We start from the raw sequence: 94,634 nt of genomic DNA on the forward strand, positions 1-94,634 counted from the left end.
TTTCGGCCTTTCGGCTTTCGCGCTCCCCGACTTTAGCAGATGCTTTCCGCCGGATTTACCGACCCATCGTGAGGACGCACGTCTCCGTGGCGTTCTCGTCGCGGGGTTAACCCAACGTACTGGAGGAGCCCGGTCGGAGCAAATCGGGGTTGCGTGCGGTGCCGTGGTGTGCCGGGCCTTGAGGGGGTGGCAGACTTGAGTGGTCTGGACCACTTGCTTGGAGGCTTCATCATGACGACTGTCTCGTCGCCCCTGACCGGGCGCGTCATCGGTCTGGCCGCGGTGCCCGACCCCGTGTTCTCGGGTGCCATGGTGGGGCCCGGCACGGCGATCGACCCCGTGCGCGAGCCGTCAGTGGCCGTGTCGCCGGTGGACGGGGTGGTCGTGTCCCTGCACGCGCACGCGTTCGTCGTGGTGGACGCAGACGGGCACGGGGTGCTGACCCATCTCGGCATCGACACGGTGCAGCTGAACGGCGAGGGCTTCGAGGTGCTCGTCAACAAGGGCGACACCGTCGTGCGCGGCCAAAAGATGGTGCGCTGGGACCCCGCGGCGGTCGAGGCCGCCGGCAAGTCCCCGGTGTGCCCGGTGGTGGCTCTGGAGGCGACGGCCGAGGCCCTGGCCGGCCTCGTCGAGGACGGAGAGGTGGCCACTGGAGCCACGCTCTTCTCTTGGACGTAGCCTTTCCGGCAAGGCCACTCCCGACGCATACACACAGGCAACGCGGTCGCGAGCGTCCGCGACAACGGAGACGGGTGAGATGGAGACAACGCTGCGAGGCGTCGGTGTCAGCCACGGCGTGGCGATCGGCGAGGTACGGCACATGGGAACCGCGGTTCTCGAGCCCCCGGCCAAGCAGATTCCGGCCGACGAGGCGCCGCGGGAGCAGGCCCGGGCGCGTCAGGCAGTCGAGGCGGTGGCCAACGACCTGATCGCGCGCGGCAACCTGGCCGGTGGCGAGGCGCAGGCGGTGCTGGAGGCGCAGGCGCTGATGGCGCAGGACCCCGAGCTTGTGGCCGATGTGGAGCGCCGGATCGCGGTGGGCAGCTCGGCGGAGCGCGCGGTGTACGACGCCTTCGCCTCCTACCGGGCCCTGCTCGCCAACGCGGGCGAGTACCTGGCGGGGCGGGTCGCCGACCTGGACGACGTCCGCAACCGGATCGTGGCGCGGCTGCTCGGGGTGCCGATGCCGGGTGTCCCGGACAGCGACGAGCCGTACGTGCTGATCGCGCGCGACCTGGCGCCGGCCGACACCGCGCTGCTGGACCCCTCGCTGGTGCTCGGCTTCGTGACCGAGGAGGGCGGGCCGACCAGCCACAGCGCGATCCTCGCGCGTGCGCTGGGGGTACCCGCGGTGGTGGCGCTGCCGGGCGCGACGGAGCTGGTGGAGGGCACGGTCGTCGCCGTGGACGGCAGCACCGGCGACATCTACGTCGACCCGGACAAGGACCGGCGGGCCGAGCTGGCGAAGGCCGCGGAGGAGCGCAGGGCGGCGCTCGCCGCGACCTCGGGGCCCGGTGCGACCTCGGACGGGCACAAGGTGCCACTGCTGGCGAACGTCGGCGGTCCCGCGGACGTCGAGGCCGCCGTGAAGGCGGGCGCGGAGGGCGTGGGCCTGTTCCGCACGGAGTTCCTCTTCCTGGACGACTCGAAGAACGCGCCGTCGGAGGAGATGCAGGTCGAGGCGTACCGGCAGGTGCTGGAGGCCTTCCCCGAAGGGCGGGTCGTGGTCCGGGTGCTCGACGCCGGCGCCGACAAGCCGCTGGAGTTCCTGACGCCCGCGGACGAACCGAACCCGGCGCTGGGCGTGCGCGGTCTGCGGACCCTGCTCGCCCACCCCGACGTGCTGCACACGCAGTTGCGGGCGCTCGCCACGGCCGCCGAGGGACTGCCGGTGTACCTCGAGGTCATGGCGCCCATGGTGGCGGACCGCGTGGACGCCAAGGCGTTCGCGGACGCGTGCCGGGCGGCCGGGCTGCACGCGAAGTTCGGCGCGATGGTCGAGATCCCGTCGGCGGCGCTGCGGGCGCGCTCGATCCTGCAGGAGGTGGAGTTCCTCTCGCTGGGAACCAACGACCTGGCGCAGTACACCTTCGCGGCGGACCGCCAGATCGGCTCGGTCTCGCGGCTGCAGGATCCGTGGCAGCCGGCGCTGCTGGACCTGGTGGCCGCGGCGGCCGACGCCGCGCGGGCCGAGGGCAAGAGCTGCGGTGTGTGCGGTGAGGCGGCCTCCGATCCGCTGCTGGCGTGCGTGCTGACAGGTCTGGGCGTGACGAGCCTGTCGATGGGCGCGGCGTCGATTCCCTACGTGCGGGCGACACTCGCGAAGTACACCCTGGCGCAGTGCGAGCGGGCGGCGGCGGCCGCCCGGGCGACGGACACGGCGGACGAGGCGCGGCGCGCGGCGCAGGCGGTGCTGTCCGGGGAGTGATCGCTTCCCGTGCTCCCCAGGGGCGTCCCACCGGTGGTGGGGCGCCCCTGGGCGTTCCCGCGCCCCGCGGAGCTCAGCCGTCCTCCGGTGGTGGGAGGACGAATCCGGGGCGGTGGACGACGCCGGGCTCGGGCGGTACGGGATCGCCGGACTCGGCGTCGGTGCAGTAGGCGTTGAAGACCTGTGCCTCGGTGAGGGGTTGGAGCCAGCCGTCACGCAGCGTCCAGCCGCGCACCTCGTCCGGACGGTCCGGTGGGGGCTGTCCGGTGCCCGTGCCGCTGCGCAGTACCAGGCCTCCGGGGCTGTCCTCCGCGATCCCCGCGGCGAGGACGGTGCAGCAGACCAGGGCCTCGGCCTCGACGAGGTGGACCATGCCCTGCTCGTCGCAGCGGGCGTGCATGGCGGCGAGGAGCGTGGTGCCCTCGGCGGGCACGCTGCAGACGAGGTGGTGGTGGCCGGGTCCCGCGGCTTCGAGGAGGCGCATCAGTGCCTGGGATGCGCGGTCGAAGGACGTACGGGCGAGGTCGTCGCCGCAGCCGGCGCAGTCCCCGGCGCGGGCCAGGATGCCGGAGGCCCGTTCCCAGGTGGCCTGGCGGCCCGCCTCGTACTCGAGCTCGGTGACGAGGAGTTCGAGGGGCTGTCCTGTGTAGGGGACGGTGGGTCCGGCCGTGGTGACGTCGGCGGCGTACCGCGTGCGGGAGCCTGAGCTGTCGGGGTCGTGGCCGGTGTCGGCGCAGTACTCGGCGTACTCGGCGGGGTCGAAGGGCCCGACGCGGGCGTGGATGCCGCGGGAGGCGAGGGAGCGCAGCAAGCCCTCGATCTGCCTCAGGTAGGTCCTGTGGTCGTCGAAGGTGAAGCTCCGGTAGCCGCGCATGGCGGCGAAGTCGGCGGGGTCGGTGAGGACGGCGACGGTGGTCGGTGCCTCGCGGCGCAGGGCGCGGCGGCCGGTCCTCGCGGCACGGCGGGCGGGGCGGGCGCTCTGCTTGCGGTGCTTGGTGTGTGCCATGACGGCTCCCCCTCGGTACGACGGTCAACTGTCACTCACCGTAATCGCCACCACTGACAGTCACCGTCGCGCTGGGGACGGCGGGGGTCTTCAGGTCCGCGGCCCCCTGCTCTTCCACGGCGTCCAGCCGGTCGAGGCGGCGGCGGACGAGGGCGCGCTGGCCGACGGAGACGGCGGCGAGTCCGGCGCCGAGGCCCAGCCAGCCGAGCGGGCCCGCGGCCATGACTGCGGAGGTGAGCAGCACCGGGCCGGCCGAGCGCTGGGCGGACTGCGCGAGCCCGTGGACACCGAGGTACGAGCCCTGGGACCGGCCGGGCGCGAGGGCGAGGGACAACTCCCAGGAGATCGCGGCGTGGACGATCTCCGCGGCGGTGAAGGCCGTGGCGGCGACGACGAGGGCGACGACGGCGGCCCCCGCCGAGCCCACGGCCGAGACTGCCATGGCCCCTCCCGCGACGAGGAAGGCGACGCCGAGCAGCGGCAGTGAGGCGGCGGCCCTGCGCGGCTCGTCGCCGAGGCGGCTGAGACGGACCTGGAAGAGCACGACGAGGACGTTGTTGAGCACGAAGAGCAGGGCGACGAGGCTGTGCGGCGCGACGGTCGCGGTGGCGATCCACAGGGGCAGGCCGACGTTGAGCGCGGTGTCGTCGAGGAGGAGCAGGGTCTCGGTGGCGGTGTACGCGAGGTAGCCGCGGTCGCGCCACGGGCTGGTGGCAGGGGTCTTCGTCCGGGGCGGTTCCCCGCCCGTGGTGGCGGGCGCGCCGGTCACCACGCGTGCGGGCGACGGTGGTTCGCCGCAGCGCAGGACGAGCAGGGCGGCGCCGGCGAAGGAGAGGGCGTCCCCGATGAGCATGGTGCGGTACGCGGTTCCGGTGCCGATGGCCAGGGCGACGGCGGCGGCAAGCCCGCCGACGCCGAAGCCGATGTTCACGACGGTGCGCTGGAGGGCCTGGTAGCGGACGCGGTCCGGGCCGGCGACGCGGGCGGCGTACAGCTTGGTGAGGACCGAGGCGGCACGGTCGCCGAGGCTGCCGAGCGCGGCGATGGCCAGGAGCAGCCAGAAGGTTCCAGTGAGCAGGATGCCGACGGCGGCCGCGGCGCGCAGGGCGTGGACGGCGGGCAGCAGCCGGGTGAGCGGGACGCGGTCCGCGACCCGGCCCGCGACGGGGGTGCCCGCTACGCCGACGGCGCCGGCGACGCCGAGCAGGAGGCCGATCTCGTGCGGGGACAGGCCGGCGACGTACGTGTAGTAGAGCGCCGAAGTGCCGTACCAGAGACCGGATCCGGCCTTGTCGGTGAGGCTCACCCAGAGCATGCGGCGGCCGTCGCGGCCGCCCGGTACGAGATCCTCGATGTCGCTGCGGCTGCGAGGGAATCGCATGCACTGCCCCCTTGACCCGAAGTTTGTATTGATACAGACTTGCGAATGTGGCAGCACAATATGCGATCAGTGGCACGAGCGCCAAGGGCATTGCCGCGTCCGTGGAACGGGGGGTGGCCGACGGGACGTTGTCCCCGGGGACCGCGCTCCCGCCGGTGCGGACGCTGGCCGATCGCCTGGGAGTCAGTCCCGGCACGGTGGCGACCGCCTACAAGGAGCTCCGGCAGCGCGGGATCGTCGTCACGCGCGGCCGTGGCGGCACCGTCGTCGCGCAGGCGCCCGCGGTGGCGTCCAGGAGACCGCCGAAGGTGCCCGACGGGCTGCGGGACCTGACCGGCGGGCATCCGGACCCGGCCTTCCTGCCGGAACTGCCGGCGTCGGTGCGCGTGACGCCCGGGGTGCGCTCGCACCGTTCGGCCCCGCGCCTGCCGGAGCTGGAGGAACTGACCCGCATGTGGTTCGACCGCGACGGGGTCCCGGCGGACGACGTGACGTTCGCGCACAGCGCGCTGGACTGCGTCGGGCGGCTGCTCTCCGTCGAGTCGCGGCCCGGCGACGCGGTGGCGATGGAGGACCCGGGCTACCACCATCTGCTCGACCTGGTGCCCGCGCTGGGCCTGCGGATGGTGCCCGTCGCGGTGGACGACGAGGGCATGCGGCCCGACGCGCTGCGCGACGCGCTGCGGGCCGGGGCCCGCGCGGTGGTGTGCAGTCCGCGCTCCCAGAACCCGTACGGCGGGTACTTCTCGCCGTGGCGACGGGACGCTCTGCTCGCCGTGCTGCGGGAGGCGCCCGACGTGCTCGTCATCGAGAACGACCACGCCGCGGAGATCGCGGGCGTACCGCTGAACAGCCTGACGTCAGGAGGGCTGCCGCGCTGGGCGCAGGTGCGCACGGTCACCAAGTACCTGGGCACGGACCTGCGGTGGGCGGCCCTCGCCTGCGACCCGACCACACTGGCGCGGCACGACGGGCGGCTGCTGCTCACCTCGGGGTGGATCAGTCATGTGCTGCAGGCGATGGCCGCGCGGCTGATGACGGACGCGGCCGCACGGCTGCTCGTGGAGGCGGCGCGGGACGCGTACGCCCAGCGGCGGGAGGCCCTGGTCGCGGAACTGGGAGCGCGCGGGATCGCGGCGCACGGGGCGAGCGGGCTGAACGTGTGGGTGCCCGTGCGGGACGAGGCGGCGGTGGTGAACGGACTGCGCTCGCGCGGGTGGTGGGTGGCCGCGGGGGCGAGGTTCCGGCTCGCGGCGGGGCCCGGGGTGCGGATCACGACCGCGGGGCTGCGGCCCGCGGAGGCGGGCACGCTGGCCGCCGACTTCGCGGGCGTCCTCGGCGAGTTCGGGGCGACGTACGGGGGGTGAGGCGGGCCGGGACCCGGGCCCGCCTCACCCCCCGGGGCGGCGCTCAGCCGCGGGTGCGGGCCAGCTCCTCGTAGAACCTGAGCAGCTCCAGGTTGTCGACGGAGCCCGGGTTGACGGCCTTGTCCAGCGGCGTGCCCTGCAGCAGCTTCTTCACCGGGACCTCGATGCGCTTGCCGGTGAGGGTGTGCGGGACGCCGGGGACCGGGATGATCTCGTCCGGGACGTGTCGGGGGGAGAGCTGTTCACGGATGATGCGCTTGACCTTGTCGCGGAGGGCGTCGTCGAGCACCGCGCCCTCGGCGAGCTGCACGAACAGGGGCATCCAGTAACCGCCGTCGGGCTGTTCGATGCCGATGACCAGCGACTCGCGGATCTCCGGGAGGCGTTCGACGGCCTCGTAGATGTCGGCGGAGCCCATGCGGACGCCCTGGCGGTTGAGGGTGGAGTCGGAACGGCCGTGGATGACCACCGTGCCGCGCGAGGTCAGCGTGATCCAGTCGCCGTGCCGCCAGACGCCGGGGAACATCTCGAAGTAACTGTCGTGGTAGCGGCTCCCGTCGGGGTCGTTCCAGAAGTGGACCGGCATCGACGGCATGGGGTTGGTGACGACCAGTTCGCCGACCTCGTCGGTGACGGGCTTTCCGTACGGGTCCCAGGCCTGCAGGTCGGTGCCGAGGCAGGGGGCCTGGAGCTCGCCGATGTACACCGGAAGGGTCGGGACGCCGCCCGCGAAGCAGCTGCACACGTCGGTGCCACCGCTGACGGAGGCGATCCACAGGTCCTCCTTGACCTCGTCGTGGATCCAGCGGAAGCCGTCCGGCGGGAGCGGGGAGCCGGTGGTGGCCACGCACGTGACGGCCGACAGGTCGTGGTCGCGGCCGGGGTGGACGCCGGCCTTGCGGCAGGCGATGACGTACGCGGCGGAGGTGCCGAACACGGTGGTGCCGGTGCGCTCCGCCACGCCCCACTGCGCCCCGGTGTCGGGGAAGCCGGGACTGCCGTCGTACAGGACGATCGTGGATCCAGCGAGGAGGCCGCCGACGAGGAAGTTCCACATCATCCAGCCGGTGGAGGTGTACCAGAAGAACCGGTCCCGCGGCCCGAGGTCGAGGTGGAGGCCGGTCTGCTTGAGGTGCTCCAGCAGGATGCCGCCCTGGGACTGGACGATGGCCTTGGGCAGGCCGGTGGTGCCGGAGGAGTAGAGCACCCACAGCGGGTGGTCGAAGGGGACCTGCTCGAAGACCGGCTCGGGGTCGCCGGAGACCAGGGACTCCCACTCCAGGGCGCCCTCGGGGGCCGCCGTGCCCAGCAGCGGGATGTGCACGACGGCGCGCAGCGAGGGCAGTTCGGCGCGCAGCTCGGCGACGACCCCGGTGCGGTCGTGCTCCTTGCCCCCGTAGCGGTAGCCGTCGACGGTGAACAGGACGACGGGCTCGACCTGCTGGAAGCGGTCCAGCACGCTGCGTGCGCCGAAGTCCGGGGCGCAGGACGTCCACACGCCGCCGACGGCGGCGGTGGCCAGCAGGGCGACGACGGCCTGGGGGACGTTGGGCAGGTAGCCGCTGACCCGGTCGCCGGGGCGGACGCCCAGGGCGCGCAGCTCGTGGGCGAGGGAGGCGACCTGGCGGCGCAGGTCGGCCCAGCTCGTGGCGCCGGTCTCATGGCGCTCGTCGAGGTGGAGCAGGGCGGGCTCACCGGCCCGCGTCGCGTCGCCGGCGGGACGCAGTGCGTGCTCGGCGTAGTTGAGGGTGGCCCCGGGGAACCACTTCGCGCCGGGCATGGAGGCGTCGGCGAGGACGGTCGCGTACGGGGAGGAGAAGCGCACGTCGAACCACTCGACGACGGATTGCCAGAAGGTCTCGGGCTCGCGCACCGACCAGGCGTGCAGGGCGTGGTAGCCGGCGACCGGGTCGGCGGTGTCGGGGGCGGGCGCGCCGTGGTGCTCCGCCGCCCAGGCCTGGAAGCGCGTCACCTGGGCACCAGAGACACGGTCCGGGCCGGGCTGCCAGAGCGGCTGCTCGGTCGCCGGGTCGGCGGTGGGCTCAGGTGTGGTGCTCATGGGGCGGCTCCCGGACGGTACGCGACGCTGCGTGATCTGCGGCTGGACCCCGGCCGGGCGGAATGTCCCCGGTCGCGGCTGGGCAGGACGATGCCACGCGATCGTCTCAGGCGCCAGGGCACGCCCCACACATTGGGGGGTGGAAGCATGTGCCGGGCCGCCAGGTGGAAGGTGGCCGGCCGGCGGCTGGGCGGGCGGGAACGGAGAAAGGGTGGGCCTCATGGATGCTCGGGACCTGGTGCGGCAGGTACGGCAGGTCGGATCGGCGAACGGGCTGAGGGCGGTGCGCGCGGCGTGGCGCCGGCAACGCACCGACGCACGTGACCTCCCGCGGCGGGGACCGGAGCGGGCGCGGGTGCCGGGACCGGCCGAGGGCGCGGATCCGCTGCCGGGCGGCGGGCTGGTCCGCTTCGCCCGGTCGACCCTGCGGGTGCGGGTCGCGGCGGGCGGCGCGGTGTTCTGCGGCTGGGACGGCGCCGAGCCGGAGCCGTCGTACGCGCTGGACGGCAGTTGCCCCGACGCCGACACACGGGCGGTCATCGAGCCCGACAAGGACGGCTGGCGGGTGGTGTCGGAGCGGATCACGGTGCTGGTCTCCCGGCACGGGGCGGTCGAGTTCCGCACGCCGGGGGGCCTGCTGCTGCGGCGTGACCTGCCGCCACGCTGGTGGGACCCGGTGAACACGGCGAACCCGGCGGGCGGCGCGGAACCGCGCTGGGTGCAGCGCTCTGAGACCGCCGCGGACGCGGCCGTCTTCGGGCTCGGCGGGCGCGCCGCGGGGCCGCGGCTGAGCGAGGGCACGTACCGGCTGTGGAACACCGACCCCGGCGGCGCCTTCGAGCCGGAGACCGATCCGCTGTACATCACCATGCCGCTGCAGCTGGTCGTCGCCGACGCGGGCAGCCATCTGGTCTTCCACGACAACACCTGGGACGGCCGGGTGACCCTGCGCGACGGCGAGGAGGGCGCGGGTTCCGGCCACGACCGCCCCGGCGGCTGCGAGACACGGATGGACGGCGGCCCGCTGCGCTACTGGGTGATCCCCGGCACGCCCGCGCGGATCCTCTCCTCCTGGACCGCGCTGACCGGCCGGCCGGCGCTGCCGCCGCGCTGGGCGCTGGGGTACCAGCACTCGCGCTGGGGCTTCGGCACGGCGGCGGAGGTGCGCCGGGTCGCGGCGGGCTATCGTGAGCGGGAACTGCCGCTGTCGGCGCTGCACCTGGACATCGACCACTTCGACGGCCACCGGGTCTTCACCGTCGACCGCGAGCGCTTCCCCGACCTGCCCGCACTCGCCGAGGAGTTGCGCGGGCACGGGGTGCGCCTGGTGTCGATCGTGGACCCGGCCGTCAAGCTGGAGCCGGGCAACCCCGTCCACGACAGCGGGGCCGCGGCCGACGCCTTCGTACGGGACGCGCAGGGACGCACGGTGCACGGCGTGGTGTGGCCCGGCGACGCGGTCTTCCCGGACTTCACCGACCCGCGGGTGCGCAAGTGGTGGGGCGGCCTCTACGCGGAGCGTCTGTCGCAGGGCTTCGCCGGGGTGTGGCACGACATGAACGAGCCGGTGTCCTTCGCCGCGTTCGGCGACACCACGCTCCCCCGCTCCGCGCGGCACGCGCTGGAGGGCCGCGGCGGCGATCACCGCGAGGCGCACAACGTGTACGGGCTGACCATGGCCCGGGCCGGCCACGAGGGGCTGCGCGAACTGCGGCCCGGCTCCCGGCCGTTCCTGTTCTCCCGCTCCGGCTGGGCGGGCATGCAGCGGTACGGCGGCACATGGTCGGGCGACGTGTCGACGGGCTGGCCCGGGCTACGTTCGTCGTTGTCGCTGGTGCTGGGGCTCGGCCTGTGCGGGGTGCCGTACTCGGGGCCGGACGTGGGCGGGTTCACCGGGAACCCGTCCCCTGAGCTCTACCTGCGCTGGTTCCAGATGGCCGCGTACCTCCCGTTCTTCCGCACGCATTCGGCGATCGACGCCGGGCACCGTGAGCCGTGGGAGTTCGGGCCGCGCGTCCTGGAGGCGGCCGGGGCGGCGATGCGCGAACGGGAGCGGCTGATGCCCTACCTGTACACGCTCGCGCACACCGCGCGGCGTTCGGGCGCGCCCTATGTGCGGCCGGTGTGGTGGGGCGATCCGGAGGACCGCAAACTGCGCTCGTGCGGGGACGCCTTCCTGCTGGGGGACGCGCTGCTGGTGGCGCCGGTGCTGGAGCAGGGTGCGACGGAACGGGCGGTGCGGCTGCCCAGGGGCCGCTGGTACGACACCGCGACCGGGGAGGCGTACCAGGGGCCCGGTCAGGTGCTGTTGCCCGCGCCACCGGAGCGTGTCCCGGTGCTGGCCAGGGCCGGCGCCGTGGTGCCGGTGGCGGAGGAGGACGGCACGGTGACCCTGGAGGTGTGGGCTCCGGCGCCCGGGCGCGGCGGGGGCGGCACGTTGATCACCGACGCCGGGGACGGCTGGGCCGACCCGCGGGTGGAGCGCTTCACCTCGCGGATCGCCGACGGCGAGGTCGTCGTGGTGCGTGAGGACCACGACGCGGTGGGGTACCCGGTGCGCGTGCGTGGCGCCGCGGTTGGGTAGCGGCCGTTCGGTGCCGCCTCAGTAGCGGCCGCCGAACCAGTTGCGCACCGCCGCGGTGTGCAGCGGGAAGGCCAGTTCCGCGGGGGCGAGGAGGATCTCCCGGCCGTCGGTCTCGTCGGTGGCGACGGCGGGCGGCAGGTCCCGCGCGGCGCGCTCCGGCAGGAGGCCGAAGACCAGCAGGTGCCCGCTGTCCCCGCTGAGGGCGTCCGCCAGCCGTACGTCGCCCGCGGCGGCCTTGATGCCGGTCTCCTCGTCGAGTTCGCGTACCACGGCCTCCTGCCACGTCTCGCCGAGGTCCACGAAACCACCGGGAAGGGCGAGCAGTCCCCGCCGCGGCTCGATGGCCCGGCGGACCAGGAGCAGACCGGTGCCCTCGGCGGTGCGCACGGGCAGCAGGGCGACAGCGACGGGGAGCGGATTGCGGTACGTGACGCCACCGCAGGCGGCGCAGGTGCGCGGCCATCCCGCGCCAGGGGCGAACTCCGTACCGCAGTAGGAGCAGTGGCGGTCCTTGCGGCGAGTGCTCACGCGCGGACTGTAGCGGATTGACCGGCCGGGCACGGGTGTCGTGCGGAGCCCTGTCCGTCGCGGCGGGTGAGAGGGCACACTGGCGCCGTGACACCCGAATCCCTCGGAAAAGGCGCCAATCTGCCCGTTCCCGTGCCCGCCGTGCGGGCCGTGCTCGACTGGACCGCGGGTCCCGGCGTGCCCGACGTCGACGCCTCGGCGCTGCTGCTGGGCGGCGACGGACGGGTGCGCTCCGACGCCGACTTCGTGTTCTACAACCAGCCCGCGCACGCCTCCGGCGCCGTGCGGCACGCCGGGAAGCAGACGGGACCCGGGCAGGCCTCGGACGCCCTCGACGTCGACCTGGCCCGCGTGGAGCCGGCCGTGGAGCGGATCGTGCTGTGCGCCTCCGCGGACGGCGGCACCTTCGGTCAGGTGCCGGGGTTGCGGCTGCGGCTGCTGGACGCGCGCAACGGGGCCGTGATCGTGCGGTTCGACATGGCGGCCACGACGGAGACGGCGTTCCTCGGCGGTGAGCTGTACCGGCGCAGCGGGGTCTGGAAGTTCCGCGCCGTCGGGCAGGGCTGGACCTCCGGACTGGCCGGGCTCGCCACGGACTTCGGGATCACCGTCGACGCGCCGCAGCCTCCCGTGGCGCCGGCCGCGCCGCCGCCTTCCCCTCCGGCGCCGCCCTGCCCACGGCCCGCGCTGCCCGTGACGGTGCCGCCTCCCCTTGCCCCTCCCCCGCCGCCGGCCACGCGTCTCACCAAGGGCGAGGAGCACCTGCCTCCCGACATGCGCGAGCGGCTGAGCCTGCGCAAGGAGCAGGTCGCCGTCAGCCTGCGCAAGCACGGTGCGGCGGGCGTCGTGGCGCGCGTGATCCTCGTGCTGGACGCGTCGGGCTCGATGAGCGGCCTGTACGCGCGCGGGGTCGTCGCCGACGTGGTCGAGCGCATGGCGGCGGTCGCGGCCCAGCTGGACGACGACGGCGACATGCAGGCGTGGACCTTCGCCTCGCACTCGGCACGGCTGCCGGACCTGCGGATCGCGGAACTGCCGCTGTGGCTGCGGCTGCACGTCCGGGTGGGCGAACTGAGCCTGTTCGGCCGTCCCAAGAAGCCCCGGCACGGGCTGCAGCCGGGCCAGGTCGACATGCGGTTCGTCGGCATCCAGAACGAGGAGCAGAAGGTCATCGCCGAGGTCCGGGCCTTCGTGCGGGCGTACCCGACGGCGGCACCGACGCTGGTGCTGTTCTTCTCCGACGGCGGCGTCTACCGCAACGCCCAGATCGAGCAGCAGCTGCGGGAGGCGGTGGAGGAGCCGGTGTTCTGGCAGTTCGTCGGACTGGGACGGGCCGACTACGGGGTGCTGGAGCGCTTCGACACCCTGCCGGGCCGGCGCGTGGACAACGTCGGCTTCTTCGCCGTCGACGACATCGCCACCGTGCCGGACGCGGAGCTCTACGACCGGATCCTCTCCGAGTTCCCGTCCTGGATGACGGCCGCGCGGCAGGCCGGGATCCTGCGCTGAACCTCCCGCTTGTCGGCGGCCGTCGGGCCGTGGGACTCCAGGACGACCGGTGCGCCGAGGGCGTCGCCGATCGCCTGCGACCAGGCGCCCGGATCGGGGCCGGGCACGTCCCAGCGGGCCGGGCGGGCCGTCAGCAGCCGTTCGGTGAGGGCGGCCTGGCGGCCGAGGTCCCCGGGCGGGGCGGTGGGCAGCCGCGTCTCGCCGGTGTCGTACGCGCGGACCAGCCGCAGCTGCGGGCAGCGGCGGGGCGCGTCCAGGTGGGTGACGGCGAGGGCGTCCACACCGCCGCAGGCCTCGACGGCGTAGCGGTGGGCGACGGCGTCGAAGTGGCCGGTGCGGAAGGCACCCTGCCAGGGGCCGTGGTCGTTGTGCGGTTCGGGCAGCAGCGGGGCGAGTTCCCGGTCCTCGGTGACGTGCGGTCCCGGGCCGTGCCGGGTGGTGTACGTCCGTACGACGCCGAGCCGGCGGGCCTGCCGGCCGGCTTCCGCCAGCAGGGTCTCGGCATTGGCGAAGGTGGTCGTGGACCAGGTGGTGTACGGGTGGAAGCCGTGCCACTCGTCCAGGAGCACGCCCTGGGCGCCCTCGAGGACGACCGCGCCCTCGCGCAGGACGCGGGCGAGGTGGCCGTCGCCGGTGAGGGTGACGGCGCGGGCGAAGGCGGTGAGGGCGTCGGCGCAGTCCTCGGGCGGTGGGGCGGGCAGGCGCCGGCCGAACTCGTCGGCCAGGCGGTCGCGCAGCAGGCGCAGCTTGCGCAGCAGCCGGGGGCGTGAGGCGCAGTCCCCCGCGGTGGGGGCCTCCTCCGGGTGGGCGAGGGCGTAGGCGGCGGTCTCGCCGATGCCCATGCCGCACGAACCATGGCGGGCCGCTCCCCGTGCCTGCTCCCGCAGCCGGTTGGCGGCGGCGTGGTACGGGGTGGTGAGGCGCGCCGCGCGGTCGACGCTGAGAAAGGCGTACGGGGCGGTGACCCCGAGGGTGGTGAGGTGGTCTGCCTCGGCGGCCAGCGCGAGGGGGTCCACCAGCATGAAACGGGACAGGTGGGTGGGGACGCCCTGGAGGGTGCCGGAGCCGAACTGGGCGAAGGTGTGGTGGCGTCCGTCGGTGGTGACGACGTTGTGCGCCGCTTGGGCTCCGCCGTTGAAGCGGACCACCGCGCGAACCGGCCCGCTCGCGCAGAGCCGGTCCACGACGGTGCCCTTGCCGGCGTCGCCGTAGCCGAGGTCGACGACGATGGTGTGCACGGGGTCCTCCGGGAAGGGCCTACAGGCGGGTGGTGCCGGTGGCGGAGTCGCCGCCGGCGCCGGAGCCGTCGATCAGGGGCGTGTCCGTCACCGCGACGGGCGCTCGGTCGCGGTCGAGGGCGGCCAGGGCCTTGCCGACGGTGCCGGTGGCGGTGGAGCCGAGGTCTGCGAGGTCGTCGAGGCCCTCGGCGAGGTCGATGGCCTCCTCGCCGAGCCCGATGGTGACGGCGATGGTCTCGCAGACGGCGTCGAGGTCGTCGAGCTCGATTACGTTCTGGCCGAGGAGTCCCCGCCAGGTGCCCAGGACCTCGGTGTTGCCGACGTAGGAGGAGCCCGCCGGGAGGATGTAGTAGACGTCGAACTTCTGCTTGAGCTCCGCGACGATCCGCGTGACCGGGATGTCCTCGGCGAGGTCCTCGCCGAGGACGTCGCGCACCTCGCGGGCCTTGACCTTGCCGTAGGGCAGCTCGTCGCCGATCAGGAAGAGGTAGCCGCGGCGGCCGCGCTTCTCGTGGCAGTCGAGCGAGGTGTGCCGGGCCATCGCGTACAGGGCGAGCTCGTAGGACTCGGTCATCTGTCCGCCGCCCCCGCCCTCGAGCAGGATGTTGCCGAGGTCGTCGTCCATGCGGTTGTCAGACTCGAACTGACCCAGCTGGAGCGGGACCCGGTCGCAGGTGGCGTCGCCGACCGCGCCGAAGAGGATCTGCGGGTGCTCGGTGTAGCCCTTGCGCAGGAGCAGGCCGAAGAGCTCGGGGAGCTTGGTCTGCAGGACCTGCGGGACGGTGCGCATGGATCCGGTGACGTCGAACAGGACGGCGATGGCGAGCGAGGTGGGGTGCTCGTCGGAGTCGCGGCTCTCGCGGACGCCGATGCCCTTCGGGTCGAGCGAGGGGTGCGCGGTCCAGGAACCGCGCGGCGCGGACGAGGTGACGCGGTCACTGTAGGCGAAGGCGCCGGCGCCGCTGGCGGCGCGATAGCGCGCGGCGGCGTCGTAGACGTTGGTGGACCAGCTTCCGCTGCCCATGGTGGTTCCCCCTTGGTGTCGGGTGTTTCGGGTGTCGGGTGTGCGGTGTCAGGTGTCGGTGCCCGGCATGGTGAACGGGCGGAAGGTGCGCGGGCCGTAGAGGCGTTCCAGGACGTCGTCGAGCTCCGCGAGCAGCCGCCACGCGTCGTGCGGGCGTCGGGACCCGGACGGGAGCGTGCAGCCGCGGAGGAAGGCGCTCAGCGGGCGTGGCGCGCGGTCCCCCATCAGCTGCCCGACGCAGCGCGAGGCGAGGTGGATGTCGGTGGCCTCGGTGGCGGGGCGCCGGCCGGTGACCTCGGGCGGGTAGAGGGGGCGGTGCCGCTCCACGAGGGCGGGGACGGTCGCGCCGCGGTCGGTGGAGTAGCACCAGTCGACCAGAACGAGGCCGTGCTGTGCGGGGTGGATGAGGACGTGTTCGGGCAGCACGGCGCCGTGGACGACGCCGGCGCGGTGCGCCCAGCCGAGGGCGGCCAGCAGGCGGCGCCACATCCAGGCGGCGTCGCGCGGGTCGAGGCCGCCGGGGTGGAGGGCGTGGACCTCGGCGAGGGTGTGGAAACCGCGCAGCCGCTGGAGCGCGTTGACACGGCGTTCGGTGCCGTCGGGGCCGCGGTGGCGGAAGGACTCCGTCAGGCGGGGCGCGTAGGCGCGGTGCCGGGCGTCGGCGACGGTGTGCAGCCGGGTGAGGGCGCGGGCTTCCCGCTCCATCAGGTCGTTGTCGACGGGCCGCCGCGGGATCTTCAGTACGGTGCCGGGGCCGGCGGCGCGCAGCACGGCGAGGTCGCCCTCGGCGAGGACGGGCCCCAGCCGGTACACACCGCGGGCGGTGGTGAGGGCCGGACCGTCGCCCGTGTGCGGCCGCCACAGGGCGGTGAGGCGGACGAAGGCGGCCGCGGCCTCGTCCGCGCGGCCGGGCGGGGCGGTGTCGGGGTGGAGCAGCCGGGCCAGCCGGCGGTAGTGCCGGGCGGCCTCACCGGCGTCGGCCGGGAAGGGCCGGCCGAGGGCGGCCAGGGCGCCGTCGAAGGTGCGGACGCGGTATGCGGACGCGGATCGCGTCGTGGCGGTCATCGGACACTGTCCTCACGGTCGGGGCGGAGCAGTGCGGGGTGCAGGAGGCGGGCGTCGCCGGCGCGGTAGAGCCGGGCCCTGGGGCCGCCCTTGGAGCCGCCGCGGCCGACGGTGGTGCCGGTGGACTCGACGAAGCCCGGCACCGACAGCACCTTGCGGTGGAAGTTCCCGGCGTGCAGCGTGCGGCCCCAGACCGCCTCGTAGACCGAGCGGAGCTCGGTGATGGTGAACTCCTCGCCGAGGAAGGCGGTGGCCAGGGGGGTGTACTCGATCTTGGCGCGGGCCCGGTCGAGTCCTTCGGCAAGGATCGTGCCGTGGTCGAAGGCGAGGTCGGCGCTGATGCCTGGCGTCTGGCCGGACCGGCGGCCGGAACCACCCCCGTGGATCCCGGCCGGCCGGTCCTGCTCCTTGGGACGCGCGGTGACGGCGTCCGGGTTCCCCTGCGGTGCCAGGGCCCCGACGGGGACCCACTCGGCCGCCGCGGCGTCGCTGCCGGCCCGCGCCTCGGGCAGGTCCGGGGCGAAGGCGAGGTAGGCGACGGAGACGACGTGCATGCGCGGGTCCCGGTCGGGACGGCCATAGGAGCCGAGCTGTTCGAGGTGGACGCGGCCGAGGCCGCGTGCCGCGTCGAGCCCGGTTTCCTCGGCCAGTTCGCGGGCCGCCGCCTCGTCCAGGGACTCGTGGCCGGCGTGGACGAAACCGCCGGGCAGCGCCCAGGCACCCTCGTAGGGCGGGCCGCCACGGCGCACCAGCAGGACGTGAAGGCCACCTTGACGCAGCGTCAGCGCGACGACGTCGACGGTCACGGCGATGGGCTCGAAGGCGCGCGGGTCGTAAGCGGCGAGGAACGCGTCCTCGCCCTGCCGGTCTGCCATCGTGCGCCACCCCTGCCCAGTTGTTCTCACTTCGAGTATTTCTCGTTTCGAGAAAAACCTAGCAGCCGGCACCGACACCGTCCACAGCGTTTCGCCGCCGGCCGGCCCGTGGGCCGCCGCTGACGAGCCGTCAGATCGGAGGAAGGGACGGGCATGGCACGGTCACGGAGACCCGTGCCGGCGCGCCGGTTCACGCAGGACACGGCGGACGGGGACTTCCGGTTGCTCGGCACCGGTGCCGCTGCTGCCGTCTGCGCTTCGCCCGGCTCCGCGCGACGGCCGATCCGGTGCGGATCCGCGCCGTCTCCACCATCGCGCGGTCCATCAGCACGGTGCCCGACCTCCCCGGCAGCGCCACCGACTCATCGACCGCCGCCAGCCCACCGCGAGGCCTCCACCGGCTTCCCGGCGTCCGGTCGTCCGCGCCGCGTACGAGGAGGCCGGCATCGGTCCGGGGGACCTGGACCGGGCGGAGGTGTACGACCTGTCGACCGCACTGGAACCGGACTGGTACGAGGACCTGGGCCTGTGCCCGCCGGGCGGGGCGGTGGAGCCGCTGCGCGACGGGGCCACGTCGCCCGGGGGGATTCCGGTCGATCCCAGCGGGGGCCTGCCCTCCTCCTTCGGGGAGGCCGCGCCCGCCCAGGCGCTCGCCCATGCGTGCGAGCTCAACTGGCGGTGGCGCGGCCTGCCGGGCCCCCGGCAGGTGAGCGGGGCCCGCGTGGGGGTGACGGCGAACCAGGCCCTGTCCGGGCACGGCTCGTCGGTGGTCGTAATCAGGTGATCTGTCCGATACCTTGACGCTCCATCACCCCGGGACAACACTTCCGGGTGGCGCGGAGGCCGGTCGGGAGGAGGGACCTCCGTACCCGCGTCCGCGTGCGCTTTTCCCTGGCGGCGCATGCCCGACACGTGCGCTTGCGCGAAGGAGCCGTCATGTATTCCAACGGAGACGTCAAAGGGCACCTCCGACTGGGCGTACGCCTGGATCCCGGTGGCCGGTCCGCTGATCGGCGGGGCCCTGTCCGGTCTCATCTACAACGTCGCGTTCAAGTGAGGCGGTCATGACCGATACGTCCGGCACGGCGACCCGATACGTGGCCGCCGTCGACCAGGGAACTACCTCCAGCCGCTGCATCATCTTCGACTCCGACGGGTCGATCGTGGCGCTGGACCAGCGCGAGCACCGCCAGATCTTCCCCAAGCCGGGCTGGGTGGAGCACGACGCCACCGAGATCTGGGCCAAGGTGCAGGCCGTGGTGGCGGGCGCGCTCGCCAAGGCCCGGCTGCGCGCGGATCAGCTCAGCGCGCTCGGCATCACCAACCAGCGCGAGACGACCGTGCTGTGGGACCGCACCACCGGCCGCCCGGTGCACAACGCGATCGTCTGGCAGGACACCCGTACCGCCGCGCTGTGCGACCGGCTCGGCGGCCAGGACGGCCAGGACCGCTTCCGCGAGTCCACCGGCCTGCCACTGGCCAGCTACTTCTCCGGCCCCAAGGCGGCCTGGCTGCTGGACAACGTGCCGGGGCTGCGCCGCCGCGCGGAGAACGGCGAGATCGCCTTCGGCACCATCGACTCCTGGCTGATCTGGAACCTGACGGGCGGGACCGAGGGCGGCGTGCACGTCACGGACGTCACCAACGCGAGCCGTACGATGCTGATGAACCTGGAGTCGCTGGAGTGGGACCGGGCGATCCTCGCCGCGATGAACGTCCCCGAGGCGCTCCTCCCGCAGATCCGCTCCTCCGCCGAGGTGTACGGCACGGCTGTCGGCCAGCTGGGCGGCGTGCCCGTGGCCTCGGCCCTCGGCGACCAGCAGGCCGCGGTCTTCGGCCAGGCCTGCTACGGGACGGGCGACGCCAAGAACACGTACGGAACGGGCAGCTTCCTGCTGCTCAACACCGGGAACCGGCCCGTGCCGTCGAAGAACGGCCTGCTGACCACGGTGGGCTACCGGCTGGGCGGGGAAGCGCCGGTCTACTGCCTGGAGGGGTCGATCGCCGTCACGGGCGCCCTGGTGCAGTGGTTCCGCGACAGCCTCGGCATCATCAGCGCGACGGACGAGATCGAGGCCCTGGCGGCGAGCGTCCCGGACAACGGCGGCGCGTACATCGTCCCCGCCTTCTCCGGGCTCTTCGCCCCGTACTGGCGCTCCGACGCGCGCGGCGTGATCACCGGCCTCACCCGGTACGTCACCAAGGCCCACCTGGCGCGGGCGGTGCTGGAGGCGACCAGTTGGCAGACCCGCGAGGTCGTCGACGCGATGTACCAGGACTCCGGCGTGCACATCACCGGGCTCAAGGTCGACGGTGGCATGACGGCCAACAACCTGCTGATGCAGCACCAGGCGGACGTGCTGGGCGTGCCCGTGGTGCGGCCCCGGATCTCGGAGACCACGGCCCTGGGCGCGGCCTACGCCGCGGGGCTCGCCACCGGCGTGTGGGACGGGCTGGACACGCTCAGGGCGCACTGGCGCAAGGACGCCGAGTGGCAGCCGCGGATGGACGAGAAGACCCGTGAGAAGGAGTACCGCCGCTGGAAGAAGGCGGTCGAGCGGAGCTTCGGCTGGCAGGACGACGAGGAGGACGAGGACCCCGCGCCGGCGGACGGGAACTGACGGCCCGCCCCGCCCGCGCCCGCGGCGCGCGGCTCAGTTGGCGGCGGCCGCCCGGCGGTCGCCGGCCACCTGGGCCGCGTGCTCGACCACGGTGATCAGCACCTTCTTCGCCGAGGCGCGGTCCCGCGCGTCGCACATCACCAGCGGCACCTCGGGGTCGAGGTCGAGCGCGTCGCGCACCGTCTCGGCCGGGTGCCGCTCGGCCCCGTCGAAGATGTTGACGGCCACGGCGAAGGGGATGCCGCGGCGCTCGAAATAGTCGACCGCGGAGAAGCAGTCCTCCAGGCGCCGGGTGTCCGCGAGGACGACCGCACCCAGGGCACCTTGCGCCAGCTCGTCCCACAGGAACCAGAAGCGGTCCTGGCCCGGCGTGCCGAACAGGTAGAGCACCAGGTCGTCGCGGAGGGTGATCCGGCCGAAGTCCATGGCCACGGTGGTGGTGCGCTTGGCCTCGACGCCCGCGGTGTCGTCGACGGGCCGCCCGGCCTCGCTGAGCGTCTCCTCGGTGCGCAGCGGACGGATCTCGCTGACCGCGCCGACAAGCGTGGTCTTACCCACGCCGAAGCCGCCCGCCACCAGGATCTTCAGCGTGACGGGCTCGACGGGGGAAGGACGGCGTTCAGAGCGTCCGAAGGCCATGACTCACTCCTCCGGTCGTGCCGTTTACACAGGTCAGAGGCATCCTGGGTCCTAGGGACTGCGTCGCGGGATCAGCTGTGGCAGTGGAACATTACTACGATGCGAGCGGGCAATTGGCAGTGGTCCACGGGCCGTTACCCGTCAGCGGCCCCACCCGGCGGTCGCGCGGCGCCCCTCGTGGCGGCCCCTCGTGGCGGCCCCTCGGTCCGGGCCCGGGAGCCCGGCGGCACCGGCGTGACGGTGCCCGCGGGGCTCCCGGGCGGGTTCACAGCGCGCGCAGGCCGTCGATCACGTCGCGGAGCAGCCCCGCGTCGGGCAGCTCCGCCGGCGGGACGGGCCGGGTGACGTGGACCAGCCCGGCCTCCAGGACGTCGCCGATGAGCACCCTGACGACGCCCACGGGCAGGTCGAGGTCGGCCGCCAGCTCGGCGACCGACATCGGCTGCTCCTGGCACAGCTCGACGATGTCGAGGTGCTCGGGCGACAGGGTGCGGTCGACGTCCGCGTCGTCGTCCGCGGTGCGGGACTCGGCGACGACCAGGGCGATCAGGTCGAGCCGGGCTTCCGCGGCGTGGCTGGTACGGCCGCGCGTCATGGCGTAGGGCCGCACCACGGGCCCGGCGTCGTCGTCGTACCAGCGGTCCGCTTCGGAAGTCATGACGTTCCCGTCACACCGCCTGCGGCGCGTCGTCGTCGGTGCGCGGGGCGGTCGCGAGGTGCACGCCCACCCGCTTCACCAGCAGCGCCATCTCGTAGGCGACCTGACCGACGTCGGAGTCGGCGTCGGCGAGCACGGCCAGGCAGCTGCCGTCACCCGCGGCGGTGACGAACAGGAAGGCCTCGTCCAGCTCCACGAGGGTCTGCCGGACCTTGCCGGCCTCGAAGTGCCGTCCGACGCCCTTGGCGAGGCTGTGGAAGCCGGAGGCGACGGCGGCGAGGTGCTCGGCGTCCTCACGGGTGAGGCCCTCGGACGCGCCGGTGGCCAGGCCGTCGCTGGAGAGCACCAGCGCCTTGCGGATGCTGGCCACGCGGCCGACCAGTTCGTCGAGAAGCCAGCTGAGCTCGCGGGTCGGGCTCGATGGTGCGGTCATGGACCGTTCCCCTCCGTGGTGGATCCGGTTGTGCTGCCGCCCGCTCGCTCCGCCGGGTCGGTTCCCGGGCGGTCGGCGGGGCGGACGTCGTCGGTGCCGTCGGTGCCGAGGTCGTCGGCGGTGTCCGCGCGGCCGCGCAGCCATCCGCGCTGCAGTGAGGCCATGCGGTCGCGCACCTCCTCGGGCGAGCGCTCGTCCCCGCCGTCGCCGTCCGCGCCGCCGGTGGCGGCGGTGCGTGTCCGGGTGGTGGTGGAGTCGCTGCGCAGCTGCGGGGCGAGGCTGGCCTGGCGGACCCGCCGAGGCAGTCCGGCGGCGGGTCCGGGCTCCTCCCCCGGTGCGGGCTCGGCGGGCGGGGGCGCCTCGCCGACCGGGCGGCCGTTCTCGGCGACCAGGACCGGGGTGCGGCGGCGGCGCGGCAGGATCGTGGGCGCGTCGCCCGGTGCGGCGTCGCGTGCGGCCGCCGGCGCCGGCTTCCCTTCGGTCGCGGGGAGGTGCGGCCGGTGCTCGCGCGGCTCGTCGTCCGGCTCCGGGACCAGGCCCCACTGGCGGAAGCTGTGCTCGGTGGCGGCCGGCATGGGTGCGACCCGCGGCTCGTCCCGCTCGGACGGCGCTCCTGTCTCCGCGGCGGCGGTCTTTGCGGCGGCCTCGCCCTGGGGCACCTCCGGCTGGTCCTCGCCGGACTCGTCGAACAACGACGCCGGGACGAGCACCACGGCCGTGGTGCCGCCGTACGGGGACTGGCGCAGCGAGACGCGGACGCCCTGACGCTGGGCGAGCCGGCTGACGACGAACAGGCCGAGCCGGTCGGTGTCGGAGAGCTCGAACTCGGGGGTCTCGGTGAGGCGGAGGTTGGCCTCCAGCATGGCGTCGGGGGTGAGACCGAGGCCGCGGTCGTCGATCTCCAGGACGAAGCCGTTGGCGACGGACTCGCCGTGCACCTGGACGCTCGTGTGCGGGGGCGAGAAAACGGTGGCGTTCTCGATGAGTTCGGCGATGAGGTGGGTGAGGTCGGCGACGGCGTGGCCGGCGACGGCGAGCCGCGGCAGCCGGCGCACGTCGACCCGCTCGTAGTCCTCGACCTCGGCGACGGCCGCCCGAACCACGTCCATCAGCTGCACCGGCTTGCGCCACTGCCGGGACGGCACGGCGCCGGAGAGGATCACCAGGCCCTCGGCGTGGCGGCGCATGCGGGTGGTCATGTGGTCGAGGCGGAAGAGGTCGGCGAGTTCCTGCGGGTCCTCGGTGCGCCGCTCCATGGTGTCCAGCAGGGTGAGCTGGCGGTGCAGCAGCACCTGGCTGCGGCGGGCGAGGTTCACGAAGACCTCGGAGACGCCGCGGCGCATCTCGGCCTGGCGCACGGCGGCCTCGACGGCCGCCCGTTGCAGGGTGTTGACGGCCTTGCCGACCTGGCCGACCTCGTCGTCGGGGTAGTCCAGCCGCGGCGCCTCGGTCTCGACGTCGACCTCCTCGCCCGCGGCGAGACGGCGCATGACGCGCGGCAGGCGGGTGCCGGAGACCTCCTGCGCCTCCTTGCGGAGCCGGGACAGGTCGCGGATCAGGCTGCGGCCGATGCGTATGGAGACGATGACGGAGGCGGCGACCGCGACCAGGCCGAGGCCACCGGCGACCGCGGCGACGGCGACCAGCCGCATGCCGATCGGTTCGGCGCGCTTCTTGTGCAGGTCGCCGGCCTCGACGCCCATGCGGTCGAGGTCGGTCAGCGCTGTGGTGGCCGTGGTCTGCCAGGACACACGGTCGGCGGCCCGGGGGGCGCCGGACGCGCCGGCGGAGATGACCGCGTCCTCGGCGGCGCGCAGGGCGCGGCCGGAGGGCCCTGCCCAGTAGGCGTCGTAGATCGCGCGCTCGTCGTCGGTCAGCAGGTGGAGGTTGTCGGCGTAGTAGGCACGCTGCTCGGCGACGGCGAAGGTGAAGGAGCGCATCTCGGGGGCACTCATGCGGCCCGCCGCGATGGCCGCCACCATGAGGGCGTCCTCCTGGCTGATCGCCTCACGGGCCCGGGTGACCTGGATGAGGGCGCGGCCCTGCTTGTCGATGGCGACATTGTTGAGCGGGTTCAGCGAGTCCAGGAACGCGTAGGCCGGATCGAAGAGGCCGCTGTACGCGCCGAAGGCGTCGTTGCGGCTGATGGCGCCCTTGCCGACCTTGCCGCGCAGCGTCTCCAGGCCGCCGAACCCGCGGACGACCAGGTCGAGCCGGCGCAGCGCGTCGGGGGCCAGCCGTTCCCGGTTGGCGCCGGAGGCCGCGTTGCCGCGCAGCCGCGCGATCACCTTGTCCGTCTCGCGCTCCCGGGCCAGCAGGGTGCCACGAGCGTCGGACCGTCGAGGATCGGCCAAGTAGAGCATGGCGGAACGGCGTTCCTGCTGGAGCGCCTGGATGCTGTCCTCGACCGGGTACCCGAGTGCGTTGACGGTCTGCTCGATGCCGAAGAGGCCCCAGACCTGACGCCCGGTCAAGGTCGCGGCGAAGGCCCAGATGGCCGTGAGGGACACCAGCGGAATGAGCAGCAGTGCCACGATCTTCCGCCGGATCGTCGTACCGCGAAAGCGCATGGCCTCCCCAACGTCAAACCCGGTCAAGGGCTGTCGTGTTCCGACTGCAAACGGCGCGAGCCTACTACTGCCCGATGACCAATCCGAAAGCCCTCCTTCCGCCCTTGCCCCGGGACGACCCGATTCGTGCGAATGAACAGCCGGCACGGCTGGCCGAAATGCACCGCACAGGGAACCCGCGGGGCCTCTCCGTCGTAAGAACAGGAGGGGAGGGGCGCTCCGGAATGCGGAGGGCATTCATCGGCGGAAACCGGGCAGCCACTCTGGAGTCGGACATCGGGGATCCGGCGCCGCATCACCGGTATCCCGCAGGGGAGCGGATTTCATGGACGACCTTGTAGAGGACGCACTGGATCGCGACATTCCGCCGCGCAGGACCCGGCGGCCGTTGTGGGTCGAGGAGCCCATGGGACGACCGCGCATGCCCGACCCGGTGCGCCGGGCGGCCGTGCGGGCCGGGCTCGTCGTCTCGCTGACATTGATCGCCGCGGTGATCGCCATGCTGGGGGCGGCCGGGAAGTCCTGGCTCGCGGCGCCGGCGACGCTCACCGCCATAGCCTTCGCCGTCGTCGCCACCTGGGCGGTGCTGGACGTGTGGATCACCCGCCAGGTCTGGAACCAGCGCAACGGCGTGGTGTCCAGTCCGAGCAGCGCGGCCCGCAGGCTGCGCCGCGAGCGCCGGCGGGAACGACGGCGGGCCCGGGCCGCGGCCCGCGGCGCCGCCCGCCGCCGGCACCTGCCGGGCACCGACGCCCGTACCGCCTGACCGGCGCCGCCTCCAGGGCCCGGACGGCCCTGGAGGCGGATCAGCCGGGGGTCAGCCGCCCTGCGGGGCCGGCTGCTCCGCAGGGCGGCGGAACATCCGCGTCGCCGTGATCTCGCCGTGCACCGGCTCGGACTCCGGGTCCCGGACGGGGAGTCCGGGCCGCAGGTGCTCCTCGACGCTGATGTACTTCAGGCCCGCACGCAGATCCGCGTCGTTGCGCAGCCGTACGACCAGCGGGAACTCGGCGAGCGCCGTGGTGTCGAACAGACCCGTGGTGTAGATCAGCTGGACGCCCAGCGCGTCGGCGACCGCGCGCTGCAGCTCCAGCAGATAGGTGGCGTTGGCGCGGCCGATCGGGTTGTCGAGGAAGAGCGTGCCCGCGTGCCGGTGCCGGTCCCTGCCACGGTCGTTGCTGCGCAGCGCGGCCATCGTGCAGTACAGCGCGATGGCGGCGGTGAGCAGCTGGCCGCCGGAGAAGACGTCGCCCATCTGCCCGACGGGGACGCGCTCGGCGCGCAGCACGGCGTCCGGTTTGAGGATCTCCACGGCCACGCCCTCGGGTTCGAGGGCGGCCGCGACCCCGCGCAGCAGCAACGACATGCCGTCCCGGCGCAGGTCGGAATTCTTGCGGACGGCCGCCCGCGTCGCCTCGTCGATCACGGCGCCGAGCCGCTCGTTGAGCGCCGCGTGGTCCGGGTCGTCGAAACGGATCCGCAGGAACTCCTGTCCCGACCACTCTCCCAGGCCCTCCGGCAGCCGGGACAGCCGCTGCGCGGACCGCAGGGTGGCCAGCGAGGACTCCACCATGCCTCGCAGCCGGTCCACGATGCTGTCGCGGTTGCGCTCCAGTTGCTCCAGCTCGTCGGTCAGGACGCGCAGCCGCGGCGCGAAGGCGGCGTGCCAGGCCGCCGCGTGCTCGGGCAGCGCGGAGCCGGGCAGTTCGCGGATCTGCTGGCGGGCCGGGGTGCGCACCTGCTCGTAGCGGGTCGCGTTGGCGTGCCGTACGAGGACGTCGCAGGACTCGCGCAGCTGCGACTCGGCCGCCGACAGGTCGGCAGCGCAGCCGCGCAGGCTGCGGCGGGCCTCGGCGACGGCGGACCTGGCCTCCTCCAGGGAGCCGGAGTGCGGCTCGGGCTCCTCCTCGCCGTCCTCGGGCTGCCGATCGCCGTCGCGGAGCAGGTCCCGCAGCAGCGCCGCGAGTTCGTCGAAGCCGGTCGCCGCGTCCTCGGCAGCGCGGTGCGCGCGGACCAGGTCGCCGTGGACGTCCCGGGCGTGGCCCAGCGCCTCGGTCCGGGCGGCCAGTTCGCCGTTGGCGCCGCGCAGCAGCTCCTGGGCGTGCTCGGCATCGCGGGGCAGCAGCTCCTCGGGGAGCTCGGTGTGCGCCTCGCCGTCCGCCGGGGCGTGCCGCTCGGCCTCGCCGCGCAGCCGGCCGAGCTGCTCGCTGGCCGCGGAGGCGCGGGAGTCGAGGGTCGCCACCAGCTGTTCGGCGCGAGCGGCCGCGGCCTGCCGGGCGGGTCCGTCGGCGCCGTCCGGGCCCTCCAGCAGCCGGCCGGCCCGGGTGCGCACCTTGTTGGTGAGGCGCTCCAGTTCGGCGAGCGCGGACTGCTCGGTGCTCTCTGCGCGGGCCTGCTCGGCCCGCAGGTCGGCGCCGACGCCCACCTTCTCGTACACCTGGGAGGCGGCGCGGTAGGCCTCGCGCAGGGCGGGCAGCGAGCCGGCCGGCTCCCCGGCGCCGTCCTCGTCCTCGAGGGCCTCGTCGGGGGCGCCGGTGATCTCCGAGCGCTCGGCGCGGAGCACACGCGCGGTGCGGCGCGCGTCGTCCGCCGCGCGCTGGGCGGCCCGGCGGTCCTCGTCGGCGGCACGGGCCAGGGTCAGGCACGCCTCGGCGCGGGTCTCGGCCTCCGCGGCGTCCTCGGCCAGTTCCCTCGTCCTGCGCTGCCAGTTGGCCCGCTCGCGCAGCCGGAAGGCGAGACCGGCGAGCGCGTCGGCGGCCCGCCGGGCCTGCTGCGCCACTTCCTGGCGCTCGTCACGCAGGGCGGTCGCCTCGGCTGCGGCCTCCTCGGCCTCCATCCGTACGGAGCGTGCCTCGGCCAGTTCCTCTCGGGCGGCGGCCGCGGTCTCCCGGGCGGCCTCCACTGCCGCGGCGAGTTCGGCGAGCCGGCCGCTCGGGCAGCCGGATCGCCAGGAGGAGAGCCGGGCGGCCAACGTGCGATCCGCGGCCAGACGGGCGGCGAGGCCGCGGATGTCCTCCTCGCGGGCGGTCGCACGGGCGCGCAGCTCCTGCCGCTCGCCGTCGGCGGCCAGTTCGTCGTGCATGGCGGGGTTGGGCGGGACGAGGAAGAGCTCGGGCTCGGTGCCCGCCGGGGGCGGCGGGGCGAGCAGCGCCGCCGCCGTGCCGACCGTGACGGTCGACCGCGGCAGCAGGGCCGCCTGCGCCAGCACCTCGCGGGCCCGTAGGTAGCTCTGCGGGTCGGTGACGACCACGCCGTCCACCAGCTCCGGGCGCGCGGCGAGCACGGCGGCGTGGTCTGCCGGGGCGACGGCCTGGGCGAGGTACCGCCAGCCGGGGAGGGCGGGGATGCCGTGCTCGCCCAGGTACTCGACGGTGGCCAGGACGTCGGGGCCCGGCGGCAGCAGCCCGCCGTCGCCGAGCGCGGCCAGGATGCGGGCGTCGTCGGCGGCGGCGGTGCGCAGGTCGAACAGCTGCCGCTCGGCGGAGGCCACCGCCCCGTCCAGCATCTCCTGCAGCGACTCCGCGAAGGTGTCGAGCTCGGCCGCGGTCAGCGGGCCCTGCCCGGCGGGACGCCGTCCGGCCGCGGGTGCGCCGCGCCGGGCCGCGGAGGCCTGGGCGGGGACGGCGGGGCCACGGTCCCCGGCGGTGTCTTCCGCCGCGTCTTCCGCGGTGCCGGCCGCCAGGACGGTCCGGGGAGCCTGTGCGGGCGGCAGGCTCAGCAGTTCGGCGAGGCGGGGCTCGGCCGCGAGGGCGTCCGCGACGCGTGACTCGGCGGCGTGGGCTGCCTCGGCCGCGGCGAGGGCGTCGGCCGCGCGGGCGGCGGACAACTCGGCACGCGCGTCGGCGGCCGCGGCCTCCCGGGCCCGGTCACCGGCCCGGCGGGCGGCGTCACGGGCGGCCTCCGCCGCGGTCGAGGCGGCCTTCTCGGCGTCGGAGGCCTCCAGTGCGGCGCGGGCGGGGTCGGCGTCGGGGGCGGAGTCGTCCAGCCAGCCGGCCCGGACCGCCTCCGCGGTCTCCTGCTCCACCTCCGCCAGCCGCTGCACCAGGTGCCCGGACTCGCTGCGGGCGCGCTGCGCCTGCGTCGCGGCGGCGGTGGCGTCGCGGTGCGCCGCCTCGGACCGGGCCTGGAGTCCCGCGGAGCGCTCCTCCTCCGCGTCCGCCCGCTCGTCGGCGGTGTCCGCGGCGGCCCGCAGGGCACGGACGAGGTCGCCCGCGGCCTTCGTACGGGCCGCGAGGGCCGGTGCGGCGTCGCGTTCCGCCTCGTGGATGGCGGCGGTGACCCGGGCCAGGCGGTCGGCGGCGGCCCGGTGCCGCAGCACGATCTCCGCGGCCTGCCAGGCGGACTGCAGCGTACGGGCGTCGTTGAGCTCGCGGCGCAGCGCGGTGGCGCTCTTCTCGCCGGCGGCCAGGGCCAGCGAGGCGTGCCGGTAGGCGAGTTCGGCGGCGACGAGGGCGCTGCGGCCGCGGGCGGCCTCGGCGTCGGTGACGGTGTGCGCGGCGCGGGCCGTCTCCTGGGCCAGTTCGGCGGCGCGGCCCCGCTCCTCGCGGGCGCGCGCGGAGAGCCTGCGGGCCAGGGCACGGGTGCGGCGCTCGGACTGGGCGTGGACGCCGCGTGCCTGATCCCGGGCGGCGGTGGTGTCGACGATGCGGCCGAGCAGTTCGAGGGAGCCCGCGGTGAAGTCGCGCTCCGCGGTGAGCTCGGCCCGGCGGCCCAGTTTGCCGGCGAAGCCGTGCACGAGGTCGGCGAGACCGTCGGTGTCCCGGGTGTCGGTGACCGCGCGCAGCAGGAGGTCGGTGAAGTCGGAGTCCTTCTTCACCGCGAAGAGACCGGCCGCCTCACCTTCGTCGGCGTTCATCTCCCGCTGGTAGCGGAAGAGTTCGGGGTCGAGGCCGAGCTCGCCGAGGTGCTCGTTCCACCGGTCGTGGATCTCCTCCCACATCACCTCCAGGTGCGGGTAGTAGCGCCCGGCGTCGGTCAGGGCGTCGCGGAAGCCCTTCATGGTGCGGCGGCGGCCGCGGGCGCCCGAGGCACCCTCGGCGGACGGCCGGACGGCGGTGGACTCGGCCACGGGCAGCGAGTCCAGGCCGAGCCCCGGGCCGGGCCGGAAGGAGTACCAGGCCTCGGCGAACTTGCGCGGGTCGGAGGAGACCTGGCGGCCGCGCCACTCGCTGACCTTGCCGACGACGACCAGCTCGCCGGTGACCGTGTGCTGCCACTCCAGGGCGACGTGTCCGCAGTCGTCGGCCAGCAGGAACTTGCGGAGCACGCCGGAGCTGGCGCCGCCCAGGGTGTTGCGGTGTCCGGGCAGCATGACCGAGAAGATCAGCTTGAGCAGGACGGACTTGCCGCCGCCGTTCTCCAGGAACAGCACTCCGGCCGGTGCCGGACGGCGCGGCGGGCCCGTCGGCTCGTCCTCGAAGAACTCCGCCTGGGCGGGGGCAGGTTGCGGCACGGGCTCGCCGACTCCGCGCAGGTCCAGCACGGTGTCGGCGTAGCGCGCACCGGCAGGCCCGATGGAGTAGAGGCGGACCCGGGACAGCTCGTACATGGGGGGCTCTCGTCGTGGTGGTCTGTGGTCGGCAGGTGCGGGTGGATCGGCAGGATCCGGGGGCGGGTGTCGGTGCGGGCCGCGGCTTCAGGAATGGAAGGGCAGGCCGGCTCCGGCCACGAGGCCGAGGTCCTCGCCCTCCTCCGCCGGCATCAGCGCCGCCGAGTCACCGGCCCGGGGCACGATGCCCAGGTCGAGGAGTTCGGCCATGGCGGCGCTGCCCGCCATGTCGCGCACCTGGAGCTGATAGCGGGCGGTGGTGCGGTAGGTGCCGCCCGACTCGTCGCCCGTGCGCTGCAGGAAACCGGAGTCGACGAGGAAGGAGACGGCCTTGCCCACGATGCCGGTGGTGGAGCCCGCCAGGCGCCGGGCGTCCTTGGTGGCGCCGGTGGAGCTGCGGCGCACGTAGACCCGCCAGGCGGCCTCCAGGCCGGGGGCGTCGCTGGCCGGGTCGGTGTTCTCGCCCTGCTCCTCGGCCCGTGCCTCCAGCCTGCGGCAGGCCTGGCGCAGGAAGCCGTCGACGCCGTTGACGGTGACGCGGCCGATGTAGGCGTCGTCGGCGAGGTCCTCCGGACGTGGGAAGGCCATGGCGGCGGTGGCGAGGTGGGCGAGCCCGTGAAGGAAGCGGTCCCCCGCGTCGGAGGCGGCGCGGCGCGAGTAGTCGCCCATGCGGACGGCGAAGACCGAGTCCTCACCGGCGGCCAGCGCCATGCCGGCCCGGGGCGAGACCTCCAGCACGACCAGGCCGAGCCCGGTGGCCACGGCGTCCGCCAGGCGCGAGAACAGCGGCTCCTCGCGGTAGCGGCGGATCAGCTCGGCGTACTCGGCGTCGCGCGCGGGCAGCAGCTTCGGCTGGAGACCGAAGGAGACCAGGCGGGCGGCGTCCGCGGCGTCGCCAGGGGTGACGGCCGCCGGGCCGGGGGCCGCGGCGGGCGGCTGTGTGCTCTCGCCGTCGCGGTGGTCGCTCACGGGGTTGTCTCCTCGGTACGGATGGTCGGTTCGCTCATCGTCACGCCACCTCGGACCGCTCGGCGGCCATCCCGGCGGCGTCCAGCCGGGCCGTGCCCACGATCAGGTCGGCGCCGCCGAACTCGGGGTCGTCCAGCTCGGTGCCGTCGTCCACGGCGAACAGCAGCCGCTCCTCGCCCTGGCGGTAGGCGGTGCCCACCGGCGGGCTGGCCGCGTGCACGGCCAGCAGGGCGACCAGATAGGGCAGTTCGGGGTCGAGGCGGCGGGCCTCGGCGAGCAGCCCGGACAGCCGGCGGGGGGCGTCGTGCGGCAGTTCGAGGAGCTCCAGCGCGGTCTCGAGCTGCTCCTCGCTGAACCGGCTGTCGTCCGGGGTGGCGACGAGGTCGGGCTCGGGCATCTCGGCGCCGAGGTGCTCGCGCTCCACCGGCGGGGTGAGCAGGGCGTCCACGAGGTCCGTGACGCGGACCGAGGCCGGGGTGCGCAGGCCCGTGCCGCGGGCGAACCAGGCGTCGGTGACCCGGGTGGCCTGCTCCACCGGGAGCGGCAGGACCGGCGCGACCAGTTGCCCGTACAGGTCGAGCATGCCGACGAGGGCGCCGCCGCGCGGCGCGGCGAAAGCCTGCCGGTCCTGCTCGGCGCGGAAGATCGGCCCGGCTTCCAGCAGCCGGGACTGCAGCTGGGTGTGGCGTCGGATGCAGTCCTTGACGATGTCGACGAGCTCTGCGGCGCGGCGCTTGTGCTCCGGGTCCTCCGACTCGTCCCTGGCCTTGCGGATGTTGGTCAGGATGGCGTTCTCGTGCCGGTAGCGGTCGGCGACGTGGTCGAGCGCCTCAGCGATCATGTCGGGGACGGCGCGGACCCAGTCGACGGCCCGGACGTTGCGGCGCGTGGCGTCCAGGGTGCGGCGCAGCGTCTCTGCGTACTGCACGGTGCGGTAGCGGGCCTGTTCCGCGGCGAGCTGAGCGTCGGCCAGGCGGCCCCGGTTGATCAGCACCTCCAGCTTGACCTCGGCGGCGATCTGGGCACTGGTCACGTCGGTGTCCAGGGCGCCGACGAGCACGTTGACGGCCTCGTCGGTGGTGCGCAGGTAGACGGTGCCGTCGCGGCCCGGGACCTCCTCGATCAGCTTGAAGTCGTAGTCGCGGCGCACGTACGTCCCGTCGGCGCCGAAGGTGCCGTAGACGGCGCGGAAACCGCGGTCGACGCTGCCGACGTTGATCAGGTTCTCCAGGACCCAGCGGCCCACCCGCTCGTGCTCGGCGGCGGGACGGCCGGGGGCCTGGGCGGCGATGCGGGGCAGCAGCCGGGAGATTATCTGGTCGTGGTCGGCGCCGGTGTCGAAGTCCATGTTGAGCGTGACCAGGTCGATGGCGGCCAGGGCGACCTCGGCCATCGCGTACACCGAGTACTCGCCCGCGAGGTTGGCCTTGCGCGCGTCCAGGTCGTGCAGCGGCGCGGTGCAGGCCAGGGCCTTGAGCCGGCGGGCCAGGCCCTCGTCCGCGGCCGGTCCCGGCGCGGGCCGGACACCGCCGCTGAGCTGGTGCGGAACGGTCGTGGTCACGACGCACAGACTAGGCGCTCGGACCGACAACGGCCCAAACGGCGCGGTCCGGGCAGCGCCGGGTCCGGTGCCGCTCAGCCTCCGGCGGCCCCGTAGCCGCCCCCGCCGGGCGTCGCCACGACCAGGACGTCACCGGGCCCGACGTCGGCGCAGTCGACGCCGCCGAGCGGGGTGACGGTGCCGTCGGCACGCTCGATCCGGTTCTCGCCGAGGGCGCCGGGGCCACCGCCCGCCAGGCCGTACGGGGGGACTCGCCGGTGGCCCGAGAGCAGGGCGACCGTCATGGGTTCCAGGAACCGGATGCGGCGTACGACGCCCCGGCCCCCGTGCCACCGGCCGTCGCCACCGCTGTCGTCGCGCAGGGCGAAGCCGTCGACGCGGACGGGGTAGCGCCATTCGAGGATCTCGGGGTCGGTGAGCCGGGAGTTGGTCATGTGGGTCTGGACGGCGTCGGCGCCGTCGAAGCCCTCGCCCGCCCCGGCACCGCTGGCCACCGTCTCGTAGTACTGCACCCGGTCATTGCCGAAGGTGACGTTGTTCATCGTGCCGGAGCCCTCGGCCTGCACGCCGAGCGCGGCGTACAGGGCCCCCGTGACGGCCTGGGAGGTCTCCACGTTGCCCGCGACGGTGGCCGCCGGGTACTCCGGGGCGAGCATCGAACCGTCGGGGACGCGGACGTCCAGGGGTTTCAGGCAGCCGCTGTTGAGCGGGATGTCGTCGGCGACGAGGGTGCGGAAGACGTAGAGCACGGCGGCCATGACCACCGAGCGCGGCGCGTTGAAGTTGCCCTCCTGCTGCGGGGAGGTGCCGGTGAAGTCCAGGACGGCGGAGCGCGCCGCGCGGTCGACGCGGACGGCGACGCGGATGACCGCGCCATTGTCGGTCTCGTACGCGCAATCGCCGTCGTCGAGACCGGCGACGATGCGCCGCACGGACTCCTCGGCGTTGTCCTGTACATGCTGCATGTAGGCGTGCACGACATCGAGGCCGAACTGCGCGGTCATGCGCCGCAGCTCGGCGATGCCCTTCTCGTTCGCGGCGATCTGCGCGCGCAGGTCGGCGATGTTGGTGTCCGGGTCGCGCGAGGGGTACGGGGCGCTCGTGAGCAGGGCGCGGGTCTCCTCCTCGCGCAGGCGGCCGTCGCGCACCAGGAGCCAGTTGTCGAAGAGGACGCCCTCCTCGTGCACGGTGCGGCTGAAGGCGGGCATCGAACCGGGGGTGAGGCCGCCGATCTCGGCGTGGTGGCCGCGCGAGGCGACCAGGAAGAGCAGCGACCTCCCCTCGTCGTCGAAGACGGGGGTGACGACGGTGACGTCGGGCAGGTGGGTGCCCCCGTGGTAGGGGTCGTTGACGGCGTAGGCGTCGCCCGGGCACATGGTGCCCTCGTTCCGCCGCAGTACCTCCTTGATGGACTCGCCCATGGAGCCCAGGTGAACGGGGATGTGGGGGGCGTTGGCGATGAGGTTGCCCTCGGGGTCGAACAGGGCGCAGGAGAAGTCCAGCCGCTCCTTGATGTTGACGGAGTGGGCGGTGTTCTCCAGTCGGACGCCCATCTGCTCGGCGATCGACATGAAGAGGTTGTTGAAGATCTCCAGCATCACCGGGTCGACCTCGGTCCCGACCGCCACCCGCCCGGGCCGCGGTCGCACCCGGGTGAGCAGGAGGTGGCCGTGCTCGCCCACCGCGGCCCGCCATCCGGGGTCGACGACGGTCGTCGCGTCGGCCTCGGCGATCACGGCGGGCCCGTCCATGGTGTCGCCCGGGCGCATCTCGTCCCTGCGGAACAAGGCGCTGCGTCGGCGCCGGCCCTCCACGTACAGCGACACCTCGGCGGCCGGCCGCAGTGGGCCCTCCCGGGCCGGCTGCTCCACGAAGTGCCGGCCCGGCGGGCCCGCTGAGCCGACCGCCTCCACCGATACCGCCTCGACGACCAGCGGCTTGTCCATGGTGAAGGCGTAGCGGGCGCGGTGGTCGGCGGTGAAGGCCCCGCGCATGGCGTCGACGGTCCCGAACGGGACCGGCAGCGCGGCGTCGGTGCCCGCGTAGCGGACGTGGACGCGGGTGACGGTCTCGACGCTGTCGTCGGGGACCCCGTCCTCGCGCAGTTGGGCGCGGGCCAGGCCGTCGAGCTCGTCGCGGACCGCGCGCAGGGCGGGCAGCTCGTCCTCGCGAAGCGGGCTCTCCACGGAGCGCTCGCGCATGGCGGTGGCGTCCGCCAGGCCGATCCCGTACGCGGACAGCACCCCGGCCAGCGGGGGCACCAGGACGGTGCCGACGGACAGGGCGTCGGCGACCGCGCAGGCGTGCTGGCCGCCGGCTCCGCCGAAACTGGTGAGGGCGTAGCGGGTGATGTCGTGGCCGCGCTGCACGGAGATCTTCTTGACGGCGTTGGCCATGTTCAGGACGGCGATCTCCAGGAAGCCCGCGGCGACCTCCTCCGAGGTGCGGCGGTCGCCGGTCGCGGCCGCGGCCTCGTCGGCGAGCCGCGCGAACCCCGCGCGGACGGCCTCGGTGTTCAGCGGCTGGTCGCCGTCCGGGCCGAAGACGGCCGGGAAGTGCGCCGCCTGGACACGGCCGAGCATCACATTGGCGTCGGTGACGGTCAGCGGGCCGCCGCGGCGGTAACAGGCGGGGCCGGGGTCGGCGCCGGCGGAGTCGGGGCCGACCCGGTAGCGCTGCCCGTCGAAGTGGAGGATCGAGCCGCCGCCCGCCGCCACCGTGTGGATGTTCATCATGGGCGCCCGCATCCGCACGCCCGCCACCTGGGTGCCGAGGACGCGTTCCAGCTCGCCCGCCCAATGGGAGACGTCGGTGGAGGTACCGCCCATGTCGAAGCCGACGACCCGGTCGAACCCGGCCTGCCGCGAGGTACGGGCCATGCCGACCACTCCCCCGGCGGGGCCGGACAGGACGGCGTCCTTGCCGCGGAAGTGACCGGCCTCGCGGAGCCCGCCATTGGACTGCATGAACATCAGCCGGACGCCCCGCAGCTCCGCGGCCACCTCGTCCACGTAGCGGCGCAGGACCGGCGACAGGTACGCGTCCACCACGGTGGTGTCCCCGCGGGGGACCAGCTTGATCAGCGGGCTCACCTCGTGGGAGCAGCTGATCTGGTCGAACCCGGCCTCGCGGGCCGCCCGCGCGACGGCCTGCTCGTGGGCGGGATGGCGGTAGCCGTGCAGCAGGACGACGGCGACGCTCGTCAGGCCGTCCCGGCGCGCCTCGCGCAGGGCCGCGCCGGTGGCGGCCGGATCGAGGGGACGAACGACCGCGCCGTGCGCGTCGACGCGTTCGGGGACCTCGATGACGCGCTCGTACAGCGCCTCGGGGAGCACGATCTCGCGGTCGAAGAGCCGCGGCCGGTTCTGGTACGCGATGCGCAGCGCGTCGCGGAAGCCTTCGGTGACGACCAGGACGGTCGGCTCGCCCTTGCGTTCCAGGAGGGCGTTGGTGGCCACCGTGGTGCCCATCTTGACGACGCAGACCCGGTCGCCGGGCACGGGTTCGCCGGTGTCCAGCCCCAGCACGCGCCGGATGCCCTCGACGGGGGCGTCCCGGTAGCGCCCCGGGTCGTGGGAGAGGAGCTTGCACGTCTCCAGGCCGCCGTCCGGCCGTCTGGCGACGACGTCGGTGAAGGTGCCGCCCCGGTCGATCCAGAACTCCCAGCGTCCGGTCACGCCCTCATTGTCCCAGGGACGTCCCTCCCAGGCGGGCCAGCGCGGCGGCCGTGGAGTCGCGGGAACGCAGGTCCAGCAGGCCGTCGGTGCCGGCCATCCGGTGCCGGGCCTCCCGTCCGGCGAGCCGCAGCAGATCGGGCAGCAGATCGGTGCAGCGGTCGGCCACCCAGCGGGTACCCCTGGTCGCCATCCACCGCAGGCTCGCCGCGGCGCCCGGCCCCGGGCCGCCGGGAGTCGTGGCCGGCGGTTCGCCGTCCGACAGGCCGCGCGCGACCAGGAGCTGGTGGAAGGCCCGGGCCAGCAGCCGGTGCCCCAGCTCGCTGGGGTGCAGCCGGTCCGCGCTCCAGGCCGCGCGGTCGGCCACCCACGGATGGCGGGCGGCGTGCAGGTGCGCGGCGTCGTACCGCTCGGACAGGACGTGCACGACCTGGTTCAGCGCGGCCATCCGGCGGCCCAACGGGCGGGCGAGCGGCCACGGCAGGCCCAGCATGCGGCCGGGGTCCGGCAGGCAGGCGGTGAGCACCTCGGCACCGTGGGCGCGCAGTTGGGCCAGGACGGTGTCCAGGCGGCGGGCGACGGACTCGATGTCGAAGCTGCCGCGGAGCGTGTCGTTGGCGCCGATCACCACGGAGGCCAGGTGGGGGCGGTGGTCCAGCGCGCGGGGCAGCTGCTCCTCGACGACGTCCTTGGTGACGGCGCCGCTGCGGGAGCAGTTGAGCAGGCGTACGGCCGAGGGCTCGGCGGTCAGCCCCTGCGCCAGGAGCGGCACCCAGCCGCGCCATCCGCCGGCGACGGGATCGCCGAGGCCCTCGGTGAGCGAGTCGCCGAGCGCCGCGAAACGTATCTCCCTCGTGCCGGCCGGCGTGCCACCGGCCTGACCCGACGCCTCAGTCGACGCCTGAGTCGACGTCAGGGCAGAGGTCGGGGCCGGCATCCGAGCGGTGACCTGGGCCTGGGCGGGTGCCGTGACATCGGCGGGCGGGTGGGACGCGGGTCTGGCACGGCCGGGGACGGCGGGCGTCTCCGTGCCCGTCGTCATGGCGTGACCTCCGGGGCGGTGAGCCGGGGCGCGGCGTCGTGGGCGGCGAGGAAGGCGCTCACGGCGGTCGGCCAGCCGTAGCGCTCGGCCTGGGCTCGGGCGATGGCACGGCGCATGGGCTCGGGGCGGGACAGCAGGTGGCCGGCGGCGGCGGCGAAGGCGGGGCCGTCGTCGGTGGCGGCGGCACCGGCCGGGCCGAGGATGTCGGGCAGCGCGGACAGCGCGCTGGCGACGACCGGGGTGCCGCAGGCGAGGGCCTCCAGGGCCGACAGGCCGAACGTCTCCACCGGGCCCGGGGCCAGGACCACGTCGGCGGTGGCCTGGAGCGCGGACAGGGTGCGGCGGACGGGGACGTGCCCGAGAAAGGTGACCGGCAGCCGGGCCTCCCGGGCCCGCGCCTCCAGACGGGCGCGCATCGGCCCGTCCCCCGCGACGACGAGGACGGCGTCCACGCCCTGGTCCCGCATGTGGGCGAGCGCCTCCAGGGCGCGTCCCGGCCGCTTCTCGGGCGACAGGCGGGAGCACATCACCACCAGCACCTCGGCGTTGCCTGCGTACCGCGCGCGCAACTGCGGGTCGTGGTGCGCCGGGTGGCACGCATCGAGGTCGACGCCGAGCGGCGCCCGTACGACGTTGCGGGCCCCGATCCGCTCGAACTCCACGGCCGCCCAGGCAGTCGTGCAGACGATGCGCGAGTACACGCGCGCGCTGCGGCGGTTGAGCCGGTCGGCGGCGCCCTGGGCGAGACCGCTGGGCAGGCCCCAGGTGCGCAGCACCCCGTCGACGCTCTCGTGGGACACCATGACGGACGGCACCCGGCGGCGGCGCGCCCACTCCCCGGTCCAGCGCAGCGTCGTACGGTCGGAGACCTCCAGCCGGTCCGGGCGCAGGCCGTCGAGCACCGCCTCCAGCCGGGCCCGGCCGGCCAGTACGCGGTAGCCGCCGGTGCCGGCGACCAGGGGGCCGGGGAGGGTGACGACGCGGCCCTGGGAGGTCGTCTCGTCCTTGGCGGCGGGACCGGGGACGATCAGGACCGGCTCGTGGCCGGCCGCGAGGTAGCCCTCGCCGAGGTGGCGCAGGGCGGTGCGCAGGCCGCCGGAGGTGGGCGTGACGAAGTTGGCCAGCCTGACGATGCGCAGCGGACGGGTCATGCCGCCACCGCCGTACGGGCGTCGATCACCTGCGCGTAGTGCTGCAGGAGCAGGTCGCCGACGGCCTCCCAGGTGCGCGCGGCCACGTCGGCGCGCCCCTCGGCGCCGAACTGGTCGCGCATGGCCGGGGCGCTCGCCAGCAGCCGTATGGCGCCGGTGACGGCGTCCGCGTCCCCGGGCGGTACGAGCAGCCCGGTGCGGCCGTGGTCGACGAGGTCGAGCGGACCGCCGGCGGCGGGGGCGACCACGGGCAGCCCGCTGGCCATCGCCTCCTGGACGGTCTGGCAGAACGTCTCGAACGGCCCGGTGTGGACGAACGCGTCGAGGGAGGCGTAGATCCGCGCGAGGTCGTGCCCGGTGCGGCGGCCGAGGAACACCGCGCCCGGCAGCGCCTCGTGCAGCCCCTGGGCGCTGGGGCCGTCGCCGACGACGACCACCTTCACGCCGGGCAGCCGGCAGGCGCCGGCCAGCAGCTCCACGTGCTTCTCCGGGGCGAGGCGGCCGATGTAGCCGACCAGGACCTCGCCGTTAGGGGCGAGTTCACGGCGCAGCGCCTCGTCGCGGTGGGCGGGGTCGAAGCGCACGGAGTCCACGCCGCGCGGCCACAGGTGCACGCGCGGGATGCCGTGCGCCTCCAGGTCGCGCTGGGAGGCGCTGGACGGCGCGAGCGTGCGGTCGGCGGCCGTGTGCACGGCGCGGATGCGGCGCCACGCGGTGCTCTCGCCGCGGCTCAGGTAGGTACGGGCGTACCCCGCGAGGTCGGTCTGGTAGACGGCGACCGTGGGGATGTGCTGCCGGGCGGCTGCGGCCATGCCGCGCACCCCGAGGATGAACGGGCTGGCCAGGTGGACGAGTTGGGCGCGGTGCGCGGCGATCGCCGCCCCGGTCCTGCGGCCGGGGAGCGCCACCCGGACCTGCGGGTAGCCGGGCAGGGGCAGCGACGGCACGCGCACGACGGGGCACGGTTCGTCGCCCGGCGTGGAGTCGTGCGGGCCGGCCGGCGCGACGACCAGCGGCTCGTGGCCCCTGCGGACCAGGTGCTCGGCCGTGCGCAGCGCGCAGTGGGCCACTCCGTTGACGTCGGGTGGGAAGGACTCTGTGACGATGGCTACTCGCATACGGACGTTGTGGGCTCCCCGGGCGTTGTCCGGGTCACGTGGATCTTTCCCCTTGGGGAACGTGCCGTGAGCGTTGGCCCCGGATCGGGCCTTCCGACCGCGGCGCCACTCCCCCCGCGGGCGCGGACGCCGCCCGCCTGCCGCGGCAGGAGTCCGGCGCCGGGGCCTCCGGCGATGCGGCGGAGGAGGCGGCGCGGGCCCGGAGGAACGGGATCCCGTCCTCGGGGCAGGGCCCGCCGAGACGTCGACGAGCAGCCGGCCGACCTCGGCGCACTGGCGACTGCCGTGCCCCAGGCCCGGGACAACTCCCCGTACCAGCCGGCCGCCTGCGGGGTCGCCGACTTCGGCCGGTTCCTCCTGGCCGCGCGGGGCCAGGAGGCCGTGACAACCGCGGTCGCGGCTACCGGGCGGGGTCGCCGGAACTGAGGCGCCCGCGGACGGCGGTCTGGACCTCGGCCTCCTCCGCGGGATCGGCGGCGAGGCTGCGCAGACGGGCCAGGACGCGGACGTCCGCGGTCGTGGCCGTGCGGGCGGCGAGTTCGCGGGTGGTCTCCTCGCAGTCCCACAGGCACTCGACGGCGAGCCCGGCGCCGAAGCTGGGATCGGTGCGGGCGAGGGCGTGGGCGGCGACGCCGCGCAGTTGTGAGGAGCTGGTCTCGCGATAGACGTGGCGCAGGACGGGGGCCGAGCAGTCGATGGAGAGCCGGCCGGCTCCCTCGACGAGCACGACGAGGCCGTCGGCGTCGGCGCCTTCGCGCTGGACGAGGCGGCGCAGGGCGCCGAGGACGCGGTCGGCGTCCTGTTCGCCGCCCCGGCAGGCGAGCATGCGGGCGGCGGCCGCGCCGAGCACGTCCTCGCGGCGTGACCAGGCGCGGGCCCGGGTGAGGGCGGCGACACTGCGCATCCGCTCGAAGGACTCGACGGCGGCGCGGGCGACGAGCTCGGACGCACTGAGGGCGGCGGCCTCGATGAGGTCGAGGGCCGCGCGGTCCTGCCGGTCGGAGAGGTGGCGGAGGGCGGCCGCGCGGGCGGCGTCGGGGCCACCGCGGGCCGCCTCGACGAGCTCCTCGCGGTCCTCGGGGCCGGCGACGGCGGCCAGGCAGCGGGCGGCGGGGGCGTCGCGGTGCTGCGGTGGGTGGGCTGCCAGACCCTCCTGGGCCCATTCGAGCACGGCGCGCACGCTCCAGCCCGGGGTCGGCCCGGCAGGCCGCATCTGGCGCTGCCAGCGGTCGAAGGCGGTCTGTTCCGACGCCTTGCGCACGCGTTCGGAGACGGCGGGGTCCGGATCCTCGGCCCACAACCGCCAGGGCCGTGGCTCGTACGCCTCCCGGAGTGCGGCGGCCAGCTGGGCGTCACCCTCCGTGGTCCGCGGGAAGCGGGCGAGCACAGCCGGGCCGAGCGCACGCAGCGCCTCGTCGTCGTCACGTACGGCGAGCTCGTCCAGGGCCCATTCCCAGTTGCCGCCGGTGACGGCGTAGCGGCGCAGCAGCAGGGTGGCGTCCCGGCGGCCGTAGCCGGCGAGGTGGCCGAGGACGGACAGCGCCAGGCCGCAGCGGTGCTCGTCGGGGCTGACGATGTCGTCCGGGTGGAAGAGGTGCTGTTCGATCCCGTCGAGCGGGCCCTCGAGTTCCGAGAAGAGGCGCGCGTAATAGAGGGAGCGGGACTCCACGCGCCAGTCGTGACGGGGGTCGCGCAGGACACACTGCTCCAGCGCGGCGAGCGCGTCGGCTCGCCGCGCCGCGAGGGCGTGCAGGGTCCCGTCTCCGCGTCCTCGCTGGAGGAGGCCGAGAAGGGTACCGCTGGGCGCTATGTCGGGGTCGAACATGAGGTCAGCATCCGGTGCGGGGAGTTCGTTGGCAACGGGATTTTCCGTTACCGGCTGCGAGGTATCTTCGCAGATCGTCCCGGGTTCAAACCCTTTGCGTGACACCCGGGCGCCTCGCGAGCGCGCTCACGGGGCGGAGTCCCGCAGCTTACCCGGACCGAGGCATTCCGCCGAGTCTCCCGAGCTCGGCGGCACCCCAGGCTCCTGACATATGCCGGTAGCACCACCGGATCGGGTATTGCAGAAACCCTTACGGGCCATCACTCCTTGTGCAAGAGTCGTGACTGGCCCATCCGTACGGCCCCGTAGAGGCCGGCGCCCGGTTCGGAGACATGTTCGGAGAGCGTCATGCCGCCCCATTTGCATGAGGACCGCGCCACCGCGAAGCCTGAGCCCGGTACCGTGGACGCGCTCATCTCCCAGACCCGCCAGCTGCGCGGCAAGGTCGACGCCGTCCGCCGCGACGCCGCCGGGGAGGACGAGGAGGACCCGCGGCTGCGCTGGCAGCGCGCGCTGTGCGACCTCGCCGTCCACCAGCTCGACGACCTGGGCGCGCACCTCGGGCAGCTGCGTGACGGCCTCCCTGGTGACCGGGAGACGGCTGCGGAGCCCGGCGGCGCCGCCTGCACGGGACGGCCGGCCCGGGAGGCACCCGCCCCCGCACCGGCCCCCGCCGCCGTACGGGCCCTGGGACGGGCCGGCAGCGCGGAGTGGGACCTCGTCACGGACGGTGTCCAGTGGTCGGAGGAGCTCTACCGCATCTTCGGGCGCACCGGAGAGGACGGACCGCTGACCCTGGACGAGCTGCCCTCGTGGCTGTTCGCCGAGGACCAGCAGACCCTCACCGCGGCCGTGACCGGCTGCCTGGTGGACGCCCGGCCGATCGACTGCGAGTTCCGCATCGTCCGCCCGGACGGTGCCGTGCGTACGGTGCACATGGTGGGCGAGCCGGTGCTCGACGCCGCCGGCGCCACCGCCTCCATGTGGGCGGTGCTCCGCGACGTCAGCGAACTGCGCCGCAGCCAGCGGACGCTGCGCGAGACCCGTGACTCGTTGCAGCGCGAGCGGCAGATCGCTCGGACCGAGCGCCGGCTGGCGGTCGAGCTGCAGGAGGCCGTGCTGCCGCCGTGGCGCGGCTCCCTGCGGTTCCCGCAGGACGGCGGCCCGACCACGGTCGACCTCGCCGCCCACTACCTCCCGTCCGCGACCGGCGCCCTGGTCGGCGGCGACTGGTACGACGCGCTGCAGCTGCCCGACGGCTCCGCACTGCTCACCGTGGGGGACCTCACCGGGCACGGGGTCTCCGCCACCTCCGGCATGGCCATGCTGCTCGGCGCGCTGCGCGGCATGGCGATGACGGGGCTGGACCCGGCCCCGCTGCTGGGCGGGCTCAACCAGTTGCTGGACAGCTCCGCGCAGCCCGCGCTGGGCAGCGCCCTGTGCTGCCGCTACCGCCCGGAGGACCGCTCGCTGGTGTGGGCGCAGGCCGGACACCCCGCCCCGCTGCTGTTCCGCGAGGGGACAGGGCGACCGCTCGACGCGCCCGAGGGTGTGCTGCTGGGTGCCACGTCGGGCGCCCAGTACGGCCAGACCACCGAGTGCCTGCTCCCCGGCGACCTGCTGGTATTGCACACCGACGGCCTCCTGCCGCCGCGTTCGGGTTCCGTTGCGGCCTCGGACTCGGCCGAGGCGGTGCGACGCCTGCTGGAGCTCGGCCCGAGGTTCGCCCGGGCCCGTACTCCCCAGGAGTGCGTGCGCGTCGTGGTGGAGGAACTCGGCGCCCCCGAGCGCGAGGACGACGCCTGCGTGCTCATCGCCAAGTTCCACTGAGGTCCACGGGCCCGCGCCGTCACCAGCCCACGGCGTCACCGGCATACGGCGTCACCGGCAAACGGCGTCACCGGCAAACGGTCGACGTACCGGCATATCCATGTGTCGACACGAGGACGACATTCGGGAGAGCCGGCTCGTTCGGCGTCGAGTCGGCTGGTCCCGCCCATCCCCGTCGATGTCCGCTGTCCGCGTGCCCCGCGCCGGGCTCCGCTCAGATCACGGGGCCCTTGCGCCTGGGGCCGCTCGGCAGCGCGACCTCGATCTCCTCACGCAGGTCCTGGATCCTGGTGAAGTCGGAGTACCGCGCCGTCAGCCGGTACATCTCCCGCAGTCGGTCCCAGGTACGCAGCGACGAGTTCTGCCTTATGGTCAGCAGCGCCAGTCGCGCGTAGCGGTCCGCCTGCTCCGGGTCGTCGGCGATGAAGCAGGCCGAGGCCAGCGAGATGTAATCGAAGATGTTCGACCGGTCCCGGCCCTTGCCGCGCAGCTCCAGCGCCTGCTTGGCGTGCTGCTGCGCCGTCCGCGCCGCCAGGGGCTCGTACTCGGCGAGGGTGCGGTACGCGAGCGCCTGCATGCCGTGCAGATCGGCCTCGTCGAACATCTGCATCCAGCTCGGCGGCGGGACGTCGCCGCGGTCGCTGGCGAAGAGGTCCTCGGCCTTGCCCAGGGTGCGGCGCATCGCCTGGCCGTGGCCCATGGAGGCCTGTGCCCACGCCTCGATGGTGCAGAGCATGGCGCGGGTGCGCGGCAGCGCCTCCTGCCCGGAGCCGGACTGCGCCAGCTTCATCAGGTCCAGCGCGTCGTCCGGCCGGCCCAGGTGGACCAGCTGCCGGGCGGCGCGGGAGAGCGCCTCGCCGGCCCTGGGCCGGTCCCCGCCCTCACGGGCGGCGTGTGCCGCGATGACGAAGTACTTCTGGGCGGTGGGCTCCAGGCCCACGTCGTGGGACATCCAGCCCGCCAGGACGGCGAGGTTGGCGGCCACGCCCCAGAGCCTGCGCTTGAGGTGCGGTGGGTGGTGGTAGGCGAGCATGCCGCCCACCTCGTTGAGCTGTCCGACGACCGCCTTGCGCTGCAGCCCGCCGCCGCGGGACGCGTCCCAGGCGCGGAACACCTCGACCGAGCGCTCGAGCGCCTCGATCTCCTGGGAGCCGACGGGGGCCGCCTCGTAGCGGTCGTAGGAGGCCGCGTCTGCGTTGAAGGGGTCGTTGCTGGTGGGGGCGTCGGCCGCGAGCGCCGGATCGGTGTGCAGCCAGTCGTGCATGGCGCTGCTGAGTGCGGAACCCGCGGCGAGCGCGGCTCCCGCGCCCACCAGACCGCGTCGGTTGAGCATGAGGTCCATTCCCGTGAATTCGGTGAGGACCGCGGCTGTTCGCTCCGGTGGCCAGGGCAGTCCGTCGACGCTGACGGCCTGCTTCCTTCCCGTACGCCGATGCCGGCCGAACCCGAGATCCTCGATGGTTACGACACGGCCGAGACGCTCGGTGAACAGGGCCGCCAGCACGGTGGGCACGGGTTCGCGCGGGGATTCCCCGGTCTCGATCCAGCGGCGCACGCGCGAGGTGTCCGTCGCCAGCTGCGGGTGGCCCATGGCCGCCGCCTGCCGGTTGACGAGTCTCGCGAGCTCTCCCTTGGACCATCCGGTGAGTGCGAACAGGTCCGCTAGCCGTGTGTTGGCTTCCTTGTCCATCCAAGCCCCCAGGTTCCTCGGCACTGTTGACACTAACGGCCGGTCAGCGCCGCCGCGAGCATTCGCCATGGTTCGCCAGGGTGCGCCAGATGGTCTGCCACCCGCATGCGGTGGTCAGGTAGGAACGCGCCACCCGGCCCGGCACTCGCCGGCTCGCGAACGGTCGCATATGAACAACTTTCGAAAAACGCCGATCAGCGTTGAACAACTCGAGAGCCATGTGCGTACTGGTACGCGAGGGGCGTACGGCGCGTGGACAGTTCGGACCGCCGGCCCGGACCCGCATTCCCCAGGGTGCGGGACCGGACGCCGACCCCGGCTCCGGATCCGTCCACGCGCCGGCCCCGCCACCTCGTCAAGAGCCCGTTGGCACACGAAGGGATCTGTCTCCCCATATGTATTCAGCATCGTCCTCCGTGTCCGCACCGCCCCGGCCGGCCCACCTCCCGGCGTTCTCCGGGACCGGGACCGCCATACGTCCTCGCCCGGTGCTGCCCGCTCCGCGCAGGAGCGCGCCGGGGACCTCCCATCCGCTCAGCGGGAGGCTCGACTTGACCGGACCCCAAGGCGCGCAACTGCGCTCGGCCATCGCCTCGGTGCAGCGCATCTGTCCCGAGTTCACGCCCGTCCAGATGTTGCGGCGCAGCGGCCGCTCGGTGCTGCTGGTCGGTACCTCGGGGCGTGCCCCCGCGGTCGCCAAGTGCCTGCTGGACCACTCTCCCGCATGGGTGGAGCGGTACCGGCACGAGATCGCCGCGTACCGGGCGTTCGTACGGCACCGGCCGCCGGTCAGGGCGCCGCGCCTGATCGCCGCCGACCCCGAGAGCTGCACGCTCGTGGTGGAGCGGATGCCCGGACGGGTCGCGGCGCTGCAGCGGCACCCGTCCGAGGCCCCGCCGCGGGCGGACGTGCGGATGGTGCTCAGCGCGATCTCCCGGGTCAACATGTGGCGTCCGCCGGCCGGGGTCTTCGACGCCCCGATCGACTACGCGGCCCGGCTGTCCCGCTACCACGAGCTGGGACTGCTCACCGACCGGGACATGGGCGACCTGCAGAAGCTTCTGCACGGACTGGCGCACGCGCAGGGCCAGTTCAGCCACGGCGACGCCCTGCTCTCCAACATCCTGCTCTCCCCGGCCGGCCCGGTGCTGGTCGACTGGGAGCACGCCGGCTGGTACCTGCCCGGCTATGACCTGGCGGTGCTCTGGATGATCCTGGGCGACGACCCGGTCACCCGGCGGCAGATCAGCCAGATGGCACAGGCCTCGGGACCGATCGCGCGTGACGCCTTCCTGGTGAACCTGATGCTGGTGGTCACCCGCGAGATCCGCACCTACGAGACGGCCGTGCAGCGCACCATGCGCAGCACCGTCCCGGCGGGTCCGGGCGCGGCCGAGGCGGGCGAGGAGCAGCGACTGCTGCTGCGCCGGCTGCACGACGACGCGGGCCTCGCCCGGCGGGCCGTCAGGGCCGCCGTCGGCACGAGGTGATCCCCCGGCCGGTTCCCGGACGGAAGAGGAGGAGGGTGCGTGGTGGACGACGGCGCACCGCGGTCGCGGACCCGGGGACCAGGGGAGAGTCCTCCGGTGCCGTCGCGGTGCCGCCCGGGAGGCCGTACGGCCGGGGTGGCACCGCCGGTCGCCCAGTCCACTGACGCGCCGCAGGCCATGGCGCGGCGGGCGACACCTGTCCGTCCCGCGGTTCGACGGCCGTCCGGCTGTACACCGAGCCGCGCGAAGACGCCCCGCTCGTCAAGGACACCGGTCTGAACGGGGAGGCCCCTTCGACGACCGGGTGAACGACACCGGCGCCCGTGCCTCGACCGGCCGGCAGTTCGCGGTGGCCGAACGGCGCGGGGACTGACGGCGATCTGGTACCTCTGCCAGAAGGCCTGGTTCCACGAGCCCAGGGGACACCGGACCGCCCTGCCGGCCGCAGGCCGGCTGCTCACGCCGAAGGAGGGCCGCGGCGAGGTCCCGGTGTACGGGCGTGCCGACCCGGAGGCGTCCGCCTACCCGCCGGGCGTCCCGGTCCAGCCGGACTCCCCGCTGCCGTACAAGCTGCTCGCGGGCCAGAGCTAAGCGGTGGGCCGGGGGCCCCGGGGCGAGTGCTACCGGGCGGTCACCTTCGACGCCTCCCAGCACGCGGTGGTGCGCGGCAGGCAGCTCCACTACGAGATGCTGCACGAGATCCAGTTCGGCCACCGGTGGCCTGGGTCAAGGCCGAGGACGTGACCGTGCGGCCATCCTGGGATCCGTTCAGCCCTGCTGGAACATCTCCGCGGGGAGGGGCTTGAGCAACTGGTAGAGGTCGTCGGTGATCGGTCGGTCCCAGGTCGCGATGGTGACCAGGACGCCGTCGCTGCGGTCGAACTGCGTGCAGGCGATGCGCCCTTCGGAGAGCTTCACCTTGCGCACGATCAGCAGGTTGTCACCGTGCATGACCGGGGTCTCCTCGGTGCCGACGACCTCCACCGGCTCGTCGTTGCCGAGGGCCAGCAGCAGTTGCGCGACCTCGAAGGGGATCTGGCCCTCCTCGAGGTCGCGGGCCGGCGAGCCCTCGGGGAGGTTGCCGATCAGCATGGCGGGACCGCGCCCGCCGAAGAGGTCGTAGCGCAGGAAGATGCCCTGGCAGGTGCCGTCCTCCCCGGGCAGCAGCCCGGCGCCGAGTTCGCCCGGCCAGTCGCCCGGGTCCATGGCCAGGACGTCGAATTCCGGCCCTGTGGGCGTTGCGGCGCTGCGGCGGCGGAGGAACGACATGCGCCCATCGTACGGTCCCCGGGACGCCCGTGTGCCCGGGGTCGCACGGCTAGGGCGCCAGAGCCCTGGACAGGCCCGCCCGGTCGGTGCCGATCTTGCGGTAGACAGCGGAGAGCAAACGGGTGACGTTCTCCACGTCGGTGTCCAGACCTGCGGCGATGTGCTCGTCGTCCTCGCCTCGGGCGGCCCGGGAGGCGGCCGCCCGCTCCTGGGCGGTGAGGGCGTCGGTCTCGGTGGTGCGGAGCCTGCGGGGGCGCAGTCCGGCGGCGGCGAGCTCGTCGCGGGCGCGCTCGGCCAGTGCGTCGGCACCGCAGTGGACGGCGGTCTCCAGGCCCCGGTAGAGCTGTTCGGCCGCCTCGTGGAGCCGGGCCTCGCGGCGCAGGGCGGCACCGTGGTCGACCAGGGCCCGGGCCAGCTCGTAGCCGGCCGGTGAGCGCTCCAGGTGCGCGACGGCCTCGGTCAGCAGCTTGAGCCGGTCGGATTCCGCGGCCACCTCGGCGGCGACTCGCAGCGCCTGGCCGATCGCGGACGCGGTGCCGTACTGGCGGGCGCGTTCGACGGCGTCGGCTGCGGTGGCGCGGGCCCGCTCCGGGGTGTCCCGGGCCTCGGCGAGCGCGAGGTGGAGCTTCCACGCGGACCAGGCGGGGTTGCGCATCCCCCGGGGGTCGAGCCGGCGGCCGCATGCCTCGAGCTGGGCGATGGCCTCGTTGACCATGCCCCGGGCGAGCAGCAGCTCGCCGTGGACGGTCTGGGCGTCGGGGAAGGTGACGGCCGCCGGGAAGGGCTCGCAGAAGTCGTACTCCTCGGCGAGGGCCGTGGCCTCGCGGACCCGGCCGCGGGCGACCAGGATCTCGACGAGGATCGCCACGGTGTACCAGACGACCGGGGTGCCTCGGCCGACACGGTCGGCGAGCCGGAGGCCGTCGCGGGCGAAGTCCTCGGCCTCGGCGAGGCGGCCGCGGCGGTAGCGCACGTAGCCGAGCAGGGAGTAGCCGAAGGCGAGGTGGGCGCCGCGCCAGCCCTGGCGCTCGTAGTCGCCGATGCCGGTGGCGAAGAGCTCTTCGGCGCGTCCCGGCCGGTCGGCGTACATGTACGTCATCGCGACGAGGACCGGCACCTCGAATCCGAAGTCCTCGCTGGCCCAGGGCAGGCCGCCCATCAGGGCCCGGTCGGAGTGCCGCAGCGCGGTCTCGGCGGGCTCGCCGCGCAGGGTGGCGTCCCAGGCGCGCAGGCCGATGATGTAGCGCTCGGTCAGGTCGCGTCCGGTCAGCCGGTCGGCCAGGCGGGCCAGCCGGCGGGAGCGCGCCGGGGAGTCGGGTTCGTCGGAGCGGAAGGCGTCCCACATGAACTGCTCTTCCTGCATCCGCAGCCGGGCCCGCGCGTTGGTGGCGGTCCGGGCGGCCTGCCCGACGGTGTCCGCGGCCTCGCCGAGCCGGTCGGAGTGGGCCAGGGCCTGGGACAGCCGGTAGGTGATCGCGTCGCGCAGCACCGGGTCGACGACGGGCTCCTCGAGCGCGGCGCGCAGGTGGTTGACGGTGGTCGCCGGCTCGGTGAGCAGGGAGGAGCAGCCCAGCTCGAACAGCACGGCCGCCCGGTCCTCGAACGGGGGCGGCTCGCGCAGCGCCCGCGCGAGGTAGCGACGGGCCGCGTCGGGGGCGCCGGCCCGGGCGGTGTCGCGGGCGGCCTGGCGCAGTTGGGCGACGACCCAGGGGTCTCCCTCGGGGTGGGTCTCCAGCAGGTGGCGGGCCGCGGCGGAGGGGCCGAGCCCGGCGTCCACGACGGACCAGGCGGCCTGGCCGTGCAGCGCGACCCGGACGGCGTCGGGGATCGCCCGGTAGACGGCGGTGGCGATGAGGGGGTGGACGAACTCCAGGACGTCGCTGCCGGTGAGTATGCGGGCCTTGCGCAGCCGGTCCGTGGCGTCCGCGGCCTCCTCGCCGCCCAGGCCCGCCACGCTCGCGGCGATCGCGGGAGAGATGGAGGTGCCGAGGACGGCGGCGGCCCACGCCATGCGGACGGTGGAGGTGCCCAGGCGTTCCAGGCGGGAGATGAGTCCGCTGCCCTTGGCCGCCGCGGCCAGGTCGCGCAGGAGGTGCGCGCTGGACTCGTCGGGGCGCAGTGCCCGGTCGACGACCTTGGCGGTGAGTTCCACGGCCTCGAAGGGGTTGCCGGCGGTGACGGCCCAGGCCTCGCGGCAGAAGGCGTCGTCGGCGTGGTCGCCCACGGCGTCGCGGACGAGGCGGCCGATGGCGGCGGCACTGAGCGGTTCCAGGCCGATCGGGCGGGTGCCGGAGCGGTCGGGAAGTCCGCGGAACGCCTCGGCGTGGGCGGGGAGTTCGTCGGGGCGGTAGGCCACGACGACGAGCATGGGGAGTTCCTCCGCGCGCGGCGCGAAGGCCGCCAGCCAGCCCAGGGACTCGGGGTCGGCCCAGTGGGCGTCGTCGAGCACGAGGACCACCGGGGCACGCCGGACGGCGATGTGGGTGAGCACCCAGTCGAGTCCGTCCGCGAGGCCCTGCGGGTCGGGGGGCGCGCCCTCGCCGTCGGTGCACAGCCCGAGGGCGGGGCCGACGATGCCGTACCAGCTGCCGAGGGTGGAGCGGAGCGCGGCGTCGCCGGCTCCGGCGAGCTGGGGCTGGAGCAGCTGGCGGGCCACGTGGAAGGCGACGCCCTGTTCCTGATCACCCCCGCGGGCGTACAGAACGGTGCAGCCGAGGGCGGAGGCCCGGCGCCGGGTCTCCGCGAGCAGGGTCGTCTTGCCGAGGCCCGCGGGGGCCGCGAAGGCGAGCACCCCGCCGCGCCGTGTGCCGACCCGGGGGCGGTCCCCCTCGGCCCGGATGCCCGTGAGTTCGGCCAGCGCCTCGTCGACGGCCACGAGCTCGGCCTCGCGTTCGAGGAGCGGCCGCCGGGACTTCGGCGTGCGCCGCGCCATAGTGCACCCCCTGCCCCTGATCCGGCGCACGCCGGGAGCGCGCCGGTGATGCTCGGACACTTGTCCGATGGCACCTCAGCGTACGCCACCAGGGACCCTGCGTGAGTGGAGACATGTGAACTGATGACGGCTGTTCACAATCGTTCGGGGAATGATCGACCGTGCTCGGTCAAGCCCGCCCACATGCGAGAACACCACGCAGTGATGCCTCCGGCACATGCCACACGACGACGACATGACAGCCCGTCGGTTGCGTTCCCCGGGGGACGTACGCGGGCGCGGGGACGGGCGGCCGAGGCGGCCGCGTCACGCCCGGTGGGTCCGCCGGCGGCCCTCCGTCGCGGACGGGGGCGGGCCGCCGGGCGTGCCCGTGGTCTTCCCTCAGGTGAGGTCGAACTCGCCGTCGCGGGCCCCGAGGACGAAGGCCCGCCATTCCGCCGGGGTGAAGACCAGCGAGGGCCCCTCGGGGTTCCGGCCGTCCCTCATGGCGATGTAGCCCTCGACGAAGGCAATCTGGACGTCTCCCGTGCCCTGGCTGCTCGACTGCCATGTCGCGTTGGCCAGATCAAGCTGCGGCTTCTTCCCGTTGGCCAACGGCGATCCGATCGTGCTCTCGGCCACGTCCGTTCTCCTCCCGACTCCGTCGTCCGGGCCAGCCTAGCGACCGTGCAGGGGCCCGGACAGGTCATGGAAGAACCTGCCCGGGCCCGGCACCGGTTCATGCCCGCTTCACTCTCCGGGGTGCCTCGATCCGACCACCCGCGTGGAAAGGACTGCGAACCCCCACCGTACGCGGCCTCGGCGAAGCGGATCATCCCCGAGGAACCGATCGGGTCGCTGGACGGCACACCACCCGAAGGGCTGATGGGCAGGTCGCCGTCGAGCTCCGTCACCCCGGACCCGGTGAGCTTCCAGCCCTCGCCCTCCTGGGCGAAGCCGAGGTTCTCCAACCCCATCGGCTCGTACCAGGGGGCCGGCTTCAACGTGCCCTTGGCGTCGCAGTTCCCCCTGGTGGCCGTGCGGCCCGGTGAACGCGTTCGCGTGGTCGCGGTGGAGCGGGACGGCAGGGCGGGCGAGGGCGTCGAACTGCTTCCACCCGCTGGATGAGCGCGGTCCGGCACACGATCGACGAACGGCCCTGCGCACCGGCGGCCCTGGTACTTAGGGTGTGCCCATGACGCATCTGGACGCCCAGCGCACCGCACTTGTAGTGATCGACCTGATGGAACGCATCGTGGAGCTGCCGTTGGCCCCGCGCTCCGGTGAAGAGGTCGTTCTGGCCTCGCTCGGACTCGCGACGGTCTTCCGCGAGGCGGGGGCGCCGGTCGTGCTGGTGCGCGTGGAGCGCCCCGGGGTCGACGAGCAGCCGCCGGGGAGCGAACTGGTCGCGGGCCTGGAACGGGAGGGCGACCTGGTGATCGTCAAGCGGGCCGTCGGCGCCTTCCACGGCACTGGCCTGGACGGGGAGTTGCGGTCGCGCGGCGTCGACACCCTCGTGATCGCCGGCATCGCGACGAACATGGGCGTCGAGTCCACGGCCCGCGCTGCCTCCGACCACGGGTACGAACTCCACTTCGCCGAGGACGCGATGACCGCTCTCAGCGGCGCGGAGCACGAGGCCGCCGTGACGCTCTCCCTCCCGCGCTTCGGGACCGTGGCGCCGGCCGCGGAGCTGGCGAAGGCGCTGTGGAGCTGATCGGCGCGGGTCGCGAGGCCGACGTCTACGCCCTCGACGGCGTGCGGGTCCTGCGCCGCTACCGGCACGGGCGTGCCGCCGGAGAGGAGGCGCGGCTGATGGCCCATCTGGCCGGCCTCGGGGTCGCCGTGCCGCGGGTACACGACGTGACCGGCGCTGACCTCGTCATGGACCGCCTCACGGGTCCCACGATGGCCCAGGACCTGGCCCGCAGGCCCTGGCGGGCGTACGCCCACGGCGGTCTGCTGGCGGCGCTGCAGGCCTCCGTGCACGCCGTCCCGGCACCGGGCTGGCTCCCGCGCCGCTACGCCGGTGGGGGTCCCGGCTCCGATCGCGTCCTCCACCTGGACCTGCACCCGGAGAACGTGATCCTCACCCCGGACGGCCCGGTGCTGATCGACTGGAGCAACGCGGCGGCCGGCGACCCTGCCATCGACGCCGCGCTCACCGTCGCCATCCTGCGCGGCGTCGTCCTGAGCCGGGCGCGGAGCGCCGGACTGCGGGTGTTCCTCGCCGGCTTCCTGCGCGCCTGCGCTGCGGACCCCGCCCCGCGCATGGCCGAGGCGATCACGGCCCGCCTGGCGGACCCGCGCCTGCTGCCCGTGGAAGAACGACGGCTCAGGCGCTTCGCCCGCCGCGCACCGGGCGGCAATTGACTCGCGGACCGGCGGGACGGCCGCCTAGCCTGGCGCGATGGACCACCAGGTGATCGTACTCAACGGCGGCTCAAGCTCTGGCAAGTCGGGCATCGCGCGGTGCCTGCAGGCGGTGCTGCTGCCGGAGACGTGGCTGACGTTCGGCACGGACACGCTCGTCGACGGTCTCCCCGCCGGGCTGCGCGGCTCCGGGTCCGGCGCGGGCATCGGCTTCGGTGCCGACGGCGGCGTGTCGGTCGGCGAAGCCTTCCGGGCCCTGGACGAGGCCTGGGCGGCCGGCATCGCCGCCATGGCGCGGGCCGGTGCCCGGGTGGTCGTCGACGAGGTGTTCCTCGGCGGTCCCGCCTCGCAGGAGCGCTGGCGGCGGGCCCTGGACGGCCTTCAGGTGCTCTGGGTCGGCGTCCGCTGTGCGCCCGAGGTGGCGGCCGGCCGGGAGACCGCCCGGGGCGACCGGATGGCGGGCATGGCCGCGGCGCAGGCTGAGGCGGTTCACCAGGGCGTCGTCTACGACATCGAAGTGGACACGACACACACCGAGTCGATGGAGTGCGCGCGGATCATCGCCGCTCATGTGTGACCCATGTGACGGCCGTGACCGCTACGGAACGGCGGGGCCTGTGCTTTCGTGGCGGCATGCGCCTGCACCTCTGGAACCCGGGCCCCCTGTGGCCGGGACGCCGTGCGCAGCACTTCGCCCGGGGCTGTCGCCGGGGCTGCTCCCATGGCCCTGCACGACCCGGCGAGCGGCCCCACCCCGCTCGTCCTCCCCCAACCGCGCGCACTGGTCCGCGGCTACGCCGCCGTCGAGCCCGCGTCCACCTCGGCCGTCCACCTGCCCGACCGCCGCCGGCACACGCCTGCACCAGGACCCCTGTGTGGGCGTCTGGCTGATCACCTGGCCGCGCGGCACCTCCACGGAGCTGCACGACCACGCGGGTTCGCTCGGTGCCCTGACCGTCGTCGGCGGTACGCTCACCGACCGGGGCCACGACCGCGTCGCGACCCGTGAACTCGCCGCAGGCGGCGGCGCGGCCGCCACGCCCGCGGTGAGCGTGCACACGTACTCGCCACCCCCAAGGCGCTGTCCCATTACGCGGTCGGCGACGCGCGCTCCCCGCGCCGCACGCGTACCGTGCTGACGGACGAGCCGGAGCCCCCCGCGGTGCCCGCGCCGTCCCCCTGTCACGCGCCCTGTCACGCGCCCTGTCCGTGACCGCGTCCGTGTCCACGACCGCTCCGGAGGCCGTCCGATGAATCCGTCCACCACCGTCAGGTCCGGCATCGACCGGCTGCTCTACCGCGCCCGGGCCCGCCTGCAACGGGTCGGGCCCGAGGACGCGGCGGCCGAGATCGCCGCAGGTGAGGCGCTGCTGGTCGACATCCGCCCGGCGGCGCAGCGGGCTCTGGAGGGCGAGTTCCCGGACGCGATGGTGATCGAGCGCAACGTCCTCGAATGGCGGCTGGACCCGCTGAGCGACGCTCGCGTCCCCGAGGCCACCGGTCCGGGCGTGCGCTGGATCGTGGCGTGCTCCGAGGGCTACACCTCCAGCCTGGCCGCCGCCTCGCTGCTGGACGTCGGCCTGACCCGGGCCACCGATCTGGAGGGCGGTTTCCAGGCGTGGCAGCGGGCCGGGCTGCCGGTCAGGGGTGGGACGCCGGAAGGAACGCCCTGACCTCGGCGAGGAAGTCCGCCGGGCGCTCCTGGTGGACCAGGTGCCCCGCCTCCAGGGTCACCAGCCGCGCCCCCGGCACCCGGGCCGCGACGGCCGCGATCCCGTCCTGCGGGATGTGGCTGCCCGCTCCGCCGGCGAGGACGAGGGTGGGGCAGTCGATCGTCGCCAGCAGGTCCCACCAGCCGGGGTCGGGGGCGTTGCGCCAGCGGTTGACGGCCGCGATGACCCGCCAGTCGCAGGGCTCGTCGCCCTCGGGGCCGGACGGCACGACCCGCGGCGGCACCTCGGGGTCCGGCGGCACGGGCTCCTCCAGGACGAGGGCGGTCAGCCGGCGCGACCGCTCCGCCGCCACCAGGTAGGCGACGACCGCGCCCATCGAATGCCCGGCCAACGACACCGGTTCCGGGCCGAGGGTGTCCAGGAACGCCACGACGTCGTCCCGCATGGCCTCGAAGGCGTACTCGCCCGGCCAGTCGCTGGCCCCGTGGCCGCGCAGGTCGGGGGCGTACACCCGGTGGGTCGCGGCCAGCGCGGGCGCGACCGGTTGCCAGTCGGCGCCGTCCGAGCCGCGTCCGTGGAGCAGGACGAGCGGCGGCGCGTCCGGTTCGCCCCAGGTGCGGTAGGCCATCCGGATGCCGTTCACGTGCAGGGTGCGGAGATCGCTCACGCGGGCGACGCTACCCGCCGGCGGCGGATGTCACTCGTCCGGGCGACGGCCGTCCCGGTCGGGCCCCGGCCGTCAGCGCTTTTCAGTGCGGGACGACGGCCACCGGGCAGGCCGCGTGGTGCAGCACCGCGGCCGCCACGGGGCCCAGGTGCGGACCGACGCCGCCGTGCCGGTTCCGGCACCGGCCGACGACCAGCAGCGAGGCCCCGGCCGCCGCGTCCACCAGAGGCTGCGCGGCGTTGCCCGCGGCGACCTCCACCGTGATCTCCACCCCGGGCGCCGTCTCCCGCCACGGCAGCAGGGCGGCCTGCACCGCGTGCCGCTCCGCCGCGAAGATCTCCGCGCCGCACGTGGGGTCCATGGCTGCGGGGACGTAGCCGTAGGTCGGCGGGTACGACCACGCGTGGACGACCCGAAGCCGCGCCTCGCGCCGCCGCGCGTCCTCCACCGCGAAGGCGATCACCTCCTCGGCCCCCTTCCGCAGGCTGAAGCCGAGCACCACGGGCCGCCGGTCGTCGTCGGCCTCCTCCTGACCGGAGCGGACGACCACGACGGGGCCTTCCGCGCGGGCCAGCGTCATCTGCCCGACCGCACCGAGGAGAAAGCCGCTGAGCCCACTCAGCCCCTGTGAGCCCAGCGCCAGCAGTTCGCTGCGCCCCGCCTCCGCGACCAGCAGCTCCGCCGGCGGGCCGTCGGCCACGTCGGTCGTCACGGGCAGGTCGGGGTGGCGCTCGGCGAGCTCCTGTGCGGCGTCGCGCACCATCGCGTCGCCGTACGGGTGTCCCCCGGCGTGCACCAGGCGCAGCTGCACCGATCGCCGCAGCGCCTCCCCCGCCGCCCAGTACATGGCGGCGCGGCTCTCCGGCGAGCCGTCCAGGCCCACGGTGACGGGTCGGGTCATCGGATGTGCCTCCCTCGCCTCGCCTCCACAGTAGGCGCCGCCGCCCCGCGCGGCGCCCCGGCGGGGCGGACCCGCCGTCACACGGGCGGTGCGTGGCCCTCCCCGTGCGGTCACGGAGCCGACGTGCTCGTCGCACCGCTCGGCCACCCCTTAACCGGGTCGGTCGCGCAGGCCCAGCCGCGCACGGCAGCGCGCACAGTCCTCACCGCTCGCCACCGTGTCCGGGTGATCCGGGCCCAGGACCCGGCCGCGGGCCTCCGCCACGGCCTCGTGGAGAATCAGGGCCTCGCGCCAGTCGCCCAGCCAGCCCAGGGCGACGGCGATCTCGCGGCGGCTGACGAGCGTGTCCGGGTGCTCCGCGCCGAGCACGCGGGTGCGGACCGCCGCGACGTCGCGGGCCTCGGCGAGGGCGTCCCGCCAGTGGCCCAGGCGCCCGAGGTTCACCCCGAGGCCGTGCCGGGCGCGGAGGGTGTCGGGGTGGGCGGGGCCTGAAACGCGGGTGCGGAGGGCGACGAGGTCGGTGTAGAGCTCGTGGGCCTCGGCGCCGAGCCCCATCCGCCCCAGGCAGATCCCCAGTTCGTGGCGGGCGGCGAGGGTGTCCGGGTGGTCGGCGCCCAGCAGTCCCGCCCGGGTCGCGGCGACGTGGGCGTAGGTGGCGCGGGCCTCCGGCCAGCGGTCGAGGAGCCCGAGCAGGTGGCCGACCTCGCAGCGCGTGCCGAGCGTGTCGGTGTGGGCGGGGCCCAGGACGCGGGTACGGGAGTCCGCGACCTGGGCTGCCAAGGTGTACGCCTCCTGCGTACGGCCGAGCCGCCCGAGCGTGACAGCGAGGTTGTGCCGGCAGTGCAGGGTGTCGGGGTGGTCGGTGCCCTGCCGCCGTTCGCGGACGGCGAGCACCGCGGCGTACCCCTGGCGGGCCTCCTTGTGGCGGCCGAGCCGGCCCAGGACGTAGGCGGCCTCCTGGCGGGCGGCGAGCGTGCCGGGATGGTCGGCGCCCAGGGCCCGCGCCCGGGCCGCGGCCACCTCCTCGTACGCGCGCAGCGCCTCCGCGTGGCGGCCGCCGCGGCTGAGGCACAGGGCGAGTTCGTAGCGGCTGGTGAGGGTGTCGGGATGGGTCGCGCCGAGCAGCCGCTCGCGCTCCTCGGCGACGGCGCGGTGCGACCGCTCGGCCTCGGACCAGCGGCCCAGCCGGGCGAGTCCGACGGCCGCGGTGTGCCGGCTCGCCAGGGCCCCGGCTCCGTGCGCGCTGGGCGCCCCGGACTGCAGCTCCAGACGGCGTGCCCAGGAGGGCAGACCGGGCTCGGGGCGGACGCCGCCGTGCCCGCCGTCCCGGAGCGTCTTGAGCCGGCCGGCCACGTCGGCGGCGCTCTGCGGGCGGTCCTCCGGGCTCTTGGCGAGCAGGTCGAGGACGAGCTGCTCCAGTTCACCCGGCAGGTCGGGCCGGTGCTCGCGCGGCGGCCGGGGCGGGGTGTCGCGGTGGCCGACGAGGACCGCCCAGGTGTCGTCGAGGTCGAAGGGCGGGGCGCCGGTGGCGATCTCGTAGAGCACGCAGCCGAGCGAGTACAGGTCGCTGCGGTGGTCGATCCCGTCCTCGCCGCCGATCTGCTCCGGCGACATGTAGTGCGGGCTGCCCATGGCGACCCCGGTGCCGGTCAGCCGCGAGGTGAAGCCGATGTCGTGGCCGAGGCGGGCGATGCCGAAGTCGCAGATCTTCACGTCGCCGTCGGCGAGCCGCATGACGTTCGCCGGCTTCAGGTCGCGGTGCACGATGCCCCGCACATGGGTGTACGCGAGGGCGGCCGCGATCTGCCCCGCGACGTCGGTGACGTCGGGGAGGGGCAGCGGGCGGCCCTCGTTGTCACCGAGCAGCTGCCGCAGGTTGCGGCCGTCGAGCAGCTCCATGACGAGGAAGAGCACGCCCTCGCTCTCGCCGAAGTCGTGGACGACGGTGATGCCGCGGTGCTGGAGCGACGCCGCGACGCGTGCCTCCCGGCGGAACCGCTCCCGCAGCACCCGGTGGACGGACGGGTCCAGCGAAGGGCTCGTCGGCTTCAGGCACTTGACCGCGACCTCCCGGCCCAGTGCCTCGTCCAGCGCCTTCCAGACCTCGCCCATGCCGCCGCGCCCGATGCGCTCCCGCAGCCGGTAGCGCTCGCGCAGCAGTCTTCCCCCGTCGTGCTGACCCGCCGTCATGCGCCGCCCCCGGTCGTCCGCCTCTCCCCGCACCCAGTATGGCCGCGGAGGGTGCGCTTGGGGACCCGCCGGGGCCCGCCGTCAACCGCGGGAACGCGCCTGTTCGCGCAGCCGGTAGGCGGACGGGTGCGTGCCGGGGCCGAGACGTCCGACCGCCTTGAGGATGTGCCCGGGGGGCAGCTGCCAGCGCACGAAGCAGGGGATCGTGCGCAGCAGCAGGCCTGTGCCGCGCAGCCGTCGCCCCGTGACGGGGACGGCCGGGGCGGGCCGCCCGTACAACTCGTGGGCGAAGGGCGGCAGCGCGGCGTAGGCCAGTGCGGCGGCCCGGCCCCACACGGCGGACCGCAGGGGCAGCAGCGCCCGGGGCACGGGCGGTTCCTGCAGGAAGGCGAGGACCTCCTGGGCCTCGGGGGTGGCGGCCAGCTCGGGCCGCACCTTCTCGAAGTAGGCGGCGAGCGACTCGGTGTCGTCGGGGACCTCCGCGGGGTCCAGGCCCACCAGCCGCGCGGCCTCGCGCTGTTCGGCGACGTAGGCGTCGGCCTGCGCGTCGGACAGGGGGAAGCCGGAGCCCCGTGCGACCGTCAGGTAGGAGTCGATCTCCGCGCAGTGCACCCACAGCAGCAGATCGGGGTCGTCGACGGGGACGCGCTCGCCGCTGTCCGGGTCGGTCACGGACAGCCGACGGTGGATGCCGCGTACCTTGGCCCCGGCCCGTTCGGCCTCCAGTGTGGTGCCGTAGGTGATGGTGCCGACGAAGTCCGCGGTGCGCAGCAGACGGCCCCACGCGTCGTGACGGAAGTCCGAGTTCTGCGTGACGCCGCGCACCGCGCGGGGGTGCAGCGCCTGCAGGTACAGCGCCCGTACGCCGGCGATCCACATCATGGGGTCGCCGTGCATCTGCCAGGTGACCGAGGCGGGCCCGAAGAGCCCGGGGTCGGCGTCGCGCATCGCAGCCTCCTGTCGCCGTGCGCCACGGTCGGCCCGTCCGGAGCCGGGACGGCGGCCTCCGGCCCGGCGCCCGCAGCGCCGAGCATAGGGCCGCGCGGGGCGCCGGGTCTGCCCCGCGCGGCCCTCTCGCGCCGGCGCGTCAGCGAGCGGGCGCGGCCTCACCCGGCGGGCGGGGGTGCCGTCGCTCGATCAGGGCCAGGCTGACCGCGCCGAGGACGATCAGGCTCGCACCCGTGACGATCTGGTTGAGGGGCGCGAGACCGGCCCCCGGGTCGTCGAAGTAGCCGAAGACGAACGGCGAGGCGACCAGGCAGGCACCGCACACGATGGTGATGACGTCGCTACCGGGCCCCCGGGTCCGGGCCACGCGCGCGATCGCGTTGAGCAGGACGATGGTCGAGAAGACGAGGTCGACGATCCGCACGTTGTTGCCGATGGGCGTGTCGGGGTACGCCAGCGCCCATCCGGCGGCGAACAGCCATCCGCCGATGAGCAGCAGGGGCGCCGTGAACAGCGAGTCGCGGACGTCGGCCGGTGGGGTCTGGGTGTGGCCCGCCGTCTGGATCCGGGTGCCGGGACGCTGAGCCAGGGACATGGTGCCCTCCCGCGGTGGGAGCCGCGTCGCCCGGCACACGGCCGCGCAAGGCGCTTGCCGGCGGGGAACACACCCGCCTCCGCTCCGGGCGACAGGCCGGAGTGTGGACTCCTCTCATTTTAGGCGGACTGCCCGGAACGTCCTGTTCGGCGGCTTTCCGCTGCCGGACGCGGTTCACGCCCAGATCGCCTGGGCCACGGCGGCCCCGGTGAAGGCCGCGCCCATCCCGGCGACCACGCTGGCGACGACGTTCGCGACGGCGAAGAACCGCGCCCCGGTCTCCGCCAGCCGCAGGGTCTCGTAGGAGAAGGTCGAGTAGGTGGTGAGCGCCCCGCAGAAACCCGTGCCGATCAGGAGCTGCACCGAGTGGGAGGCCGCGCCGTAGGTGACCGCCCCGGACAGCAGCCCCAGGACGACGCAGCCGACCACGTTGACGGTGAACGTACCCCAGGGGAACACGGTGTCGTGCCGGGCCTGGACGGCGCGGTCCGTGAGGTAGCGCATCGGCGCCCCCACCATGGCCCCGGCGATGACGAGCAGCCAGTTCACCCGGGGTTCCCCCGTCCCACGTAGCGGATGACCTCGACCTCGTCGAGGGTGACCAGCCCCTCGGTGACCAGTTCGTCGAGCTGCGGCAGGAACGCGCGGATGCGCTCCTCGTGGTCGACGATGACGACGGCCACCGGAAGGTTGTCGGTCAGCGAGAGCAGCCGGGTGGTGTGGATGAGCGAGGAGGCACCGAAGCCCTCGACCCCGTGGAAGACGCTGGCCCCGGCCAGGCCTGCCTCGTGGGCGCGGCGGGTGATCTCGGAGCACAGCGGCTTGTGGTGCCAGGTGTCGTTGTCCCCGATCAGGATCGTCAGCCGCAGCGCGGTGCCGTGCAGCCGTGTCATGTCTGCCTCCGTGCGATCAGGCGGCGGGCCATGTGCGCCGCGCCCCACACCGCGGCCAGCGCGATGAGCGGTGTGACGGCGAGGTAGGCCAGGCCGGCCCCGGCGTGGCCGCCCTGGACCAGGCCGTGGATGTCGACGGCGTACGTGGAGAAGGTGGTGAAGCCCCCGAGCACGCCGGTGCCGAAGAAGGGGCGCACGAGCCGGTGGGCGGACCACGCCTCGGTGATGACCACCATGAACACGCCGATCACGGCGCAGCCGAGCGCGTTGACGCCCAGCGTGGTCCACGGGAAGGCGCCCGGCGCGGTGGGCCACAACAGGCCCGCGCCGTAGCGCCCGCACGCCCCCAGCGCGCCGCCGACCGCGACCACCGCTACGACGGGCGCCTGTTCCCGTACCCGCGGGGATCGCGGCATGGGAGGCTGCGGTTGCGGGTCGACGTCGGGGGAGGCGGGCTCGGTCATCGCGGGGAGGGGGGCTGGTGAGGTCATGGGTCTCCTACTCGTGAGGCACCCTGCTGCGGGCGCGTTCAGTCACAAGTAGGGACCGTTGGCGGCATCCTCACCGCGGTTCGGGTACGGCGGGCCCCACCGCCGCGCGGCGGTCACGAGGGACCACCGCTGCCTACATCGTACTCCCGGGTTCCCGGCCATGTGATCCGTTCCGGGATGACACCCTGGGGCTTCGCACCCGGCGAGGGGGGTACGGCGGCGATGGCCGGCCGGGACGTGGTGGAGATCCCGGACCTGCCGTGGAGGGCGGGCGCGGAGGTCCGGGTCGGCGGGGGCTGGGATCGACGTCCTGCTGGGAAGGCGGACCCGCGACCACCGGAACCTGGATAGTGGAACGCGTTACGTAAATCCGGAAGGGCCGTGACCGGCCTCAGCGTTGGGGCACGAAGCGCACCGGGAGCCCCGGGACGGCCTGCGCGGCCGCGGCCAGATCGCGCTCGGGGACGACGCCGACGACCGGGTAGCCACCGGTGGTGGGCGAATCGGCGAGGAAGACCACCGGTCTGCCGTCGGGCGGCACTTGGACGGCGCCCACGACCATGCCCTCGCTCGGCAGTTCCCGGTGGACGGCGCGCTCCAGCGTGGGCCCCGTGGTGCGCAGCGCGATGCGGTTGCTGCGGTCCGACACATGGAAGCGGCCCGCTGCGAGGGTCCGCAGGGCGGCGGCCGTGAACCAGTCGTCGCGCGGCCCGAGCCGCAGCGGCAGCACCAGTTCCCGCGGCGGGCCGGCGTGCGGAGCCAGGTCGGCGTGGACGGGGAGCCCGGGCGCCGGGCCCAGCGGCAGCACGTCGCCGTCCCTGAGCGGCGCGGGCCCCAGCCCGGACAGCAGGTCGGTGGAGCGGCTGCCGAGCACCGCGGGCACGGCGAAGCCGCCGCCGACCGCGAGGTAACTGCGCACGCCCCGCGTCGCGGGCCCGACCTCCAGCACCGCCCCGGCCGGCAGCCGCACGGCGCTGCCCCAGGGTGCGGGACGGCCGTCCAGCAGGACCGGTGCCGGGGCCCCGGTGACCGCGGCGACGGCCGGGCGGGTGACCCGCACGGTCACCCCGGTCAGGGTGGTCTCCAGGGTCGCGGCGCCGTCGGCGTTACCCACCAGGCGGTTGGCCAGCCGGTGGGCCGTCCGGTCCAGGGCACCGGAGCGAGCCACGCCGAGGGCGGCGTGGCCGTACCGCCCGAGGTCCTGGACGGTGGTCAGCGCACCGGCCCTGACGACCCGCAGTCCGCCGCCGCTCATGCGCCGCCCCCCGCGGGCGTGGGGACGAAGCGCACCCGGGTGCCGGGCGCGAGCAGCGCGGCCGGTTCGCGTTCCAGGTCCCACAGGCGGACGGAGGTGGTGCCGATCAGTTGCCAGCCGCCCGGGGAACTCCTCGGGTAGATCCCGGTGTAGTGGCCCGCGACGGCGACCGAGCCGGCCGGCACCGAGGTGCGCGGCTCGGCCCGGCGCGGCACGCCGTACCCTTCGCCGAGGCCGGTCAGGTAGGCGAAGCCCGGGGCGAACCCGCAGAAGGCGACGCGGTGTTCGGCGCCGCTGTGCACCCCGGCCACGTCCTGCTCGGCCACCCCCCACCGTTCGGCCACCACCGCGAGGTCGGGCCCGTCGTAGCGCACGGGGATCTCCACGAGGGGCCCGCTCCCGGCGGCCCGGGCCGTGACGGACCAGTCGCGCAGCTCGGTGCGGAGCGCGGCGGCGTCCGGCACCCCGTACAGCAGCACGGTCCGCTCGCCGGGGACGATCTCGCGCACCGGCCCGAGGCTGCCCCCGGCGCGGCGGCGCAGGAGCTCGGCGTGCCAGGACCGCGCCTCCTCGGGGGTGGCCAGGTCGATCAGGAGCGCGTCCTCACCGACCGTGAGGACCCTCATGCGAACGCCTCCAGCCGCACGCCCGCGTCCTGGAGCGCGGCCCGCACCCGCAGGGCCGTGGCCACGGCGTCCGGGGAGTCGCCGTGCAGGCACAGCGACCGCGCCCGTACCGTGACCGGTTCGCCGGTCACGGCGGTGGTGACGCCGTCGCGGGCGAGGGCGACCGCCTGCCGGGTGACCTCGTGGGGATCGGCGATGAGGGCGCCCGAGGTGCCGCGCGGGACGAGCGTGCCGGCGGCGGTGTAGGCGCGGTCGGCGAAGGCCTCCCCCACCACGTCCAGCCCGGCCCGCAGGGCGGCGCGCTCCATGGCCGAGCCCGGCAGGCAGAGCACCGGCAGTCCCGGATCGGCCCGCCGGGCGCCCGCGGCGACGGCGGCGGCCTGCTCGTCGTCGACGACGACCTTGTTGTAGAGGGCCCCGTGCGGTTTCACGTACGCCACCTGCGCGCCGGCGGCGCGGGCGAAGACCTCCAGCGCGCCGATCTGGTAGGTGATCTCGTCGGCCAGTTCGTCGGCGGGCACCTCCATCGCCCGGCGGCCGAAGCCCGCCAGGTCGCGGTAGGAGACCTGGGCGCCGATGCGCACCCCGCGCCGGGCCGCGGTGTCGCACACCCGGCGCATGATGCCGGGGTCTCCCGCGTGGAAGCCGCAGGCGACGTTGGCGCTGGTCACCACGGACAGCAGAGCCTCGTCATCGGTGAGGACCCACCGCCCGTAGCCCTCCCCCAGGTCCGCGTTGAGGTCGATCACGAGGTCTGTCATCGGTACGGCGAGCTCCTCGAAAAGGGCCGCGTCCGGTCGGGCGACGCGAGCTCCGGTGTCCGGCGTGCCGGTGGCGAGCGGGTCCCGGCGCCCGATCACCGTAGATTCCCGTTCAACAATCCGACAAGGGTCCTGTTGTCCTGTCCCCCGCTCTCCGTTTGACCGAGCCCGCGCCGCGAGCCCGCGGCCCGGCTCGGAGCGAGAGGGGCGCCGACGATGGCAGCCGAGGTGGATCCGGCGGTCCTCGCGGGCGACCGCGTGCTGCCGGCGCGTTCCAGCACCGCCGACCGGGTCGCCGCCGTACTGCGCGGCCGGATCTCCGAGGGCGACCTGCCTCCGGGCGGCAAGCTCGCCGAGGACGTCGTCGCCGGGGCGCTGGGGGTGTCCCGCAACACCCTCCGTGAGGCGTTCCGGCTGCTGACGCACGAGAAGCTGCTGGTGCACGAGCTCGACCGCGGGGTCTTCGTCCGGGTGCTGACGGCCGGGGACGTCATCGACATCCACCGGGTGCGGCGCCTGGTGAGTGCTCCGTGATCCGCGGCCTCGGGGCCCCGCCGTACGACCTGACCGCGGCCGGGGACGCCGTGGCGGAGGGCGAGCGGGCCGCCGCCGGGCAGCGGTGGCGCGAGCCCGGCGCGGCCGACATCCACTTCCACCAGGCGCTGGTCGACCTTGCGGGCAGCGCCCGGCTGACCGGGCTCATGACGGGCGTGCTCGCGGAGCTGCGCCTGGCCTTCCACGCGATGGAAGGACCCGCGGGAGTTCCACGAGCCTTGTCTGGGCGGCAACCGGGCGATCCTCTCCGCCCTGGAGGCGGCCGACCCGGCGACGGCCGAGTCGCTGCTGGCGTCCTACCTCGACCGCGCCGAGGCACGGCTCGTCCGCCGGTACGCCCCGCTCGTCCCGGACGGGGCGGGCCGCGACAGCCCAGTGCACGGTGCACACGAGACTCGTGACGTCATCGGGACTGCCCACGGCGCGGCGGATTTGTAGGCTGATGTGACAGCGCAGCACCGCCAGACCCAGCCTTTGGACGGAGCCGTTCGATGAAGATGCTGATCAATGTCCCGGAGACCGTGGTGGCCGACGCGCTGCGGGGGTTCGCGGCCGCGCATCCCGAGCTGATCGTGGACGTGGAGAACCGGTTGATCGTGCGCCGGGACGCGCCGGTGCCGGGGAAGGTCGGACTGGTCTCCGGCGGCGGGTCCGGGCACGAACCGCTGCACGGCGGGTTCGTGGGAAGGGGGATGCTCGACGCCGCGTGCCCGGGCGAGGTGTTCACCTCCCCCGTCCCGGACCAGATGGTGCGGGCCGCGGCGGCGGTGGACAGCGGGGCCGGGGTGCTGTTCATCGTGAAGAACTACACCGGTGACGTGCTGAACTTCGACATGGCCGCCGAGCTGGCCGAGGACGAGGGGATCATGGTCGCCAAGGTCGTCGTCAACGACGACGTCGCCGTGACCGACAGCCTCTACACGGCGGGACGTCGCGGCACCGGCGCCACGCTCTTCGTGGAGAAGATCGCGGGCGCGCTGGCCGACGAGGGGGCGCCGCTGGAGCGCGTCGAGGCGGTCGCGCGGCGCGTGAACGAGCTCTCGCGCAGCTTCGGCGTGGCACTGACCGCGGTCAGCACCCCGGCCAAGGGAGCGCCCACCTTCGACCTGCCGGCGGGGGAACTGGAGCTGGGCATCGGCATCCACGGCGAGCCGGGCCGTGAGCGGCGGGCGATGATGACCTCGGGCGAGATCGCGGAGGTCGCCGTCGACGCCGTCCTGGACGACCTGCGCCCGGACGGTCCGGTGCTGTTGCTGGTGAACGGCATGGGCGGGACGCCGCTGCTGGAGCTGTACGGGTTCAACGCCGAGGTGCACCGCGTGCTCGGGGCGCGCGGCGTGACAGTGGCCCGCACACTGGTCGGCAACTACGTGACGTCGCTGGACATGGCGGGTGCGTCGGTGTCCCTGTGCCAGGTGGACGAGGAACTGCTGCGGCTGTGGGACGCGCCGGTGAGCACGCCGGGCCTGCGCTGGGGCGCCTGAGCGAGGTTGAGGAGAGCGGGAGAGATGAGCGAGGCATCGTCCACCGGAGCGGGCCAGGCGATCGACACGGCCTTCCTCCGCCGTTGGCTCACCGCCGCGGCCTCGGTGATCGAGCGCGAGGCGGACCGGCTCACGGAGCTGGACTCCCCCATCGGGGACGCCGACCACGGCGCGAACATGCGGCGCGGTTTCATCGCGGCGCGCACCGCGGTGGAGAAGGAGCCGCCGGACACCCCCGGCGGCGTGCTGGTGCTGGTCGGGCGGCAGCTGATCAGTACGGTCGGCGGGGCCTCGGGACCGTTGTACGGCACGCTGCTGCGCAAGGCGGGCAAGGCCCTGGGCGACGCCCACCGAGTGGCGCCGGAGCAGTTCGCGCAGGCGCTGCGGGAGGGGGTCGACGGCGTGGCGCAGCTGGGCGGCGCGGCGCAGGGCGACAAGACGATGCTGGACGCGCTGGCGCCGGCGGTGGAGGCGCTGACCTTCGCCCTGGACAAGGGCGCCGGACTCACGGAGGCGCTGTCGGCGGCCGCGATCGCCGCCGACGAGGGCGCGCTGGCGACCGTGCCGATGCAGGCCCGCAAGGGGCGGGCGAGCTACCTGGGGGAACGCAGCATCGGGCACCAGGACCCGGGTGCGACGTCCTCGGCGCTCCTGATCGGCGTGCTGGCCGGATCCACAAAGGAGGACGCGGCATGACGGTCGGGGTGGTGCTGGTGTCGCACAGCGCCGAGGTCGCCGAGTCGGTCGCCCGTATGGCGACCGGCCTCAGCGGCGGTGGTGCGCGTGTACCGGTGGCAGCGGCGGGCGGCGCGCCCGACGGCGGGCTCGGCACGGACGCCGCGAAGATCGCCGCCGCCGCGCACTCGGTGGCCGAGGGCGACGGCGTCGCCGTCATCGCCGACCTGGGCAGCGCGGTCCTGACGGTGAAGACGCTGCTGGCAGACGAGGACGAGCTGCCGCCCGGCACCCGGCTGGTCGACGCGCCGTTCGCCGAGGGCGCGGTGGCCGCGGTGGTCACCGCGTCCGCGGGCGCCGACCTGGACGCCGTTGCCGCGGCGGCTCAGGACGCGTACACGTACCGCAAGACCTGAGCGGCACCGCGGCCGCGGGCGGGGCTCAGCCCCGGCGGGCGCCGGTCCCGTACCGGCGCTCGAAACGCTCGACGCGTCCGGCGGTGTCCATGACGCGGGCGTTACCGGTGTAGAACGGGTGACTCGCGGAGGAGATCTCCACGTCGACCACCGGGTAGGTGTTCCCGTCCTCCCAGACGACGGTCTTCTCGCTGGTCATCGTGGAGCGGGTGAGGAAGGCGTGGTCCGCGCTGCGGTCGCGGAAGACGACCGGACGGTAGGCGGGGTGGATCGTGTGCTGCACGGCGTGCTCCAGACTGCGGAAGGGACGGGGGACGGCGGCCTTGGCCGGTGTCAGCGCTCCTCGCGGAACGTCACGTGACGGCCGACGGCGGGGTCGTACTTGCTCAGGACCATGCGGTCCGGGTCGTTGCGCCGGTTCTTGCGGGTCACGTAGGTCGTGCCGGTGCCGGCGGTCGACCGGAGCGTGATCACCGGGCGCTGCTCACTGCGTGCCATGCGGGGCCCTCTCTGCTCCATAATGGTTTTCGTTTTCGTCGGACGTGCGGTTCAACACGGGGGCACCCTCGTCCATTCCCTCCGTTCCCCGCCCGGTGCGGCGAGGATGGACACAGGGGTGTCCCGCACCGGCGACAGGACCAGACCCGGACGACCTGCTCGACCGGGTGCTGGCCGATCTGCGGTCCTGGAGCGGCGGCGGCCTCGGCGTTGACGTGGCACTGTTGGCCGTGCGCCGTACGCGGTGACGGACGCGCGCGTCCCGGCTTCCGCGGGCACCGGTCGTTCCTGCGCCGGCGGCCCGCCGTGCCCGCGTCCGCCTTGGCCGACGACCGTACGGAGCAGCCCGCCGCCAGGTGCCGCACGACTCGGCGGCGGGTACCGGAGCGGGGCTGCCGTTCGCCGCCGGGACCACCGTGGCGGACCCTGCGCGTCCGCATGGCTGATCACCGACCAGCACTACCGCAGGGCCGCTACCTCTTCAACGACGTCGCCCCTGCGCGCCACCGTCGGACGCTTCAGCAGGAAGGCGCTCACCGGCCGCGATCCGGGGCGGGCTCGGCCATCGGCCCCACGATGGCCTTCGGCCGCATCGCGGCCGACGACATCGCCGGCCACGGCCCAAGGCGGCCGGTCAGGACCGTCCCATCCCCTCGACCTCGGCGACCGCCTCGCCGAGCCACTGCGACCAGAAGGTCTCCAGCTCGATGCCCGCACGCAGCACCAGGTGCCGCAGCCGGTCCTGTTCGGCGCCGCGCCCCGGCGGGAAGTCGCGCCGCTCGATCTCGGTGTACTCGGCCAACTGCCGTACGTGCAGATCCAGATGACGGCGCAGCTCGGCGGCAAGCCCGCCGGTCCCGACGACCGCCGCGGCGCGCAGCCGCAGCAGCAACGGGTCGCGGACGGGCTTGGGGTCCTCGGTGGTGCCCACCCAGGCGGTGAGTTCGGCGCGGCCCGCGGGCAGCACCTCGTACTCCTTGCGCTGCCCGCGGGCGGGCTGCGCCGCGGGCAGCGCGCGGATCAGGCCCGCCTCCTCCAGCCGGCCCAGCTCGCGGTAGATCTGCTGGTGCGTCGCGGACCAGAAGTACCCGATGGAGCGGTCGAAGCGGCGTGCCAGCTCCAGTCCCGACGACGGCTTCTCCAGCAAAGCGGTGAGGATGGCGTGCGGCAGCGACATGCCCGCATCCTACGGACGGGCCGAGGTCACGGGGCCGAGGTCACAGTGCCGCGGCCAGTTCGGTGCCCTGGCGGATGGCCCGCTTGGCGTCCAGCTCCGCCGCGACGTCGGCGCCGCCGATCAGGTGGACGCAGTGCCCGGCCGCGCGCAGCACCTCGTACAGCTCCCGGCGCGGCTCCTGACCGGCGCACAGGACGACGGTGTCTACGGGCACAATCCGCCGCTCGCCGTCCACGGTGATGTGCAGGCCCTCGTCGTCGATGCGCTCGTAGACGGCGCCCGCGACCATGGTGACGCCGCGGTGCTTGAGCTGGGTGCGGTGGATCCAGCCGGTGGTCTTGCCCAGCCCCGCGCCGACCTTGGTGGTCCTGCGCTGCAGCAGGTGCACGGTGCGCGGCGGCCTCGGCCGCTCGGGCGCCCGCAGGCCGCCGGGTCCGCGGTAGTCGGTGTCGACGCCCCACTGGCGGAAGTACGTCTCGGGGTCCCGGCTCGCGCCCTCGCCGCCGTCGGTGAGGAACTCGGCGACGTCGAAGCCGATGCCGCCCGCGCCGACGACGGCGACGCGCTCGCCGACCGGGGCACCGTCGCGCAGCACGTCCAGGTAGCTCAGCACGCTGGGGTGGTCGACGCCGGGGATCTCCGGCGTGCGCGGGGTGACGCCGGTGGCCAGCACGATCTCGTCGAAGCCCCGGTCCGCCAGGAACTCCGCCGTGACGTGGGTGCCCAGGCGCAGCTCCACCCCCTCCTCGGCGAGCCGGGTGCGGAAGTAGCGCAGCGTCTCGTCGAACTCCTCCTTGCCCGGCACCTTGCGGGCGATGTTCAGCTGCCCGCCGATCCGGTCGGCGGCGTCGAAGAGGGTGACGGCGTGGCCGCGTTCGGCCGCCGAGACGGCGCAGGCGAGCCCGGCGGGCCCGGCGCCGACGACGGCGACGCGCTTGCGCAGCCGGGTGGGGAGCAGGACGAGCTCCGTCTCGTGGCAGGCCCGGGGGTTGACCAGGCAGGAGGTGAGCTTGCCGCTGAAGGTGTGGTCCAGGCATGCCTGGTTGCAGCCGATGCAGGTGTTGATGGCGTCCGCGCGGTCCTCGCGGGCCTTCGTGACGAAGTCCGGGTCGGCGAGCATCGGGCGGGCCATCGACACCATGTCGGCGGCCCCCTCGGCGAGCAACCGCTCTGCCAGCTCGGGGGTGTTGATCCGGTTGCTCGTGACCAGCGGCACCGAGACCGCGCCCATCAGCTTCTTCGTCACCCAGGTATAGGCGCCGCGCGGGACGGAGGTGGCGATGGTGGGGATGCGTGCCTCGTGCCAGCCGATGCCGGTGTTGATGATCGTCGCGCCGGCCGCCTCGATCGCCTTGGCGAGGGCTACGACCTCCTCCAGGGTGGAGCCGCCGGGCACCAGGTCCAGCATGGACAGCCGGTAGACGATGATGAAGTCCGGTCCGACCCGCTCACGGGTGCGGCGGACGATCTCCAGCGGGAAGCGGGTCCGGTTCTCGTAGGAACCGCCCCAGCGGTCATCGCGGTGGTTGGTGGCGGAGGCGATGAACTCGTTGATCAGATAACCCTCGGAGCCCATGATCTCGACGCCGTCGTAGCCCGCCCGCTGCGCGAGCGCTGCCGCCCGCACGAAGTCCTCGACGGTCCCCTCCACCTCCTCGTCGCTGAGGGCGTGCGGCACGTGGGGGCTGATCGGTGCCTGCAGCGCGCTGGGGGCGACCAGGCCGGGGTGGTAGGCGTACCGGCCGAAGTGCAGGATCTGCATGGCGATGCGGCCGCCGGCACGGTGCACGGCGTCGGTGACGACGGCGTGCTGCGCCGCCTCGGCCTCGGTGGTCATCCGGGCCCCGCCCGGGTAGGGCCGGCCCCGGTCGTTGGGCGCGATGCCGCCCGTCACGATGAGCCCGACGCCGCCGCGGGCCCGGGCGGCGTAGAAAGCGGCCATCCGCTCGAAACCGCGCTCGGCCTCCTCCAGCCCGACGTGCATCGAGCCCATGAGTACCCGGTTCGGCAGGGTGGTGAAGCCGAGGTCGAGCGGGCTCAGCAGGTGCGGGTACGGGCTCGGGCTCATCGCGGGGTCTCCTCGGGCGGCGGCGCGCGGTGTCGTCGCGACTTTTGTAGACCACCCGGACCCGATTATGCAACCAGTTGCAAAAGTGTTGCGCGCAACGCGGCTACGCGACCGGGCGGCTCCAGCGCGGGTCGCGGCCCGTGCCCGCCAGCAGCGCCTCGAAGCCCGAGGCCCCGGCGGGCACCGGCACCCGCTCCGCGAAGACCCCCGTCTTCCGGGCGGTCGGCCCCATCGCGGCCACCAGTTCCTCCAGCGCCCGCAGCCCCTCCGCGTCCGGCGTGTACGGCAGCCCGGTCGCGCGGGCGAGGTCCCAGGCGCGCACCGTCAGGTCGAGCAGGGCCATGGCGCCCACGGTGCGCGCGGGCAGGTTCATCGACCCTGCCACGCCCTCGTCGGCGCCCGGTACGGCACGAGCGGCCCAGGCGTCGACCAGCAGTTCCGTCTCCTTCTCGAAGCGCACACGCCAGTCGTCGCCGTAGGCGGTGAGACGGTCCGGGGTGACGGAGAAGTCGGCCTCCTCGCGGGCCGCGAGCGCCTGGAAGCCGACGACCACGCGGAAGAGGTGGTTGAGCAGGTTCCGGACGTCGTACTCGGCGCACGGCGTCGGCGCGTCCATGGCCTCGTCCGGCAGGGCGCGCACCAGGGGCAGCGCCCGGTCACGGGCCGCGGCGAGCAGTTCACTGGTCTTCGTCGTCATGGGGCCGACGCTAGGGCCGGGAGGGTCCCGGCGACTTGAAGAAATGCGACAGTGGCGCCCCGTAGGATCACCGGTATGGCAGGTCCGGACAGCCCGCGCCGCGACACCTGGGGCATCGTCGGCGCCGCGGAGCTCTTCGCCCGCGTCCGCTTCCGGCGCCGGGCGCCCGCACCCGAGCTGCGGCCGTACCTGGAGCACTACTGGCTGATCGACTGGGACCTCACCGAGCCGTACGCCTCGCACGTCGTGCCGCACCCCTCGGTCAACATCGTCTTCCAGCGCCACGGCACCACCCCGGATTTCTGCGAGGTCGCGGGCATCGGGCTCGAGTTGTTCACGCAGAAGCTGGAGGCCACCGGACGCGTCTGCGGCATCCAGTTCAGGCCGGGCGGCTTCCGGCCGTTCGCGCCCGCGGTGCCGGTGTCGCACTGGACGGGCCGGCGCGTCACGCTGGACGAGGCGCTGCCCGGTCACGAGTCCGCGCCGGGCGCGGTGCTCGGCCCGCAGGAGGAGGACACCCGTGTCGCCGCCCTCGACGCGTTCCTGCTGTCGCTCGTCCCCGCACCCGACCCGCGGGCGGCGCTCGCGACGGCCCTGGCCGACCGTATCCGCCACGACCGGACCATCCTGCGGGTCGAGGACTTCGCCCGCGCCGAGGGCATGTCGGCCCGCTCCCTGCAGCGGCTGTTCGCGGCGTACGTCGGGGTCAGCCCGAAGTGGGTCATCCTCCGCTACCGCATCCACGAGGCCCTGGAACGCGCGGAATCCGAGACGTCCGTCGACTGGGCCGCCCTGGCCGCGGAACTCGGCTACAGCGACCAGGCGCATCTCGTCCGGGACTTCACCGCGACCGTGGGCGTACCGCCCACCGCGTACGCGCGCTGAGCCGCGCGTCGCGGCACGAGCGCGGCGGAGGGGGCCCGGCGGTTCTGCGGGAAGGCCACGCCACAACTCGCGGGCGCCGGTGACACCCCCGGACGTCGTGGTTACCAACTCCTGACCATCGCACATGCGTCGGAGGCGGCCACGACCGGGCATACCGACATCGAGTACGCACAAGCGGCTCATCCCCCCATGCCCGCTCAGGTCACGTCGCGTCACGCGGCAGAGGAGGCCTGCCCCATGACCGATCCCATCACGCCCCGGCTCACCCCGATCCCCGTCGACGGCATGACGCCGTGCGGCCGCATCGCGACCGGCGCGGCGCAGCCGTGCGGGGAGCCCGCACGGTGGCACATCCAATGGCTCCCCGGGCACGCGTCGTTCGCGTGCGCGGCGCACATGGCGGAGGCACGGCGGCTGTTCGCCTACATCGACCGCCACCAGGTCGGCCCGGACTGCAACATGCCCGGGGCGCTGTGGTCGGCTGGACGGTGCGCCGTGCCCCGGGGACAGGCCCGGGCGGCCTGACCCGCACGGGCCCGGCGGTTCAGGCCGAGAAGGCGTCGAGGATGCGCGCTGCGGCCAGGGTGGGTGTCAGCGTGCCGTCGCGGACCTGCCGTTCGATCTCCGGGGTCAGCCTGCGCACCTCGGGGTGACCTCGGAGGCGGCCCAGCAGTTCCTCGCGGACCATGCTCCACGCCCACTCCATCTGCTGGTCACGCCGCTTGGCCGCCAGCCGGCCCGTGGACTCCAGCAGGGTGCGGTGCTGCTCCAGCCGCTCCCAGAGGGTGTCGAGGCCGGTCCCCTCGCGGGCGCTGCAGGTCAGCACCGGCGGGGTCCACGCGGCGTCCACCGGGGTCATCATCCGCAGGGCACCGGACAGTTCCCGCGCGGCGGCGCGGGCATCGCGCTCGTGCGGGCCGTCGGCCTTGTTGACGGTGATGACGTCGGCGAGCTCCAGCACGCCCTTCTTGATGCCCTGGAGCTGGTCGCCGGTGCGGGCCAGGGTCAGCAGCAGGAAGGTGTCGACCATGCCCGCGACCGCGGTCTCGGACTGGCCGACGCCCACGGTCTCCACCAGCACGACGTCGTAGCCCGCCGCCTCCACCACGATCATGGACTCGCGGGTCGCCTTGGCCACGCCGCCCAGCGTCCCGGCAGACGGCGAGGGCCGCACGAAGGCCGAGCGGTCCACCGCCAGCCGCTCCATCCGGGTCTTGTCGCCCAGGATGGAGCCGCCGGTCAGCGTGGACGACGGGTCGACGGCGAGCACCGCGACCCGGTGGCCGAGGCCGGTGAGCAGGGTGCCGAAGGCGTCGATGAAGGTGGACTTGCCCACCCCCGGCACCCCACTGACGCCGACCCTGCGGGCCCTGCCCGCGTGCGGCAGCAGCTCGGTCAGGAGCCGCTGGGCGAGCTCCCGGTGATCGGGCCGCGACGACTCCACCAGGGTGATGGCGCGCGCGATCCAGGCCCGGGAGCCGTCCAGCACGCCCTTGACGTATGCGTCGAGATCGATGGTCGGCGGCATGGGCTCACAGTTCGTGGCCGAGCGCGGCGGCCAGCCGCGTGACCAGGTCGTACGCCGAGTCGGGAATGACCGTGCCGGGTGGGAAGACCGCGGCCGCGCCCGCGCCGAGCAGCTCGGGGACATCCTGCGGCGGGATGACGCCGCCGACCACGATCATGATGTCCTCCCGGCCCTCGGCCGCCAGTTCCTCGCGCAGCGCGGGCACCAGTGTGAGGTGGCCGGCGGCGAGCGAGGAGACGCCGACGATGTGCACGTCGGCCTCCACCGCCTGCCGGGCGACCTCGGCGGGGGTCTGGAAGAGCGGGCCGACGTCCACTGTGAAGCCCAGGTCGGCGAAGGCGGTGGCGATCACCTTCTGGCCGCGGTCGTGGCCGTCCTGGCCCATCTTGGCGACGAGGATGCGCGGGCGGCGGCCCTCCGCCTCCTCGAAGCGGTCGACCAGCGCGCGGGTGCGGTCCACGGACGGCGACTCCCCTGCCTCGTTCCGGTACACACCGGAGATCGTACGGATCTGCCCGGCGTGCCGGCCGTACACCTTCTCCAGGGCGTCGGAGATCTCGCCCACGGTGGCCTTGGCGCGTGCCGCGTCCACGGCCAGCGCCAGCAGGTTGCCCTCCAGGCCCTGGCCCGCACCGCGTTCTGCCGCGGCGGTCAGCGCGGCGAGCGCGTCCTGGCAGGCGCCCTCGTCGCGCTCCGCGCGCAGCCGGCGCAGCTTGGCGATCTGCTGCGCGCGCACGGAGGAGTTGTCGACCTTGAGGACCTCGATCGGCTCGTCGCTCTCCACCCGGTACTTGTTGACGCCGATGACCGGCTGGCGGCCGGAGTCGATGCGCGCCTGGGTGCGCGCCGCGGCCTCCTCGACGCGCATCTTGGGGATGCCCGCGTCGATCGCCCGCGCCATGCCGCCGGCCTTCTCGACCTCCTGGATGTGCTGCCAGGCGCGCCGCGCCAGGTCGTACGTCAGCTTCTCGACGTAGGCGGAGCCGCCCCACGGGTCGATGACCCGGTTGGTGCCGGACTCCTGCTGCAGCATCAGCTGGGTGTTGCGGGCGATGCGCGCGGAGAAGTCCGTGGGCAGTGCCAGGGCCTCGTCGAGGGCGTTGGTGTGCAGCGACTGGGTGTGGCCCTGGGTGGCGGCCATCGCCTCCACGCAGGTGCGCGTGACGTTGTTGAAGACGTCCTGCGCGGTCAGGGACCAGCCGGAGGTCTGGGAGTGGGTGCGCAGCGAGAGCGACTTGACGTTCCGCGGCTCGAACTGCCGCACCAGCTTGGCCCACAGCAGCCGGGCCGCGCGCAGCTTGGCGACCTCCATGAAGAAGTTCATGCCGATCGCCCAGAAGAACGACAGCCGCGGCGCGAAGGCGTCGACGTCCAGGCCCGCGCCGAGCCCCGCGCGCAGGTACTCCACGCCGTCGGCGAGGGTGTAGGCCAGCTCCAGGTCGGCCGTGGCCCCGGCCTCCTGGATGTGGTAGCCGGAGATGGAGATCGAGTTGTAGCGCGGCATCCTCTGCGAGGTGTAGGCGAAGATGTCGGAGATGATCCGCATCGAGGGCCCCGGCGGGTAGATGTAGGTGTTGCGGACCATGAACTCCTTGAGGATGTCGTTCTGGATGGTCCCCGCCAGCATCGTAGGCGGTACGCCCTGCTCCTCCGCGGCCACGATGTAGAGCGCCAGCACCGGCAGCACGGCGCCGTTCATCGTCATCGACACGGTCATCCGGTCCAGCGGGATGCCGTCGAAGAGCTGCCGCATGTCGTAGATCGAGTCGATGGCGACGCCCGCCATGCCGACGTCGCCGGTGACGCGCGGGTGGTCGCTGTCGTAGCCGCGGTGGGTCGGCAGGTCGAAGGCGACCGACAGGCCCTTCTGTCCTGCGGCCAGGTTGCGCCGGTAGAAGGCGTTGGACTCCTCGGCGGTGGAGAAGCCCGCGTACTGCCGGATGGTCCAGGGCTGGTTGACGTACATCGTCGGGTACGGGCCACGCAGGTACGGCGCGATGCCCGGGTAGGTGCCCAGGAAGTCCAGGCCCTCCAGGTCGCGGCCGGTGTAGAGCGGCTTGACGCCGATGCCCTCGGGCGTCTCCCACACCAGGTCCTCGGCGCCGCGGCCGGTGGTCTCCTTGACCGCCGCGCGCCACTGCTCCTCGGTGGCGCCGTTCCCGCCGCCCGGCCCCAGCTCGATCTCCGAGAAGTCCGGGATCCGCATCACGCCACTCCCATCCGGTCGAGAACGGAGGTCAGGACGGCGACCGCGTCGCCGCCCGCGAAGACAAAGCCGTCGACGCCGGCCGCCGAGTAGGCCGCCTCCCGCTCGCCGGGGCGGCCGGCCAGGAACACCCGGTCCGCGCCCGCGGCCTTCAGGGCCGCCGCGGCATCCGCGGCGTGCTGCTCGTAGAGCGCGTCGCTGGAGCACAGGCACGCGACCCGCGCCCCGCTGCGGGCGAAGGCCTCGGCCACGGTCGTGGCGTCGACCGTCACCGGGTCGTGGACGGGCTCGACACCGCCGGCCTGGAAGAGGTTGGCGGCGAAGGTGACGCGGCCGGTGTGCGCGGCGGCGGGGCCGATGGCGGCCAGGAAGACCTTCGGGCGGGACCCGGTAGCGGCCAGGTGCGCGTCCGAGCGGGCGCGCAGGGCCTCGTAGGCCTCGTCGCGGCGGACCTTCGGCAGCCCGCCGGAGGGGGCGGCCGGGGCCGGGTCGCGCTCGACGGGCGCCTCGGACAGCAGCGGGAACTCGCTGACGCCGGTGATCGGCTCGCGGCGCCTGGCCAGCGCCCGGGTGCGCTCGGCCCAGGTCGCGGCGAGGCGGTCGGCGACCAGTCCGGAGGCGAGGGCGGCGGCCTGCCCGCCGGAGCGCTCCAGCTCCCGGAACCAGGCCCAGGCGGCCCCGGCGAGCTCGTCGGTGAGCCGTTCCACGTACCAGGAGCCACCCGCGGGGTCGACGACGCGGGCCAGGTGGGACTCCTCCAGCAGGATCGTGGAGGTGTTGCGGGCGATGCGGCGCGCGAAGGCGTCGGGCAGGCCCAGCGCGTGGTCGAACGGGAGCACCGTGACGCAGTCCGCGCCGCCGGCACCGGCGGCGAGCGTGGCGACGGTGGTGCGCAGCATGTTCACCCACGGGTCGCGTCGGGTCATCATCACCGGCGAGGTGACGACGTGCTGGCGCTGCCCCGCCGCGGTCGCGGTCGCGCCGCACACCTCGGCGACGCGGGCCCACAGCCGGCGCGCGGCGCGCAGCTTGGCGATCGTCAGGAACTGGTCGGCGGTGGCGGCGTAGCGGAACTCCAGTTGCCCGCAGGCGGCGTCGACCGGCAGTCCGGCCTCGGTGAGCGCCCGCAGATAGGCCACCCCGGTGGCGAGGGAGGCGCCGAGTTCCTCGGCGGCCGAGCCACCCGCCTCGTGGTACGGCAGGGCGTCCACGGTCAGTGCGCGCAGGCCCGGGTACGCCTCGTGGGCCCGGCGGGCGAGACCCGCGGCGGCGGCGGTGTGCGCGGCGAGCGCGTCCGCGTCACCGGTACGGGCGACGTGGCCGAGGGGGTCGGCGCCGAGGTTGCCGCGCGCGGCCGCGCCGGCCACGCCGCGTTCGTCGTAGAGCGCGAAGAGCGCCTGCCCGGCCGCCTCGAAGTCCGCGCCGGCGTCGAGGACGACCGGGGCGAGGTCGAGGTAGACGCCGTCAAGGGCCGTGCCGAGCGCGGACACCGGGAGCCCGGCGTCGCCCAGCACGAGCCACAGGGAGGTGACGCCGTTCTCCAGGTCGGCGAGCACGGCCTCGTTCGCGCGGGCCGCGTCGGGCAGCGCGTGGCGCTGGCGTACGTCCCAGCCGCCGAGGACGCCGCCCGCCGGGGCGCCGCCCCGGGTGAACGGCGCGAAGCCGGGCAGGCCGACGCGGTCGCCGAAGGCGTCGGGCGCGTCGGGCGCGGTGTACAGCGGGCGCGTGGTGAGCCCGTCTTCGAGGGTGGTGGACAGCGCGTCCTCCGCCGCCTGACCCGGGACGTCCTTGCCCGCCTTGCGCAGGACGCCCTCTACGAGGCGCCGCCACTGCTCGTGGGTCGCGTCCGGGAATTCGGCGGCCAGAGAAAGCCCGTCATCAGGCAGGACCGTCATGCTCAGAGGTTAGTGCCCGTTAGCAGGTGAGCAGCAGGGGGCACACCTGTGACCTTGCCCATTCCGGTGCGCCCTTGATTCGTTCGGACGCGATGCCCTATCCGCGGGCCCCGTCCGACGGCGCCGCCGGCGCTATTTCGACGGCCCGTCCGGGCGCTCCGGCGCGGGCGCCGGTCGTGGCCTCCGTGAGGTCGGCGACCTGCCGGCGCAGTTCCCGGACCTCCCGCAGCAGCTCCTCGGTGACCTCCTGGACCCGGCGGTTCTCCTCCTCGTCCTCCTGGAAGCGCGCCAGGAACCAGGCGGCGATGTTGGCGGTGACCACACCGAGCAGGGCGATGCCCGAGAGCATCAGCCCGACGGCGATGAGCCGGCCGACACCCGTGGTGGGGGCGTGGTCCCCGTAGCCCACGGTCGTCATCGTGGTGAAGGACCACCACAAGGCGTCGCCGATGGTGCGGATGTTGCCGCGCGGGGAGCCGCGCTCGGCCTCGAGGACGGCGACCGACCCGAACGCCAGCAGGCCGAGCACCGCACCGACGACGTAGGTCGTCAGGCGCACCTGGGCCGCCAGCCGTACCCGCTGGCCGACCAGGAAGAGCGCGGACACCAGCCGCAGCAGGCGCAGCGGCTGGAGCAGCGGGAGGACGACCACCGCCAGGCTGAGCGGCTGCCGCCTGACGAACTCCCACCGCCGCTCGCTCAGGCCCAGGCGGACCGCGTAGTCGGCGGCGAACAGGGCCCAGACCGTGCGCTCCGTCCAGTGCGCCGTGGTGATGAGCGCGGGGTCGGCCGCCGGCACCAGGATCGGCAGGGCGTACGCGGCACCGAACACCACGGCCAGCGCGAGCAGCGGCGCCCTGGTCTGCTGCTCCCAGCGTTCGAGACGGTTCATGGGGGCAGTATCCCCCGCGCCCCAGCCCCCAGGTGGCGCCGATCCGCGTCCGCCGGCAGCCGCTGACCTGCGGCGACGGCGGGTCTTCGGCACACGGCCGGGTCGCTCAGGGGTTCACCGGGGCGGTGGTCTCCTCGGGCGCGCCGAACCGGGAGAGCGTCACAACCGTGCGGATCGGCCGGTCGCCGCTGACCAGGCTCCGCTCGAAACGCACGACGCGACCCGCGCCGTCACCCGGATCGCGCAGTCGCGCGAGCGGACGTGGCCGGCGGTCATGTCGCCGTGCACGGCCGGGTCGAGCTACGCGAATGCGCCTGCGGTGACGGTTTCCGCGAGCCGGTGGAGGGCGAGGCCCGCGGTCCGCACCCGGGCCGCCCGTAGTCCTGGCGGAAGCGGACGTAGGCGCGCTCCCCGGTGCGGAGCGCGTCCGGCACCCCCGTCGCGCGGGTCGCGCGGGTCGCGCGGTGAGCCGACCGGTCACCGGGCCGTTCAGACCGACCCGGCCCTGCGAACGGCGGGCGTCCCGGCGACCGCGGCCGTCACCGTCACGGCCGCCGAGCAGGGCGCCGGGTCCGCGTGGGTCAGGACTTCGGCGACCTCATGGCGGACCGGTGCTTCCGCGTGGGCGGTTGCTCCCGGACGGCCGCGAAGACCACCGGGCCGTGCCCGCCACCGCGGGCCGACGGTCCCCTGCCCGAACCTGGCGCGCAACCCCGTACGCCCCGGCGGCATGGCAGGGCCTGACGGCGGCACCGCAGACCGTGGACCGGGTTCGGGCAGGTTTCCCGAACGGTTAGCTCACTGGCCCCTACTTGTTCGGACAAGTTGAGGAGACTGTCGCCCCCCGCACATCCGGCGGCCCACCGCAAACTCCCGGGAGACAGACCCTTCATGAACGCCCTCGACCGCAGAAGGTTCATGCAGCTGGCGGGCGGTACCGCCGCCCTGACCGCGCTGTCCACCAGCATCGCCCGCGCGGCGGAGATACCCGCGCACCGGAGCACCGGCTCCATCAAGGACGTCGAGCACATCGTGGTTTTGATGCAGGAGAACCGCTCCTTCGACCACTACCTCGGCACCCTTCGCGGCGTCAGGGGGTTCGGGGACCCGCACCCCGTGACGCTGCCCAGCGGCAAACCGGTCTGGCACCAGTCGGACGGCACGAGGGAGGTGCTGCCCTTCCACCCGGACGCCGACGACCTCGGTCTGGCATTCCTGGAGGACCTGCCGCACGGGTGGAAGGACACCCAGGCCGCCTTCAACAAGGGCGGGTACGACCAGTGGATCCCGGCCAAGTCCGCCACGACGATGGCGCACCTGACCCGAGAGGACATCCCGTTCCACCACGCGCTCGCCGACGCGTTCACGGTCTGCGACGCCTACCACTGCTCCTTCATGGGCTCCACCGACCCGAACCGCTACTACATGTGGACGGGCCACACCGGCAACGACGGCAAGGGCGGCGGCCCCGTCCTCGGCAACGACGAGAAGGGCTACTCCTGGACGACCTATCCCGAGCGGCTGGAGAAGGCCGGGGTCTCCTGGAAGATCTATCAGGACGTCGGCGACGGCCTGGACGCCGCGGGCGGCTGGGGCTGGATCGAGGACGCCTACCGCGGCAACTACGGCGACAACTCGCTGCTGTACTTCGACCAGTACCGCAACGCCAAGCCCGGCGACCCGCTGTACGACAAGGCCCGCACCGGCACCGACGCCCGCAGGGGCGAGGGCTTCTTCGACATCCTGCGCGCCGACGTCAAGGCCGGGAAGCTGCCGGAGGTCTCCTGGGTCGTCGCCCCCGAGGCCTTCACCGAGCACCCGAACTGGCCCGCGAACTACGGCGCCTGGTACATCTCGCAGGTCCTCGACGCGCTCACCTCCGACCCCGAGGTCTGGAGCAGGACCGCGCTGTTCATCACCTACGACGAGAACGACGGGTTCTTCGACCACGTCGTGCCGCCGTTCCCGGCCGGCTCGGCCGAGCAGGGCGCGTCCACCGTGGACGTCGGCCTCGACGTGTACGCCGGCGACAGCGCGCGCCCGGCGGGTCCGTACGGGCTGGGCCAGCGCGTCCCGATGTTCGTCGTCTCCCCCTGGAGCACGGGCGGCTACGTCTGCTCGCAGACCTTCGACCACACGTCCATCATCCGGTTCATTGAGCGCCGGTTCGGTGTGACCGAGCCCAACATCTCCCCCTGGCGCCGCGCCGTCTGCGGCGATCTGACGACGGCCTTCGACTTCCGGCACAAGGAGGGCCGCGTCCCGCGGCTGCCCGACACCGACGGCTACCTCCCGCCGGACGGCGACCGTCACCCCGACTACTCGCCGGTCCCTCCCGCCGAGGGCTCGCTGCCCCGTCAGGAGCGCGGTCTGCGCCCGGCGCGGCCCGTCCCGTACGATCTCGCCGCGGACGGCGGGATCAGCGCCGCGGGCACGCTGCGGATCGAGTTCGCGTCCCACGGCGAGGCCGGAGCCGGTTTCCTGGTCACCTCCGCGACGGACGCCTCCGGTCCGTGGACGTACACCGTCGGGTCGGGACACTCGCTCACCGGCACCTGGGACGTTCCGGCGGGCGCCCACGGCGACTACGACGTCACCGTGCACGGCCCCAACGGCTTCCTGCGCCGCTTCGCCGGCCGGGCAGCGGCGGCCGGTGCCGAGGTCAGCGCCCGCCACGACGGCAGAAGCGGCGCCGTGCACCTGGTCCTGACCAACAACGGCCACTCGACGGTCACGCTCACGGTCAGGGACGGGTACGGCGAGCACAAGGCGGCCTCCCACCGGCTGCGCCCGGGCGCCCACGTGGTCCACGTCGCCGGGACCGGGCGCACCCACGGCTGGTACGACCTGTCGGTGACGTCGGACCACGACGGCGGCTTCGAGCGCCGTCTCGCCGGCCATGTCGAGACGGGCCGGGAAAGCACCAGCGACCCGGCGATCGGCGGCTGACCGTCCCGCCCGGCAGAAGGGCGCGCGCCCGCTACATCGGCTCGACGTAGCGGGCGCGCCACTGCGGGCGGGGGTCGGCGCCCGGGCTCGTCCAGGACTCGCGGCCGGCGACGACCCGGTACAAGACTCACTCCTGCTCACTGGAACGGTACTTCAGACGGACGACGGCGAGCACCGGGTAGCCGTCCTTGCCGAGGTCGACCTCGGCGCGGTAGCCCGTCATGACACCCGGGACCCGGCCGTCGCTCTGGAGCTCGGTGCGGATCGCCCAGTCGGTCGCGTCGAGGTTCTCGGCCACCCGGCGAAGATACCGGTGGATCCACAGCCAGGGGGCGGGTAGACGGGGAGGAATCCCTTCCGGGCGGGAGGAGCCGCTGGATAGCCTGGCGGGGTGCGAATCGGTGTGAACGTCCCGAATTTCGGGCCCGGTACCGACCCGGGCATGTTGCGCGACTGGGCGCGGACGGTGGAGGGGCTGGGCTTCGACCTGCTGATGGTCTCCGACCACGTGGTGGTCACCCCGGACGTGGCGGAGCAGTACCCGGCCCCCTTCTTCGAGCCCTTCACCACCCTGTCGTGGCTCGCCGGCGTCACCGACCGGATCCGGCTGGGGACGACGGTGCTGATCCTGCCGTACCGGCATCCGCTGCTGACGGCCCGGATGGCCGCGAACCTCAACATGCTCAGCGGCGGCCGGCTGGTGCTCGGCGTGGGCGTCGGCTGGGCGCGGCAGGAGTTCGCGGCGCTCGGCGTCCCGTTCGAGCGGCGCGGTGCGCTGACGGACGAGCATCTGGCGGTCCTGCGCGAGGCCTGGAAGGACGGGACGGACTACGCCGGCGGCCCCGTGCCGCTGTGGATCGGAGGCAACAGCGTGGCGGCACGGCGACGGGCGGTCCGCGTCGGCGACGCCTGGCATCCGCTGCGGTTCACCCTGCCGTGGCTGCGCGAGGCGGCCGACGGGCTCGCGGCGCAGGCCCGCGAGCAGGGCCGGCCCGTACCCGCCCTCACGCCCCGCATCGCACTGCGGCTCACGACGGAGCCGGTGATCGGTCCGGACCGGCTCGCGGGTGAGGGCACCCTCGAGCAGGTCATCGCCGACCTCGAGGGACTACGGGCACTCGGCGCGGACACCGTCGTGCTGGACCCCTTCGACGGCGACCCCCGCGAGATCCTGCGCCCGCACACGGCGTGGCAGGCGCTCGCGGCGGTCGCCGCCCACCGCTCACGAACGGAGTGACGATGACCGACGAGATGACGACCCGCCTGTTGCGCCGGGCGATCGAACTGGCCGCTGAGGCGCGCGCGTCCGGCAATCCGCCCTTCGGCTCGCTGCTGGCCGGGCCGGACGGGACCGTGCTCGCGGAGGACCGCAACAGCAGCCTGAGCGACGGCGACATCACCGCCCACCCCGAGCTGAAGCTGGCGCGGTGGGCGGCCCGGGAGCTCGATCCGGCCACCGCGGCCGTCACCACCCTGTACACCAGCTGCCAGCCCTGCGGGATGTGCGCGGGCGCCATCGAGCGCTCGGGGCTGGGCCGCATCGTCTACGCTCTGTCCACCGACCAGCTCACCGGGCTCAAGTCGCCCGCGGCCAAGGCCGGTTTCCCGCACGTGCCGCAGGACGGCCCGGCCCTGTACGACGAGGCCCGCGTCCCGGTCGAGGGCTACTACTGATCCCGCCGGGCCCCGCCCCGCGGCCCCTCACTCCTGCTTCTCGCCCGAGGCGAAGCGGGAGATGATCAGGGCGACGATGATGATGGCCCCGTTGAGGAACTGGTTCCACAGCGGGGGCACGCCCGCGAGGGTCATCACGTTGACGACGAGCTGCAGGGTCAGGACGCCGGTCAGCGCGCCGAAGAGCGTGCCGCGGCCGCCGTTGAGGCTGACCCCGCCGATGACGGTCGCGGCGAAGACCTGGAAGATCCAGCCGCTGCCCTGGTCCGCGGAGATCGAGCCGTAGTGCCCGCTGTAGAGCACGCCCGCGAAGGCGGCGAGCACGCCGCCCACGATGAGCACCACCCAGGTGATCCGGTCCACCCGGATGCCGGCGGTGCGCGCGGCCTCGGGGTTGCCGCCGATCGCGTACAGCGCCCGGCCGTGCCGCAGCCAGGCGAGCGCGCAGCCGCCGGCCGCGAAGAGCAGGCCGCAGATCCAGATCGCGGCGGGCACCCCGGCCCAGGAGGCGTGACCGAGGTAGGTGAAGGAGCCGGGCAGTTCGACGATGGAGCGGCCCTCGGAGATGGCGATCTGCAGCCCGCGCAGCATGGTGAGCGCGCCGAGGGTGACGATGAAGCCGTTCAGCCGCAGCTTGAGGATGAAGAAGCCGTTGACCGCGCCGATGACCGCGCCGACCAGCAGGCACACCGGTATCGCCGTCCAGACCGGCAGCACTTCCAGTCCGGTGAAGCGGCCGCCCGCTGCGGGCAGCACGAGCCAGACGGCGATCACGGGCGCGACGCCGATGGTGGACTCCAGCGACAGGTCCATCCGGCCCGCGATGAGGATCAGCGCCTGGGCCAGCACGAGCAGGCTGAGCTCGGTGGACTGCTGGGCGACGCCGATGAGGTTGTCGGAGGTGAGGAAGGCCGGCGAGACGATGAACCCGATGACGCCCAGCACCAGGATGGCGGGGACGAGGGACAGTTCACGGAACCGGGCGAGTCCGCCCGGTACGCGGCGCGGCGTCCCGGCCGCGGTCGCCTCGGCGGCGGGCACCGGCGGCTCGGTGACGTCAGTGGTGGTGGACATGGCTAACCTTCCTGTTCCTCTCCCTGCTCGGTGTCCCGCTCCTGCGCGGGACGGGCGGCCACGCCCTCCATGGCGGCGACCAGTTCCTCGTCGCGCCACCCCCGGCCGAACTCCGCGACCACCCGGCCGTGGAACATGGCCACGAGCCGGTCGCACGCCCTGAGATCGTCCAGTTCGTCGGAGACGACCAGCGCCGCCCGCCCGTCGTCGGCGACCTTGCGGATCCTGCCCAGCAGGAACTCCTTGGACTTCACGTCCACCCCGTTGGTGGGCCGCACGGCGACCAGGACATGGGGGTCGGTGGCCAGGGCACGGGCGACCACGACCTTCTGCTGGTTGCCGCCGGACAGCGCGGAGACGGGGGTCCCCGCGCCCGGTGTCCTGATGTCCAGGTCCTTGATCATGCGCTCGGCGAACTCGCGGGTCCGCGAGGGCAGTACGGTGCCGTGCGGCCCGAGCTGGTCGGTGACGGTGAGGGTGGCGTTCTCGGCCACGCTGCGCGAGCCGACCAGCCCTTGGTGGTGCCGGTCCTCGGGGACCAGGCCCACGCCCGCCGCCAGGGCGGCGGGGACGCCGGAGGCGCGCACCTCCCGGCCCGCCACGGCGATCCGTCCGGCGTCGGCACGGTGCAGCCCGGCCAGGGTCTCCGCCAGCCGGACGTTGCCGCTGGCGGTGGCCCCGGCCAGGCCGACGACCTCGCCGGCGCGGACCCGCAGGGAGACGTCCGTGTAGGCGCCGCGCAGGGTCAGCCCTGTCACGTCCAGCAGCGGCCCGCCCGCGGTGGCCGCGGACCGGCCCGCCGTGGCGGCGCCCGCCGCGGGCGCGGCGGCGCTCTCCCCGGTCATCGCCTCGACCAGGGCGTCGTGGTCCAGCTCGGCCACCGGGGCGGTGACGATGTGGCGGGCGTCCCGGTAGACGGTGACGGTGGTGCAGAGGTCGTAGACCTCCTGCAGGTGGTGCGAGATGAAGAGAAAGGCCACACCCTGCCGCTGCAGGTCGCGGAGCTTGGCGAAGAGCCGGCCGATGCCGCGGGCGTCGAGCCGGGCGGTGGGCTCGTCGAGGATGATGAAGCGCGCGCCGAAGGACAGGGCTCGCGCGATCTCGACGAACTGGCGCTGTTCGACGGTGAGGTCGCGGGCGCGTGCGGCCGGGTCGATGTCGACCCCGTACTCGCCGAGCAGTTCCGCCGCCCGGCGACGCAGCGCCGTCCACCGGATGGGGCGCAGCGCGCCGGGGCTCTGCCGGTTGAGGAAGAGGTTCTCGGCGACGGAGAGGTCGCCGATGACGGTCGAGCGCTGGTAGACGCAGGCGACCCGGGAGCGCCAGGCGTCGGTGTCGCCGACGGAGGGTGCCGGTTCGCCCGAGAAGCGCAGGGTGCCGGTGTCGGGCTGCTGGAGGCCGGTGAGGATGCCGACGAGGGTGGACTTGCCGGCGCCGTTGCGGCCCACGAGGGCGTGCGACTCGCCCGGGGTGACCGAGATGCCCGCGTCGTGCAGCGCCACGGTGGCGCCGAAGCGCTTGCCGATCCCGGTCGCCTCGGCCACGGGCGGCGCGGTGGCGGGGTCCGCCATGGTGGTCTTCCGTTCTTCGGGTGCGGACGGGCGGTCAGCCGATGTTGTTGCCCCACAGGGCCTTGTCGTCGACGTTGTCCTTGGTCACCAGCGGCGCGGGGAGCTGGTCCTCCAGGCCGCCCGGGATGCTGACGATCGTCGAGTCGTGGTCGGTGGGTCCCGCCTTGAAGGTCTTCCCTTCGGTGGCGGCCTTGGCGTAGTACAGCGCGTACTTGGCGTAGAGGTCGGCGGGCTGGGAGACGGTGGCGTCGATCTCGCCCTTGCGGATGGCGTCCAGCTCCTGCGGGATGCCGTCGTTGGAGACGATGCTGATGTGGCCCTTCTGCCCGGCCGGCCTCAGCAGGCCCTTCTGCTTGAGCAGGGCCAGCGTCGGCTGCAGGAAGACGCCGCCGGCCTGCATGTAGATGCCGTTCAGGTCGGGGTGCTGTGCGAGCAGGCTCTGCAGCTTGGCGGAGGCGACGTCGCCCTTCCAGTCGGTGGGCAGCTCGAAGACCGTGATGCCGGGGAACTTCTCCTTCATGCACGCCGCGAACGCCTCGGAGCGGTCGCGTCCGTTGATGGAGTCCAGGGCGCCCTGGAACTCGGCGACCTTGCCCTTGCCACCGAGCTGCTCGCCCAGGAACTCGCAGGCCTTGGTGCCGTACGCCTTGTTGTCGGCGCGCACGACCATGTAGACGTCGCCCTTGTCGGGGCGGGTGTCCACGCTGACCACCGGGATCTTCTTGCCGGCGAGGGTGTCGAGGGTGGAGGCGATGGCGCCGGTGTCCTGCGGGGCCATGACGACGGCCTTGGCCCCGGTGTTCTGGAAGACCTGGACGTTGGCGACGAGCTTGGTGATGTCGTTCTGCGAGTTGCTCCGCGGCAGCGCGTTCAGGCCGTCGTCCTTGATGCCCGTCTCGATGTACTGCGCGTAGGAGTTCCAGAAGTCGGAGTCGGAGCGGGGAAGGTCGATGCCGATGGCGGGCTTGTCGCCGCCGGAGCCTGCGGTGGTGCCTGTGCTGCCGCGGTTGCAGGCGGTGGCGAGGGCGGCCGTGACGAGCACGGCCGCGGCGATCGCGGCGGTGGAGCGCGTGCGGGCGGGCTTCATGCCGTGTTCTCCCTGTCCGGGTAAGCCGGGGCGATTCATCCGAGGTATCCCGGACGACAGGAAGGTAAGTCCGCCCCGCGACCCTGACAACCCCTTATGCGGACACGATCGAATGGAGTTCAAAAGTCGAGACATCCGAGGAATGGATTGCCACTCCCGTCCTGGGGCCCTAGAGTCACCGTGGCGCGAGACCTCCGATGTCTTGGCCAGGCCGAGCGTGAAAGGCAGCCACTTGTCCGCAACCTCCGCCCGCATCACCGCGATCGACACCCACGACATCCGCTTCCCCACCTCACGGGAGCTCGACGGCTCGGACGCGATGAATCCGGACCCCGACTACTCCGCCGCGTACGTGGTACTGCGTACCGACGCCGACGACGGCCACGAGGGGCACGGCTTCGTCTTCACCATCGGCCGGGGCAACGACGTCCAGGTCGCCGCGATCGAGGCACTCCGCCCCCATCTCGTAGGCCGGCCGGTCGAGGAGCTGTGCGCCGACCCCGGCTCCGTGGCGCGCGACCTGACCGGCGACAGCCAGTTGCGCTGGCTGGGGCCCGAGAAGGGCGTGATGCACATGGCGATCGGATCCGTCGTCAACGCCGTGTGGGACCTGGCCGCCAAGCGCCGGGGCCTGCCGCTGTGGCGGCTGCTGGCCGAGGCCGAGCCGGAATGGCTCGTCTCCCAGGTCGACTTCCGCTACATCGCCGACGCCCTCACCCCCGGACGCGCGCTGGAACTCCTGCGCGCGGGCCGCGATGGCGCCGCCGCACGCACCGCCGCGCTGCTGCGGCACGGCTACCCCGGCTACACCACCTCGCCCGGCTGGCTCGGCTACTCCGACGAGAAGCTGACCCGCCTCGCCGAGCAGGCCGTCGCCGACGGCTTCACCCAGATCAAGTTGAAGGTCGGCGCCGACCTGGGCGACGACGTACGGCGCATGCGCGCGGCCCGCGCCGCCGTGGGCCCGGACGTGCGGATCGCGATCGACGCCAACCAGCGGTGGGGCGTCGCCGAGGCCGTCGCATGGGTCACCGCGCTGGGCGAGTTCGACCCCTTCTGGATCGAGGAGCCCACCTCTCCCGACGACGTCCTCGGCCACGCCACGATCCGCAAGGCGGTCGCCCCGGTCCGGGTCGCCACCGGCGAGCACGTGCAGAACCGCATCGTGTTCAAGCAGTTGCTGCAGGCCGGCGCGATCGACGTGCTGCAGATCGACGCGGCGCGGGTCGGCGGGGTCAACGAGAACCTGGCCATCCTGCTGCTGGCCGCCGCCTTCGGCGTCCCCGTCTGCCCGCACGCGGGCGGCGTCGGACTGTGCGAACTGGTGCAGCATCTGTCGATGTTCGACTACGTGGCGCTTTCCGGGACGACCGAGGGCCGCGCCATCGAGTACGTCGACCACCTCCACGAGCACTTCACGACACCGGTGGTCATGAGCCGCGGCCACTACACCGCTCCGGTGACACCCGGCTTCTCCGCGCAGATGAGGCCGGAATCGATCGACCTGTACCGCTACCCCGACGGTACGTTCTGGATGGCCGACCGGGCACGGCAGGAAGGTGGGACGGTATGAGCGGGGAACTCCGCGACATGGAGGGCCTCGGCGCCCTGGTGACGGGCGGCGCCTCCGGGATCGGACTGGCGACCGCGCGGCTGCTGGCCGCGCGCGGCGCTCGCGTCGCCGTACTGGACCTGGCGCCGGACGGGCTGCCGGCGCACCTGACGGGTTTCAAGGCCGACGTCTCCGACGACGCCTCCACCCGGGCCGCCGTGGACGCCGCGGCCGCGGCGCTCGGCGGCCTCGACGTCCTGGTCAACAACGCGGGCGTCGGGGCCGCGGGCACCGTCGAGGACAACCCCGACGAGCAGTGGCACCGCGTGCTCGACGTCAACGTGCTCGGCATGGTGCGCACCACCCGCGCCGCGCTCCCGCACTTGCGGCGCTCGGTCCGCCCGGCGATCGTCAACACCTGCTCCATAGCGGCCACCGCCGGGCTGCCGCAGCGCGCGCTGTACAGCGCCAGCAAGGGCGCCGTGCTCTCGCTGACCCTGGCGATGGCCGCCGACCACGTCCGCGAGGGCATCCGGGTCAACTGCGTCAACCCCGGCACCGCCGACACCCCGTGGGTGGCCCGGCTGCTGGAAGCCGCCGACGACCCGGAGGCCGAGCGCGCCGCCCTCCGTGCCCGGCAGCCGATGGGCCGTCTGGTGACCGCCGACGAGGTCGCCGCCGCCATCGTCTACCTGGCGAGCCCCGCCGCGGCCTCCGTCACCGGCACCGCCCTCGCCGTGGACGGCGGCATGGCCGGGCTGCGGTTGCGCCCGGCCGGGCAGTGAGGGAGCGGACCGCCATGCGCACCACCACACTGGGCCACAGCGGTGTGTCCGTCACCGAGGTGGGCTTCGGCGCCGCCCCGATCGGCAACCTCTTCACCCCGGTCGGCGACGACGCCGCCCGCGCGGCCGTGGACGCCGCCTGGGAGGCCGGCATCCGCCACTTCGACACCGCGCCCCACTACGGGCTCGGCCTGTCCGAGCGCCGGCTCGGCGCCGCCCTGCGCGACCGGCCGCGGGCCGAGTACACCGTCTCCACCAAGGTGGGGCGGCTGCTGGAGCCCGGCGGGCCGGGCGGGGACGACCTGGCCAACGGCTTCGCCGTGCCCGCGGGGCTGCACAGGGTCTGGGACTTCAGCGCAGACGGTGTACGCCGCTCCCTGGAGGCCAGTCTGGAGCGCCTGGGCCTGGACCACGTCGACCTGGTCTACCTCCACGACCCCGACGACCACGCCGAGCAGGCCTTCGGCCAGGGGTACCCGGCGCTGGAGCGGCTCCGCTCGGAGGGCGTGGTCCGCGCGATCGGCGCGGGCATGAACCAGACGGCCATGCTCGCCCGCTTCCTGCGGGACACCGACGTCGACGTGGTGCTGATGGCCGGCCGCTACACGCTGCTGGAGCAGGAGGGCCTGGCCGAGGTCCTGCCGCTGGCGGCGGCCCGCGGCGCGAGCGTGGTCGTGGGCGGCGCCTTCAACTCGGGCCTGCTGATCGACCCGGGCGAGGGCGCCAGGTACGACTACGCCCCGGCCCCGGAGCCCGTGCTCGCCCGCGCCCGGCATCTGCGGTCGGTGACGGGCCGCCACGGCGTGCCGCTGCGCGCGGCCGCGCTGCGCTTCCCCGCGGCCCATCCGGCCGTCGCGAGCACGCTGGTGGGGTTGCGCTCGGCCGACGAGGCGCGGGACACCGCGGCCATGCTGCGGCTCGCGCTCCCGGCCCCGATGTGGGCCGACCTGCGCGCCGAGGGCCTGCTCGGCGCGGACGTGCCCGTACCGGACGAGGAGGTGTCATGAAGGTCGCCCTCCACACCAGGGTGCGAGCGGACCGGATCGCCGCGTACGAGGCGGCGCACCGCGAGGTGCCCGCGGAACTGACCGCCGCCATCCGCGGCGCGGGCGTGCGCGAGTGGACGATCTGGCGCAGCGGCCGCGACCTCTTCCACCTGCTGGACGTCGACGACTACCCGGCGATGCTCGCCGCGCTGGAGCGGCTGCCCGTCAACATCGCCTGGCAGGCGCGGATGGCGGAGCTGCTGGAGGTCGCCCACGACTACTCCGCCGGGGGCGCCGGGGCGCCACTGCCGGTGGTGTGGCGGCTGTGACCGCGCGGGAGGGCATCGTCGACGCGCACCACCACCTGTGGGACCTGTCGGTGCGCGACCAGGAGTGGATCACCGGGGAACGGCTGGCCCCGCTGCGCCGCGACTTCTTGCTCGCCGACCTCGAGCCGGAGGCGAAGGCGGCCGGCGTCACCGCGAGCGTTCTCGTCCAGACCGCCACCGCGGCGGAGGAGACCCCTGAATTCCTGGCGCTGGCCGCCGGCAGCGACCTGGTGGCCGGGGTGGTCGGCTGGACCGACCTGACGGACCCCGCGGTCGCCGATCGGCTGGCGGCCCTGCGTGAACTGCCCGGCGGGGAGCGCCTGGTGGGGATCCGCCACCAGGTGCAGGGTGAATCCGACCCGCAGTGGCTACTCCGCCCCGACGTGCTGCGCGGGCTGCGCGCGGTGGCCGACGCCGGGCTCGTCTACGACCTGGTGGTGCTCGCCCACCAGCTCCCGGCCGCGGCCCGGGCCGCCGGCCTCGTGCCCGGGCTGGTGTTCGTCCTCGACCACCTGGGCAAACCGCCCATCGCCGAGGGCGGGACGCGGCCCTGGAGCGACGACGTACGGGCGCTGGCCGCGCGGCCCAACACCGTGTGCAAACTGTCCGGCATGGTCACCGAGGCCGACTGGGACACCTGGACCACGGCGGACCTCGCGCCCTACGCCGCCACCGTGCTCGACGCCTTCGGACCCGGCCGCCTCATGTTCGGCTCCGACTGGCCGGTGTGCCGGCTCGCCGCCTCCTACGCCGAGGTGGTCGGCGCCGCCCACGCCCTGACCGACGGGCTGGGGGACGCCGAACGGCGGGAGGTCTTCTCCGGTACGGCCCGGCGCGTCTACGGGCTCTGATCCCCCGCGCAGGACCGCCCCCGGCGGGACGCGGGTGGCTAGACTCCCACCCCTGGCGGCACGAGGGACGGGCGTGGGCGCGTGAGCGACGGCAGACCGGACACACCCCCGGCGAACGCGACGGGGCGGCTCACCGTGCGCGACGTCCTCGACCTGGACCTCGTGACGCCCTGGGTGCCGGAGGTCGTCGCCGGTTCCGCCCATCTGCACCGCGCGGTGCGCTGGCTGCACGTGGCCGAGGCGCTGGACGTCGGCGTCATGCTCAGCGGCGGCGAGATGGTGCTGACCACCGGGCTGTTGCTGGCGGGCGACGAGCGGGCGCAGCGCGAGTACATCGAGTCGATGCAGCGCGCCGACGTCGCCGCGGTCGTCCTGGGCCTCGGCCGGGCGTTCCGCACCACGCCCGAGCCGATGCGCCGGGCCGCCGAGCGCTGCGGGGTGCCGCTGATCGTGCTGCACCGGCCGGCACCGTTCGCGCGGCTCACCGAGGAGGTTCACGCGCGGCTGGTGCACGGCCGGTTCGCCGCGCTCGACCTCTCCGACCGGGTCCGCTCCTCGCTGACCGCCCTCAACCTCTCCGGCGCCAGCCTCCAGCAGGTCCTGGACGAGATCGCGGCGCACAGCGGCTGTCCGGCCGTCGTCGTCAACCTCGCGCAGCGTGTGCTGGCCTCGGCCGGGGACAAGGGTTCGCTCAACGACCTGCTGCGCGACTGGGAGCGGGTCTCCGGCCAGGTGGCGGAACTGGCCGGCAGCGGCGCGGTGACGGTCGGCCCGGACGGCTGGGTCGTCGCGCCGCTGGAGGCGCGGGGCCGCCAGTGGGGGCGCCTGGTGCTCTTCGGCCACCACGGCCCGGAGGAGTTCGGGCGGGTGCTGGGGGCCCGTGCCTCCGAGGCGCTGGCCATGCACCGCCTCCTCGGCGACCAGGACCGGGGCTGGGAGGACCAGGCCGCCGAGTCGCTGCTGCACGACCTGGCGACGGGCACCGCCCGCCCCGAGCAGCTGGTCACCCGGGTGCGCGCCGCGGGGCTCCCGGTGGGCCGGCGCACCTTCGTGCCCGTCGTCGTCCGCCTTCTGGGTTCGGTGCCGGAGGGCCGGGACGACATGCCGGAGCTGATCGAGCACGTGCTGGCCGAACACCGCGGCGTCGCCGGCCTGGTGGCGCGGATCGGCTCCGCCGGGACGGCCGTGCTGCTGAGCATCCCCGCAGGTCAGGACGCCGACGCAGCCGTGCACAAGGTGGCGGTGCGGGTGCACGAGGAGCTGGCCGGGCGGAGCCGTACCGCGGTGGTCGGCGCGGGCTTCGGCTGCCGCGAACTGGACGGGGTCCGCCGTTCCTTCGTCGAGGCGGTGCACGTGGCGGACGCGGCGGTCGCCGGCCCGCCGGACGCGCCGGTGGCACGGCTGCGCGACGTGCGGTTGCGCGGCCTGGTGCGCCTGCTGCGCGACGAACCGGAGCTGCAGGCCTTCATCGGGCGGGAGCTGGGGCCCCTGCTGGGGAACCCGGCGCTGCTGGAGGTGCTGCGCACCTATCTGGCGACGGGCCGTAACAAGTCGGCGGCCGCCCAGGTGCACCACGTCAGCCGGCCCGCCCTGTACCGGCGGCTGCAGAGCATCGAGTCGCTGCTCGGCATCGACCTGGACGACTGGGAGCAGCTCACGTCGCTGTACGTGGCGCTGCTCGCGCACGAGGCGCAGCGCGCCGCGGGGCCCGGGTCCGGGCGCTGAGCGCGCCGGGCCCGGGCCCCGGGGTGAGGTGCCCCGTCAGCTCCTGCGGTCGGGCGCGAGACGGCTGAGCAGGACGTGGACCACGAGGGAGGCGGCGAGGCCGACGGCCCACCCGTAGTCCGCGAGCGGCTTCAGGAAGGGGATCAACCCGTCGACCGGGAACGGCCCCTGCTTGACGCCCTTGGCGTCGAGTCCGGAGTGCGAGCCGCCGATGGCGAGGACACCGCCGACCGCGAAGGCGGCCACCGCCCGCCAGTTCCAGCCGCCGGAGTACCAGTAGCGGCCCTCCGTCCGGTACAGGTCGGCGAGTTCCAGCCGTGTGCGGCGCAGGATCCAGTAGTCGGCGATGAGGATGCCGGCCACGGTGCCGAGCAGACCGCCGACGGTGCCGAGCCAGGTGAAGATGTACGCCTGCGGGCTGGCCAGCAGCTTCCACGGGAAGATGACGACGCCGACGACCGCGGTGATCAGGGCGCCGGTGCGGAAGCCGATCCTGCGCGGCGCGATGTTGGACAGGTCGAAGGCGGGCGAGACGACGTTCGCCGCGATGTTCACCGACAGGGTGGCCACCAGGACCGTGATCAGCGCGAAGAGCACCGCGGCCCAGTTGTCGAGCTTGGCGGCCAGCGCCACCGGGTCCCAGATCGGCTCGCCGTACACCGCCTGCGAGCCGGAGGTCACCAGCACCGACAGCAGCGCGAACAGCGTCATCGTGGTGGGCAGCCCGAGGGACTGCCCCCACAGCTGGGCGCGCTGCCCGGCCGCGTAACGGGTGAAGTCGGGGATGTTGAGGGCGAGGGTGGACCAGAAGCCGATCATGCCCATGAGGGCGGGGAAGAAGACCTTCCAGAAGTCCCCGCCCCAGCCGAGGGCCGAGGGCTGGTCGAGCAGCGGGCCGAAGCCGCCGGCCTTGACGCTCATCCAGATCAGCAGGGCGACCGCGCCGACGAGGACGAACGGTGCCGCCCAGTTCTCGAACCGCCGCACCATCTCCATGCCGCGCACGATGATCGCTACCTGCAGCACCCAGAAGACGGCGAAGGACAGCCACTGCGTCCACGGATAGCCGCCGATCGTCCCGGCGTTCGCCCACGAGTCGCCGAAGAGTTTCCCTGCGAGCAGGAAGATGCCGGAGCCGCCGATCCAGGTCTGGATGCCGAACCACACGCAGGCGACGGCCGCCCGGACGAGGGCGGGGAGGTTGGCCCCCCGCACCCCGAACGACGCGCGGGCGAAGACCGGGAAGGGGATGCCGTACTTGGGGCCGGCGTGGCCGGTGAGCAGCATCGGCACGAGCACGATGATGTTGGCCAGGGCGATGGTGAACACCGCCTGTTTCCAGTCCATGCCGAGGGCGACCAGGCCCGATGCGAGGGTCCAGGAGGCGACGTTGTGTGCCATCCCGATCCACAGCGCGGTGAAGTTGTACGTGGTCCACTTCCGTTTGGCGAGCGGAACGGGGAGCAGGTCCTCGTTGGCGTAGCGGCCGGACGGGACGGCGCCGGGCGAGAGCTCGACGCGGCCGTCGGCCCCGGCTCTTCCGGCAGGGGGTGGAGCGGTGGCTGTCATGGCAGCCCCCTTCGTTCGAGGGGTACGGGGATCGAACGTGCCGTGCGGGGGGATGGCGGGCCCGGGA

At 74.2% G+C, this 94,634-nt stretch carries 76 protein-coding genes and 6 pseudogenes; 32 read left to right on the forward strand and 50 right to left on the reverse strand.

Annotated features, from left to right (window positions below; all coding sequences use genetic code 11):
- Positions 1–231: 231 nt before the first annotated feature.
- Both ACRWNP_RS22170 and ptsP read left to right on the forward strand, forming a co-directional pair.
- Positions 232–681, forward strand: a complete 450-nt coding sequence (locus ACRWNP_RS22170) for a PTS sugar transporter subunit IIA (RefSeq protein ID WP_431963980.1) — start codon at positions 232–234, stop codon at positions 679–681.
- Between the two features lie 79 nt (positions 682–760).
- On the forward strand, positions 761–2,431 hold the full coding sequence (gene ptsP, locus ACRWNP_RS22175) for a phosphoenolpyruvate--protein phosphotransferase (RefSeq protein ID WP_431963982.1): 1,671 nt from the start codon (positions 761–763) through the stop codon (positions 2,429–2,431).
- 73 nt (positions 2,432–2,504) lie between these two features.
- On the opposite strand, the gene ACRWNP_RS22180 is transcribed toward ptsP, so the two are convergent.
- On the reverse strand, positions 2,505–3,437 hold the full coding sequence (locus ACRWNP_RS22180; protein ID WP_431963984.1) for a hypothetical protein: 933 nt from the start codon (positions 3,435–3,437) through the stop codon (positions 2,505–2,507).
- Between the two features lie 31 nt (positions 3,438–3,468).
- The gene (locus ACRWNP_RS22185; protein WP_431963986.1) at positions 3,469–4,818 is read right to left on the reverse strand and encodes an MFS transporter; all 1,350 of its coding nucleotides are present in this window, start codon (positions 4,816–4,818) and stop codon (positions 3,469–3,471) included.
- Between the two features lie 47 nt (positions 4,819–4,865).
- On the opposite strand from ACRWNP_RS22185, the gene ACRWNP_RS22190 reads away from it, so the two are divergent.
- Positions 4,866–6,185 (forward strand): aminotransferase class I/II-fold pyridoxal phosphate-dependent enzyme, encoded by a 1,320-nt coding sequence (locus ACRWNP_RS22190; RefSeq protein ID WP_431963988.1) that lies wholly within the window; start codon positions 4,866–4,868, stop codon positions 6,183–6,185.
- A 43-nt stretch (positions 6,186–6,228) separates the two neighbouring features.
- On the opposite strand, the gene ACRWNP_RS22195 is transcribed toward ACRWNP_RS22190, so the two are convergent.
- Positions 6,229–8,244 (reverse strand): acetoacetate--CoA ligase, encoded by a 2,016-nt coding sequence (locus tag ACRWNP_RS22195; protein WP_431963990.1) that lies wholly within the window; start codon positions 8,242–8,244, stop codon positions 6,229–6,231.
- Between the two features lie 220 nt (positions 8,245–8,464).
- Between ACRWNP_RS22195 and ACRWNP_RS22200 the strand changes: the two genes are divergently transcribed.
- Complete coding sequence (locus tag ACRWNP_RS22200) at positions 8,465–10,828, forward strand: glycoside hydrolase family 31 protein (RefSeq protein ID WP_431963992.1); 2,364 nt, start codon at positions 8,465–8,467, stop codon at positions 10,826–10,828.
- Positions 10,829–10,846: 18 nt separating this feature from the next.
- Here ACRWNP_RS22200 and ACRWNP_RS22205 read toward each other — a convergent pair whose 3' ends face one another.
- Positions 10,847–11,356 (reverse strand): NUDIX domain-containing protein, encoded by a 510-nt coding sequence (locus ACRWNP_RS22205; RefSeq protein ID WP_431963994.1) that lies wholly within the window; start codon positions 11,354–11,356, stop codon positions 10,847–10,849.
- 87 nt (positions 11,357–11,443) lie between these two features.
- On the opposite strand from ACRWNP_RS22205, the gene ACRWNP_RS22210 reads away from it, so the two are divergent.
- A complete protein-coding gene (locus ACRWNP_RS22210) occupies positions 11,444–12,865 on the forward strand; it encodes a VWA domain-containing protein (RefSeq protein ID WP_431963996.1) in 1,422 nt (473 codons plus the stop codon).
- On the opposite strand, the gene ACRWNP_RS22215 is transcribed toward ACRWNP_RS22210, so the two are convergent.
- From ACRWNP_RS22215 to ACRWNP_RS22230, 4 genes are read right to left on the reverse strand one after another with little or no spacing between them, the layout of a single operon-like run.
- A complete protein-coding gene (locus tag ACRWNP_RS22215; RefSeq protein ID WP_431963998.1) occupies positions 12,796–14,103 on the reverse strand; it encodes an adenylosuccinate synthetase in 1,308 nt (435 codons plus the stop codon). The genes ACRWNP_RS22210 and ACRWNP_RS22215 overlap by 70 nt on opposite strands.
- A 19-nt stretch (positions 14,104–14,122) precedes the next feature.
- Positions 14,123–15,127 carry a hypothetical protein gene (locus ACRWNP_RS22220; RefSeq protein ID WP_431964000.1) on the reverse strand — a complete coding sequence of 335 codons (1,005 nt, stop codon included), beginning with the start codon at positions 15,125–15,127 and terminating at the stop codon, positions 14,123–14,125.
- Between the two features lie 48 nt (positions 15,128–15,175).
- Entirely contained in the window at positions 15,176–16,192 is a 1,017-nt protein-coding gene (locus ACRWNP_RS22225; protein WP_431964002.1) for a molecular chaperone DnaJ, read from the reverse strand.
- Positions 16,189–17,067 carry an NUDIX hydrolase gene (locus ACRWNP_RS22230; protein ID WP_431964004.1) on the reverse strand — a complete coding sequence of 293 codons (879 nt, stop codon included), beginning with the start codon at positions 17,065–17,067 and terminating at the stop codon, positions 16,189–16,191. The genes ACRWNP_RS22225 and ACRWNP_RS22230 overlap by 4 nt, the downstream gene beginning before the upstream one ends.
- Positions 17,068–17,318: 251 nt before the next feature.
- Here ACRWNP_RS22230 and ACRWNP_RS22235 point away from each other — a divergent pair.
- From ACRWNP_RS22235 to glpK, 3 genes and pseudogenes are all read left to right on the forward strand, one after another.
- A pseudogene (locus ACRWNP_RS22235) lies at positions 17,319–17,851 on the forward strand (thiolase C-terminal domain-containing protein); the annotation flags it as partial.
- Between the two features lie 171 nt (positions 17,852–18,022).
- Positions 18,023–18,124: pseudogene (locus ACRWNP_RS22240) on the forward strand (aquaporin family protein); the annotation flags it as partial.
- A gap of 7 nt (positions 18,125–18,131) precedes the next feature.
- Positions 18,132–19,688: a glycerol kinase GlpK gene (glpK, locus tag ACRWNP_RS22245; protein WP_431964006.1), complete on the forward strand. Its 1,557-nt coding sequence runs from the start codon at positions 18,132–18,134 to the stop codon at positions 19,686–19,688.
- A 33-nt stretch (positions 19,689–19,721) separates the two neighbouring features.
- Here the strand turns inward: glpK and ACRWNP_RS22250 are convergent, their stop codons facing one another.
- The 4 genes from ACRWNP_RS22250 to ACRWNP_RS22265 form a co-directional block, all read right to left on the reverse strand.
- Positions 19,722–20,327: a GTP-binding protein gene (locus ACRWNP_RS22250; protein WP_431964008.1), complete on the reverse strand. Its 606-nt coding sequence runs from the start codon at positions 20,325–20,327 to the stop codon at positions 19,722–19,724.
- Between the two features lie 265 nt (positions 20,328–20,592).
- The gene (locus ACRWNP_RS22255) at positions 20,593–20,985 is read right to left on the reverse strand and encodes a DUF742 domain-containing protein (protein ID WP_431964010.1); all 393 of its coding nucleotides are present in this window, start codon (positions 20,983–20,985) and stop codon (positions 20,593–20,595) included.
- 10 nt (positions 20,986–20,995) lie between these two features.
- On the reverse strand, positions 20,996–21,418 hold the full coding sequence (locus ACRWNP_RS22260) for a roadblock/LC7 domain-containing protein (RefSeq protein WP_431964012.1): 423 nt from the start codon (positions 21,416–21,418) through the stop codon (positions 20,996–20,998).
- The gene (locus ACRWNP_RS22265) at positions 21,415–23,988 is read right to left on the reverse strand and encodes a sensor histidine kinase (protein WP_431964014.1); all 2,574 of its coding nucleotides are present in this window, start codon (positions 23,986–23,988) and stop codon (positions 21,415–21,417) included. Before ACRWNP_RS22265 ends, ACRWNP_RS22260 begins: the two co-directional genes overlap by 4 nt.
- A gap of 325 nt (positions 23,989–24,313) precedes the next feature.
- On the opposite strand from ACRWNP_RS22265, the gene ACRWNP_RS22270 reads away from it, so the two are divergent.
- On the forward strand, positions 24,314–24,754 hold the full coding sequence (locus ACRWNP_RS22270) for a hypothetical protein (RefSeq protein WP_431964016.1): 441 nt from the start codon (positions 24,314–24,316) through the stop codon (positions 24,752–24,754).
- A gap of 51 nt (positions 24,755–24,805) precedes the next feature.
- On the opposite strand, the gene ACRWNP_RS22275 is transcribed toward ACRWNP_RS22270, so the two are convergent.
- The 8 genes from ACRWNP_RS22275 to ACRWNP_RS22310 form a co-directional block, all read right to left on the reverse strand.
- A complete protein-coding gene (locus ACRWNP_RS22275; RefSeq protein ID WP_431964018.1) occupies positions 24,806–29,536 on the reverse strand; it encodes a hypothetical protein in 4,731 nt (1,576 codons plus the stop codon).
- 87 nt (positions 29,537–29,623) lie between these two features.
- Entirely contained in the window at positions 29,624–30,505 is an 882-nt protein-coding gene (locus tag ACRWNP_RS22280) for a hypothetical protein (protein WP_431964020.1), read from the reverse strand.
- A gap of 40 nt (positions 30,506–30,545) precedes the next feature.
- Complete coding sequence (locus ACRWNP_RS22285) at positions 30,546–32,066, reverse strand: hypothetical protein (RefSeq protein ID WP_431964022.1); 1,521 nt, start codon at positions 32,064–32,066, stop codon at positions 30,546–30,548.
- 74 nt (positions 32,067–32,140) lie between these two features.
- A complete protein-coding gene (locus ACRWNP_RS22290) occupies positions 32,141–35,743 on the reverse strand; it encodes a hydantoinase B/oxoprolinase family protein (protein WP_431964024.1) in 3,603 nt (1,200 codons plus the stop codon).
- 4 nt (positions 35,744–35,747) lie between these two features.
- The gene (locus ACRWNP_RS22295; RefSeq protein ID WP_431964026.1) at positions 35,748–36,782 is read right to left on the reverse strand and encodes an SGNH/GDSL hydrolase family protein; all 1,035 of its coding nucleotides are present in this window, start codon (positions 36,780–36,782) and stop codon (positions 35,748–35,750) included.
- Positions 36,779–37,933 carry a glycosyltransferase gene (locus ACRWNP_RS22300; RefSeq protein WP_431964027.1) on the reverse strand — a complete coding sequence of 385 codons (1,155 nt, stop codon included), beginning with the start codon at positions 37,931–37,933 and terminating at the stop codon, positions 36,779–36,781. Before ACRWNP_RS22300 ends, ACRWNP_RS22295 begins: the two co-directional genes overlap by 4 nt.
- A complete protein-coding gene (locus tag ACRWNP_RS22305; RefSeq protein ID WP_431964029.1) occupies positions 37,930–39,051 on the reverse strand; it encodes a glycosyltransferase family 4 protein in 1,122 nt (373 codons plus the stop codon). The genes ACRWNP_RS22300 and ACRWNP_RS22305 overlap by 4 nt, the downstream gene beginning before the upstream one ends.
- A 400-nt stretch (positions 39,052–39,451) precedes the next feature.
- The gene (locus ACRWNP_RS22310) at positions 39,452–40,876 is read right to left on the reverse strand and encodes a HEAT repeat domain-containing protein (RefSeq protein WP_431964031.1); all 1,425 of its coding nucleotides are present in this window, start codon (positions 40,874–40,876) and stop codon (positions 39,452–39,454) included.
- A gap of 348 nt (positions 40,877–41,224) precedes the next feature.
- Here ACRWNP_RS22310 and ACRWNP_RS22315 point away from each other — a divergent pair, with 348 nt between their 5' ends.
- Positions 41,225–42,706 (forward strand): PP2C family protein-serine/threonine phosphatase, encoded by a 1,482-nt coding sequence (locus tag ACRWNP_RS22315; protein ID WP_431964033.1) that lies wholly within the window; start codon positions 41,225–41,227, stop codon positions 42,704–42,706.
- A gap of 214 nt (positions 42,707–42,920) precedes the next feature.
- Here ACRWNP_RS22315 and ACRWNP_RS22320 read toward each other — a convergent pair whose 3' ends face one another.
- Entirely contained in the window at positions 42,921–44,396 is a 1,476-nt protein-coding gene (locus ACRWNP_RS22320; RefSeq protein WP_431964034.1) for a DNA-binding protein NsdB, read from the reverse strand.
- Between the two features lie 395 nt (positions 44,397–44,791).
- Between ACRWNP_RS22320 and ACRWNP_RS22325 the strand changes: the two genes are divergently transcribed.
- Entirely contained in the window at positions 44,792–45,886 is a 1,095-nt protein-coding gene (locus ACRWNP_RS22325; protein ID WP_431964036.1) for an aminoglycoside phosphotransferase family protein, read from the forward strand.
- Between the two features lie 185 nt (positions 45,887–46,071).
- Positions 46,072–46,692: pseudogene (locus tag ACRWNP_RS22330) on the forward strand (N-acetylmuramoyl-L-alanine amidase); the annotation flags it as partial.
- Here ACRWNP_RS22330 and ACRWNP_RS22335 read toward each other — a convergent pair.
- The 4 genes and pseudogenes from ACRWNP_RS22335 to ACRWNP_RS22350 form a co-directional block, all read right to left on the reverse strand.
- Positions 46,655–47,155: a hypothetical protein gene (locus ACRWNP_RS22335; RefSeq protein WP_431964038.1), complete on the reverse strand. Its 501-nt coding sequence runs from the start codon at positions 47,153–47,155 to the stop codon at positions 46,655–46,657. The pseudogene ACRWNP_RS22330 and the gene ACRWNP_RS22335 overlap by 38 nt on opposite strands.
- Positions 47,156–47,204: 49 nt before the next feature.
- A complete protein-coding gene (locus ACRWNP_RS22340; protein WP_431964040.1) occupies positions 47,205–50,087 on the reverse strand; it encodes an ATP-binding protein in 2,883 nt (960 codons plus the stop codon).
- 381 nt (positions 50,088–50,468) lie between these two features.
- Positions 50,469–50,708 carry a DUF397 domain-containing protein gene (locus tag ACRWNP_RS22345; RefSeq protein ID WP_431964042.1) on the reverse strand — a complete coding sequence of 80 codons (240 nt, stop codon included), beginning with the start codon at positions 50,706–50,708 and terminating at the stop codon, positions 50,469–50,471.
- A gap of 146 nt (positions 50,709–50,854) precedes the next feature.
- A pseudogene (locus ACRWNP_RS22350) lies at positions 50,855–51,121 on the reverse strand (thiolase C-terminal domain-containing protein); the annotation flags it as partial.
- Positions 51,122–51,261: 140 nt separating this feature from the next.
- On the opposite strand from ACRWNP_RS22350, the gene ACRWNP_RS22355 reads away from it, so the two are divergent.
- The 5 genes from ACRWNP_RS22355 (at position 51,262) to ACRWNP_RS22375 (ending at position 54,112) form a co-directional block, all read left to right on the forward strand.
- A complete protein-coding gene (locus ACRWNP_RS22355; RefSeq protein WP_431964044.1) occupies positions 51,262–51,783 on the forward strand; it encodes an isochorismatase family protein in 522 nt (173 codons plus the stop codon).
- Positions 51,774–52,439 (forward strand): phosphotransferase, encoded by a 666-nt coding sequence (locus ACRWNP_RS22360; RefSeq protein WP_431964046.1) that lies wholly within the window; start codon positions 51,774–51,776, stop codon positions 52,437–52,439. Before ACRWNP_RS22355 ends, ACRWNP_RS22360 begins: the two co-directional genes overlap by 10 nt.
- Positions 52,440–52,476: 37 nt before the next feature.
- Positions 52,477–53,016, forward strand: coding sequence for a chloramphenicol phosphotransferase CPT (gene cpt / locus ACRWNP_RS22365; protein WP_431964048.1), 540 nt, complete (start codon positions 52,477–52,479; stop codon positions 53,014–53,016).
- 298 nt (positions 53,017–53,314) lie between these two features.
- The gene (locus ACRWNP_RS22370) at positions 53,315–53,578 is read left to right on the forward strand and encodes a hypothetical protein (protein WP_431964050.1); all 264 of its coding nucleotides are present in this window, start codon (positions 53,315–53,317) and stop codon (positions 53,576–53,578) included.
- A gap of 111 nt (positions 53,579–53,689) precedes the next feature.
- Positions 53,690–54,112, forward strand: a complete 423-nt coding sequence (locus ACRWNP_RS22375) for a rhodanese-like domain-containing protein (protein ID WP_431964052.1) — start codon at positions 53,690–53,692, stop codon at positions 54,110–54,112.
- On the opposite strand, the gene ACRWNP_RS22380 is transcribed toward ACRWNP_RS22375, so the two are convergent.
- The 11 genes from ACRWNP_RS22380 to ACRWNP_RS22430 form a co-directional block, all read right to left on the reverse strand.
- Positions 54,081–54,779 (reverse strand): alpha/beta fold hydrolase, encoded by a 699-nt coding sequence (locus ACRWNP_RS22380; RefSeq protein ID WP_431964054.1) that lies wholly within the window; start codon positions 54,777–54,779, stop codon positions 54,081–54,083. The two genes, ACRWNP_RS22375 and ACRWNP_RS22380, sit on opposite strands and share 32 nt — an antisense overlap.
- Before the next feature lie 82 nt (positions 54,780–54,861).
- A complete protein-coding gene (locus ACRWNP_RS22385; protein WP_431964055.1) occupies positions 54,862–55,680 on the reverse strand; it encodes a universal stress protein in 819 nt (272 codons plus the stop codon).
- 150 nt (positions 55,681–55,830) lie between these two features.
- Positions 55,831–57,870 carry a tetratricopeptide repeat protein gene (locus ACRWNP_RS22390; protein WP_431964057.1) on the reverse strand — a complete coding sequence of 680 codons (2,040 nt, stop codon included), beginning with the start codon at positions 57,868–57,870 and terminating at the stop codon, positions 55,831–55,833.
- An 81-nt stretch (positions 57,871–57,951) separates the two neighbouring features.
- Positions 57,952–58,818 (reverse strand): oxygenase MpaB family protein, encoded by an 867-nt coding sequence (locus ACRWNP_RS22395; protein WP_431964059.1) that lies wholly within the window; start codon positions 58,816–58,818, stop codon positions 57,952–57,954.
- 139 nt (positions 58,819–58,957) lie between these two features.
- A complete protein-coding gene (locus tag ACRWNP_RS22400) occupies positions 58,958–59,413 on the reverse strand; it encodes an SPW repeat domain-containing protein (protein WP_431964061.1) in 456 nt (151 codons plus the stop codon).
- 174 nt (positions 59,414–59,587) lie between these two features.
- On the reverse strand, positions 59,588–59,962 hold the full coding sequence (gene crcB, locus ACRWNP_RS22405) for a fluoride efflux transporter CrcB (protein ID WP_431964063.1): 375 nt from the start codon (positions 59,960–59,962) through the stop codon (positions 59,588–59,590).
- A complete protein-coding gene (locus ACRWNP_RS22410) occupies positions 59,959–60,306 on the reverse strand; it encodes a DUF190 domain-containing protein (protein ID WP_431964065.1) in 348 nt (115 codons plus the stop codon). Before ACRWNP_RS22410 ends, crcB begins: the two co-directional genes overlap by 4 nt.
- On the reverse strand, positions 60,303–60,797 hold the full coding sequence (locus tag ACRWNP_RS22415) for a fluoride efflux transporter FluC (protein WP_431964067.1): 495 nt from the start codon (positions 60,795–60,797) through the stop codon (positions 60,303–60,305). The genes ACRWNP_RS22410 and ACRWNP_RS22415 overlap by 4 nt, the downstream gene beginning before the upstream one ends.
- 391 nt (positions 60,798–61,188) lie before the next feature.
- The gene (locus ACRWNP_RS22420) at positions 61,189–62,052 is read right to left on the reverse strand and encodes a biotin-dependent carboxyltransferase family protein (RefSeq protein WP_431964069.1); all 864 of its coding nucleotides are present in this window, start codon (positions 62,050–62,052) and stop codon (positions 61,189–61,191) included.
- Positions 62,049–62,678, reverse strand: coding sequence for a 5-oxoprolinase subunit B family protein (locus ACRWNP_RS22425; protein ID WP_431964071.1), 630 nt, complete (start codon positions 62,676–62,678; stop codon positions 62,049–62,051). Before ACRWNP_RS22425 ends, ACRWNP_RS22420 begins: the two co-directional genes overlap by 4 nt.
- A complete protein-coding gene (locus tag ACRWNP_RS22430; RefSeq protein WP_431964073.1) occupies positions 62,675–63,439 on the reverse strand; it encodes a LamB/YcsF family protein in 765 nt (254 codons plus the stop codon). The genes ACRWNP_RS22425 and ACRWNP_RS22430 overlap by 4 nt, the downstream gene beginning before the upstream one ends.
- A gap of 216 nt (positions 63,440–63,655) precedes the next feature.
- On the opposite strand from ACRWNP_RS22430, the pseudogene ACRWNP_RS22435 reads away from it, so the two are divergent.
- The 4 genes and pseudogenes from ACRWNP_RS22435 (at position 63,656) to ACRWNP_RS22450 (ending at position 66,569) form a co-directional block, all read left to right on the forward strand.
- Positions 63,656–64,432 (forward strand): annotated as a pseudogene (locus ACRWNP_RS22435) (GntR family transcriptional regulator).
- Positions 64,433–64,485: 53 nt separating this feature from the next.
- Positions 64,486–65,478 (forward strand): dihydroxyacetone kinase subunit DhaK, encoded by a 993-nt coding sequence (dhaK, locus tag ACRWNP_RS22440; RefSeq protein ID WP_431964075.1) that lies wholly within the window; start codon positions 64,486–64,488, stop codon positions 65,476–65,478.
- A gap of 24 nt (positions 65,479–65,502) precedes the next feature.
- Positions 65,503–66,174 (forward strand): dihydroxyacetone kinase subunit DhaL, encoded by a 672-nt coding sequence (dhaL, locus tag ACRWNP_RS22445; RefSeq protein ID WP_431964077.1) that lies wholly within the window; start codon positions 65,503–65,505, stop codon positions 66,172–66,174.
- Positions 66,171–66,569, forward strand: coding sequence for a PTS fructose transporter subunit IIA (locus ACRWNP_RS22450; protein ID WP_431964079.1), 399 nt, complete (start codon positions 66,171–66,173; stop codon positions 66,567–66,569). Before dhaL ends, ACRWNP_RS22450 begins: the two co-directional genes overlap by 4 nt.
- A 25-nt stretch (positions 66,570–66,594) precedes the next feature.
- Here the strand turns inward: ACRWNP_RS22450 and ACRWNP_RS22455 are convergent, their stop codons facing one another.
- From ACRWNP_RS22455 to ACRWNP_RS22475, 5 genes are all read right to left on the reverse strand, one after another.
- Positions 66,595–66,852 carry a type B 50S ribosomal protein L31 gene (locus ACRWNP_RS22455; RefSeq protein WP_431964081.1) on the reverse strand — a complete coding sequence of 86 codons (258 nt, stop codon included), beginning with the start codon at positions 66,850–66,852 and terminating at the stop codon, positions 66,595–66,597.
- Between the two features lie 50 nt (positions 66,853–66,902).
- A complete protein-coding gene (gene rpmG, locus ACRWNP_RS22460; RefSeq protein ID WP_431964083.1) occupies positions 66,903–67,067 on the reverse strand; it encodes a 50S ribosomal protein L33 in 165 nt (54 codons plus the stop codon).
- A 634-nt stretch (positions 67,068–67,701) separates the two neighbouring features.
- Positions 67,702–68,244 carry a PadR family transcriptional regulator gene (locus tag ACRWNP_RS22465; protein ID WP_431964085.1) on the reverse strand — a complete coding sequence of 181 codons (543 nt, stop codon included), beginning with the start codon at positions 68,242–68,244 and terminating at the stop codon, positions 67,702–67,704.
- 40 nt (positions 68,245–68,284) lie between these two features.
- On the reverse strand, positions 68,285–70,312 hold the full coding sequence (locus tag ACRWNP_RS22470) for an FAD-dependent oxidoreductase (protein WP_431964087.1): 2,028 nt from the start codon (positions 70,310–70,312) through the stop codon (positions 68,285–68,287).
- A 103-nt stretch (positions 70,313–70,415) separates the two neighbouring features.
- Positions 70,416–71,009 carry a TIGR03086 family metal-binding protein gene (locus ACRWNP_RS22475; protein WP_431964089.1) on the reverse strand — a complete coding sequence of 198 codons (594 nt, stop codon included), beginning with the start codon at positions 71,007–71,009 and terminating at the stop codon, positions 70,416–70,418.
- Between the two features lie 75 nt (positions 71,010–71,084).
- Between ACRWNP_RS22475 and ACRWNP_RS22480 the strand changes: the two genes are divergently transcribed.
- The gene (locus tag ACRWNP_RS22480; RefSeq protein WP_431964091.1) at positions 71,085–71,894 is read left to right on the forward strand and encodes an AraC family transcriptional regulator; all 810 of its coding nucleotides are present in this window, start codon (positions 71,085–71,087) and stop codon (positions 71,892–71,894) included.
- A gap of 237 nt (positions 71,895–72,131) precedes the next feature.
- Positions 72,132–72,419: a hypothetical protein gene (locus ACRWNP_RS22485; RefSeq protein ID WP_431964093.1), complete on the forward strand. Its 288-nt coding sequence runs from the start codon at positions 72,132–72,134 to the stop codon at positions 72,417–72,419.
- A 19-nt stretch (positions 72,420–72,438) separates the two neighbouring features.
- Here the strand turns inward: ACRWNP_RS22485 and meaB are convergent, their stop codons facing one another.
- The 4 genes from meaB to ACRWNP_RS22505 all read right to left on the reverse strand — a co-directional run bounded on the left by meaB (position 72,439) and on the right by ACRWNP_RS22505 (position 78,415).
- Positions 72,439–73,422, reverse strand: a complete 984-nt coding sequence (gene meaB / locus ACRWNP_RS22490) for a methylmalonyl Co-A mutase-associated GTPase MeaB (RefSeq protein WP_431964095.1) — start codon at positions 73,420–73,422, stop codon at positions 72,439–72,441.
- Between the two features lie 4 nt (positions 73,423–73,426).
- On the reverse strand, positions 73,427–75,628 hold the full coding sequence (gene scpA, locus ACRWNP_RS22495; RefSeq protein ID WP_431964097.1) for a methylmalonyl-CoA mutase: 2,202 nt from the start codon (positions 75,626–75,628) through the stop codon (positions 73,427–73,429).
- The gene (locus ACRWNP_RS22500; RefSeq protein ID WP_431964099.1) at positions 75,628–77,523 is read right to left on the reverse strand and encodes a methylmalonyl-CoA mutase family protein; all 1,896 of its coding nucleotides are present in this window, start codon (positions 77,521–77,523) and stop codon (positions 75,628–75,630) included. Before ACRWNP_RS22500 ends, scpA begins: the two co-directional genes overlap by 1 nt.
- 97 nt (positions 77,524–77,620) lie before the next feature.
- Positions 77,621–78,415 carry a potassium channel family protein gene (locus tag ACRWNP_RS22505; protein ID WP_431964100.1) on the reverse strand — a complete coding sequence of 265 codons (795 nt, stop codon included), beginning with the start codon at positions 78,413–78,415 and terminating at the stop codon, positions 77,621–77,623.
- 891 nt (positions 78,416–79,306) lie between these two features.
- On the opposite strand from ACRWNP_RS22505, the gene ACRWNP_RS22510 reads away from it, so the two are divergent.
- Complete coding sequence (locus ACRWNP_RS22510) at positions 79,307–81,364, forward strand: phosphocholine-specific phospholipase C (RefSeq protein ID WP_431964102.1); 2,058 nt, start codon at positions 79,307–79,309, stop codon at positions 81,362–81,364.
- 130 nt (positions 81,365–81,494) lie between these two features.
- Here the strand turns inward: ACRWNP_RS22510 and ACRWNP_RS22515 are convergent.
- Positions 81,495–81,662 (reverse strand): annotated as a pseudogene (locus tag ACRWNP_RS22515) (Lrp/AsnC family transcriptional regulator); the annotation flags it as partial.
- A 93-nt stretch (positions 81,663–81,755) separates the two neighbouring features.
- On the opposite strand from ACRWNP_RS22515, the gene ACRWNP_RS22520 reads away from it, so the two are divergent.
- Together ACRWNP_RS22520 and ACRWNP_RS22525 are read left to right on the forward strand one after the other, a co-directional pair.
- Positions 81,756–82,601, forward strand: a complete 846-nt coding sequence (locus ACRWNP_RS22520) for an LLM class flavin-dependent oxidoreductase (protein ID WP_431964104.1) — start codon at positions 81,756–81,758, stop codon at positions 82,599–82,601.
- A 2-nt stretch (positions 82,602–82,603) separates the two neighbouring features.
- Positions 82,604–83,038, forward strand: coding sequence for a nucleoside deaminase (locus tag ACRWNP_RS22525; RefSeq protein WP_431964105.1), 435 nt, complete (start codon positions 82,604–82,606; stop codon positions 83,036–83,038).
- 27 nt (positions 83,039–83,065) lie between these two features.
- Here the strand turns inward: ACRWNP_RS22525 and ACRWNP_RS22530 are convergent, their stop codons facing one another.
- Genes ACRWNP_RS22530 through ACRWNP_RS22540 form a run of 3 tightly spaced genes read right to left on the reverse strand, consistent with a single transcriptional unit; the run spans position 83,066 to position 86,770 of the window.
- Positions 83,066–84,112, reverse strand: a complete 1,047-nt coding sequence (locus tag ACRWNP_RS22530) for an ABC transporter permease (RefSeq protein WP_431964107.1) — start codon at positions 84,110–84,112, stop codon at positions 83,066–83,068.
- A gap of 2 nt (positions 84,113–84,114) precedes the next feature.
- On the reverse strand, positions 84,115–85,683 hold the full coding sequence (locus ACRWNP_RS22535) for a sugar ABC transporter ATP-binding protein (RefSeq protein ID WP_431964109.1): 1,569 nt from the start codon (positions 85,681–85,683) through the stop codon (positions 84,115–84,117).
- A gap of 34 nt (positions 85,684–85,717) precedes the next feature.
- Positions 85,718–86,770, reverse strand: a complete 1,053-nt coding sequence (locus ACRWNP_RS22540) for a sugar ABC transporter substrate-binding protein (RefSeq protein WP_431964111.1) — start codon at positions 86,768–86,770, stop codon at positions 85,718–85,720.
- Positions 86,771–87,002: 232 nt separating this feature from the next.
- Between ACRWNP_RS22540 and ACRWNP_RS22545 the strand changes: the two genes are divergently transcribed.
- The 6 genes from ACRWNP_RS22545 to ACRWNP_RS22570 all read left to right on the forward strand — a co-directional run bounded on the left by ACRWNP_RS22545 (position 87,003) and on the right by ACRWNP_RS22570 (position 92,998).
- On the forward strand, positions 87,003–88,343 hold the full coding sequence (locus tag ACRWNP_RS22545) for an enolase C-terminal domain-like protein (protein ID WP_431964113.1): 1,341 nt from the start codon (positions 87,003–87,005) through the stop codon (positions 88,341–88,343).
- Positions 88,340–89,107: an SDR family NAD(P)-dependent oxidoreductase gene (locus ACRWNP_RS22550; RefSeq protein ID WP_431964115.1), complete on the forward strand. Its 768-nt coding sequence runs from the start codon at positions 88,340–88,342 to the stop codon at positions 89,105–89,107. The genes ACRWNP_RS22545 and ACRWNP_RS22550 overlap by 4 nt, the downstream gene beginning before the upstream one ends.
- 14 nt (positions 89,108–89,121) lie before the next feature.
- Positions 89,122–90,114 (forward strand): aldo/keto reductase, encoded by a 993-nt coding sequence (locus ACRWNP_RS22555; protein WP_431964117.1) that lies wholly within the window; start codon positions 89,122–89,124, stop codon positions 90,112–90,114.
- The gene (locus tag ACRWNP_RS22560; RefSeq protein ID WP_431964119.1) at positions 90,111–90,422 is read left to right on the forward strand and encodes an L-rhamnose mutarotase; all 312 of its coding nucleotides are present in this window, start codon (positions 90,111–90,113) and stop codon (positions 90,420–90,422) included. Before ACRWNP_RS22555 ends, ACRWNP_RS22560 begins: the two co-directional genes overlap by 4 nt.
- Positions 90,419–91,273: an amidohydrolase family protein gene (locus ACRWNP_RS22565; RefSeq protein ID WP_431964121.1), complete on the forward strand. Its 855-nt coding sequence runs from the start codon at positions 90,419–90,421 to the stop codon at positions 91,271–91,273. The genes ACRWNP_RS22560 and ACRWNP_RS22565 overlap by 4 nt, the downstream gene beginning before the upstream one ends.
- An 81-nt stretch (positions 91,274–91,354) precedes the next feature.
- Positions 91,355–92,998 carry a PucR family transcriptional regulator gene (locus ACRWNP_RS22570; protein WP_431964122.1) on the forward strand — a complete coding sequence of 548 codons (1,644 nt, stop codon included), beginning with the start codon at positions 91,355–91,357 and terminating at the stop codon, positions 92,996–92,998.
- A 36-nt stretch (positions 92,999–93,034) separates the two neighbouring features.
- On the opposite strand, the gene ACRWNP_RS22575 is transcribed toward ACRWNP_RS22570, so the two are convergent.
- A complete protein-coding gene (locus ACRWNP_RS22575; protein ID WP_431964123.1) occupies positions 93,035–94,567 on the reverse strand; it encodes an NCS1 family nucleobase:cation symporter-1 in 1,533 nt (510 codons plus the stop codon).
- Positions 94,568–94,634 lie beyond the last annotated feature (67 nt).

Source organism: Actinacidiphila sp. bgisy160, assembly GCF_965342435.1.
In the GTDB taxonomy this organism is placed as follows: domain Bacteria; phylum Actinomycetota; class Actinomycetes; order Streptomycetales; family Streptomycetaceae; genus Actinacidiphila.

Coding starts and splice junctions, on each gene's coding strand:
- ACRWNP_RS22530 (WP_431964107.1), bottom strand. CDS start 84,112: ATGTCCACCACCACTGACGTCACCGAGCCGCCGGTGCCCGCCGCCGAG.
- ACRWNP_RS22575 (WP_431964123.1), bottom strand. CDS start 94,567: ATGACAGCCACCGCTCCACCCCCTGCCGGAAGAGCCGGGGCCGACGGC.
- rpmG (WP_431964083.1), bottom strand. CDS start 67,067: ATGGCACGCAGTGAGCAGCGCCCGGTGATCACGCTCCGGTCGACCGCC.
- ACRWNP_RS22195 (WP_431963990.1), bottom strand. CDS start 8,244: ATGAGCACCACACCTGAGCCCACCGCCGACCCGGCGACCGAGCAGCCG.
- ACRWNP_RS22415 (WP_431964067.1), bottom strand. CDS start 60,797: ATGACCTCACCAGCCCCCCTCCCCGCGATGACCGAGCCCGCCTCCCCC.
- ACRWNP_RS22230 (WP_431964004.1), bottom strand. CDS start 17,067: ATGGCAGACCGGCAGGGCGAGGACGCGTTCCTCGCCGCTTACGACCCG.
- ACRWNP_RS22525 (WP_431964105.1), top strand. CDS start 82,604: ATGACCGACGAGATGACGACCCGCCTGTTGCGCCGGGCGATCGAACTG.
- ACRWNP_RS22335 (WP_431964038.1), bottom strand. CDS start 47,155: ATGTCGTTCCTCCGCCGCCGCAGCGCCGCAACGCCCACAGGGCCGGAA.
- cpt (WP_431964048.1), top strand. CDS start 52,477: ATGGACCACCAGGTGATCGTACTCAACGGCGGCTCAAGCTCTGGCAAG.
- ACRWNP_RS22420 (WP_431964069.1), bottom strand. CDS start 62,052: ATGAGCGGCGGCGGACTGCGGGTCGTCAGGGCCGGTGCGCTGACCACC.
- ACRWNP_RS22385 (WP_431964055.1), bottom strand. CDS start 55,680: ATGACCCGACCCGTCACCGTGGGCCTGGACGGCTCGCCGGAGAGCCGC.
- ACRWNP_RS22340 (WP_431964040.1), bottom strand. CDS start 50,087: ATGGCGCGGCGCACGCCGAAGTCCCGGCGGCCGCTCCTCGAACGCGAG.
- ACRWNP_RS22430 (WP_431964073.1), bottom strand. CDS start 63,439: ATGACAGACCTCGTGATCGACCTCAACGCGGACCTGGGGGAGGGCTAC.
- glpK (WP_431964006.1), top strand. CDS start 18,132: ATGACCGATACGTCCGGCACGGCGACCCGATACGTGGCCGCCGTCGAC.
- ACRWNP_RS22560 (WP_431964119.1), top strand. CDS start 90,111: ATGAAGGTCGCCCTCCACACCAGGGTGCGAGCGGACCGGATCGCCGCG.
- ACRWNP_RS22310 (WP_431964031.1), bottom strand. CDS start 40,876: ATGTTCGACCCCGACATAGCGCCCAGCGGTACCCTTCTCGGCCTCCTC.
- ACRWNP_RS22470 (WP_431964087.1), bottom strand. CDS start 70,312: ATGAGCCCGAGCCCGTACCCGCACCTGCTGAGCCCGCTCGACCTCGGC.
- ACRWNP_RS22510 (WP_431964102.1), top strand. CDS start 79,307: ATGAACGCCCTCGACCGCAGAAGGTTCATGCAGCTGGCGGGCGGTACC.
- ACRWNP_RS22550 (WP_431964115.1), top strand. CDS start 88,340: ATGAGCGGGGAACTCCGCGACATGGAGGGCCTCGGCGCCCTGGTGACG.
- ACRWNP_RS22475 (WP_431964089.1), bottom strand. CDS start 71,009: ATGACGACGAAGACCAGTGAACTGCTCGCCGCGGCCCGTGACCGGGCG.
- ACRWNP_RS22180 (WP_431963984.1), bottom strand. CDS start 3,437: ATGGCACACACCAAGCACCGCAAGCAGAGCGCCCGCCCCGCCCGCCGT.
- ptsP (WP_431963982.1), top strand. CDS start 761: ATGGAGACAACGCTGCGAGGCGTCGGTGTCAGCCACGGCGTGGCGATC.
- ACRWNP_RS22465 (WP_431964085.1), bottom strand. CDS start 68,244: ATGTCGCTGCCGCACGCCATCCTCACCGCTTTGCTGGAGAAGCCGTCG.
- ACRWNP_RS22305 (WP_431964029.1), bottom strand. CDS start 39,051: ATGCGAGTAGCCATCGTCACAGAGTCCTTCCCACCCGACGTCAACGGA.
- ACRWNP_RS22300 (WP_431964027.1), bottom strand. CDS start 37,933: ATGACCCGTCCGCTGCGCATCGTCAGGCTGGCCAACTTCGTCACGCCC.
- dhaL (WP_431964077.1), top strand. CDS start 65,503: ATGAGCGAGGCATCGTCCACCGGAGCGGGCCAGGCGATCGACACGGCC.
- ACRWNP_RS22505 (WP_431964100.1), bottom strand. CDS start 78,415: ATGAACCGTCTCGAACGCTGGGAGCAGCAGACCAGGGCGCCGCTGCTC.
- ACRWNP_RS22425 (WP_431964071.1), bottom strand. CDS start 62,678: ATGAGGGTCCTCACGGTCGGTGAGGACGCGCTCCTGATCGACCTGGCC.
- ACRWNP_RS22315 (WP_431964033.1), top strand. CDS start 41,225: ATGCCGCCCCATTTGCATGAGGACCGCGCCACCGCGAAGCCTGAGCCC.
- ACRWNP_RS22255 (WP_431964010.1), bottom strand. CDS start 20,985: ATGACTTCCGAAGCGGACCGCTGGTACGACGACGACGCCGGGCCCGTG.
- ACRWNP_RS22200 (WP_431963992.1), top strand. CDS start 8,465: ATGGATGCTCGGGACCTGGTGCGGCAGGTACGGCAGGTCGGATCGGCG.
- ACRWNP_RS22185 (WP_431963986.1), bottom strand. CDS start 4,818: ATGCGATTCCCTCGCAGCCGCAGCGACATCGAGGATCTCGTACCGGGC.
- ACRWNP_RS22375 (WP_431964052.1), top strand. CDS start 53,690: ATGAATCCGTCCACCACCGTCAGGTCCGGCATCGACCGGCTGCTCTAC.
- ACRWNP_RS22450 (WP_431964079.1), top strand. CDS start 66,171: ATGACGGTCGGGGTGGTGCTGGTGTCGCACAGCGCCGAGGTCGCCGAG.
- ACRWNP_RS22390 (WP_431964057.1), bottom strand. CDS start 57,870: ATGACGGCGGGTCAGCACGACGGGGGAAGACTGCTGCGCGAGCGCTAC.
- ACRWNP_RS22485 (WP_431964093.1), top strand. CDS start 72,132: ATGACCGATCCCATCACGCCCCGGCTCACCCCGATCCCCGTCGACGGC.
- ACRWNP_RS22320 (WP_431964034.1), bottom strand. CDS start 44,396: ATGGACAAGGAAGCCAACACACGGCTAGCGGACCTGTTCGCACTCACC.
- ACRWNP_RS22555 (WP_431964117.1), top strand. CDS start 89,122: ATGCGCACCACCACACTGGGCCACAGCGGTGTGTCCGTCACCGAGGTG.
- ACRWNP_RS22220 (WP_431964000.1), bottom strand. CDS start 15,127: ATGGGCAGCGGAAGCTGGTCCACCAACGTCTACGACGCCGCCGCGCGC.
- ACRWNP_RS22260 (WP_431964012.1), bottom strand. CDS start 21,418: ATGACCGCACCATCGAGCCCGACCCGCGAGCTCAGCTGGCTTCTCGAC.
- ACRWNP_RS22535 (WP_431964109.1), bottom strand. CDS start 85,683: ATGGCGGACCCCGCCACCGCGCCGCCCGTGGCCGAGGCGACCGGGATC.
- ACRWNP_RS22170 (WP_431963980.1), top strand. CDS start 232: ATGACGACTGTCTCGTCGCCCCTGACCGGGCGCGTCATCGGTCTGGCC.
- ACRWNP_RS22480 (WP_431964091.1), top strand. CDS start 71,085: ATGGCAGGTCCGGACAGCCCGCGCCGCGACACCTGGGGCATCGTCGGC.
- ACRWNP_RS22355 (WP_431964044.1), top strand. CDS start 51,262: ATGACGCATCTGGACGCCCAGCGCACCGCACTTGTAGTGATCGACCTG.
- ACRWNP_RS22295 (WP_431964026.1), bottom strand. CDS start 36,782: ATGACGACGGGCACGGAGACGCCCGCCGTCCCCGGCCGTGCCAGACCC.
- ACRWNP_RS22275 (WP_431964018.1), bottom strand. CDS start 29,536: ATGTACGAGCTGTCCCGGGTCCGCCTCTACTCCATCGGGCCTGCCGGT.
- ACRWNP_RS22500 (WP_431964099.1), bottom strand. CDS start 77,523: ATGACGGTCCTGCCTGATGACGGGCTTTCTCTGGCCGCCGAATTCCCG.
- ACRWNP_RS22270 (WP_431964016.1), top strand. CDS start 24,314: ATGGACGACCTTGTAGAGGACGCACTGGATCGCGACATTCCGCCGCGC.
- ACRWNP_RS22265 (WP_431964014.1), bottom strand. CDS start 23,988: ATGCGCTTTCGCGGTACGACGATCCGGCGGAAGATCGTGGCACTGCTG.
- ACRWNP_RS22325 (WP_431964036.1), top strand. CDS start 44,792: ATGTATTCAGCATCGTCCTCCGTGTCCGCACCGCCCCGGCCGGCCCAC.
- scpA (WP_431964097.1), bottom strand. CDS start 75,628: ATGCGGATCCCGGACTTCTCGGAGATCGAGCTGGGGCCGGGCGGCGGG.
- ACRWNP_RS22395 (WP_431964059.1), bottom strand. CDS start 58,818: ATGCGCGACGCCGACCCCGGGCTCTTCGGGCCCGCCTCGGTCACCTGG.
- dhaK (WP_431964075.1), top strand. CDS start 64,486: ATGAAGATGCTGATCAATGTCCCGGAGACCGTGGTGGCCGACGCGCTG.
- ACRWNP_RS22540 (WP_431964111.1), bottom strand. CDS start 86,770: ATGAAGCCCGCCCGCACGCGCTCCACCGCCGCGATCGCCGCGGCCGTG.
- ACRWNP_RS22400 (WP_431964061.1), bottom strand. CDS start 59,413: ATGTCCCTGGCTCAGCGTCCCGGCACCCGGATCCAGACGGCGGGCCAC.
- ACRWNP_RS22225 (WP_431964002.1), bottom strand. CDS start 16,192: ATGACCGCCACGACGCGATCCGCGTCCGCATACCGCGTCCGCACCTTC.
- ACRWNP_RS22250 (WP_431964008.1), bottom strand. CDS start 20,327: ATGGCCTTCGGACGCTCTGAACGCCGTCCTTCCCCCGTCGAGCCCGTC.
- meaB (WP_431964095.1), bottom strand. CDS start 73,422: ATGCCGCCGACCATCGATCTCGACGCATACGTCAAGGGCGTGCTGGAC.
- ACRWNP_RS22410 (WP_431964065.1), bottom strand. CDS start 60,306: ATGACACGGCTGCACGGCACCGCGCTGCGGCTGACGATCCTGATCGGG.